Below are 109,866 nucleotides of genomic sequence, written 5' to 3'. Positions count from 1 at the left end.
CGCCTCGGTCTTCGGCATCAACTTCGGGCCGCAGAACCAGGTGTATTACCTGATCGCCGTGTACTGCTTCATCTGCACCGGACTGATGTTCGCCTTCACCGGCACGCCCCTCGGGCGCATGCTGAACGCGGTGCGCGACAACCCGGAGCGCGTGGAGTTCATCGGCTACAACACGCAGCGCGTGCGCTACTACGCCTTCATCATCGCGGGCTTCTTCGCGGGCATCGGCGGCGGGCTGGCTGCCATCAACTTCGAGATCGTGAATGCGGCCGACAGCCTGAACGGGCTGCGCTCGGGCAGCTACCTGCTGTTCACCTTCCTGGGCGGCGCGACCTTCTTCTTCGGGCCGATCATCGGCGCGGCGTTGCTGGTGTTCGCGCTGGTGCTGCTGTCCGAGCTCAGCAAGGCCTGGCTGCTGTACGTGGGCCTGGTGTTCCTGTTGATGGTGATGTTCGCGCCCGGCGGCGTGGCCAGCCTGATCATGATGAACGTGCGCGTGGCGCTGTTCGGCAAGATCAAGCGCTTCTACGCACTCTACGTGGGCCTCTTCATCGGTGCGGCCATCATGCTCGCGGGCGCTGCCGCCATCGTCGAGATGATCTATCACATGCAGCTGAATGCGGCGCTCGGGCCCGTGGTGCCGCTCGCGGGCCTGCAGCTCGATACCTCATCGGCCACTAGCTGGATCATCGCGGTGGCGCTGCTGGCGGTGGGCCTGGGCGTGTTCGAGGTGGTGCGCCGTCGCTTCGCGAAGGTCTGGGGCCATGCACAGGAAGAAATCGAAGCCGAGATCAAGCGGCGGGAGACGGCATGACCTATTCACTTGAACTCAAGAACCTGCGCAAGAGCTTCGGCAAGACCGACATCATCCGCGGCGTCGATCTGGCCGTGACGGCCGGCGAGCGCATCGCCATCATCGGGCCGAACGGCGCTGGCAAGTCCACGCTGTTCAACCTGATCAGCGGGCGGCTCACGCCTACCAGCGGCGAGGTGCTGCTCAACGGCCAGCGCATCGACGGCATGAAGCCGTACGAGATCAACCGCATGGGGCTGTCGCGCAGCTTCCAGATCACCAACATCTTCCCGAAGCTCACCGTCTTCGAGAACCTGCGCTGCGGCGTGCTGTGGAGCCTGGGCTACAAGTACACCTTCCTGCGCTTTCTCTCGAACCTCGACGACGCCAACGAGCGCACCGAAGAGCTCATCCGCCAGATCGGCCTGGAGAAGAAGCGCGACGTGCACGCGGTGAACCTCACCTACGCCGAGCAGCGCGCGCTGGAAATCGGCGTGACCATTGCGGGCGGCGCCAGCGTCATCCTGCTGGACGAGCCCACGGCGGGCATGAGCAAGACTGAAACCTCGCACTTCATCTCGCTCATCAAGCACGTCACGGTCGGCAAGACACTGCTGACGGTGGAGCACGACATGGGCGTGGTCTTCGGGCTGGCCGACAAGATCGCGGTGGTGGTGTACGGCGAAGTCATTGCCTTCGACACGCCTGCTGCCGTTCGCGCGAATGCGCGCGTGCAGGAGGCCTACCTCGGCTCGTCGGTCGCGGATGCACAAGGGGCGGGACACTGACATGCTGAAGCTCAAAGACATCCACGCCTACTACGGCAAGAGCCATGTGCTGCACGGCGTTTCGTTCGACGTGAACCCCGGCGAAATCGTCGCGCTGCTGGGCCGCAACGGCTCCGGCCGCTCGACCACGGCCAAGGCCATCATGGGCCTGGTGCATGCCGAGGGCGGCCTGCACTGGAAGGGGCAGGACATCCTGCGCCGCAAGGCCTACGAGATCGCCCATTTCGGCATCGGCTACGTGCCAGAGAACCGCGACATCTTCCCCAAGCTCACGGTGCACCAGAACCTGCTGCTGGGGCAGAAGGGCTCGGGCAAGGGCAGCCGCTGGTCGTTCGACGACATGTACGGCATGTTCCCGCGCCTGAAGGAACGCCAGCACACAGAAGCTGGCGTGCTCTCGGGCGGCGAGCAGCAGATGCTCACGCTGTGCCGCACGCTGATGGGCGACCCCGACCTCATCATCATCGACGAGCCCACCGAAGGCCTCGCGCCCAAGATCGTCGAGCTGGTGGGGCAGTACCTGCGCACGCTGAAGGACAAGGGCATCTCGGTGCTGCTGATCGAGCAGAAGCTCACCATTGCCATGCAGATTTCAGACCGCGCGCTCGTCATGGGCCACGGCAGCATCGTGTTCGACGGCACGCCGGACAGCCTGCGCGCCGACGCCACCACTCGCAAAGAGTGGTTGGAGGTTTGATACCCCCAGGGGATTCGGGCCACGCCCCGGATCCCCTTGTCTCTCCAGCGACTGCGTGCCATTGTTGGGCCACGCGAAACGCCTAGAATCCCCCGAAAAAGAACACTCGTGCTTTTTCTTCTTTTTCTTCACACACCAAGGAACGCAGCATGACGGCTGAATACAAAGTGCTCGGCGATATCGCCGTGATCACACTGACCAACCCTCCGGTCAACGGTCTCGGTTTCTCGACACGCATCGGCATCACCGATGGCCTGTCGAAGGCCAATGCCGACGACGCCGTCAAGGCCATCGTCATCACCGGCGCCGGCAAGGCTTTCTCGGGCGGCGCGGACATCAAGGAGTTCGGCACGCCCAAGGCGCTGCAAGAGCCCAACCTGCTGAGCGTGATCCTCGCGCTCGAAGCCTCTCCCAAGCCCATCGTCGCATCCATCCACTCGGTGTGCATGGGCGGCGGCCTCGAACTGGCCCTGGGCTGCCACTACCGCGTGGCTGCCCCCGGCACCAGCGTGGCACTGCCTGAAGTCAAGCTGGGCCTGCTGCCCGGCGCCGGCGGCACGCAGCGCCTGCCGCGCGTGCTCGGCGTTGAAACCGCCCTGAACATGATCGTCAGCGGCGAGCCCGTGAAGAGCGAACTGCTCGCGAGCCTGCCCGGCCAGAAGCTGTTCGACAAGCTGGCTGCCTCGGCCGAATCGGTGTTCGAAGAAGCCGTGGCCTTCGCCAAGAGCGTGGCCGGCAAGACCGGTGAAGCGCTGCCGCTGGTGCGCAACCTGCCGTGCAAGCACCCGCAGGGCGACGCCTACTTCCAGTTCGCCAAGAACATGGTCGGTGGCATGTCGAAGAACTACCCGGCGCCGCTGAAGTGTGTCGACGCCGTGCAGGCCGCAACGAAGCTGAAGTTCGACGAAGGCATGGCCGAAGAACGCCGCCTCTTCACGGCGCTGATGTTCACGCCCGAATCGCTGGCCCTGCGCCACCTGTTCATGGCCGAGCGCGCCGCGAGCAAGATTCCCGACGTGCCCGAAGACACGCCCAAGCGCGAGATCAAGGCCGTTGGCGTGATCGGCGCCGGCACCATGGGTGGCGGTATCTCGATGAACTTCCTGAACGCGGGCATCCCCGTCAAGATCCTCGAGATGAAGCAGGAAGCGCTCGACCGCGGCGTTGCCACCATCAAGAAGAACTACGAAGCCCAGGTCAAGAAGGGCAAGCTCAAGCAGGACAAGTACGAGCAGCGCATGGCGCTCCTGAGCACCACGCTGAGCTACGACGACCTGAAGGACGCCGACCTCATCATCGAGGCCGTGTTCGAAGAAATCGGCGTGAAGGAAAAGGTCTTCAAGGAACTCGACCGCGTGGCCAAGAAGGGCGCGATCCTGGCCTCGAACACCTCGACGCTCGACGTCGACAAGATCGCCTCGTTCACCGACCGTCCGCAGGACGTGGTCGGCATGCACTTCTTCAGCCCCGCCAACGTGATGAAGCTGCTCGAAGTGGTGCGCGGCAAGGCCACCGCCAAGGACGTGCTCGCCACGGTCATGGACATCGGCAAGAAGATCAAGAAGACTTCGGTGGTCTCGGGCGTGTGCGACGGCTTCATCGGCAACCGCATGATCGAGCAGTACTCGCGCCAGGCAGGCTTCCTGCTGGACGAAGGCGCCACGCCGCAGCAGGTCGACAAGGCCGTCGAGAAGTTCGGCTTTGCCATGGGCCCGTTCCGCATGGGCGACCTGGCCGGCAACGACATCGGCTGGGCCATTCGCAAGCGCCGCGCCACCGAGCGCGCCGACATGAAGTACAGCCGCACGGCCGACAAGCTCTGCGAACTGGGCCGCTTCGGCCAGAAGACCGGGGCAGGGTGGTACGACTACCAGGCCGGCAAGCGCGACGCCATTCCGTCGGAACTCGTCAACAAGATGATCGAAGACCACCGCAAAGAGCTTGGCATCACGCCGCGCAAGATCTCCGATGAAGAGATCGTGCAGCGCCTGGTGTACGCACTGGTCAATGAAGGTGCGCACATCCTGGAAGACGGCATTGCCTCGAAGTCCGGCGACATCGACATGGTGTACCTCACCGGCTACGGCTTTCCGATCTGGCGCGGCGGCCCGATGCACTACGCGTCGCAGGTCGGCCTGTACAACGTGGCCGAGACGATGAAGCGCTTTGCCAAGAACCCGCGTGATGACGGCGCGTTCTGGCAGCCCGCACCGCTGATCCAGAAGCTCGTGGCCGAAGGCAAGCAGTTCAGCTGATCCACGAAGGCAAAGGGACCGACCGCCAATGTTGAAACGCATCTTCCTCGGGCTGCTGCTGGCAATCGTCTTGCTGGTGGCCGCCGTGGCGGTCAAGACCTGGACCACACCGTCGCAGCAACTGGCGGTGGCGCCCGCGCCGAAGCTGGACATCGATCTGCAGGCAGCAGCCAAGCGGCTCTCTACAGCGATCACGTTCCGCACGGTGTCGGGCATGGACGATCCGGCTGCCAACGCGGCCGAGTTCGACAAGCTGCACGCATTCCTCGCGCAGCAGTTCCCGAAGGTGCATGCCACTCTCAAGAAGGAAGTGGTCGGCAACAAGGCGCTGCTCTACACATGGACCGGCACCGATCCCTCTGCTAAGCCCATCGCATTGATGGCGCACCAGGACATGGTGCCCATTGCCCCGGGCACCGAGAAGGCGTGGACGGTCGACCCCTTCGCGGGCGAGATCAAGGACGGCTTCATCTGGGGCCGTGGCACGCTCGACAACAAGAGCAATCTTTTCGCGCAGATGGAAGCCATCGAGCTGCTCATCGGCGCCGGCTTCAAGCCCAGGCAGACCGTCTATCTCGTGATGGGCGACGACGAAGAGGTGAGCGGCCTGCGCGGTGCGCTGCCTATTGCCGAACTGCTCAAGTCGCGCAACGTGCGTCTCGACTGGGTACTCGACGAAGGCCTGCTGGTGCTCGACGGCGTGCTGCCGGGCCTGAGCAAGCCCGCGGCGCTCATCGGCCTGGCTGAAAAAGGCTACGGCACTTTCTTCCTCTCGCTCGACACTGCCCCCGGCCACTCGTCGATGCCGCCGCAGCACAGCGCCATCGGCAGCATGAGCGCGGCGCTGGCACGGCTCGAAGCCAATCCGATGCCTGGTGGCATCAAGGGCGTGGCCGGCCAGATGTTCGGCGCGCTCGCGCCAGAGATGAGCGGCGTCAACCGCGTGATGCTGTCCAACCTGTGGCTCACCGAGCCGCTGGTGCGCGGCCAGCTCGAGAAGAGCCCGAGCAGCAATGCCATGCTGCGCACGACCACCGCGCTGACCATCGTTCGCGCCGGCAACAAGGACAACGTGCTGCCCGGTCGCGCCGAAGCCGCCGTCAACTTCCGCATCCTGCCGGGTGACACGCTCGCCAGCGTCGAGGCCCACTTGCGCAAGACGCTGGCCAACGACGACATCAAGATCAAGCAGTACCCCGGCAACGCCGAGCCGTCGCCCGTGTCGGCGACCGACAGCACCGGCTACCGCGCGATCCAGCAGGCCGTGCGCCAGACCTTCCCCGATGCGGTGGTGGCCCCCGGCCTCATGACCGCCGCTACCGACTCGCGCCACTTCAGCCTCGTGAGCGATGCCGTCTTCCGCTTCTCGCCGTTCCGCGTGAAGGGCGAAGACCTGGCGCGCTTTCACGGCAACAACGAACGCCTGGCCATCTCGAACTACGGCGAGATGATCGGCTTCTATCACCAGCTCCTGAGCAACACCAACGCTGCTCCGGCGCAATGACGACAACCTCTTTTCCCTTCCATCTGCTTCAAAGGACCTCACCATGACCAGCGCCGTCATTGTTTCCACCGCCCGCACGCCGCTCGCGAAGAGCTGGAAGGGTGCCTTCAACATGACGCACGGCGCCACGCTCGGCGGCCACGCCGTGCAGCACGCGGTGCAGCGCGCCGGCATCGACCCTGCTTCGGTGGACGACGTCATCATGGGCTGCGCCACGCCCGAAGGCGCGACCGGCTCCAACATCGCGCGCCAGATCGCGCTGCGCGCCGGCCTGCCGATCACCACTTCGGGCATGACCATCAACCGTTTCTGCTCGTCGGGCCTGCAGACCATCGCCACCGCCGCCCAGCGCATCATCGCGGGCGAGGGCGAGGTGTACGTGGCCGGCGGCGTCGAGAGCATCTCGTGCGTGCAGAACGAAGCCAACAAGCACATGCTGGCCGATCCGTGGCTCGTGAAGCACAAGCCCGAGATCTACTGGAACATGCTGCAGACCGCCGAGCAGGTCGCCAAGCGCTACAACATCGGCCGCGACGCCATGGACGAATACGGCGCCGCCAGCCAGCAGAAGGCCACCGCCGCGCTCGAAGCCGGCCGCTTCAAGGATGAGATCGCCCCCATCACCGTGCTGGCCGGCGTGGCCGACCCTGTGCTGGGCCTGCGCACCAAGGAAGTCACCATCGAGAACGATGAAGGCATCCGCGCCGGCACCACCAAGGAAGGCATCAGCGGCATCCGCTCGGCCATTCCCGGCGGCCTGATCTCGGCCGGCAATGCCAGCCAGTTCTCCGACGGCGGCGGCGCCTGCGTGGTGGTCGACGAGAAGTACGCCGAGCAGAAGGGCCTGAAGCCCCTGGGCCGCTTCCTGGGCTTTGCCGTGGCCGGCTGCGAGCCCGACGAAATGGGCATCGGCCCCGTGTTCGCCATTCCGAAGGTGCTCAAGCGCCTGGGCCTCACGGTCAACGACATCGACCTGTGGGAGCTGAACGAAGCCTTCGCCGTGCAGGTGATCTACTGCCGCGACAAGCTCGGCATTCCGGCCGACCGCCTGAACGTGGACGGCGGCGCCATTGCTGTAGGCCACCCTTACGGCGTGAGCGGCCAGCGCCTTACCGGCCATGCGCTCATCGAAGGCAAGCGCCGCGGTGCCAAGAAGGTCGTGGTCACGATGTGCATCGGCGGCGGCATGGGTGCCGCGGGCGTGTTCGAGGTCTTGTAATCATGTCCGGCTTGGGCCACGACCACGAGGTCTCGCCCGAAGCCGTTCTGGCCTACGGGCGCCGCATGCTTGCATCGCAGCCGTTCAGCGTGCTGATCGGCGCGGAGTTGCACGCGCTGGCGCCGGGCCTTGCCGAGCTTCAGCTGCCGCTCACGGCGCAGCTGAAGCAGCAGAACGGCTTTGCCCACGGCGGCATCGTGAGCTACATGGCCGACAACGCGCTCACCTTTGCCGGTGGCAGCGCGTTACGCGTGCCGGTAGTGACTTCCGAATTCAAGATCAACTATGTGCGGCCGGCTCTTGGCGATCGTTTGATCGCACGCGCCACCACCGCCCATTGCGGCAGCTCGCAGGCCGTCTGCACCTGCGAAGTGTTCGTGGTGAATGACCGTGCAGAGAAGCTCTGCGCGCTGGCGCAGGGCACCATCGCCAAACTGCCCGACCCCTCGAAAAAGTAGCAAGAAGAGACACCCTCATGAGCCTGCGTTCCACCCTCGACTTCCTGCTCTACGACTGGCTCGACGCCGAGTCGCTCAACCAGCGCGAACGCTTTGCCGACCACTCGCGCGAGACCTTCGACGCGGTGCTCGATACCTGCGAGCGCATCGCGCGCGAAAAGTACGCGCCGTTCAACCGCACGGTCGACACGCAGGAGCCGCATTTCGATGGCGAAAAAGTCATCCTGCCGCAGGCCACGCACGACGCGCACAAGGCTTTCGTCGAGTCGGGAATGATGAGTGCGGCACAGGACTACGACATCGGTGGCATGCAGCTGCCGTACACGCTCTCTGCCGCGGCCAACAGCTTCTTCGCGATGGCCTCCGTGAGCATCGGCTCCAACATGCTCACGAGCGGCAACGCCAACCTGCTGATGGTGCACGGCACCGAGATGCAGAAAGAGGTGTTCGCCAAGAACGAGTTCTCGGGCCGCTGGGCCGGCACCATGTGCCTGTCGGAGCCGCAGGCCGGTTCGTCGCTGAGCGACGTGGCCACGCGCGCAGTGCCCGACGGCGCCGGCTTTCAAAATGACCCGCTGGGCCCGCGCTATCGCCTCACGGGCAACAAGATGTGGATCTCGTCGGGCGACCACGAGCTGACCGAGAACATCGTGCACATCGTGCTCGCCAAGATCCCCGACGAGAACGGCAAGCTGGTGCCGGGCACGCGCGGCATTTCGCTCTTCATCGTGCCCAAGCGCATGGTCGATACCAAGGGCGAGCTGACGGGCCAGCGCAACGACGTTGCGCTCGCGGGGCTGAACCACAAGCTGGGCTGGCGCGGCACCACCAATACGCTGCTGAACTTCGGCGAGGGCAAGTACCCGGTCGATGGCAAGGCCGGTGCCGTGGGCTACCTGGTCGGCGCCCCCGGCAAGGGCCTGCACTGCATGTTCCACATGATGAACGAGGCGCGCATCGGCGTCGGCACGGCCGCCACCATGCTCGGCATGGCCGGCTACCACGCCTCGCTCGAATATGCCAAGAGCCGTCCGCAGGGCCGGCTGGTGAAGAAGCCCGACGCCGCCGGTGCCGCAGTCGCCAAGGACTCGGCCGCGCCGCAGGTGCGCATCATCGAGCACGCCGATGTGCGGCGCATGCTGCTGGCCCAGAAGGCGTACTGCGAAGGCGCTCTGGCGCTGGAGCTGTACTGCGCCCGGCTGGTCGACGAGCAGAAGACCGGCGACGCGCAGGCCGCCGACGACGCGCGCCTGTTGCTCGAAGTGCTCACGCCCATCGCCAAGAGCTGGCCCAGCGAGTGGTGCCTGGAGGCCAATTCGCTGGCCATCCAGGTGCATGGCGGCTACGGCTACACGCGCGACTTTCCGGTGGAGCAGTACTGGCGCGACAACCGCCTGAACATGATCCACGAGGGCACCCACGGCATCCAGGCGGCCGACCTGCTGGGCCGCAAGGTGCTGATGGAAAAGGGCCGTGGCCTGCAGCTGCTGGCCGGGCGCATGACCGACACCATTGGGCGTGCCGCCAAGGTGCCGGCATTGGCCGCTCATGCCAAGGCGCTGGGCGCCGCGCTGCAGCGCATCGGCAGCGCCACCGAGGCCGCATGGTCCACCGGCGACCCGGCCGACGCGCTGGCCAACGCCGTGCCGTACATGCAGGCCTTCGGCCACACGGTGCTGGCCTGGATCTGGCTCGACGTGGCCCAAAGGGCCCTGCAGACCGACGGTGAAAAGGCGAGGGCGGTAACAGCTGGCAAGATCGGCGCCACGGACTACTTCTTCCACTACGAGCTGCCGAAAATCGGCGCATGGCTCAACGTGGTCGAAACCCGCGACCCGACCTGTACAGCTTTGCCCGAGGACGCCTTCTGATGGCCACTACCGATTCGCCGAACGCCAACCCCAACAACACTCCCGCCGTCAAACCTCCCAAGCCGCACGCGCGGCTCGAGAAGTGGATCTGGATCCTGATCTACGGCGGCCTGTTCGTCGTGATCCTGGGCATTGCCACCGGCCGCACCGACGCCGCGCTGGGCTGGTCCCTCGCCGTGCCCGGCGGCATCGTGGCGCTGATCGGCTTCGTGCTGATCTACGTGCGCTCGCGGCTGCCCAACACCCCTACCAAGTAGAGAGGCCCGCCATGCTCAAGCACATCGTGATGTGGAAGTTCAAGGAACACGCCGAGGGCACCGACAAGGCTACCAACCTGCTGAAAGCCAAGGCGCTGCTCGACGCCTGCGCCAAGCTGTCGCCCGGCACGCTGCGCTTCGAGGTGGCCATTGCCCAGCCCGGGCTGGAAGCCACCTACGACCTGGTCCTGTACTCGGAATTCACCGACTCCGCCGCGCTCGCGGCCTATTCGGACCACCCGCAACACGTGGCCCTGAAGCCTTTCATCGGCGCCGTGCGTGAAGCCCGCCAGTGCATGGACTACGAGATTTGAGCCTGACATTCAAAACCGGAGACACCTCATGACGCCCCGCAACATCAAGCAGCTGTTCGACCTCACCGGCAAGACCGCACTCATCACCGGCGGCTCGCGCGGCCTGGGTCTGCAGATGGCCCACGCGCTGGGCGAAGCCGGCGCGAAGATCATGCTGAGCTCGCGCAAGGCCGACGACCTGGAGCAGGCCGCCGCCGAGCTGCAAGCCGCCGGCATCGACGCGCGCTGGATCGCCGCCGACTGCTCGAAGGAAGAAGACACCCGCCGCCTGGCCGACGAGACGCTGCAGCGCATGGGCGCAGTCGACATCCTCATCAACAACGCGGGCGCCAGCTGGGGTTCGCCGGCCGAGAGCCACCCGGTCGAGGCCTGGGACAAGGTGATGAATCTCAACGTGCGCGGCTATTTCATCTTGTCGCAGCAGATCGCCAACGGCTACATGATTCCGAAGAAGACCGGCCGCATCATCAACATCGCCTCGATCGCCGGGCTGAACGGCAACCCGCCCGAAATGCAGACGCTGGCCTACAACACCTCCAAGACCGCGGTCATCGGCTTCACCCGCACGCTGGCCGCCGAATGGGGCCGCTACGGCATCAATGTGAACGCGATCTGTCCCGGCTTCTTCATGACGAAGATGGCCGCCGGTCTCATCAAGTCGCTGGGCGAGGAAAAGATGGCCGCGCAGGCCCCGCTCGGCCGCCTGGGCGACGAGGAAGACCTGAAGGGCCTGACGCTGCTCTTCGCGAGCGATGCAGGCAAGCACATCACCGGCCAGTGGCTGGCTGTGGACGGTGGCGTGAGCGTGGTGCTGGGTGCGGCCTGACATGTCTTCTTCAGATTCCAGCGACATCAACATCCGCTCGTACACGAGCCAGATCCCGTTCGCGCGCCACCTGGGCTTCGAGCTGACGAAGTTCGAGGGCGGCGAGTCGGAGATCATCTATACCGCGAAGCCCGAGCACCTGAACACCTTCGACGTGACGCACGGCGGCGCCTGCATGACGCTGCTCGACATCACCATGGCAGCAGCCGCGCGCAGCGTGGCGCCCGAGACGGGCGTGGTCACCATCGAGATGAAGACCAGCTTCATGCAGCCTTCGGTCGGTCCGCTGCACGCACGCGGCACGCTCATTCACAGGACGGCGACGCTGGCTTTCACCGAGGCCAAAATCTACGACGAACAGGAACGCGTGTGCGCCCACGCCACCGGCACCTTCAAGTACGTGAAGCGCCGGCTGCCGACCGGCCCCGCCAGCGCCAACGAGATGCGGCCGCCGTCGACCGACTGACTGACACTTTCCTGGAGACATTCATGCCGATCAACAAGCAGATCCACCTCGACAACCGCCCCGACGGCGAGGCCGTGGCCAGCAACTTCAAGCTCGTGTCCGCCGAGACCCCCGCGCTCAAGGACAACCAGGTGCTCGTGCGCCACCACTACATGAGCCTCGACCCGTACATGCGCGGCCGCATGAACGACGCCAAGAGCTACGCGCAGCCCCAGCCGCTGGGCCAGACGATGCAGGGCGGCACGGTCGGCGAAGTGGTCGAGAGCAAGCACCCCAAGTACGCCGTGGGCGACAAGGTGGTCGGCTTCGGCGGCTGGCAGGAATACAGCGTGGTCGATGCCTCGCAGCCCGGAGCGCTGAAGAAGGTCGACACCACGCACGTGCCGCTGTCGCACTACCTCGGCGCGGTCGGCATGCCCGGCGTCACGGCCTGGTACGGGCTGGTGAAGATCATTGCGCCCAAGGCCGGTGAAACGGTGGTCATCACAGCCGCCAGCGGCGCCGTGGGCAGCGCCTTCGGTGCGCTGGCCAAGGCGCGCGGCTGCCGTGTGGTCGGCATTGCCGGTGGCCCCGACAAGTGCAAGTACGTGACCGACGAGCTGGGCTTCGACGCCTGCATCGACTATCGCGTGCACGCCGACGTCAAGTCGATGAGCGCGGCGCTCAAGGAAGCCTGCCCGAACGGCATCGACGGCTACTTCGAGAACGTCGGCGGCTACATCTTCGACGCGGTGCTGCTGCGCGCCAACGCCTTCGCCCGCGTGGCGCTGTGCGGAATGATCGCGGGCTACGACGGCCAGCCGCTACCGCTGGCCAACCCGGCGCTGATCCTCATCAACCGCATGAAGATCGAAGGCTTCATCGTCAGCGAGCACATGGAAGTGTGGCCCGAGGCGCTGACCGAGCTGGGCACGCTGGTGGCTACCGGCAAGCTGAAGCCGCGCGAGTCGATTGCGCAAGGCATCGAAGCGGCGCCTGAAGCCTTTTTGGGCCTGCTCAAGGGCAGGAACTTCGGCAAGCAACTCGTCAAGCTGATCTGATGCACTGGATGAACTGAACGCACGGCAAGGAGGCCGGTCATGGAAACCACGCACGAGGTGTTCAACCAGCCCACGCCGCTGGTGGACTACAACCTCTTCGACACCAACCGGCCCTTGCGCGATGCGCTGAAGTTCAACGCGCCCGCGTTGCAGACGACGCAGCTGCACGAGCTTGGCGCCACCCTCGGCACGGCCGGCATGCAGGCGCATGCGCGGCTTGCCAACATCCACACGCCCGAGCTGCATACGCACGACCGCTTCGGGCGGCGCGTCGACGAGGTGGAGTTCTATCCGAGCTACCACGCGCTGATGACCGCCGCCGTGGGGGCCGGGCTGCACGGCACGCCCTGGACGGGCACTTCGGCCTCGCCGCATGTGCTGCGCGCAGCAGGCTTCATGCTCTTCACCGAGCTGGAGCCATCCATTCTTTGCCCCATCTCCATGACCTACGCGGTCACGCCCGCGCTGCGCGGCAATGCGGCCGTGTACGCCGACTGGGGCCCGAAGCTCGGCAGCCTCTGGTACGACCCGGCCCTGAAGCTTTTCAGCGGCAAGCCCGGCGTGACCATGGGCATGGGCATGACCGAGAAGCAGGGCGGCTCCGACGTGCGGGCCAACACCACGCAAGCCGTGCGCGACGGCAGCGATGCCTGGGGCGAGCGCTATGCCATCACCGGCCACAAGTGGTTCTTCTCGGCGCCGATGTGCGATGCATTCCTGGTGCTGGCGCAGGCGCCCGCGGGGCTTTCGTGCTTCTTCCTGCCGCGTGTGCTGCCTGATGGTTCGCGCAACGCCATCCAGATCCAGCGGCTGAAAGACAAGCTCGGCAACAAGGCCAACGCAAGTTCCGAGGTCGAGTTCCAGGGCGCGAGCGCGTGGCTCGTGGGCGAGGAGGGCCGCGGCATCCCGCAGATCCTCGAGATGGGCACGATGACGCGGCTCGACTGCGCACTGGGCACCAGCGGGCTGATGCGCCAGTCGCTGGGCATCGCACTCAACCATGCGATGCAGCGCAAGGCATTCGGCAAGCCGCTGATCGAACAGCCCTTGATGAAGAACGTGCTGGCCGATCTCGCGCTAGAAAGCGAAGCCGCTACCGCGCTCGCCATTCGCCTGGCCCGTGCCTTCGACAATCAGGCCGACGAGCACGAGCGCCTGATGGCCCGCCTGCTCACGCCGGTCGCCAAGTTCTGGATCTGCAAGCGCGGCAGCGCCTTCGCGCAGGAGGCCATGGAATGCCTCGGCGGCAATGGCTACGTGGAAGAGGGTGGCGAGGGCGTCATGGCCCGCATCTACCGCGAGATGCCGCTCAACTCCATCTGGGAAGGCGCGGGCAACATCATGGCGCTCGACCTGCTGCGCGGCCTGCGCAAGGGCGACGCGGTGGCCGCGCTGACGAAGGAGCTGGCGCCTGCGCGTGGCCAGCACGCAGCGCTCGACCGGCTGGCCGACGCGCTGCCGGCACGCATCGAGGCGATGGCCTCCGAAGCCGAGGCCCGCCGCCTCGCGCAGGACGTTGCGCTCGCCGTGCAGGCTGCACTGCTCGTACAGACCGCGCCGACCGCCATTGCTGGCGCGTTCTGCGCCTCGCGCCTGGGTGGCGACTGGGGCAATGCCTTTGGCACGCTGGCCGCGGGCACCGATTTCGATTCGATCATCCAGCGCGCGCAACCCCGTTGAAGCGCGCCGAACCCACCACAGAAGAAAGACCCCACCCATGGCCGACCTGATCCTTCACCACTACCTGACCTCCCCGTTCTCGGAGAAGGTGCGCCTGATCCTCGGTGCCAAGAAGCTGCCGTGGAAGTCGGTCTTCATCCCGCCGATCATGCCCAAGCCCGACGTGGAGGTGCTCACCGGCGGCTACCGCAAGACGCCGTTCCTGCAGATCGGCGCCGACATGTATTGCGACAGCGCGCTCATCGCCGACGTGCTCGAACACCTGCAGCCCGAACCCACGCTCTACCCCGAGCCTGAAAAGGGCATGTCGCGCATCCTCGCCCAGTGGGCCGACACCACGCTCTTCTGGGCTGCCATGGCCTGGAACCTGCAGCCCAGGGGCGCGGCCGAGGTGTTCGCCAAGGCCCCGCCAGAAGCCGCAAAAGCCTTCGGCGAAGACCGCGGCAAGATGAGCGCCGGCAACATGACCCGCCTGCGCCCGGCCGACGCCACCAGCGCCTACAAGTCGTACCTGCGCCGCCTGTCGGACATGCTCGACGAGAAACCCTTCCTGCTCGGCGAGGTGCCCAGCATTGCCGACTTCTCGGCCTACCACCCGCTCTGGTACACGCGGCGCATCGAGTCGGTTCGCACCATCCTCGACCTGACGCCCGCGGTGATCGACTGGCTCGACCGCATGGCCGCCATCGGCCACGGTGTTCCCGAGAAGTTCACGAGCGACGAGGCCATTGCAGTGGCCAAGGCCGCGACGCCGCACACACTGCTGACCGACAGCACCTTCCAGGACGACCACGGCATTCCGCTCGGTAGCGCCGTCACCGTGCGCGCCGAGAGCTTCGGCCTCGAGGAGACGCCCGGCACGCTGGTCGCGGCTACGCGCACGCACTACACGCTGGAGCGCAGCAGCGAGCGGACGGGCACGGTGCATGTGCACTTTCCGCGGATCGGGTATGTGCTGAAGAAGGCTGAGGGTTGAGAGGGCTGCGGCCGGTGATCGCCGTGCATCAACGCTTGAATCCGGGGATCGGAACCGGGTTGCAGTCGGGCAACTTCAGCGCCTCGTAGTCGGGGTGAAACTGCACCACGACAAAATCGTTGCTCGCTTCCCTCGACATCTTGTTGTCTTCGTAGATGTTTGACGTCGTTTCCAGCTTGATCTCGGTCGGCTGGAGCTGCTTGTACGCTCGGGTCACGTTTTCGGCGCGCCGTCTTGCCAACTGTCTGGCTTCAGCAGGTGTTCTGCCTTGCACCTTGACGGCGGCGCCTCCGTCGATTGAAACCTCGAGGTACTTCGGAAACGCCGAATTTGCCCGGTCAATGAACTCCGCCAGCTTCGCTATCTGTGCTGGCTCGAGGTTTGCGGCACCTTCGGCAAAGGTCAGCCTTGTTGCCACGACGGGCTTGCAAGCCATGGCGCTGCAACCTGTCAGCGTGGCAGCGATGACGAGGAAGGCCCTGATCGTGCATTTCATTTGGATGCTTTCGCAACAACGCCAAGAATGTACGCAGCGATGCTGTCGGCGTTGACAGGAGACCGGGGGTCTTCTGCGTGATCCCTCGCGTGCTTCGTTCCATACCAGGGATCGAATGAACTGAAGGTGTCGTCGAAGTGCGTGACCTCGTGAATCAATGTCAGGAGCTTCGAGTCCCCGTCGCGAATGATGTTCGTATCGTAGATGAGCATGTTCTCCGGGAGGTCGCAAAAACTCAGCCCGATGGCAATGGTGCGGGTCGCAGTGTCTGGTTTGCAAACTGCCGCTACTGTCACGACTGGGTCGCTTGAGAAGATGCAGCCGAGATTCTTCTTGCTTGCTTCCGAGTACCGAATGAAGTTCTCGCATCCCAGTCCCTCAAGCACTCGCTTGCACGCAGCCAGTCCTTTCTGGAGATGCTCCCGCATAGATTGGTCGGCCACGCCAAACCATTCCCGCACTCGTGCCTGCGCATCTTTGTCCCATCGCTCGAGTTCCGGGAGGCGCTGCTTCGCAATGAACGCCACGGCCTGATCGCGCAGCTTGAGCACTACCGCGCAGAACTCCTTGTTCGTCATGTTTGGGCAGATCCTTTCGGCCAGTTCCGCCCCTGGTGGGTGGGTCACATTCTTGTCTACCGTTTTCTTGAATGCCGCCAATTCATCCTCGGCTGCAGCGGTTGCCCACACGGCCATTGCTGCCGGGCTCGGCCCGGCTCCAACGGCATGCGACGCCTCGTCCTCGTATGTTGCCCACCGCTGCAGAGTGGAAAGTATGGGCTGTGGCACCGGGCAGTGGCAGACCACCACGTCTCCCTCCAGCGCTGCCTCCGATATGAATTGAGGGCGCCGCGGCCCTCCGGCCTTCGCGATGACACCCACGCTGTTGCAGCCTTCGCAGTAGGCCCTGCCGCCGATCAACGCGACTCGGTGTCCATACAAATCGAGCATGGGGCCGTCGTAAGGCAATACCTGTCCGCCAGACGCTGGCGGATCGCCGACTACAAGAATTTTTCGCTCCATTCGCTACGCTCCCCGTTGATGACGGGGCGTTGTATGCGGCAGCAATTGCTAACACTGTTGTCTATGGTCAACCGCTTGGTTCTTTGTCACGAAGGAGTGGGTTTTCGGTCTGTAGTGTGTTGGGGGAGGTCGGTGCCAGCCTGAGCCGGCTGCAGGCACGCGTCACACGAACGACAGTCAACCATGCTGCAAAGCGTTCCAATAGACGGCGCAGAGCCAACCACAGGAAAGAATTCAATGATTCAAGACTTCAAGGGCAAGACCGCCGTACTCACCGGCGCGGGCTCGGGCTTCGGCCTGGAGTGCGCGCGCATCGGCGCCGCCCGCGGCATGAACCTCGTGCTGGTCGACGTGCAGCAGGACGCGCTCGACAAGGCCCAGGCAGAAATGGAAGCAGCCGGTGCTCAGGTGCTGGCGCGCAAGGTCGACGTGTCGAACGCGGCGCAGATGGAAGCGCTGGCCGCTGCCGTGAAGGAACGCTTCGGCGCGCCGCACTTCGTGTTCAACAACGCGGGCGTGGGCGCCGGTGGACTGGTGTGGGAGAACACCGTGGCCGACTGGGAGTGGGTGCTGGGCGTAGACCTGTGGGGCGTGATTCACGGCGTGCGTCTCTTCACACCGATGATGCTGGAGGCGGCCGCGAAAGACCCGGCCTACCGGGGCCACATCACCAACACCGCCAGCATGGCGGGCCTGCTCACGCCGCCCAACATGGGCATCTACAACGCCGCGAAGGCAGCGGTCGTGAGCCTCACCGAGACGATGTACCAGGACCTGAACCTCGTCACCGACCAGATCGGCGCGAGCCTGCTGTGCCCGTACTTCGTGCCCACCGGCATCACCAGCAGCGAGCGCAACCGACCGAATGCGCCGAAGGAAACCGAGCTCACCAAGAGCCAGCTCATCGGCCAGGCCATGAGCAACAAGGCTGTGAGCAGCGGCAAGATCACGGCCGCAGAAGTCGCGGCCAAGGTGTTCGACGCCATCACCGCCAACCAGTTCTACGTGTTCAGCCACCCGAAGGCGCTGGGCAACGTGCGCAGCCGCATGGAGAACATCGTCTCCATCACCAACCCGGCCGACCCCTTCCTGGAGCGGCCAGAGATCGGGCAGAAGCTGCGCGAGCAGCTGCGCTCGGCCTGAGCAGTTTTTTCCTAGTCATCAGGAGGCCTGCAGCTCGCCCACCAGCGCCTCGACGCGGGCGAGCGCGCTGGCGATGGAGCGGTCCAGCAGGTCCCCATGGTCTTCGGCGTGCTCGACGGCCACGCTGTGCACTTCGTTGAGACCGAGCAGGGCCAGCGGGCTCGTGATCCCGGGCGTGAGCAGGTCGAGATGTGCCTGGAACTCGCCCGGCCCGTAGCCGCTGCTGCCGCACGAGGTCAGCAGCACCGTGCGGCGGTTGCGCTCGGCCAGGAGTGGCACATACGGGTTCTCGCGGCTGCGGTCGAAGTCGAAGGTGGCTCCGACGCGCACGATGTTGTCGATCCATGACTTGAGCGGTGCCGGCATGCTGAAGTTGTACATCGGCACGCCGATCACCAGCACGTCGGCGCGGCGGATCTCGGCAATCAGCGCATCGCTTTCGGCGAGTACGGCGTGCATCCACGGTTCGCGTTCCGCGGCGGGCGTGTAGCCCGACGCGATCCATTCGCCAGTGACGTTGCTCGGCGGCGCGGCGCCGATGTCGCGATAGATCACCTCGGTGCCCGGCTGCGTCGCGAGCCAGCTCGACACGAAGTGATGGCTCAGCCGGCGCGAATGCGAGCCGTGAACGTGGGTGCCGGAACGGCCGGGGCGGGCGCTGGCGTCGATGTGGAGCAGTGTGGTCATGGCGTGGTCCTCGTTGACGTGAAAGGTGGGATGAAGAGAATTCAGCTGTCTGCTTGACATGGTTCTCAATTTATCCAGGTACCACTAGCGCGACAAACGACGATTTCTTTGCGCTGCTGAAAAATTAATTCATCCATGGCCAACCTTCGCCAACTCCCTCCGCTGGCGGCGCTGCGCGCCTTCGAGGCGGCCGCGCGGCATTGCAGCGCCAAGCTCGCGGCCAATGAGCTTTCGGTCACGCCTACCGCCATCAGCCACCAGGTGCGGCAGCTCGAAGACTCACTCGGCGTGCCGCTGTTCATCCGCCAGCCGCGGCAACTGGTACTCACGCCGCAGGGCAGGGAACTGCAGGCGGTGCTGAGCGAATCGTTCAATGCCATGGCGAATGCGGTGGCGCGGCTGCGTGCGCCGCCCGAGCGCAGCGCCATCACCTTGTCGGCCACGCCGGCCGTCGCGGCGCGCTGGCTGCTGCCGCGCGTGAGCACCTTGCGCGCGCTGCACCCGAGGCTCGACCTGCGCATTCATGCGTCGCACGAAGCGGTTGCGCTCGACGGTGTCACGGCTGACATCGCCATCCGCTACGGCAAGGGACAGTGGCCGGGCATGGTGGCCGAGAAGCTGTTCGACAACGTCTTCGCGCCGGCCTGCAGCCCCGCGCTCAAGCTGCGCCGGCGCAGTGACCTGACGCGGCACACGCTGCTGCACTTCGCGGTCCCCGGCAACAAGAGCCAGCCCGGCACTTGGGCCGAGTGGCAGCAGCAGGCGCAGGTGCCCGGCCTCGACGTATCGGCCGGGCCGGTGTTCTCGGACGAAACGCACACCGTGTCTGCCGCGCTGCAGGGGCAAGGCGTGGCGTTGATGGGCCTTGCGCTGATTGCCGACGAATTGCGCGCGGGCAATCTGGTGCAGCCGTTTGGTCCGGAGTTGCCTGGGCTGCCGTTCTATCTGGTGTGCCTCGAGTCGCGGCGTTCGGAGCCGGCCGTGGCGGCGGTGTTCGAGTGGGTGAGGGGGCTTCAGCCGCTGGGCGCCTGAGCGCGTGACTTTCGACACTGGTGGTGGCTCGTTCGCAGTCCTAGAGTCCGGCGGTGAGTCGCTTGCGCGGCTCATCTCGGGTTGCAGGAGCGAGATGTCCTGCGTTCAGAAGTACCAATGGAGGGAAGAAATCATGAAACGTGCAACCGCAATCAAGGCTGGCGCCGTGGCCGCGATCTTGTCGTCGCTGGCTCTGGCTGCTCCGGCTGTCGCAGGGCCGTTCACCCAGTGCAGCGACCACTGGCTGTTCTGGAGTGGCTACCAGCTGATCATGGAAGCGATCTTCGACCTCTGCGGCTGAGAGGTGCCTGCGCTGCGCAATGTTTGACATTTGTCAAATATTGCGCAGGTTCACTGGCTTTCTGCACCGAACCCGCTCTCATGTGCGGTGCGCGCGAATTAATCCCTTAGCCCGATCGGCTGTTCTTCTTAACCTTCCTGTACTTTTTTGACGAAGGTCAGGAAAGGTTGCGCGCAGTCCATGCTGCCTCGCACCTGCCTGCACCGGCTACCGAATTACACGCGACATCTTGCGAAGAGGGAGGCTATTCATGCGCACACCGTTCCAACCCGAAACCAGCCCGGACGAGCCTTTGGCGGCCGGGCGCGGGCCAGCGTACATGGCATGGTTGTCCGTGCTCCTGTGCATCGTGGCAGCCGTGGCCTTTGTGGTCGTGGCCATCCTTGTTCCGAACATCATTGCGGCATCGATGTTCACGACGGCAGCCATCATGTTCCTGGGCGCTGGCCTGATCCTCGGCTTGAGCATGTGGGTCTTTCCGGACCTTCCCCGCTAGATGGCTTCGCAGGAACCCATGGCGGGCAAATCCGCGGCATCCATCTTTCGCGTTCAGGGCTGGCGGGTGACTCTGGTCGCAGCCTTGGTCGGCTTGCTGATCGTGCTGGCTGGGCTCATGAAGTGGATCGTCGAATTCCAGGTCGAGGCCGCGCGGGAGCGGCGCTTGAGCGAAGCCGTTGCGCGCGAGGCGGTAGCGCGTTGCCACGAGAAGGCACCGCTCCAGGCGGTCAACGCCTGTCTGGGCGAACTGGCTGCTGCCAGGGCTCTTCCATCCAATCGCTGACGATCAGTCAGTCGGCGCTGCGCCATCGTCCGGACTCCGGGCACACGATGGCCCGTGCGCCGTTAAGCCAGACTTGCTCTTCATCCAGCTGCGGTGGGGTCGAAAGATCGATGTCGAAGGCGACTCCCAGTGCGTGCCCGACATGGACATCTTCGATGGGAAGCTCCCAGGTCAGGAACACTTGGCTGCAATCCCGCACGGGTGCAAAGTCGGCCGCATCGAAGCCGCTGCTGCCGCGTTGAATGACGGCGTGAGGCTGGCCGGTATCGAAGATCACTGCCGTGCCCCGGGTCAGCGGGATCCGGAGATCTGCAAAGGGAAAGTGCAGGTCCAGCCCCTTGTCCTCGCTCATGAAGAGATTGCAGAAGGCCGCGCCGCCGTACTGCGCACCGTCGTGGTGGTACTTCGCGCCGCGGCAGGCCATGAGGGCCACGTCGCTGGAGGCAAGCACCTCTGACAGCCCAAGCGTGCGCATCCAGTCGGACACCGCCTGCACGCAGTGTTTGTAGTCAGGCCAGCGCGTACGCGCTCGGGCCAGGGGCAATGGTTCGACGTCTCCGGGTTCCAGGAACAGGCGCGAAGAAATCTCGCCCTCCCAATCTGCAAGCAGGCGCGCAGGGGGTGCAGGCACGTCGACTGTGGCAGACAGCACAACATTGCTCACGCTTCGGCTGCGGATGACGTCGCCGCTCCAGAAGTAGGAAGTCAGGATGTCTCGCGCGCGCTGCGGTCGAGGAGGGTGGTTCATCGGAGGGCAGTGTAGTGAGGCTTGGTAGCATCGCCGCGTTTAGCCGGGAGCCTCCAAGGACACCGTATGCACGTTGAACTTGTCTCTGAAGCCCAGCATGAGTCGCTGACAGACCTGCTGTGCGAGTTGCATGCCTTCTACAACGATGGCGCCACAGTCTCTCGGGAGGCCGTGAGAGAGCACCTCCTCGGCAACCTCCTGGCGGCTGGGTCGCCCCATCGTCTGGTCGTGGCTTCAGGCGATGACGGCGCGGTGGTCGGCCTGGCAGCCATCACGCTCGTGTATTCGCTCGTCGAATTTGCTCCTGACAGGCGCAAGCACTGCCAGCTCAAGGAACTGTATGTGAAGGCTTCTGGCAGGAGCAATGGAGCCGGCAGGGCGCTCATGGCCTGGGTGGCTCGGTACGCTGTCGAGAGCGGCTGCTGTCGCATCGACTGGCCCGTCAAGGCATCGAACGACAGGGGCATCTCGTTCTACGAAGGCCTTGGTGCCGGGAGGGTTCTCGACAGGCTCAGCTACCGGCTGTCCGAACCCCAGTTGAGTCAGCTCGCCCAAGGCCTTGGCGCATGACAGGGCCGCCCGAGTTCAGGAGCGAGGAAGCCAGGGCGCGGTACAAGACGCGGAAAAGCTTTACGAACCCCAGGCGATGCTGAAGCTGGCGCAGCGCCGGATGCCGGGCTTGGAGGCTGCGATCGTGCCGGGCGCAGACCACATCGCGGCCATGTCGCAGCCTGAGGATGTCAATGGCCAGATCATCCGATTCCTGCAAAAGGGAGGGGCGGACAAGAATGGCGACCGTTGACGCTCAGAAAATACCCTGAGGCATATTTGAGTACCAAAGAGTTAACATTTGGGCTGCCAGGCAGACAAGGAGGCTACCCCCATGGAAACATATCCAACCCTAAGACAGGCCACAGGCGTGGCCCGCACCCTCAGCAAGCACTCGTCGTGCACCATGGTGGTCTACCGCGTGACAGAGGAAAAATTCGTGGCTGCGCATGCCGCCGACCGCGTGCAGGGAAGCATCGAGGCCGTGTACCGCGACGGTTATCTCGTGCCGACTCTCCTGAGCAAGCGCGTCGAATGAAGAGAAAGCCCGGGCCCCGCCTGGAACCCGGTCAGCGCAGGCCTCCTTCGGGAGGCCTTTTCACTCCTAGGACGAACTGGGCACGGCCTGCATCAGCAGCGTCAGTGCCTTTCGCAGGCTCGTGGCCTTAGCCTGCGGCGGCCTGCGACGCAATCCACTCCCACACGGCACGGATGGCCGGCTCGTTCTCCCTCCCGTTCGCAACCGCAAGAAAGTAGCTGCCGGTTTCGAGCGCGGGCCCGAAGGGCTGCACCAGTGCACCACTGCGAAGCTCTTCGGCCGACAGCGTGAGGCTCAGCAACGCCACGCCATGGCCGGCGAGGGCGGCCAGCATCGCATGCGTCTCGTCGGAAAACGACAGGCCCGAGGCCTTCATCGCACGCCCCCTCGGTGGTGCGATGCTGGCTTCACGAAACCAGCGCGGCCACACGGCGGGTGCGAGCGCCTGCGGCTGCCAGTCGCAATGGATCAGCTGATGCTTTGGCAGGTCTGCCGCGCGCTTCAAGCCCAGCATCGGGCTGCACAACGGCGCATAGCGCTCGGGCATCAGTTCGCGCGACACCAGCCCCGGCCAGCTGCCACGGCCTGAGCGCACAGCGATGTCGGCATCGCCGCGCGCCAGATCGACCACGGTATCGCTCGCATGCAGCCGCAGCTCCACCCCGGGGCTGGCCTTGCGGAACGCCTCCATGCGCGGCAGCACCCAGCGCGCGGCGAAGGCGGTGTTGGTGGTGAGGGTGACGGCCTGCGATGCGGCCGGCCGGCGCAGCTTGTCCACACCGGCTTCGAGCACGTCGAAGCCCATGCGCAGGTCGTCGAACAGTCGCTGGCCCGCAGGCGTCAACGCGAGCTGTCGCGTGAGCCTGCGGAACAGTGGCAGGCCGAGCGTGTCTTCGAGCGCACGCACCTGGTGGCTGATGGCCGAGGGCGTCACCGAGAGTTCGAGCGCCGCGCGCTGAAAGCTCAGGTGTGCGGCCGCGGCCTCGAAGGCGCGCAGCGACAGCAGCGGAGGCAGCCGGCGGGGATATCTGATAGATGAGCCAATCTCGTTCATAGGCAGAGAAATCGTCGTTTGTGATGGCAGGCCTGCATCCATAGATTCAAGGCCTGCGCGCCATTCTGGCAGCGCGGAATGAAAGACATCAATTCATCCATAAAGGCCATGACCATGAACCTCCTTCACATCGACGCCAGCGCCCGTCCGGGCCGTTCCGACACCGATCTCCACGGCTCGCACACGCGCCGTCTCTCCGCGCGTTTTGTCGAGCGCTGGCGCAAGGCGCGGCCCGACGACCGCATCGACTACCTCGACGTGGGACAGCGGCCGCCCGCGCACGTCGACGGCCGCTGGATCCATGCGGCCTTCACACCGCCGGCCGCGCGCGAGCCGTGGATGGCCGACGTGCTTGCCGAGAGCGACCGGCTGGTCGATCAGCTCATTGCGGCCGACGTGGTCGTGATCGGCTTGCCCATGTACAACTTCAGCGTGCCCGCGCAGTTCAAGGCCTGGATCGACAACATCGTACGCGTGGGCCGCACCTTCGGCTTCGACCGTTCGCGCGGCGCGGTGCCGTACTGGCCGCTGCTGGCGGAAGCGGGCAAGCGCGTGGTGCTGCTCGGCGCGCGCGGCGACCACGGCTACGACGCGGGCGGGCGCATCGCGCATCTCAACCACACCGAGGGCAGCGTACGTTCGGTGCTCGGCTACATCGGCATCACCGATGTGTTCGAGGCCGCAGTGGAGTCCGACGAGTTCGGCGGGGAGCAGCTCGCGCAGTCGATGCGGCGTGCGGAGCAGCGCGTGGACGAGCTTGTCGATGTGTTGACAGCTACTGACACTACGCTGTCAGCAGCGGCGGCATAGGATTTTTCGCTCTACTTCTGGAGCAAAAAATGACGACCGACCCTTTGCCAGAGCGCCTTCCCCGCCCGCCCACCGCCGAGCTCTTCGGCCAGCGCGTGCTCGGATTCGACAAGGAAAAGGGAACGATCCGCATGAGCTTCGTGGCCACCGATGCATTCCTCAACCCTGCGGGCGCGGTGCAGGGCGGCATCCTCGTCGCGATGCTCGACGACACGATGGGGCCGGCGTTGTGGGTCATGAATGGCGAAGAGACTTACTCCGTCACCATCGACCTCAGCGTGTCTTTTCTGGCGGCCGCGAAGCCCGGCCTGCTGTATGGCGAAGGCAGGGTCGTGCAGCGCGGCAAGACCATCGCTTTTCTCGAGGCGCAACTGAGCGACCCGGACGGCCGCATCGTGGCGCGCTCCACGGCCAGCGCGCGCGTGGTGAAGGCCTGATGGCTCAATCCTTCTTCTGCATGGCAAGCAGGTAGCCCACGCGCAGCGAACGGTGCAGCCTGAAGTTGCGGGTGAACAGGTTGTAGCCCAGGCCGCGCTGGTCCCGCAGCACGAGGCCGGCGCTGGCGGCCGCGCTCTTGAGTTCGTCAGGGCGGATGAGCTTGCGGTAGTCGTGCGTGCCGCGCGGCAGGATGCGCAGCACCTGCTCCGCGCCGAAGATCGCGATCAGCCATGCCCACGGCGTGCGGTTGATGGTGGAGAAAAAGACCCAGCCTCCGGGCTTCGCCATGCGGGCGCAGGCCTCGATCACGGCCGTTGGCCACGGCACGTGCTCGAGCATCTCCATGCATGTGACGACATCGAACTTCGCCTCGTTGTCAGCGGCCAGGTCTTCGGCGGAAATGGCCTGGTAGGTCACGTTCGCCGCGCTGCTGCGTGCATGAAGCGTTGCGACCTTCAGCGGCTTGTCGGCGAGGTCGATGCCGAGCACGTCCGCGCCGCTGTGCGCCATCGACTCGGCCAGGATGCCGCCGCCGCAACCGACGTCGAGCACCTTGCGGCCATTCAGCGCGGCGAGCTTGTCGATCCAGTCCAGCCGCAGCGGATTGATCTCGTGCAGGGGGCGGAATTCGGACTGCGGGTCCCACCAGCGGTCGGCCAGGGCCTGGAATCTGGCCAGTTCGGCGGGGTCGAAGTTGGATGCTGCGCTCATGGGTTCTTCTCCTTGGTTTACCAATGACCCCGCGACCGGTTCCAGCGGTAGAGCTGGTGCGCGAAGAGGTTGTAGAGCCAGGCGCCGAGCGTTCGCAGCCCGGGCCACTGAAGCGGCCTTGCCAGCCAGCGCCATCGCGGAGCAAGGGCCAGCACGCCGGCGATGGCGTCGGCGCCGATGTGCGTGGCGCCCGAGGTGTCGACGAGGTGCAGGCGTTCGCGCACGTCCTCCAGTTGCAGGCCCAGCGGTTCGAGCACTTCCGGGCGGGTGTGCACGTCGATCCACTCGACGCTTGCGTCCGGTGTTTTCTCGCGCATGGCGCAGACGCCGGCATCACAGACGGGACAGGCGCTGTTGTAGTAGACAACCGTGCGCGGGGAAGGGGCGGTGGGTGCTTGCATGTCGTCGGCTCCTGTTCGCGCCATTCTGCCATTCATTTAGCTAAATGGCTAAATAACTAATTAGAGAATTGCCTACTCGCGAGCTAAACTGAACCGATGGAAAAAGTTTTCGAAGCGCTTGCCTCCACGCCGCGGCGCAAGATCCTGGCGTACCTGTCGGAGACCGAACTGTCGGCCGGCGACATCGCCTCGCGCTTCGACATGACCAAGCCTTCGCTCTCCAAGCACCTGAAGATCCTCGAAGGCGCGGGGCTGGTAAAGGCCGAGAAGCGCGGCCAGTTCGTGTTCTACAGCCTGCAGCGCGAGAGCCTGGCCAACACGCTGACCGGCTTCGTACAGGCGGTCTGCCCGGTGTCGAAGGCGCTGAAGAAAGAAAGCCGCGCCCTGGCCAGCAAGCGCTCGGCGGATTCCTCGGGCACCTGACGCAGCGCCCCGCGCTTTTTCCTTCCCGGAAGGCGAAAAGTACGGCAAAGGAATTCATTTTTCCACCGTGCCACGCGGTTCACCGGAGCCTGTGTCCCTGAGTCTTTCTCCGCACGCGGAACGCACCGATACTCTGCCCGGAAACTCCCCGCCGGCAACGTACCGGCTCCGAACAAGTTCAATGACTCCAACAGGCTTCTCGAAAATCCGCTTCGGTTTGCACACGCGCCTGAGCCTCGGTGTGGCAGCAGTGGTTCTGCTGACCACTTTCGCAATCGCCACCTTCGCCCTGCATCTGGTCAAGAGCAACATGCGCGCCTCGATCGCGACCGAGGAGGTCGCCCGCGTGGGCGCCATCGCGGATGCGATCGACCAGAAATTCGGCAGCCGCCGGATCCTGCTGCAGACCTTTGGCGGCAGCGTGGAAGCGCAGGACCTCCAGGGCGCCGCGCTGCAGGCCTTTCTAGAGAAGCATGGCTCGCTGCGCAAGGCTTTCGACAACGTTGCGTTCGTCGACATGGACGGCAACCTGGTCGCCAACCTGAACGGCGTGCAGGCGATCGGCAAGGTGAACGTGAAGGATCGCCCCTACTTCCAGCAGACGGTCGCTTCCAAGGCCGGCCTCGTGTCCGAGCCTTACCGCAACCGCCTCAACGGACTGGCGCAGGTGGCCATCACCGAGCCGGTGCTCGACAACGCGGGGCAGGTGAGGTTCGTGATCTCCGGCGCCATCAACCTGAAGGACCGGAACATCCTGGGCACGCTCGGCGACGTCAGGTTCGGCAAGACCGGCTACCTGTTCGTGACGACCGTGGACGGCATCGTGGTCGACCATCCGCAGACTTCGCGCATCCTGAACCAGGTCCAGGCGGATGGCCGCGGCAATGCCGAAATCCTGCGCGCGATGGCCGGTTTCCAGGGCTCGAGCGAGGGCATCAACGATGCCGGCGTGCCCGCCCTCTATGCCTTCGACCGCACCGAGCAGACCAACTGGATCGTCGGGGCCATGTATCCGCGCAGCGAGGCCTTCGCGAGCATCGACGCCATCGAGCGCGGTGCATTGTTCGGGGCGATGGCGCTCGCGCTGTTCGCGGGCGCACTGGCCCTGGGCGTGGCGCGCCGGCAGCTGAAGCCGCTGTCGGAGCTGCATCGGCACATGCAGTCCACGAAGGAGGCACCCGCAGCCGCCGCCGAGCCGCGCAGCAGTTACGCCCCCGACGAGATCGGCGACCTTTCGCGCACCTTCGACGAGCTGATGGCGCAGCGGCGTGCCATCGAGCTCAGCCTCGCACGCAGCGAGGCGCAGGTGCGCACCATTGCCGACAACATCCCGGCGATGGTTTCGCACGTAGATGCATCGCTGCGCTACACCTTCGTCAATGCACACGTGCGGGCCCTGCACAACAACTCAGCGCTGGTGGGGCGCCTGATGCCCGAGGTGCGCGGCGCCGCAGACTTTGCGCTCGTGGAGCCGCACTTCATGCGCGCGCTGGCCGGCGAGACGGTGATCCTCGAGAAGTCGGGCGACCCGGCCCTGGGCATCGGCAACCGCACCTTCAAGGCCCACTACATTCCCGACGTCGATGCCGACGGCGTGGTGTGCGGCGTGTTCTCGATGACCTTCGACATCACCGAGGAAGTGAACATCCGCCGGGCCCTGACCGAGCAGGAAAAGCTGCTGCGCGACGTGACTGACAGCATTCCGGCGCTGGTCGGCTATTTCGACCGCGAGCAGAACTGCCTGTTCGCCAACATCCGGGCGCGGCAGATGGCGGGCCTGAGCGAAGGTGCACCGCTGCAGGGCACGACCATGCGCTCTGCCCTCGGCAGGGCGGTGTACGCGCAGCACAAGCCCTACCTTCCCGTGCTGTTCTCTGGCAAGAAAGTGCGCTTTCCGGTGCGTGCACCCATCCACGGCAGGGAGGGGTACTTCCAGGTCAACCTGATACCGGACAAGAACCTGCGCGGCGAGGTCGTGGGCTTCTACCTGATGTCCTTCAACATCACGGCGCTGAAAGAGGCGGAGCTGCGCCAGGCCGAGAGCGAACTGCGCCTGCGCGCCATCACCGACAACATGCCGGCGCTGATCACCTACATCGACCGCGAGGAGAAGATCACCTTCGCCAATGCCACCAGCCGCGAGTGGCTCGGGCTCGATCCGGTCCAGGTGCTGGGGCGCCACGTGCAGGAGGTGTCGGGCCGCGATGTGTACCTGTCGCGCCAGCCGATGCTCGCCCGGGCGCTGTCCGGCGAGCGTGTGGAGTTCGAGACCAGCACGCAGCGCGCGGGGTTCGACCGCGTCACGCAGGTGATCTACGTGCCTGACGTGCGCGCCGACGGGGCGACGCACGGCATCTTCTCGCTGGCGCTCGACATCACGGCGCTGAAGGTGGTGGAGCACAAGCTCATCGAGCTGGCGCGGCTCGACACGCTCACTGGCCTGCCCAACCGGCTGGCTTTCAACGAGTACCTGCCCGAAGCCGTGTTGCGCGGGCAGCTCACCGGCCACGCAATGGCGCTGATGTTCCTCGACATCGACCACTTCAAGGCCATCAACGACACCATGGGCCATGCGGTGGGCGATGCGGTGCTGGCCGAATACGCGCGGCGGCTGCTGGGTTGCGTGCGCGGCACCGACATGGTGGCCCGGCTGGCCGGCGACGAGTTCGTGCTGGTGCTCGAAGGCCTGAACGCGCCGGGCACCGCGGCCACGGTGGCGGCCAAGGTTGTGGAAAGCATCCGCACGCCGCCCTTCGTGGTGGACGGCCAGCGCATCGAGGTGACGACCAGCATCGGCATCGCGTATCACCGCGCAGCCGATTCCTCCGTTACCGCCGAAGAACTGCTGGCGCGGGCCGACGTCGCGCTCTACAACGCCAAGGCGGCGGGGCGCAACCGGTTCGAGTTCTTCATGCCGATGGAAGAGGCGCGCAGCGATTCGCCTACGCGGCAGCACTGATCATTCCGGCGGCCGCTCATGGCCGGCCCAGCACGTGGTTCTCGTGGCGGCCTTCGCCCAGTGCGAACCAGGTCGTGCCTTTTCTGGCGAACCCGTGCTTCTCGTAGAAGCGGCACGCCCGCTGGTTCTGGACGTTGACCGTCAGCCACAGCGCATCGTTGCCTGTCCGGTCGCGCACCGTGGCACGGGCCTTGTCGAGCAATGCGGAGCCCACGCCCGATCGGGTGAACGGCTCCTGCACGTAGAGCGTGCAGAGCTCGGTGCTGGCTGAGGGAACGAGGGCCTGCCGCGCACCGAAGCGCAGGCGCGCGTAGCCGACGAGATAGGCATCGGCCTCGGCGACGATCAAGGCGGTGTCTGCGTCGTTCGTCCACGCGATGAACGCGGCCGGCGTGAACTCGTCGAGCACGTAGCGCGCAAGCAGGTCGTTCACGCCCTCGGTCGCGTAGGTGGCGAGCCAGACCTGGATCGACAACGCCGCCAGCGCAGGAGCGTCGGCGGCGATGGCGGGGCGGGTGATGAGGGGAGTGTTGCGCATGCGGGATTCTGCAATCCCCAATCCCTTCACCCCTTGGAAGAGGATCAGACCCGCGCCGAAGCGCAATCCCCCAGCGCGTTGCGTGGTTCGCGCCGGTCGAGCGAGCGGCTCCACAGCGCGATGGCCAGCCCCACCAGCGTGAGCAGCGCCGCCACCCAACCCAGTGCGCGCAGCCCCGGGCCGTGGTCGATCACCACACCGCCAACCCAGGCGCCGAGCGCGTTGCCAAGGTTGAAGGCTGCGATGTTCAGGCTCGACGCAAGGTTCTGGCCCGCGCCCGAGGCCTTCTCCAGCACCCGCAACTGCATGGGCGCCACCGTGGCGAACGAGGCCACGCCGAGCAGGCCGACGAAGACCATCGCGGTGAACGGCGTGCCGATGGTGAACTGCATCGCGCCGAGCACCACCGCCAGAGCCACCAGCGTGCCGAGCACGGCTGCCATCGGCGCACGGTCGGCCAGCTTGCCGCCGAGGATGTTGCCGACCGCAAGGCCGCCGCCGAACACCAGAAGGATCGGCGACACAGCCGACTCCGAAAGCCCGGTGACCTGCGTGAGCAGCGGCTGGATGTAGGTGAACACCACGAACACGCCGGCAAAGCCGAGCACCGTCATCGCCAGGCCGAGCAGCACCTGCGGGCGCGCCAGCACAGCCAGTTCCTCGCGCAGCGGCGCAGGCTTTGCCTCGCCCTTGACGCGCGGCACGAACACCGCGAGCACCGTGAAGGCCAGCACGCCGATCAGCGTTACGGCCCAGAAGGCCGAGCGCCAGCCGAACTGCAGGCCCAGCCACGCGCCGGCCGGCACGCCGAGCAGCGTTGCGGCGGTCAGGCCGGTGAACATGATCGCGATGGCCGAGGCGCGGCGTTCGGGCGCCACCAGGCCGGTGGCCACCACCGAGCCGACGCCGAAGAAGGTGCCGTGCGCCAGCGAGGTGATGACGCGCGCGGCCATCAGCATTTCGTAGTTGGGCGCCACGGCACAGGCGAGGTTGCCGAGCGTGAAGATCGCCATGAGCGCCAGCAGCACGGTCTTGCGCGGCAGCTTGCGGGTGGCGATGGTGAGCACCGGCGCGCCGACCGCGACCCCGAGCGCATAGCCCGAGATCAGCAGGCCGGCGGCCGTGATGGAGACATGAAGATCCGTCGATACCTGCAGCAGCAGGCCCATGATGACGAACTCGGTGGTGCCTATACCGAAGGCACCGGCGGTGAGGGCGAGTAGAGCGATTGGCATGATGCCCTGTACTGTGCGGACGAAAGCCTTCGATGACTAGAATGCCGCTGGTACACATACTTGTGATTTGAAGTCACAAATTGGAGAAGCAGCCATGCCGCGCATCGACGTCAACCGCTCCGGCGAGATGGAGGCCTTCGTGCAGGTGGTCGAGTCAGGCGGTTTCTCGGCGGCGGCGCGTCTGCTGGGCATGACGCCCTCGGCCGTGAGCAAGCTGGTGGCGCGGCTCGAATTGCGCCTGGGCATCCAGCTGGTGCACCGCTCCACGCGCAAGCTGCAGCTCACGCCCGAAGGCACGGAGTTCTACGAACGCAGCCTGCGCGTGCTGGCCGACATGGACGAGGCCGAGCGCTGCGCGGCCGCCGGCGCGGCGCCACGTGGGCGGGTGAGCATCAACGCCAGCGTCTCGTTCGGCCATCACAAGCTGGTGCCTCTGGTGCCGCGTCTGCTCGAACTGCATCCGCAGATCACGCTCGACATTGCGCTGACCGACCGCATCGTCGACCTGATGGATGAACGCGCCGACATCGCGATCCGCTGGGGCCAGCTGCCATCGTCCGACCTCGTGGCGCGGCGGCTGGGCGAAACCAGCCAGGCCATCGTCGCCGCGCCGGACTACCTTGCGAAGTACGGTACGCCGCGCACGCCGCAGGAGCTGGAGGCGCACAACCGCCTTGGCTGGAGTTACCGGCGCAATTCGCCCGACTGGCCGCTGCGTGTGGACGGCCGCATGGTGTGGCTGCCCGTGGCCGGCCCGGTGCGCGCAGGCGACGGCGAAACGCTGCGGCAGTTGGCCATCGCGGGGGCGGGGGTGGCGCGGCTGTCGCTGTATCACATACAGCACGACATCGACGCTGGCCGGCTGGTGCCGCTGCTCGATGAATTCAACGCCGGTGAGATCGAGCCGATTCACGCGGTGTACATCGGCAAGGCGGGCACGCTGCCCGCGCGGGTGCGGGCGGTGCTCGACTTTCTGGTGGCTTGCTCGGGCGTGGGCGGCGGGCGCTACACGCTCAAGCGGACAGCGCCGATGCCGGGGAATTCCGCCGCCACCTGATCTCCGCGCCGGCAGGGCAGGATGCCGACCCACGAACCGGTGGTGACCACCGTGCCGGCGGGCACGGTCTGCCCGTGGCGCGTGAGGTGACGCAGCCAGATCGGCAGCAGCCAGGTGGGGTCGGCCAGCGGATGCGTGCCTTCGCGCACCACCGTCTCGGCATCGCCGATCTTCGCTTCGCAGTGCTGCGAGGCCCAGTCGATGGCGGCGTAGGGCTTCCACTCGCCGAGCACCAGCGCGCCGTGCACTTGCGAATCGGCCAGGCGGAGCAGGGCAGGTGTCGAGGCGAGGTCTTGCCAGCGCGTGTCGACTACCTCGACGGAGACGGTCATGGCATCGACGAGTGAGACGGCGCTTGCGTGATCGAGCTTCGCTGCCTGCGCGGGCGTGACGTCCTGGCCGAGACGCAAGGCAATTTCGGCCTCGATGCCGGGCGTGTTGAACACGAGGTCGCTGAAGTTCGCGGGGCTCTGGCGCACGCCGGAAGGCGGCAGCGGCGCATGTGTGAGCGCCGCGCTGCGGGAGCCGCCACCGGACTTCCACACGCCCGGTACTGGGCGACCGTCGAACCAGCCGAGTGCAGCCGCGACGGCGTCTTGCACCTCATAGGCTTGCGTGTCGGTTTCGAGCGTGCCGAGCCAGGGCGTGGCGTCGAGGGTGCGATTGCCGCGGCGTGCGGCTACGAGTGCGTCGGTGAGGGCGGTTTGGGATGGGGTCATTTTTCGGATCTTCTCAGCAAAACCTGGCTGGTGTCGGCGTCCTTTCGTGGAACACCGAGGAACCGGCTTTGCCGGGCCTCCGGTGTTGCCCCCGGAAGGGGGTTGGCGCAGCGACACGAAGTGCGCGAAGCCTGGGGGTGAGACTGGTTCTTCAGCTTTCGACGTGAACGTTGCCGTCCTTGACAACCTTCGCCCACTTCGCAATCTCGGTGCTGATGAACTGCCTGAACTTGTCCTGCGAACCACCGCCGTCTTCCGCGCCATAGGTGTCCATTCGCTCCTGCACATCAGGCATTGCCAGCACCGTATTCACGTCGCGATTCACCTTCTGCGCAATCGACGCCGGCAGCTTGCCCGGCCCGGCGAGCCCGTACCACGTGGTTGCCTCGAAGCCGGCAAAGCCTTGCTCCTGCATCGTCGGCACGTTGGGATGGCCTTTGGCGCGCTTGGTGCGTGTCTGCGCCACGGCGATGACGCGGCCGTTCTTCACGTGCGGCGTGGCGGCCGTCATGGTCTCGAAGCTGTACTGGATCTGCCCGCCCATGAGGTCGGCCAGCAGCGGGCCGCTGCCCTTGTAGGGCACGTGCAGCGCATCGACGCCGCCCTGCAGCTTGAACATCTCCAGCGCCAGGTGCTGCGCCGAGCCCGCGCCGGCCGAGCCGAAGCTGATGGTGCCGGGAGCGGCCTTGCAGGCGGACACGATGTCTTTCACCGTGAGCGCCTTCTGGCCCGGGTTGGCGATCAGCAGGTTGGGCGTGACGCCTACCAGCACGATCGGCACGAAGTCGCGCTCCACGTTGTAGCGCAGCTTGGGCTGCAGGCTGGGTGCGAGTGCGTGGCTGTTGATGTGGGCCATCAGCAGCGTGCTGCCGTCGCTCGGCTGCTGCGCCACGTAGTCGGCCGCGAGCACGCCGGCCACGCCGCCCTTGTTCTCGACGATGACCTGCTGGCCCCACATGATGGTGAGCTTCTGCGCGACCACGCGGGCCAGCGCATCGGTGCCGCCGCCCGGCGGAAAGCCGACCACGATGCGCACCGGCCCCGATGGCCATTCCTGCGCGAAGAGCCGGGGCACGCCCAGTGTGGCGGCCGCGGCGCCCGCGGCCTGGATCAACGAACGTCTCTGCATCTTCTTGGTCTCCGTCGTGGGTGGGAATGGTCCGATGCGCGCCAGGGCGGCCCGCGTGCCTATGCGGCTTTTTGCAGCGCGGCCGGTGCCGTGTGGTTCGCGAAATGGTCCATCGCCGCATGCACGCCGCTGCCGGCCAGCTTGATGCCCGAGAGCTTCATGCCCATCTCGACGCCCGCGACCATCGCTACCAGCGTCAGGTCGTTGCTGTCGCCCAGATGGCCCATGCGGAACATGCGGCCCTTGAGCTTGCCCAGGCCGGTGCCCAGCGAAAGATCGAAGCGCTGGTGGATCAGGCGGCGCAGCGCGTCGGCATCGATGCCTTCGGGCGTGATCACGCCGGTGAGCACGGGCGAGTACACGGCCGGGTCGGCGCACTGGATCGGCAGACCCCACGCATTGACCGCTGCACGCACGCCGGCGGCCCAGCGCTGGTGGCGCGCGAACACGTTGTCGAGCCCTTCGCCGAGCAGCATGTCCAGCGATTCGGAAAGGCCGTAGAGCAGGTTGGTATTGGGTGTGTAGGGCCAATAGCCGTCCTTGTTCATCTCGACGATTTCGTCCCAGGCCCAGAAGGCGCGCGGCAGCTTCGCGCTCTTCGCGGCCTCGAGCGCGCGCGGCGAGAGCGCGTTGAAGCTGATGCCCGGCGGCAGCATCAGGCCCTTCTGCGAGCCGCTGATGGTCACGTCCACGCCCCATTCGTCATGACGGAAATCGGCGCTGGCCAGGCCCGAGATGCTGTCGACCATCAGCAGGGCGGGGTGGCCCGCAGCGTCGATGGCCTTGCGCACCGAGGCGATGTCGGAGGTGACGCCGGTGGAGGTTTCGTTGTGCACCACGCACACGGCCTTGATCTTCTTTTCGGTGTCCTTGCGCAGGCGGGCTTCGATGAGTTCGGCTTGCACGCCGCGGCGCCAGCTGGGCGCGTTGGGCAATTGCGCGTCAGTGCCCGACCACGAGAGGAACTCCGTCGATAGGCCGAGGCGCGTGGCCATCTTCTGCCACAGCGAGGCGAAGTGGCCGGTCTCGTACATGAGCACGTGGTCGCCGGGGCTGAGCGTGTTGGCGAGCGCGGCCTCCCAGGCGCCGGTGCCCGAGGCGGGGTAGATAGCGACCGGGTGCTTCGTCTTGAAGATCTGCTTGATGCCGCCGAGCACCTTCAGGCCCAGCGTGCCGAATTCGGGCCCGCGGTGGTCGATGGTGGGCAGGCTCATGGCCCGCAGGATGCGGTCGGGCACCGGGCTGGGGCCGGGAATCTGGAGGAAGTGGCGGCCGGTGGGATGGATGTCGAGTTGCAGCATGGACTGTCCTTTCACGTTCAGTTTTGCATTCAAAATGCTTTTTTGCTTGATGGTTTACCCTTATTCACTTGGGTTGTGAGTCTTCTTTTTTGCATTCAAAATGCAATCAAGAGGCAAAGCCATGACAGCCGACATCATCGAAATCTCCAGACTCTCCCTGCACGACCAAGTGGCCGCGCGCCTGCGCACCATGCTGGTCGAAGGGCTCATCGCACCTGGCGCCAAGCTCAACGAGCGCGAGCTGTGCCTGCAATTGCGCGTGTCGCGCACGCCGCTGCGCGAGGCCATCAAGCTGCTCGCGGCCGAAGGGCTGGTCGACCTGCTGCCCAACCGAGGCGCGGTGGCGGTGAAGCTCACCGAGGCCGACGTGCTCGACACCTTCGAGGTGCTGGCGATGCTCGAAGGCATGTCGGGCGAACTGGCCGCCAAGCGCATCACCGACGAAGAGCTGGCCGAAGTGCGCGCGCTGCACTACGAAATGCTGGCCTGCTTCTCGCGGCGCGATCTCTCGGGCTACTACCGCCTGAATGCACGCATCCACACTGCCATCAACGAGGCGGCCGCGAACCCGGTGCTGTCGAACACCTACCGCTCCATCAACGCCCGCGTGCAGTCGCTGCGCTTTCGCACCAACCAGAACGAGACGAAGTGGAAGCACGCCGTCGAAGAGCACGAACAGATGATCGATGCGCTGGCCAAACGCGACTCAGCAGCCATGCGCAAGGTGCTCGTGGCGCACGTGCTGCGCAAGCGCGACACCGTGCTGGAGCTGCTGCGCGCCGGCGAAATCTATCCCTCGGCCAAGTCGAGCTGAGCTTCTGACCTGCCAAAAGAAAAACGACCCACCATGCGCATCGATCCTGCCAGCCACATGCAGCCAGCCGGAACCGTTCTTCCGCCCAACGACACCTGCGAACTGCTCGCGCGCCGCCTGCGCTCCGACACGCAGGGCGAAGTGCTGTTCGACGACGGTTCGCGCGGGCGCTACGCCACCGACGCGTCGATCTATCAGATCACGCCCGTCGGCGCCTTCGTGCCGACGAACGAGAGCGACATTGCCACCGCCATCGACATCGCCCGCGACCTGAAGGTGCCGGTGCTCGCGCGCGGAGGCGGCACCAGCCAGTGCGGGCAGACGACCGGCGCGGCGCTGGTGATCGACAACAGCAAGCACTTTCGCCGCGTGCTCGACGTGAATGTGGAAGAGGGCACGGCCACGGTCGAGCCCGGCCTCGTGCTCGACCACCTGAACGCACAGCTCAAGCCGCACGGCCTGTGGTATCCGGTGGATGTGTCGACCAGCGCGCAGGCCACGCTGGGTGGCATGGCGGGCAACAACTCCTGCGGCTCGCGCTCCATCGCCTACGGCAACATGGTGCACAACGTGCTGGGTGCGAATGCATGGTTGTCGAGTGGCGAACTGGTGGAGTTCGGAACGGTCGGCACGATGGGCGTGCGCGCGGCCGGCATCGCGCAGTTCTTGCGCGGGCTGGCACGCCAGCACCGCGAGCAGATCGCCGAGCACTGGCCCAAGGTGATGCGCCGCGTGGCGGGCTACAACCTCGACATCTTCGACAACCAGAGCGAGCGGCCCTACACGGCAGACGGCAGCGTGAACCTCGCGCACCTGCTGATCGGCTCCGAGGGCACGCTGGCCTACACGAAGAGCCTGAAGCTCAAGCTCGCGCCGCTGCCGCGCGCCAAGGTGCTGGGCATCGTCAACTTCCCGACCTTCCACGCGGCGATGGACGCGGCGCAGCACATCGTGAAGCTGGGGCCGACGGCGGTGGAGTTGGTCGACCGCACGATGATCGAGCTGAGCCTTGCCAACCCGGCCTTCAAGCCGACGGTCGAGACTGCGTTGATCGACAAGCCGGCGGCCATCCTGCTGGTGGAGTTTTCCGGTTCGGACAAGGCCGCGTTGCTGCCGCAGCTCAAGCAGCTCGTCGAGCTGATGGGCGACCTCGGCCTGCCCGGCAGCGTGGTCGAGATGCCCGATGACGCGCGGCAGAAGAACCTGTGGGAAGTGCGCAAGGCCGGCCTCAACATCATGATGAGCCTCAAGGGCGACGGCAAACCCGTGAGCTTCATCGAAGACTGCGCCGTGCCGCTCGAACACCTGGCCGAATACACCGACGCGCTGACCGAGGTGTTCGCCCGGCATGGCAGCCGCGGCACCTGGTACGCGCACGCCTCGGTCGGTACGCTGCATGTGCGGCCGATTCTCGACATGCGTGCGGACGGTGCCGCCAAGATGCGCTCCATTGCCGAAGAGGCGAGCGCGCTGGTGCGCAAGTACAAGGGTGCGTTCAGCGGCGAGCACGGCGACGGCCTGTGCCGCGGCGAGTGGATCGAATGGCAGTTCGGGCCGGCCATCAACGAGGCCTTCCGTGCCATCAAGCGCAAGCTCGACCCGATCGGCCTGTTCAACCCCGGCAAGATCATCGACCCGCCGCGCATGGACGATGGCGCGCTGTTCCGCTTCGCGCCGCCGACCGCGCCCAAACCCTACCGCCGCATCGAACTGAAGCCCGTGCTCGACTGGTCGGGCTGGAACGTCAACGCCGACCCGGTGACCGAGGTGACGACCGCGCCCGGCACCGGCGGCGACAGCACCGGCGGCCTCGCCAAGGCCGTGGAGATGTGCAACAACAACGGCCACTGCAGAAAGTTCGATGCCGGCACCATGTGCCCCAGCTATCGCGTGACGCGTGACGAGCAGCACCTGACGCGCGGCCGCGCCAATACGCTGCGACTGGCGCTCTCGGGCCAACTCGGCCCCGATGCCTTCACCAGCGAGGCCATGCACGACACCATGGACCTGTGCGTCGGCTGCAAGGGCTGCAAGCGCGATTGCCCCACGGGCGTGGACATGGCGAAGATGAAGGTCGAGTTTCTGGACCACTACAAGAAGCGCCACGGCCACACGCTGAAAGACAGGCTGGTAGCAAACCTGCCCGACTACGCGCACAAGGCCAGCCGCATGCCGTGGCTGCTGAACCTGCGCAACAGCGTGCCCGGCGCTGCATGGCTGGGAGAAAAGCTGCTGGGCTTCTCAGCCAAGCGCTCGCTGCCCGAATGGCGCAGCGACACCTTCTGGCGCGGCAAGGCCAACGAACCCGGCCTGTTCGTCGAGCGCGACGTAGCGCTGTCGATTGCGCGGCGCGGCGGCAAGGCGGCGGTGCTGTTCGTCGACACTTTCAACGGCACCTTCGAGAGCGAGAACGCCTTTGCGGCAGCGCGCGTGCTGCAGGCTGCGGGCTATGTGCTGCACACGGTCGAGAAGCGCGGCGGGCACCATTGCTGCGGACGCACCTTCCTGGCGAGCGGCATGGTCGCGCAGGCCAAGGAAAAGGCCGAGGCGCTGATTGACGCGCTGGTGCCGCTGGCGCGCGCCGGCGTGCCCATCGTCGGGCTGGAGCCATCGTGCCTGCTCACGCTGCGCGACGAAACGCTGGTGATGGGTTTCGGCGAAAAGGCCGAGATGGTGGCGAAGCACGCGTTGCTGTTCGAGGAGTTCATCGCGCGCGAGATCAAGCAGGGCCGTTTCGAACTGGCGCTGAAGCCGGCCGAGGCGCCTATCCTGCTGCACGGACACTGCCACCAGAAAGCCTTTGGCGCGGTGAGCCCGGTGATGGAGGTGCTGAAGCTCATTCCCGGCGCACAGCCCGAACTCATCGAAAGCTCGTGCTGCGGCATGGCCGGCAGCTTCGGCTACGAGGCCAGCCATTTCGAGGTGTCGATGAAGATGGCCGAAGCCAGCCTGCTGCCGGCCATCCGCGCGAAGCCCGGCGCCATCGTGGTGGCTGACGGCACCAGCTGCCGCCATCAGATCGAGGACGGCGCGCAGCGCGAAGCGGTGCATGTGGCGGTGCTGCTGGAGCGGCATCTGCTGCACGCCGACCCGATGCCTGACGCGGGTTGACCGGGCGGGCGCGGGCAGGGCGGCGGCGCCTGCCGCAAAATGGCCGGCCGCCCGCTCCCATGTCGACAACGCTCACTTCTTCTGCCGCCCCTGCGCAGCCCACGCTGCGTCTTGCATTTGCGCTGTCGATGGGCGCGGCGGTTTCGCTCGGCATTACCCGCTTCGCATACGCATTGCTGCTACCGCCCATGCGCGCGGACCTTGGCTGGAGCTATGCGCTGGCCGGCGGCATGAACACGGCGAATGCAGTCGGCTACCTGGTCGGCGCGCTGATCACGCCGATGCTGATGCGGCGCTTCGGCACGACGCGGCTGCTGGTGGTCGGGGCTGTGCTGGCCAGCGTGTTCATGGCGGGCAGCGGTTTCGTGACCGACGCGCCGGCCTTGCTGCTTCAGCGCCTGCTGGCCGGGGTGGCCAGCGCATGGGTGTTTGTGGCGGGTGGGTTGCTTGCAGCGCGGCTTGGTGAGGCAGGCTCATCACGTGGCGGGCTGCTGCTTGGCATCTATTACGGCGGCACCGGCTTCGGCATCTTGTTGTCGGCGCTGCTCGTGCCGCAGGTGCTGCGGGCGGCATCGGGCGTGCCGCACGGATGGGCCTGGGCGTGGTGGGCGCTGGCGTTGGCAAGTGCAGCGGCCACCTGCCTGCTGGCCTGGGCTGGCCGCGCGATGCCTGACAGGCCAGCGCCAACGGCAGCCGCCGCTTCGACGGACGCTGCGCCGCCGGTCGCACTGCATCGCTTCGGCTGGGCGCTCGCGGGCTATGCCTTGTTCGGCATGGGCTACATCGGCTACATGACTTTCGTGATCGCGCTGCTGCGCGAGCAGGGGGCGAGCGCTTCTTTCCTCACGCTGTTCTATTCCTTGCTGGGCATTGCCTGCGTGGCGTCGTCGCGGCTGTGGGCCGGGCTGCTCGACCGCTACCGCGGCGGGCAGCCGCAGGCACTGCTGAACGGGCTGCTCGGCGTGGCGACGCTGCTGCCGGTGCTGAGTGCATCGGCGCCGGTGGCGCTGGTTTCGGGCGTGCTGTTCGGTGGGGTGTTCCTGTCGGTGGTGGCCTCGACCACCGCGCTGGTGCGCCACAACCTGCCGCCGTCGCGCTGGGCGCAGGGCATCAGCATGTTCACCATCATTTTTGCGCTGGGGCAGATCGTCGGGCCGACTGTCACTGGATGGATTTCCGACGGCCCTGGTGGGCTGGCGCGGGGCCTGGTGGCTTCGGCAATGGCCCTTTGGCTCGGCGCTGTGCTTGCGTCGCGCCAGCATTCGCTGTCACAGGAGACGCCATGACGGGCTTTGCCTTGTTCGAAACTTCCATTGGCATGTGCGCCCTGGCATGGGGACCGCGCGGATTGGTCGGCGTGCAACTGCCCGCCGACAACGGCGAGGCAGCCACGCGTGCGCGCATGAAGCAACGCTTTCCGGACCTGAATGAAAGCCCGCCGAGCGAAGCAGCGCAACGCGCCATCACCGCCATCCAGGGCCTGCTGCAAGGCGTGCACGACGACCTGAGCCACATCGAGCTCGACATGCGTGGCGTGTCGGAATTTCACCAGCGTATCTACGCGATCGCGCGCCGCATTCCGCCGGGGCAGACGCGCACCTACGGCGAGATCGCCGAAGAGCTGGGCGACAAGGGCCTGTCGCGCGCCGTGGGCCAGGCCATGGGCCACAACCCGTTCGCGCCGGTAGTGCCTTGCCATCGCGTGCTGGCGGCGGGCAACAAGCCCGGCGGCTTCTCGGCCGGCGGCGGGGCGTTGACCAAGCTGCGCATGCTCGACATCGAGGACGCGCGGCCCAACGGGATGGCGTCGCTTTTCTAGTACGTACGGCATCCCTCGAATGGGGGATGTAGAAGCGTCGGCAAACACGCACAGTTGCAACCCTCACGGGACGAGGGAGGCGCGGCGTGCAACTCTGGCTTGAGCAAATCGAGAAGGCGCGGGAGCGAAGCGAAGGCATCGACCTGCGATCTCTTGCCGACTATGCGAGAGACAAGACCCCGCGCGAACTGAGCACGCCGAAGCAGCTCGATGACCGCAGGAGCTTCTTGCGTGAAAGCCTGGGCGACGATGAAAAATCTGCCGTCGCGTATGAGCGAATCATCTCCGGCAGCGAGATACAGGACGTCAACTACCTGGCTCGTGGCGCGCGAGCCGCAAAGGCGGTCAGTCGCATCCTGATCAGGGACACGGCAGGGCGGCTTGTGGCTTACGGCACCGGATTCCTGATAGCGCCGAACGTGCTCATCACGAACAACCACGTTCTGCCATCCATCGAGTCCTGTCGTCGCTCGGAAGCCCAGTTCGAATTCGAACTCGACATCGACGGTGCCGCACTCAACCCCACGACCTACAGCCTTCAGGCACAGGAACTCTTCTTCACTTCGAAAGACCTCGACTTCACCGTCGTGGCCGTCACCTCCAGCTCGACAGTGGGAGATGGCCAGCTCGAACATTACGGGTTCCTGCCGCTCGTAGGTGCCACCGGCAAGGCATCGGACGGTGAGTGGCTCACCATCATCCAGCACCCCAACGGCGACCGCAAACAGGTGTGCGTGCGGGAGAACAAGCTTCTCAAGCGCACGGACGACGTGCTCTGGTATTCGACCGACACGCTCGGGGGATCTTCAGGCTCCCCGGTTTTCAGCAACGACTGGTATGTCGTAGCGCTTCACCACAGCGGCGTACCGGATGAAAGAGATGGCCGTACGCAAACCGTCTCAGGCCGCGACTACGACCCCGCAAAAGACGGCGAGCAGGACATCAAGTGGATTGCCAACGAGGGCATCCGCGTTTCCCGCATCGTCGAGACGCTTCATGCAGCCCTTCCCGCGCATCCGTTGCTCCAACCGGTCTTCGGTGCCACGCCGGAAAACTCGCGGCTGATGCTTCCTTCCGTCGACCTGCTGCAGTCAACGGCGACCCATGCTGCCGGGAGCTTGCCGCTTCCCGGTCCGCTCATTCAACAAACCCCAACCCGGAAGACGACCATGAACGACATGCAATCTGGTGGAAGAAGGACCCTCACGGTGACGCTCGGCATCGAATCGGATGGAAGCGTCTCCGTCCTCCGATCCGGTCCCGCTGCCCGCGAGTCGCAAAGCGTTTTCGAAGAAGCCGCACGTGCCAAGGCGAAGAAACCAGCCCCCGCCATCGACGTGCCCTTCAATGCGAAGTACGACGATCGCAAAGGCTTCGAAGCCGGGTTCCTCGCGCCGGGCAAGCCCGAGATGTCGGTGCATCTGCCGCTGCTTGGCAAGGCTCTTGCGAAGGAGACGGTAGAACTGGTCGACGGCCCCCCGGGCGAGAACGTGCTGAACTATCACGGCTACAGCCTCGTGATGCACAAGGCGAGGCGGCTGGCTCTCTACTCGGCAGCCAACGTCGACTTCAGCGGCCGGTTCGAACTGGCCCGGCCGGCGGACGTGTGGAGGCAGGACCCGCGGATTCCCGCAAGCGCACAGCTGACCAACTTCTACTACGAGAACAACCAGTTCGACCGTGGCCATCTGACGCGCCGTGAAGACATGGAATACGGAGCCACCCGCCTGGCTGCGCTCACCACTGCGGCAGATACCTGCCACTGGAGCAACTGCACGCCCCAGCATTCCAAGTTCAATCAAAACAAGGAGCTCTGGCAGGGCATCGAACGCCACATCTTCGAGGACGCGATCAAGCTCGACAAGTTCAGGGCGCAGGTCATCACGGGCCCCATCCTCGAAGAAAGCGACCCGGTCTGGGACAAGTACCCGAAGATCCAGTATCCGGTTCGCTTCTGGAAAGTCGTCGCGGCGATCACGGCTAGCGGCAAGCTGTTTGCCACGGCCTACATCCTCGATCAGTCGGGTGTGATCGAGGAATTTGGCATCGAGGCTGCACGCGAGATTCCTTTCGATGCCTACAAGACCTTCCAGGTCCAGATCAATGAAGTCGAGCGGCTCACCGGGCTCAGTTTCACGGGCGGTCCGGTCAGGAGGGTGTTCTCGCTTTCCACTGTCGATCCGCTGGCCAAGAAGCCTGTAAGAAAGCCCACCAGAGTTCGTGCGCAGGAGTCCGCTCTGGTTGACGTACCGGATGGCTGGCTGCCGCTCGATTCTCTGGAGTCGATGGTGCTTCCCGACCTGGAGTAAACGAAGCTCAGGTGGCCGGCACAGGCAACCGGTGCAGCCCCGCGATGCGCGACGCGAAGATGATCGCCGCCTGCAGAACGAACCCGGCCAGCGCCAGCAGCAGGCACGCCGGCTCGCCCCAGGCCGCACCAACCAGGCCGCCGAGCGCCGCGCCGATGGGGCGCGCTCCCGCATTGATCGTGAGGAACACGGCCGACACCCGGCCCAGCATGGTCGAAGCCGTCACGCTCTGGCGTAGCGTGGTCGAGGTGATGACCCAGACCATCGGCCCCGCGCCGAACAGGAAGAACGAGAGCGCGGCCAGCGCGGCGGTCGGCACCAGGAGCGTGGCTGCCATCGTCGCTGCTGCAACAACCGCGACCGCGGGGCCGACCTGGATCGCGCGGCCGAAGGGCAGGCGCGCCACAACGCGCGGCGTGAGCAGCGCGCCAACGACCATGCCCGCGCCGTACATCGCCAGCGTGAAGCCGACCGCCTGCGCGCCGAGGCCGAGCACCCGCACTGCATAGGGCACATACCCGGCCTGCAGCACGAACCATGAGATGTTGAACACCGCGCCGGTCATCAGCATCGGGCGCAGCATGTCGTGCTGCCAGACAAAGCGCGCGCCGTCGCGCACTTCGAGCAGTGGATGCCGTCCGGAAGCGGGTGCGCGCGGTGCTTCGGTCAAGCGCAGCAGCAGGCCCACGGCCGCCACCGACAGCACTGCTGCCAGCACGAACGCAGCAGGAGCGCCGGCCCACGCCACCAGTGCACCCGCGAGTGCGGGACCGGCGGTGAACGCGGCACTGCGCGCCAGTTCGAGTCGCCCGTTGGCCATTGCCAGCGCTTCGCGCGGCACGAGCGCCGGCACCAGCGCGGGTGCCGCAACGCTGAAGCCCACGGTGCCGACGGCACCCAGGAAACCGAGCACAGCCAGCCAGCCGATGCTGAGCTTCGATGCGAACACCATCGCCAGCAGCACCAGCAGCGAGACCGCCCGCAGCCCCTCGGCCCACACCATCAGCCGTCGCCGCGACATGCGATCCGCGAGCAGGCCCATGGGCATCGAGACCAGCAGGAAGGGCAGCGTCTGCACCGCCGCGAGAAAACCGATTTCGCCCGGCCCTGCGCCGAGTGCCAGCACGGCGACCAGCGGCACGGCCGCAAGGCTCAGTTGCTCGGCGGACTGCGCGGCGAGGTTGGACCACGCGAGGTTCAGGAAGGAATGGGGGAGCGGTGTTGTGAGTGTTGTATGGGTCATGCCCTCATCGTGCGATCGGAGGGCTCATGTCGCTGGCCGTTTCCGGACGCGCGAGCATCAGCGCCGCGGCTTCGGCTTCGATGCAGGCGAAGGCGCGGGCGCGACGACTTCCATCACGAAATCGATGAACGCACGTACCTTCGCGGCCGGCAGGTGGCGCGACGGATAGAGCGCATAGAGCGGAAGCCGCTCATCGGGCCAATCAGGAAACAGATCGACCAGCTCGCCGCCGTCGAGCTGCGGCTGAATGCCCACGGCCTTGATCTGCGCCACACAGATGCCGGCGAGCACCGTCTCCAGCACGGTGCCCGGGTCGGTGAGCAGCAGTCGTCCGGTGGCTGGCACCTTCACGAGTTTGCGGCCGCGCTGGAACTCCCACGTATAGGGCTGCCCCGTGGCCGGGTTGCGTACCTGCAGGCAGGCATGGCCGACGAGGTCTGCTGGCTTGGCAGGGTGGCCGTGCCGCGCCAGGTAAGCCGGCGTGGCCACGGTGACCACGCGCGAGTCCATCAGCTTGCGGGCCACCAGCGACGACGACGGCGGCTCGCCGAAGCGCACGGCGATGTCGAAGCCCTCGGCCACCAGGTCGCCGAGCTGGTCGCGGGCGATCAGCTCCAGCGTGAGCTCGGGGTACAGCGCAAGAAAGCGCGGCAGGTGCCGCGCCAGCAGCAGGCGAGAGGTGAATGCGTCGGTGTTGACGCGCAGGCGCCCGCGCACCGCGCCGGATGCGCCCGAAGCGATCGTCACCGCGTCCTCGATGCCGAGCACCAGCGGATTGATGTTGGCGTAGAGCAGCCGGCCCTCGTCGGTGAGGTTCAGCGAGCGGGTCGTGCGGTCGAACAGCCGCACGCCGATGCGGCCCTCGAGCCGGGCAATGGCGCGGCTCACACCGGAGGGCGTGAGGCCGAGTGCGTTGGCGGCGCTGGCGAAGCTGCCGCCTTCGACCACGGCGGCCAGCACGCTGACGTTGGAGAGAAGGCGTCCGTCGAGAGTCATCTTTTTATTCGTGATCTGTTGTCATGAATGATATGCCTTGTGGTCGCTTTACTCAAAGATGAAGCGTTTCTACGATTCGCTCCATCGCAATCAAGTGAAGAAAGAAAGTCTCATGTACGCAATTACCGGAATCACGGGTCAAGTGGGCGGCGCCGTCGCGCGCGCTTTGCTGGCCCAGGGCAAGCCCGTTCGCGCGGTCGTCCGCGACGAAGCCAAGGGCCGTGTCTGGGCGGAGCTCGGCTGCGAGGTCGCCATCGCAGCGATGGACGATGCCGCGGCATTGGCGCGGGCCTTCGCGGGTACGGCCGGCGTCTTCGTGCTGCCGCCGCCGAACTTCGACCCCGAGCCGGGTTTTCCAGAGGCCAGGGCCGAGAACGCCGCGGTGCGCCAGGCACTCGACACCGCCCGGCCGCCGCGCGTGGTGTGCCTGTCGACCGTCGGCGCGCAGGCCGCGCAGCCCAATCTGCTGAGCCAGCGCACGTTGATGGAAGAAGCGCTGCGCACGCTGCCGTTTCCGGTCACGTTCCTGCGGCCGGCGTGGTTCCTTGAGAACCTGCGCTGGGACATTACTCAGGCCCGCGAGCAGGGTGTGCTGTCGAGCTACCTGCAGCCGCTGGAGCGGGCCGTGCCGATGGTGGCCACGGCCGATGTGGGCAGCGCTGCCGCTGAACTCCTTGTGCAAGAAGGCGAGGCGCCGCGCATCGTCGAACTCGAAGGCCCCGAGCGGCTGACGCAGCACGCGATTGCAGCTGCGCTCTCGCAGGTATTGGGCCGTCCGGTGCACGCGGAGGTGGTGCCGCGCGAGACCTGGGGCGCGATCTTCCGCGCGCAGGGCATGCGCGACCCGGTGCCGCGCATCCAGATGCTCGACGGCTTCAACGAAGGATGGATCCGATTCGAGGGAAGCGATGCGAGCGTGCGCAGGGGCAAGGTGGGCGTGTCGGAGGTGATCCGCTCGCTCGTCGGCTGATTGGCTAGGGCCTGTTCACACTATTTCCGGGGTCGCGTTGGTGGGCCAAGGGGCTGGATGCAAGGCGCACGGGCGCAGCAAGGCTGAAGCCTTGCAAGCGCGGGCAACGCCGCAGACAGCCCCTTGGCCCGCCAACCCTGCGGGAAGGTCAGCCAGCGAGGGCCACTCGGCGTTGCGTTCCTTGCGCGTGCGCATGCACGCGCGGCGTCACGCGCCTTGATTGGCCCTCGCTGGCTGACCTTCGCGACCCCGGAAATAGTGTGAACAGGCCCTAGGCGCCTTCGGCCTGCATTTCCTCGAACCACTCGGCCACGTACGCCGCCTCCGGTGCGGCGTCGGGCGCCAGGCCGTAGTAATAGCGCTCCAGCGTCATGCGCAGCGCAGGTAGCGGCGATTGCAGGCGGCCCGAGGCCAGGTCGTGCGACACCAGCGAGGTCGGCGCCAGCGCAACGCCCAGTCCGTCGACCGCGGCCTGGAGCACGAAGTGCAGGTGGTCGAACTGCAGCCGGCCCGCCGGACGGGTGCGCGGGGCGCCGACCTGCTTCTTCCAGGCGTCCCAGTCGTCCTTGCGCGTCTTGGCCGACAGCAGCACGTGCGAGGCGAGGGCGCGCAGGTCGGGCAACGGATGCGTCTCGAACAACGCGGGCGCGCCGACCACCAGCACCTCGTCTTCGAGAAAGGGCTGCACTTCGATCGAAGGCGGCCAGCCGTCTAGCCCGCGGCGCACCGCGATGTCGAAGCTGTCGATGGCCTGCTCAGGCATGACGGTACTGGTGACAACCTGCGGCTCGATGTCGGGATAGCGCTCGACGAAGGAAGGCAGGCGCGGAATGAGCCAGCGCACCGCGAAAGAAGGGCGCACGTTGATCCGCACCGCCCGGGCGGGCCCCTGCAATTGCAGCGAGCGCGCCGCCGCGCCGATCTGCGCAAGCGCCGGCTCCACCTCCGCGAAGAACTGCTGCCCCTCGGCAGTCAGCGCGACCTGGCGGATGCGCCGTTCGAACAGCGCGACGCCAAGGAACTCTTCCAGGCTCTTGATCTGCCGGCTCACCGCGCTGTGCGTGACATGCAGTTCGAGCGCTGCGCGAGTGAAGCTGAGGTGGCGCGCCGCGGCGGCAAAGGCCCGCACGGCGTTGAGGGGAGGCTCTCGAAGCGGCATGCGTGCGATTTTCTCACGCATGGCGGGCGTTAATGTCGTTTGTCGGGGTGGCATGTGGCGGCGCACCATCAGGGCTCGATGTCACGCATACCCCTCGCTTCCAACCCCACCCCCACTGACCTGAATTCCCGCCACGCGGCGATGGCGCTCGGTCTTTCGCTGCCGGCCGACGTCGTGCTCTACCTGCTGCTGCCGATGTATGCCAGCGAGTTCGGCGTGACGCTGGCCGAGGCCGGCATGCTGCTCGCGGCCAACCGGCTGGTGCGCATTGCCGGCTATGGATTCGTTGCACGCTTCTACGCCCGCAACGGCGACCGGCTGACCTGCACGATCGCCGTCCTGGCAGCGGCAGTGTGCGGACTGGGCTACGCCACGCTCTCGGGCTTCTGGGCGCTGCTGCCACTGCGGCTGATGTGGGGCCTGTGCTTCGCGGCGCTGAACCTGTCGACACAGGCACTGGCCACGGCCGATCCGGTGGGTGCGGCTCGGCGCAACGGGCGCTCGCGGGCCTTCATCGCGGTGGGGCCGGTGCTGGCGCTGCCGCTGGGTGCGCTGCTGGCGCACTGGAGCGGGCCGCGCACGATCTTCGGCATCCTCGCGGTGTTTTCGCTGCTTGCGTGGTTCGTTACTCGGCGGCTGCCGGCGGTGCCGCACCCTGTGGCCAAGCCGAAGCGGCGCTTCAGCCGGCCCAACAGCCTGGACAGCTGGTCGTTCATGGAAGGGCTGACGCTCGACGGGCTCTTCATCGTCGGCCTCTCGTACCTCGGCAAGGACCTGCTGCCGGGTGGCGCGGTGATCGTGGCCGGTGTGCTGATGGCGCTGCGCTACCTGGCGGAGATTTTGCTGAGCCCGGTCGGCGGCCACATGGCCGAGCGCTTCGGCGCCGAGCGTTTGCTGGTGGGCCTGTCGCTCGTCACGGCCATTGCGCTCGTGGGCTTCGGCCTTGGCTGGCTGTGGAGCTGCGCGGCGCTGATCGTGGTGCTGCGCGCCTTGCAACTGCCCTTGCTGCCGCCCATCGTGGCCCGGCGCACGCCCGGTCCGGAGCGCGTGCAGGCGCTGGCCGCGCGCTCGGTGTGGCGCGACATCGGCGCCGGCACCGGGCCGCTGATCGCGGGCCTGCTGCTGCCGGTTGCGTCACCGCCTTGGATCTACGGCGTGGCTGCAGCGCTTCTTGCGCTGGCGGCGCTGGCCTGCGGCTGGAGCGCGTCATCGCCCGCGGCCGATGCCGCGCGCACGGCCGGCTGAACCGTCACACTCTTTACTCAGGAATCATCGCCATGACCACGACACCGCACGCCATCGACACCGTGACGAAGCTCGAAGCCCTGTTCGGCGAAGCCGGCGAGGCCTCGCTCAAGAAAGAGGTTCCGTACCTGCACCCGGCCTACCAGGCGCTGATTGCCGCGTCGCCCTTTGCCGTGCTCGCCACCACCGGCCCCGGCGGCCTCGACGCCTCGCCGCGCGGCGATCCGCCGGGCTTTGTCGTTGTGCAGGACGAGAAGACGCTGCTCATGCCCGAGCGCCGCGGCAACAACCGCATCGACAGCCTGCGCAACATCGTGGCCGACCCGCGCGTGGCGCTGCTGTTTCTGATTCCCGGGGTCGGCGAGACGCTGCGGGTGAACGGCAGGGCGCACATCACGGTCGAGCCAGCGCTGCTCGAACGCCTCGCAATGGACGGCAAGCCGCCGCAATGCGTGATCCGGATCACCGTCGACACGGTGTTCTTCCAGTGCGCCCGGGCGATCCAGCGCTCGAAGCTGTGGGCGCCGGTGCCGGCGGATGCGAAGCGCGAGGTGCCGACGCCGGGGGCGATTCTTTCGGCGCTGACCGCGTCGGAGTTCGATGGGGAGACGTATGACCGGGAGCTGCCGGCGCGGCAGCGGGCGACGCTGTATTGACTTGAAAGCCTGTTTCAGTCGCCCATGAAAAAAGCCCGCATCAGCGGGCTTCTTCAAGCGGTTTGCACCGGGGGAATCAACGCACCCAGTGGCAAACACGGTGGTGATGACGCGCGTCCCACTTGCACACCTTGTGCTTCTTGGGGTGGTACGGCGCGGCCGAGGCGATGCTCGGTGCCAGCATGGCAAGGCCGGCGAACGCGAGGATGCTGGAGAGGATGAGCTGCTTGGTCTTCATGGGGTTCTTTCTAAGCAAAGACATCGATCAAAGGAATGCGTCGTTCAACGGGCGCCCTTGCAGAACGCCCTGGCGCCACATTTAGATGACATTTGGTAGCGGTTGTGGCGTGAAAAATTGCACGGGGCGCAGCGCCACGGGCGTTGGGGCTAACCCGAATCAGGCCCGCCCAGGCGCAGCCTGCTCGGTGCGCGAGTCGTGCCCGATGATCAGCACCAGCCCGAACGCCACCGCCGACAGCAGCGCCAGGAAGATCACGGCGTAGATGTCGTTGCCCATCCGGTCCTTCAGCGCGCCGAAGATCGTCGGGCCGATGTAGCCGCCCAGGTTGCCGATGGAGTTGATCCACGCAATGCCCGCCGCGGCCGCGGTGCCGCTCAGGATGGCGGTGGGCAGTGTCCAGAAGGTGGGCAGCGCGCTGAAGATGCCGAAGGCGGCCAGCGTCACGGCGGCCATCTTCGGGATGGGCGCGCTGGTCTGGGCGGCCAGCACCAGGCCAACGAAGATGCAGGCCAGCGGAATCAGCAGGAACCACTTGCGCTCCTTGCGCGCGTCCGACGCTCGTGTCCAGAACAGCATCGCGATGGCGCCCACCAGGTAAGGAAAGGCGTTGATGAAGCCGATCTCCACGTTGCTCAGCCCGCCGAAGCCCTTGATGATCTGCGGCAGGAAGAAGCTCAGGCCATACAGCGGCACGGTGATGCCCATGTAGACAAAGCCCAGCCCGATCACGCGCGGGTTCAGCAGCGATTGCTTCCACGAGATCTTGTTGATCGACTCGCGGTTGCGGCGCTCCGAGTCGAGCGTCTGCTCCAGCCAGCTGCGCTCTTCGGTGGTGAGCCACTTGGCGTCCTTCGGGCCGTCGGGCAGGTACATCAGCACGAAGAAGGTCAGGATCAGCGAGGGAATCGCCTCGAGGATGAACAGCCACTGCCAGCCGTGCATGCCGCCGACGCCGTCCATGTTGAGGATGTAGCCCGAGATCGGCGAGCCGATGACGGTCGAGATGGGAATGGCGAACATGAACCAGCCCACGATGCGCGCGCGGTACGCCGCCGGAAACCACAGCGTGATGTAGAAGATCACGCCCGGGAAGAACCCGGCCTCGGCAATGCCCAAGAGGAACCGCACTATGTTGAAGCTGGTCGAGCCGCCCACCCAGGCCTGGGCCGCCGAGAGGATGCCCCAGCTGAACATGATGCGGGCGATCCAGCGGCGCGCACCGAAGCGCTCCAGCGCCATGTTGCTCGGCACCTCGAACAGGAAGTAGGCAAGGAAGAAGATGCCGGCGGCGCTGCCGAACACGGCGGCGGTGAAGCCCAGGTCCTTGGACATGGCCGCGCCGGCAAAGCCGAGGTTCACGCGGTCGAGGTAGGCGATGAAGTAGCTGACCATGAGCAGCGGCAGGAGTCGCCAGCTGATCTTGGAGATGGTTCTTTGTTCGATGGGGTTCACGGTTGGTTGTCTCCGGTGTTGGATGGTTTTATGGAGCTTGTCGGGAAGGGGGAGGGGCGGCGGTGCCGCCGGGTGTCATGACTGCTGTTGTTGCCGTTGTTGTTGTGCCCTCATGATCTGGTGCCGTTGCCAGTAGTGCCCGACGGCGGCCTTGAAGTTTTCTTTCTGCTTGCCAAGGCCCGCGAGCTTCACCTTGGTGGTGCGCGCGCCCAGCATGCCCTTGTCGTGGTGGGTGACGATGAGGGTGTCGCCGAAGCTGCTGTCCTTGTAGGTCAGGCCCTTGACTTCGTCCCACCCGATCGTCGAGCCTCCATCGGCACCGGGGTGCAAGCCGGCGTAAGTGATGTCGATGCGCTCGCCGTTCTTCAGCGCGAAGCTCACCGGCGGAAAGTGCCGCAGCACCACTGCGCGCTCTTCCTCGGTGGCCGGCTCGTAGCGGTAGGCCAGGCTCAGCTCGTGGTTCTGCACGAAGCGCTGCTCGTACTCGCTCCACAGGCGCTGCTCGATGGCGGGGGCGGTTTCGATGTCGTCGGCCCATGAGGCCTCAGGTGCGGTCGCGACGATGGCGCCGTAGGCGCTCTCGGGTACGTGATGGCCGACGTTGCGCATGCGCTCCAGCAGCGGCGGATGACTATCGTAGGGATGCGGCACGTCGGCCGTTTTCATCGCCTCGATGAACACGTCTGAGCTTGCATAGGGCGGCAGGCCATCCGCGACGAAGCGGGCGATGCCCAGCGCGCCGTCATGCTCGCGGTTCTGCGCGAACAGCTTGCGCTCGACGTCGTTGCGGTAGCTCGCGTAAGCCGAGATCTTGATGAGCGATTGCACGATGGCGTGCGGCCCAGTGAGGCCGGCGGCCACGCGGTCGGCCTTGTATTCGCGCTCGCGGCTGTCGCGCGCCAGGGCGAACGAGAAGATCATGCGGTACAGCCGTAGCAGGTAGTGCGCAACGATGGTGAGGCCGCCACTGCGCATCTTCCATGTGTACTGGTCGAACTGCAGCAGCTTGGGGCCGAGCGCCGCGCTGCTGCGGGTGTCGCCGCCGCCCAGATGAGCCAGCTCGTGCGCGAGCACTGCATCAGCTTCGGTCTGGTCGAGCACGCGCAGCAGCGGAAGGCTGACGAACAGCGTGCGGCCTTGAAAGGTGCGGCCCTTGACCTCGCACGGTGCTTCGGTCACGAAGAAGTTGGTGTCGATGCCGGCCACGATCTGGTCTGGCGGCGTGGTCTTGACGCGGCCAGCCAACTGCCGGATGCGCTCCCACAGGCGCGGCGCGTCGGCCTGCGAGATCAGCTCGCCCTCGATCTCGTTGCCCCAGGGCAGCTTCTTGAAGAGCGTGTAGATCGCATAGAACACCGCGGCCCCGGCCGCGATGCCCGCCAGCGCGATCAGCTTGACGTAGTAGCTCTGCCAGAAGTACGCCGTGAGCCAGAACGACAGCCACACCAGCATCGCGCTTTGCAGCACGACCTCGACCGCGCTCGACACCGTCATGAGCCGCCAGCCGGCGACGAAGCTGGCATAGCGCAGGCCGCGGTTGGCAAAGGCCAGCGCGCCCAGCACCAGTGCCGCCGCGAGCAGCGCGGCGCCGAGCACGATGGTCCAGATGGCGGCGCGGTCGGCCCAGTGGAACTGCCACTGCATGGAGTAGGGGCGACACACCTTGTCGTGGAAGTTCCTGTCTTCCGGCGCAGTGGCGTCGCAGGCCTTGGAGAGCGGATGGCTGCGGTAGAACTCGGTGGCCTCGGTCTTGTCTGCGGACGACAGGCGGGAGTCGCCGGCGATGCGCTTTTCCATGGCCTGCAGGAATTCCGCATCCTGCGAACGCAGTGCGTATTCGGTGAAGACCAGTGTCGCCGCCGGAATGGCGAACAGCGACACGAGCGTGAGAAGAAACACGCGCAAGAGGTCGGCATGGATCGTGCGTGCGAGGGCCATGGGTGCTGCTCCTGGATAGCGATTGCTGTGAGTTGTTGTAGACGGTCCGGGAAGGCGATAGGGTAGCGGGCGCGGCGCGTGCAGTGAAGCCCGGTGCAACGTCAAGCAGCGCCGCGCACCGACCTGCTGCCGAATAAGGTTATCCCTTTTGCATCGTTCCGAGGCCCGGGGTGCAGGTATAGCCTTCGTGCTCATTCATGACTGTCACCTCCGTCACTCCATCTCCGTCGTCGTCTGGTTCAGGGCCATCGCCCGTTGCATGGATCGCCGGTGTCGGCGCCAGCGCGGGCCTGGGTGCGGCACTCGCACGGCGTTTCGCGGCCGAAGGTTTCATCGTTGCGCTGACCGGCCGCACGCAGGCCCAGCTCGATGCGGTGGCCGGCGAAATCGTTGCTGCCGGCGGTCGGGCTCATGCCTTTGCGGGCGACGTGGCGAGCGAGGCCGAGATGCACGGTATCGCGCAGAAGGCGAGGGCGCTGGGCCCGCTCATCGTGGCCATCTTCAATGCCGCGAGCGGGGTGCGCGCGCCAACGCTGGAGCTGTCGGTCGACCAGTTCACGCAGGCCTGGCGCACCAGCGCGCTGGGCGGCTTCATCTTCGGGCACGAGGCGCTGCGCGGCCTGCTGGCCAATTCCTTCGAGGCAGCTGGGGCGCACGCACGCGGCACCTTGCTGTTCACCGGCGCCACCGCGGCGCTGCGCGGCAAGCCGCCGTTCGCGGCCTTCGCTGCGGCCAAGGCTGCGTTGCGTTCTCTGAGCCAGAGCCTGGCGCGCGAATTCGGCCCGCAGGGCATTCATGTGGCGCATGTGGTGATCGATGGCGGCATCGACGGCGAGCGCCTGCGCAACAACGCGCCGCAGCGCGTGGAACAAGCCGGCGACGACGGCCTGTTGCAGCTCGAAGCCATCGCCGAAAGTTACTGGCAGCTGCATGTGCAGCACCGCAGCGCATGGACGCAGGAACTCGACCTGCGGCCGTTCAAGGAACCGTTTTGAGGAGTCACGCCACATGAGCGTCGGATCGAATGGACAGATGCTTGCCGCCACGCTGCCCTCGGTGGAAGCAGAACTCAACTACCTGAAGGCGGGCCAGGGCCGGCCCGTGAGCTACACCTTCGAGCCACCGCCCGGCACGCCCTGGGTCACGGGCGAACTGGAGCCGCGCCGCGTGACGATCCGCGACGGCCGCCCGCTGGTGGCGCTGAACGAACTGACGCTCGACCGCAGCGGCTTCACGCAGATTTCGCATCGCAGCGTGCTCGCCGATTTTTCGCAGGACGCCACGATCCGCGACATCTACTACCGCGAAGCCGAAGCCCTGCTGCGCGACGTCACGGGCGCCGAGAAGATCGTGGTGTTCGACCACACGCTGCGCGACAGCGCGCAGGGTTCGCGCCGCACGGCCGAGCTGCGCGAGCCGGTGCGCCGCGTGCACAACGACCAGACTTTCGTCTCCGCGCCGCGCCGGGTGCACGCCCACCTGCCGCCCGAAGAAGCCGAGGAACGCTTGAAGCACCGCTTCGCGATCATCAACCTGTGGCGCCCGCTGGCCACCGTGGAGCGCCTGCCGCTCGCACTGTGCGATGCGCGTTCCATCTCGCCCAAGGACCTCGTGCCCAGCGACCTGGTCTACCCCGACAAGGTGGGCGAGACCTATTCGTTCACCTGGAACCCGGAGCACCGCTGGTACTGGTTCCCGCGCATGCGGCCCGACGAGGCCCTGCTGCTGAAGATCTACGACTCGCGCGAAGACGGTGTGGCGCGCTACACCGCGCATACTGCGTTCGAAGACCCGACAGGTTCGCGCGAGGCGCCGCCACGGCGCAGCATCGAACTGCGCGCGCTGGTGTTCTGGCCCGCCGGCAAATAAGTTGAAACTGTTCTTCCGAACAAAGTTCTACAACCTCTCGCCCGCGCGATTCTTTGCCCTGAATTAGCACCAGCCGGGCGCTGACCCCACGCCTGCACCGATCACCGCCCTTGGCGACAATCGGTTCAATGCGTTCTTCCCCTTTCTTCAAGATGGCCCTGCTGCTGGGCCTGCTCTCGGCCATCGGGCCTTTCGCCATCGACATGTACCTGCCGGCGCTGCCGGCCATCGGGCAGAGCCTGCACGCCGACATTGGCGCGGTGCAGATGAGCCTCACGGCGTTCTTCCTGTCGCTCGGTGCGGGTCAGCTGCTGTACGGGCCAATCTCCGACATGGTGGGCCGCAAGCCGCCGCTGCATGCGGGACTGCTGCTGTTCGCGCTCGCCAGCGTGGGCTGCGCGATGGCTACCGACATCCAGACGCTGATCGTGCTGCGCTTCGTCCAGGGCCTGGGCGCAGCGGCCGGCATGGCGATTCCGCGCGCCGTGGTGCGCGACCTGCACACCGGCACCGATGCCGCGCGGCTGATGTCGCTGCTGATGCTGGTGTTCAGCGTGTCGCCGATCCTTGCGCCGCTTGCGGGCAGTGCGGTAATCGCGGTTGCCGGATGGCGCGGCGTGTTCTGGGCCGTGACCATCGCGGCCGTGGCGGGCCTGGCGATGATGATCAGGCTGCTCGATGAAACGCGTCCGGCCTCGGAGCGCGTCGAAAGCAGCCTCGGCAGCGCGCTGTCGGCCTACTGGCTGCTGTTGCGCGACAAGCATTACCTCGGGCTGGTGTTCATCGGCAGCTTCGCAATGGCGGGCTTTTTCACCTACCTGGCGAATTCGTCGTTCGTGATGATCGACCACTATGGCCTGTCGCCCGCGCTCTACAGCGTGGCCTTCGGAGTGAACGCGGCGGCCTTCATCGCGGCCTCGCAGTTCACCGGCTCGCTGGGCGAACGCTACGGGCTGGTCAACCTCGTCAAGTTCGGCGTGGTGTGCTGCGGCGTGGCAATGGTCGCGATGTTCGTCTACTTCGCGATGGGCGGCGACAACATCTGGGTGCTCATCGTCCTGTACTTCATCGCCTCGGGCTTCATGGGCCTGGTGATTCCGACCACCGGCGTGCTGGCGCTCGAGATGCACGGCGCCATCGCGGGTACGGCCTCGGCGCTGCTGGGCACGCTGCAGATGCTGACGGGCGCACTGGCAATGGCGGTGGTGGGTCTCTTCACCGACGGCCGGCCGCTGCCAATGGTGGCCGGCATGGCCGGCGGCGCGCTCATCGCGCTGGTGCTGACCTGGCTCACGCTGGGCGGCGTGCGTTCCGAGCCCACTGAAAAGACAGGAAGGGCGCAGCAAGCCTGATGAATACGGTACACGCTGGCGCCGGGCTCCCGGTGACCAAAGACAACAACACAGTCCACAAGCCCATTGACGGGCTGGCCCAGCCGGAGCGCGGCTGGGCGATGCTGGTCATCATCCTCGGGCTGATCGTGGCGGTGCTCGACGGCACCATCGTCAACCTGGCGCTGCCGGGCATCGCCCGTGAGCTGCAGGCCAGCCCGTCGCAGGCGATCTGGGTGGTCAATGCGTACCAGATCGCCACGCTGGTGATGCTGCTGCCGCTGGCTTCGCTGGGCGATCTCGTGGGCTACCGGCGCGTGTACCTGGTCGGGATGGCGGTGTTCACGTTGTCGTCGCTGGCTGCCACCTTTGCGAATTCGCTCGGCACGCTGATCGCGGCGCGCGCCTTCCAGGGGCTGGGCGCGGCCGGCATCATGAGCGTGAACGCGGCGCTGGTGCGACTGACGTATCCGTCGGCTCAGCTGGGCAAGGGCATGGCCATCAACTCGCTGGTGGTGGCCACATCGTCGGTGGCCGGGCCTTCGGTGGCGGCGGCCATTTTGTCGGTGGCATCGTGGCCGTGGCTCTTCGCCATCAACGTGCCGCTGGGCCTTGTCACCTTCGCGCTGGGCATGAAGGCGCTGCCGTTCAATCGCGTGGCACCGGCGGCCGGACTGCGCTTCTCGCCGATCGACGTGGCGCTCAACGTGCTGATGTTCTCGCTGGTGTTCCTGGGCGTCGACCGGCTCGGCGTGCGCGAAGGAGCGGTGCAGGGCGCCACTGGTTCACACGCTTCGGCGTGGGGCATCCTGCTGGCGGGCTTGGTCGTCGGCTTTATCTACCTGCAGCGCCAGCGCAAGCAGGCGGTGCCGTTGTTCCCCATCGACCTGCTGCGCATTCCGGTGTTCGCACTGTCGATGGGTACTTCGGTCGCCGCGTTCTGCGCGCAGATGCTGGCCTACATCGCGCTGCCTTTCCTGCTGCTGGACGTGTACGGCCGCAGCCACATCGAGGCCGGGTTGCTGATCACGGCGTGGCCGCTGGCCATCGTGGTGATGGCGCCCATCGCAGGAAAGCTGATCGGCCGCTATCCCGACGGGCTGCTGGGCGGCATCGGGCTGGGCCTGCTGGCTATGGGCCTGGCGCTGCTGGCGGCGCTGCCGGCAAATCCGGGCAATGCCGACATCGCGTGGCGCATGGCGCTGTGCGGGCTGGGTTTCGGGCTGTTCCAGTCGCCCAACAACCACACCATCGTGACTTCGCCGCCGGCGCACCGCAGCGGTGCGGCCAGCGGCATGCTCGGCACGGCGCGGCTGACCGGCCAGACGCTGGGCGCAGTGGTGCTGGCGGGCGTTTTCAGTGTCTGGAGCCCGCATGGAGGCCACGGCCCCGTGGTGGCGCTGGTGCTGGCGGCCAGCTGTGCCGCGGTGGCAGCGGTTTTCAGCACGCTGCGCCTGAAGACGACAAGCCCGGGCGGCTGAATGAGTTAGGGTACTCACCTATGAAGGAAGTACCTGATACGGTGGTCTGCCCGGGTTGCGATGCGGTCTACAGCCGTGCGCCCCTGCATCCCCGCGACGTGGCGCACTGCCCGCGCTGCGGCACAGAGCTCGGCCGGCACCCCGGCCAGCAGGAGCGCCGCATCCTTCCGCTGACGGTGGCCTGCCTGATCATGTTCGCCATTGCGAACCTGTTTCCCATCGTCGAGATCGAGCTCCAGGGCCTGCGCAGCCAGACCACGCTGGCCGGCGCGGTGATAGCGCTCAGCGCCGAGGGCATGTCGGTGGTGGCGCTGCTGGTGCTGGCCACGACCATTCTTTTTCCCTTTCTGCAGCTGTGCATCCTCGCGTACCTGCTGATTCCGCTGAGCCGCGAGCACCGGCCCGTGGGCTTCGCACTGCTGGTGCGGGCCATGCAGTCGCTGCGGCCCTGGGGAATGATCGAAGTGTTCCTGCTCGGGGTGCTGGTGGCCATCGTCAAGCTGTCGAGCATGGCAAGCGTGGTGCCGGGGCCGGCGCTGTGGGCCTTCATGGCGCTGACGGTCATGCTGACGGCTGTGCTGTCGTTCAACCCGGGCGCGTTCTGGGAAATGACCTTCCGCCCGAAGGACGAACCCAAGACTGAAGAAGACGGGGCTTCGGCATGAAGCTGCCTGCCTTCCTCGAGCGGCACGAGCATCACGACGAAGACGCGCCGGTTCCCACCGCCGCCTCGCTCGGCCTCATGGCCTGCCCGCATTGCGCCGCCGTCTGGAAAGACGCCGAGGAAGGCGACGCCTGCGGCCGCTGTGGCACGCACCTGCACACCCGCAAGCGGCAGAGCCTGAACCGCACATGGGCCTTCCTCATAGCGGCCTGCATGATGTATATACCGGCCAACCTGCTGCCGGTGATGATCACGCGCACGCTGTTCGGCGCGCAGTACGACACCATCCTGAGCGGGGTGATCTATTTCTGGGTGTCGGGCGCCTACGGGCTGGCGGCCATCGTCTTCATTGCGAGCTTTCTGGTGCCGCTGTTCAAGCTGGCGGTGCTTTTCTTGCTCGTGGTGCTGGCGCAGCGCGGCAGCACCTGGCGCCGGCGGGAGCGGGCCAAGCTGTATCACATCATCGAAGTGATCGGCCGCTGGTCGATGCTCGACGTGTTCGTGGTGTCGCTGCTGACCGGGCTGGTGCAGATCCAGGGCTTCGCGGTCATCACCGCGGGCGTGGGCATCGCGGCCTTCGGGTCGGTGGTGGTGCTGACCATGCTGGCTTCGCTGAGCTTCGACCCGAAGCTCACGTGGGACAGCAGGGAGGCGCAGGCCACCCTGCAGGAGAACGAAGTTGCGCAGGGACATGAAAACAGGGACGAGAAACCAGCATGAGTGAAGAAGACCAACCCCAGGACAAACCGGCGCCGTCCGCACAGCCCCCGCTGCCAAAGCCGCGCGTGGTGCGCCGGCGCGAATGGCTGCCCTCGCTGATCTGGCTGATTCCCATCGTGGCAGCGCTGGTCGGCATCACGCTCGTGGCCCGCATCCTGCTGGAGCGCGGCCCTGAAGTGGTGCTGACCTTCAAGACCGCCGAAGGCCTGGAGGCAGGCAAGACCGCCGTCAAGTACAAGGACGTGCAGATCGGCCTCGTCACCCATCTTCGGCTGGCGCGCGACCGCTCGCACGTGCGCGTGCTGGTGCAGTTCAACAAGGAGGCCGAGAGCTTCACCGCCTCGGACTCGCGCTTCTGGGTGGTTCGGCCACGGCTCGACACATCGGGCATCTCGGGCCTCAACACCTTGCTGTCGGGCGCCTACATCGGCGCCGACGCGGGCGTGTCGAAGGACACCGCGGGCGAGTTCACCGGGCTCGAAACCCCGCCCATCGTCACGCGCGACGACTCCGGCAAGCAGTTCCTGCTGCGCGCCAACGACGTGGGCTCGCTCGACGTTGGCTCGCCGGTGTACTTCCGGCGCGTCAAGGTCGGGCAGGTGGCCGCCTACGAACTCGACGGCGACGGGCGCGGCGTGACCATGCGCGTCTTCGTCAATTCGCCCTACGACAAGTTCGTGGGCATGAACACGCGCTTCTGGCAGGCCAGCGGCATCGACGCGCAGTTGAGCGCCAGCGGCTTCACGCTGCGCACGCAGTCGCTGGCAACCATCCTGCTCGGCGGCATCGCCTTCCAGGCACCCGACGACGCGATGGGCCCGGTCGCCAAGGAGAACGCTGCCTTCACGCTGGCACAGGACGAAGCTGCCGCCATGAAGGAGCCCGACGGGCCTTCGCAAACCTTGCTGATGTACTTCAACCAGTCGCTGCGCGGCCTCACACCGGGCGCTCCGGTGGACTTCCGCGGCGTGGTGATCGGCGAGGTCAAGTCGATCGGCGTCGAGTTCGACCGCGCCGAGCGCGAGTTCCGCATGCCGGTGCTGGTGCAGGTCTACCCCGATCGCCTGCGCCGCCGAGCCGGCGAAAGCGGCGTTGAATCTCGTGCCACGCAGCAGGAGCGGCTGCGCTTCCTGGCCGAGAAGGGCCTGCGCGCCCAGTTGCGCAACGGCAACCTGCTGACCGGCCAGGTGTATGTGGCGCTCGACTTCTTCCCGAAGGCGCCGCCGGCAAAGATCGACCTGAACAAGAGCCCGATCGAGCTGCCCACAGTGGCCAACAGCCTCGACGAGATCCAGTCGCAGGTGCAGGAAATCGCGACCAAGCTCAACAAGGTGCCGTACGAGCAGATTGCAGGCGACCTGCGCACCACGCTCGCCACGCTCAACAAGACGCTGACGGCCACCGAGCAGACGGTGACCCGCATCAACAGCGACGTCACCCCCGAGCTGGCCGCGGCCATGAAGGACGTGCGCAAGACCGTGAACAGTGCCGAGCGAACGCTGGCCGACGATTCGCCGCTGCAGCAGGACATGCGCCAGACGCTGCAGGAGCTGACGCGCGCCGCGGGCTCAGTGCGCGTGCTGACCGACTACCTCGAACGCCACCCCGAGTCGCTGCTGCGCGGCAAACCGGACGACAAGAAATGAAGAAGAACCACCACCTCGCATTCGTGGCGGCGGCAACGCTGGCCGTGCTTGCAGCAGGCTGCGCGAGCAAGCCCGACAACTACTACACGCTGGCGAGCCCGGTGGCCGCCGCCGAAGCAGCACCTTCGACGCTCGGCAGTGCCGCGCCGCTGTACATCGAGCTCGCGCCCGTGGCCGTGCCCGAGCGCTTCGCGCGGCCGCAGATGGTGGTGCGCCAGCCCAACGGCAGCGTGCAGGTCGAGGTGCTGGAGCAGCACCGCTGGGCGGCGTCATTCGAGAACGAGTTGCGCGATGCGCTGGCCAGCGGCATTGCCGGGCGGCTGGGTGCGCTCGACGTGACCAAGGGCGGCCGGCAGAGCTCGCAGCCGGTGTGGCGCATCGCGGTGCAGCTGCAGCAGTTCGACGCGGTCGATGGCGGGCGTGTCGATGCGAGCTTCAACTGGACGCTGCGGCGCTCGGACGAGGCGCGCACGGTGGTGTGCCAGCTGAACCTCGGCGAGGCCGTGGGCAGCGGGATGGACGCGGTGGCGCAAGGGGCGCAGCGCGTGACCTCGGCGGCCGCCGCGGCGATGGCGCGCAGCGTGAGTGCGGCGCGTGCGAATCCCGCCGCTACCGCCTGCACGACGACCTGATCAATCTTCCCCCGGTGGGGAAGGAGCAAGACGGAATCCCATAAGAAGGAGACCCCCATGGCACAGATCGGCAAGGTGCCCAGCGACCACACGCTGATCCTGCATGGCGCCCGTGCGGAAGAGGGGGCCTGTCCCGAGGCCTCCAAGCCATGGGTGCTGGCCGCGGCCGTCGTGGGTTCGAGCATGGCCTTCATCGACGGCACGGTGGTCAACGTGGCACTACCGGCCATCCAGGCCGACCTGCTCGCCACGGCCTTCCAGGCGCAATGGGTGGTCGAGTCTTACGCCTTGCTGCTGGCGGCGCTGCTGCTCGTAGGCGGCGCGCTGGGCGATCACTATGGCCGGCGGCGCATCTTCGCGATCGGCGTCGGCATCTTCGCCTTGTCTTCGGTGGCCTGCGGGCTTGCGGCCAACGTGCAGCAGCTCATTGCGGCGCGCGCGGTGCAGGGCATCGGCGGTGCGCTGCTGGTGCCGGGCAGCCTCGCGCTCATCAGCGCGGCCTTTCCCGAGAAAGAGCGTGGCAAGGCCATCGGCACGTGGTCGGGCTTCAGCGGCATCACCGCGGCCGTGGGGCCGGTGCTGGGCGGCTTCCTGGTCGATCACTTCTCGTGGACCTGGGCTTTTCTCATCAACGTGCCGATGGCACTGCTGGTTCTGTGGATCGTCTGGCGCCACGTGCCTGAGAGCCGAGGCGCATCGGCCAGCGGCGGGCTCGACGTGTGGGGCGCGATGCTGGCGACGGCCGGTCTCGGCGGCATCGTCTATGCCTTCATCGAGGCGCCGACGCAGGGCTGGGGTTCGCCGGCCGTACTCGCGGCGCTGGTCATCGGCGTGCTGGGCAGCGCGGGTTTCATCGCAGTCGAGCGCAAGGTGCGAACGCCGATGCTGCCGCTGGGGCTGCTGCGCATTGGCAACTTCAGCGGAGCCAATCTGCTGACGCTGCTGCTCTATGCGGCACTGGGCGGCGGGCTCTATTTCTTTCCGCTCAACCTGATCCAGGTGCAGGGCTACTCGGCCACCGTGGCGGGGGCGGCGCTGCTGCCGTTCATCTTCATCATGTTCGCGCTCTCGGGCTGGGCCGGGCAGCTGGTCGACCGTTTCGGGCCGCGCATGCCGCTGGTCATCGGGCCCTCGATTGCGGCGGTGGGCTTTGCGCTGTTCGCGCTGCCGGGCGTGGGGGCGAGTTACTGGAGCGGCTTTCTGCCGGCCGTGGTGGTGCTGGGCTTCGGCATGACGGTGACGGTGGCGCCGCTGACGACCACGGTCATGAATGCGGTCGGGCCCGACCTGGCGGGCGTGGCCTCTGGCGTGAACAACGCCGTGTCGCGCGCGGCGGCGGTGTTGGCGATTGCCGTGTTCGGCGCGATCATGGCCTGGGCCTTCGACGCGGCGCTGGCGAACAACCTGCGCGAGATGGGCGCCTCGGCGCAGGTGTCGGCTTTTCTGGAAGGCGAGCGCAGCAAGCTGGCCGGCGCGGCGCTGCCGCCGGGCGTGGATGCCGCCACGGCGGCAGCCGTCAAGCGGGCCGTGGCCGAATCTTTCGTCGCAGGCTTTCGCTGGGTGATGCTGTTGAGCGCCGGGCTGGCCGTGCTGAGTGCGGTGAGCGCGTGGCTGATGATCCGGGGCACTCCCGCCGCAGGAGGTTCGGACAGCAAGAGCTAAGGAGACAAGTCGATGCAGGAAGAAGAGCGACAGCAGGTGCAGCACGTCGATGTCCTGATCGTCGGCGCCGGCCTCTCGGGCATTGGCGCCGGCTACCACCTGCAGGCGAACTGCCCGAGTCGAAGCTACGCCATCCTCGAAGGGCGGGAGCGCAGCGGCGGCACGTGGGACCTGTTTCGCTATCCGGGCGTGCGTTCGGATTCCGACATGTACACGCTGGGCTATTCGTTCCGGCCGTGGGCGAGCGCGAAGTCCATTGCCGATGGGCCCACGATCCTGAACTACCTGCGCGAGACGGCGGCGCAGCATGGCATCGACCGAAAGGTCCGCCTCAACCATCGCGTGATGCGCGCCTCCTGGTCGACGGCCGATGCGTGCTGGAGTGTCGATGTCGAGCATGGCCCCGAGCGCCTTCCGCTACGGGTGCGCTGCAACTTTCTCTTCCTGTGCAGCGGCTACTACAGGTACGAAGCCGGCTACACGCCCGAGTTTGCGGGCATCGGCGACTACACGGGCCGCGTCGTCCATCCGCAGCACTGGCCCGAAGACCTCGACTGCAGCGGCAAGCGGGTGGTCGTGATCGGCAGCGGCGCAACCGCGATGACGCTGGTGCCGGCCTTGGCAAAGACGGCCGCGCATGTCGTGCTGCTGCAGCGCTCGCCTACCTACGTCGTCGCGCGACCGGCACAGGACCCCATCGCGCACGGGCTGCGGCGCTTTCTGCCGGACAAGCTGGCCTATGGCCTCACACGCTGGAAGAACGTGCTGCTGGCCATGTATTTCTTCAGCCTCGCGCGGCGCAAGCCGGAGCGCGCGAAGCGGATGATCCTCGGCGGCGTGCGGCAGGCTCTCGGCACGGACTACGACATCGCCACGCACTTCACGCCGCGCTACAACCCGTGGGATCAGCGCATCTGCCTCGTGCCCGACGGCGACCTGTTCGCGGCCCTCAACGCAGGGCGCGCCTCGATGGTCACGGATCTGATCGACACCTTCACGCCGCGCGGCATCCGGCTGAAGTCGGGCGCTGAACTGGAGGCCGACGTTGTCGTCACAGCCACCGGCCTCGAACTGCAGGTGCTCGGCGGCGTGCAGCTCGACGTGGACGGCCATCGCGTGGACCCGGCCGCGACCTTCAACTACAAGGGAATGATGTTCAGCGACGTGCCCAACCTGGCCTCGTCGTTCGGCTACACGAACGCATCGTGGACGCTCAAGAGCGACCTGACCTGCGCGTATGTCTGCCGGCTGCTCAATCACATGGAGAAGCACGGCTGCACCCAATGCACGCCGCGCAACGCTGACCCCACGCTGGCACCCGAGCCCTGGCTCGATTTCTCGTCGGGCTACGTGCAGCGCGCGGTGGGCAGGTTCCCGAAGCAGGGTTCGCGCGCGCCGTGGCGGGTGTATCAGAACTACGCGCGCGACCTCGTCAGCCTGCGCTTTGGGGCGGTGGACGATGGGGTGATGGAGTTCTCGAACCCTCGCCGCGCCTAGAAGATTGCGTGCGCAAGCAATCCTCTTTCCAGGGGATGCGGCGAAAAAACCTGCTTTCTAGAATGAAACACACCAAGGAGAGGGAACCGTCATGAAGCAACGAACCGGATGGGTCATGGTCCTGGCGTGCGGCATCGGAGTCTTTGCATCGGGCGCGGCAGCAACGCAGGCGGAGTATGCGATTCGCTGGGATCCATCTCAGGGCGGCCCCAAGACCGCGGCAGAGGCACTCGCTCGGTTGGCGCCGGGCGACAACGACATCGAAACGGACCTCTTCAGGGTGCGCTACGCCAGCGAGGTGAAGGCGCCCACGGACGTTGTCGGCGCAAGGGCCATCCTTCGCGAGCGGGAGCGCACGAGCAAGGCGCGTCACGAGCTGACCTACAAGCTGCGCAGCAACTCGCCGCTGCCTTCGGTGCCCAGCTTTGCAGGCGCCCAGTGCCCGGCGGGTCCGCTGGTTGGGCCGAAGGACGAGACGAAAGACGAAATCGACGTGTCGTTCACCGGCGCGGCAGATCCGGTGCGCGCGTTTTCGCGCAGTTGCACCGTGCAATCGACGAGCGCGCCGCCGCCGATTCCCGAGGCACTGCAAGCCCGCTTCGCGGCTTGCGAAAGCACAACGACACGACTCGGGCTCAAGCGGCGAGGGAATCTCAGGGTCGAGGAATGGCGCCTGCCGGGAGGGCGCGTTGCCATCGAGGCCTCGCGCACGGGCCCCGACACGCCGAGGGCGCTGAAAGCGTTCCGCCGAGAGGTGGTCGAGCCCTTGACCACTGGGAGCAATGCCATCCGACCGCTGTCGCGCAGCAAGACGGACCTGGGCAGCGATTGCGGCGCCTGATGAGCATGCCGCGCGAGTCTGGTGCAAGCCCGGCTAGGGCGCGTGCGCAGGAGAGAGCAGGCTGTCGAGCTCCGTCCACAGCGGATCGCATTGCCCCGCCCTGAACGCGGCGGCCCTGAAGGTCGGATGCTCGCCGTGGTACGTGTCCCAGAGCGTGCGATGTCCGTCCGCCACGCATGCCCGCACATTGGCCAGCCTGTCGGCTGCCTTCACCACCAGCGCCAGTTCTTCGTCGCCCGTTACCTTCGCCAGTGCCGCATAGGTCTTGGCCTTGCGCTCCTTGCGGTTGGCGCCGGGTGCGTCGGTCAGCAGCGCGACGCAGGCGGCCACCAGTTCGCCGAAGCGTGATCGCACATCGGCCACCGTGGCCTCGGTGTCCTCGACCACGTCGTGCAGGTAGCCGATGACGCGCGCCTTGTCGCCGTAAGGCCTGAGCAGGGCGACCACGGCGTCCAGGTGGTGCACGTACGGATGCGGGCCGTACTTCTGGTCGCCATGCATTTCGACGGCATAGGCGCGGGCGGCGTCGGGTGTCGATGAAGTGATGGTGGTCATGCGGCGTCCTGTGGTTTTTCCATTCTGCCTTTGCGGCGGTCTTTACCTCGTTTACGGAGGAAAACACCTATCGGGAGAGCGTTGCCGGCATTCTTGTGTATCGATACAGTAAATCGTTCCACCAAAACGGGCGCACGACCCGACAACCCTCCAGGAGACAAGAAAATGACCTCGCTTTCACGCCGCCGGTTCGTCCAGTCATCGTCCGCCTTGTCGCTTGCCGCGGCGACGGCGGGTTTCTCGCAGCACGCCTTCGCGCAGGAAAAAACCGTGGCGCTGCGGCTGTCGTCGTCCCACGTGGCTGACCTCAATTCGTCGCACTTCGCGTGGGTGCAGCTGATGCAGGCCAACCTGAAGAAGGCGGTGGGCGAGCAGATCCGCATCGACTACTTTCCGAACAACCAGCTGGGCAAGGAAAGCGACGTGGTGCAGCAGGTGAAGGTGGGCTCCATCGACATGATGCTCACGGGCTCTTCGATATGGGCCACGGTAACGCCGCAGCTGGGCATGCTCGACCTGGGCTACCTGTTCGACAGCTACGAGCACGTGGCGCGCGCCGTGGAGGCGGGCGTGGGGCCGAAGCTCAACGACATGCTGGTCAAGAGCACGGGCTGCCAGATCATCACCTGGGGTGCGCACTACGGCGCGCGCAACGTCTACACCAAGCAGCCGGTGAAGGGGCTGGCCGACATCAAGAACGTGAAGCTGCGGGTGCTGCCCACGCCGGCCTTCATCGAGACCTTCAAGATCATGGGCGCGATCCCCACGCCCATTTCCTTCGGCGAGCTCTACATGGCGGCGCAGACCGGCGTGGTCGACGGCTTCGAGCACGACGCGGGCACGGTGCTGGCAAACAAGCTCAACGAGGTGGTCAAGCACTGCTGGATGACCGAGCACCTGTTCAGCCCGATGGTCTGCGTGGCCGGCAAGCGCGCGATGGACCGCGTACCCGCGACGCTGCGCCCGGCCTTCCTGAAGGCCGCGGCCGACTCCACGCTGCAGCAGCGCCAGATCGGCAACGAGCGCACGCAGCAGGTGATGGAAGAGCTGAAGAAGCTCGGCATCACCTTCACGCCCATGGCAAAGAACGAGCGCGACCAGGTCCGCAAGGAAATGGAAACGAAGCTCTGGGCCGGCTTCGCCAAGCAGTACCCGGAGACCGGGCCGCTGTTTGCCGCCATCAACGGCGCCCGGGCCTGAAGCGCCATGTCGAGCATGTCGCTTCCGTTGCAACCCGCGCTTGGCTTCGATGCCAGCCACGCCGCGGGCCGCTGGCTGGCCTGGCTGATGCGCATGACCGAGTACGTGGCCGGCGCGGTGCTGGCCATCGACGTGGTGGTCGTCTTCGTCTCGGTCGTCTTCCGCTACTTCCTGCACGACCCCTTCGACTGGGCGGAGGAGGTGGCGCGCGCGCTGATGGTGATCCAGGTGTTCTTCGGCGCGGCCACGGTGCTGGCGCGGAGCCAGCACGTGGGCGTGGACCTGTTTCGCGGCATGCTGCCGGCGCGCTGGCAGCCGGCGCTGATCCAGTTCGGCAGCTGGATCATCGTGGGCGTGTCGGCGAGCCTCTTCGCCTCGTCGTGCGAGCTGCTGCTCGATTCGTACAACATGACGACCTCCATCGGCCTGCCGCAGTGGATCTACGTGTACCCGGTGGCCATCGGCAGCCTTTTCATGACGCTGTTCGGGCTTGCCAATGCGGTGAACGGGCCTTCGCGCATGGTGTGGTCCACGCTGGGCGTGGGGCTGGCGCTGACGGCGGCGGTGGTGGGCTGGAACACGCTGATGAGCGAGCACGCCATTCCGCCCTGGGCGCTGCTCGTGGCGGGCTTTCTTGGCGGCATGGCGCTGGGCATGCCGATTGCCTTCGTGCTCGCGCTGTCGTCGCTGGTGTTCTTCATGGCCGATCCGTCGCTGCCCATGCTGGTGTATTCGCAGCAGGTGATGGCGGGCACCGACCACTATGTGCTGCTGGCCATTCCGTTCTTCGTGCTGGCCGGACTGCTGATGGAGGCCAACGGCATGTCGTCGCGGCTCATCGAGCTGCTGCTGCGCATGTTCGGGCGGCTGCGCGGCGGGCTGGGGCTCATCACCATCACGGCCACTGCGTTCTTCTCGGGCGTATCGGGCTCCAAGCTGGCGGACATCGCGGCGGTGGGCGGCATCATCATGCCGGCCGTGCGCAGGACGAAGCAGGACCCGAACGAAACCGCCGGCCTGCTGGCGTGCACAGCGGTGATGGCCGAGACCATTCCGCCGTGCATCAACATGATCATCATGGGCTTCGTGGCCAACATCTCGATTGCCGGGCTGTTCATGGCGGGGCTGATTCCGGCCGTGGTGCTGGCGGTGTCGCTGGCGGCGGTGACCATCTACGTGGGCACGAAGATCAACCCCGACGAGGCCTTCGACGTGCGCACGCCCATGTTCCGCCTGCTGGGCGGCGCGCTGGTGGCGCTGGTCATGGTGGCGATGATCGGCAAGGGCGTGACCTCGGGCATCGCGACCTCGACCGAGGTGTCTTCGTTCGCGGTGGTCTATGCGCTGGTGGTGGGCTGGCTGGCTTTTCGCGAGCTCACGGTGAAGTCGGTGGCGCGGCTGTTCGTGCGCTCGGCGTCGATGGCGGGCGGCATCCTGTTCATTGTGGCGGCGGCGTCGAGCTTGTCGTTCGCGCTCACGATCCAGCAGATTCCGCAGTACCTGTCGGAATTCATGATCGGCTTTGCGCACTCGTACGGCAGCACGATGTTCGTGATGCTGTCGGTGCTCATCATGATCGTGTTCGGCGCCATCCTCGAAGGCGCGCCGGCACTCATCATCTTCGGGCCGCTGCTCACGCCCATTGCCTCGCAGCTGGGCGTGAACCCGCTGCACTTCGGCACGGTGATGGTCATTGCCATGGGTTTCGGGCTGTTCGCGCCGCCGGTCGGGCTGGGCCTGTTCGCCACCTGCGCGATCACCGGCACGCAGGTGAAGGACGTGGCGCGGCCGATGATGAAATACCTGGCCGTCTTGTTCGTTACCCTCGTGGTGCTGGTGTTGGTGCCGGCCTTCTCCACGTGGCTGCCGCTGCGCATGGGGATGTGAACGGACCGCAACAAGACAAAGACCAGAGACAACAGGAAGGATGCCGTGAGCAGAATCAGCGATGTCGCCCAGCGGGCGGGGGTGTCGACCAGCACCGTGTCGAACGTGTTGAACGGGCGCAGCGACCGCATGGCCAAGGAGACGCTGGCGCGCGTCGAAACCGCCATCCGCGAGCTCAAGTACCGGCCCAACACCTCGGCGCGGCAGCTCAAGACGGGGTACACGCCGCTGATCGGCCTGCTGGTGCCGTCGATGGCGAACCCGATGTACGGTTTCATCGCCCGCGAGGTGGAAACGCTGGCGCAGGAGCGCTACGGCTTTCGCATCATGATCGGCAACACCTACCGCGACGCCGCCAAGGAAGCGCATTTCTTCGAGGACCTGATGGCGCATGGCGTGCGTGGCGTGATCATCATCTCGTCGCTGGTCGACGAGCAGCACGTGGAGGCCGCCGCCGAGCGTGGGCTGGTGGTGGTGAGCTACGACCGGCGCGCCACGCCCGCCGCATCGGGTGGGGCCTCGGTGATCGACCACGTGACGGTCGACAGCTTCGAGTCGTCGCGCATCGCCACGCAGCACCTGATCGATCAGGGGCATCGCCGGCTGGCTTTCGTCACCCCGTCGGGCCGCACCATGAGCCGCAGCGAGAAGATCAACGGCTTCCTGGCTGCCGCGAAGAGCGCGGGCCTCGAGGGCAGCGCGCAGGTCATCGAAGGCATGCCGGTCGACGAATACGGCGATTCGATGATGAGCGAACTCGGCCGCATGCAGGCCGGGCTCATCGCGAAGTCGAAGAATCGCCCGACCGGCGTGATCGGCGTGAACGACCTGCTGGCCTTCGGCCTGATGGCGGGTTTTCGCGATGCGGGCCTGGAGGTGCCGCAGGACGTATCGGTCATCGGCATCGACAACGTGTTTCTCTCGACGCTGATGCACCCCGCGATGACCTCGGTGCGCGTGCCGGTGCCCGAGATGGCGCAGGTGATGGTCGAGCGGGTGATGAGCCGGCTGTCGGACCCATCGATCTCGACGCAGGAGTTCGTTTTCGCGCCCACGCTGGTGGCGCGCGAATCGGTAGCGCCGCCGCGCGGCTAGTCTTTTTCTTCCCCTGAGCAGAAGTCTTTTTTCATGACCACGGTTTTCGTCAGCCACCCGCAAAGCAAGCTCGCCCACTACTTCGGCGACCGCGCCACGGCCGCCTTGCGGGCCATTGCGCAGGTGCGCTTCAACCCTACGGACACCGATCTCTCGTCGCGCGAACTGGCCGAACTGGCACGGGACTGCGACGCCATCATTTCCTACCGCCAGACGGTGGGCGACGAGGCGCTGTTCGCCGCGTTGCCGCAGCTCACGGCCTTCGTGCGCTGCGCCATCGACATCCGCAACATCGACGTGGCGTCCGCAAGCCGGCATGGCGTGCTGGTGACGCAGGCGAGCGCGGGGTTCATTCCCTCGGTGTCGGAGTGGATCGTGGGCGTGATGATCGACCTGGGTCGGCACATCAGCGCCTCGGCCGAGGGCTACCACGCGGGCCGGCCCGTGGTGCCGGCGATGGGGCGCGAGTTGCGCGGGAGCACGCTGGGCGTCATCGGCTATGGGCAGATCAGCCGTTACCTGTGCGACGTGGCGCTGGCGCTCGGCATGCGCATCGTTGTGCACGATCCGTACACCGCGACAGGCCGGCTCGAGTTCGCGCAGGTGGAGCTCGACGCGCTGCTGGCCCAGTCGGACTTCGTTGTCTGCCTCGCGGCGGCCACCGAGGCGACCGAAGACATGATGAATGCCACCACCTTCGCCGCGATGCAGCCGCATGCCTACTTCATCAATGCCTCGCGCGGCAATCTGGTGGATGAAGACGCACTGCTCGCCGCGCTCGATGCCGGCACGATCGCAGGGTGCGCTGTGGACGTGGGCCGCGCGCCTGACCAGATGCCGTCGCCGCGCGTGGCAGCGCATCCGCGCGTGATCGCCACGCCGCACATCGGCGGACTCACGCCGGCGGCTGTCGAGCATCAGGCGATGGAGACCGTGTCGCAGCTGGCCGAAATCTTCCAGGGCAGGGCACCGAAGGGCGCGGTGAACGCGGCCGAGGCCTATCGCTGGCAGCAGGCCTTTGGTGCGCGCGCCTGAACGTCCGACTCACACATCCCGCAAAGAGAGCCCCATGGAACCGACCCGGAATGCGCGCTATGCCGGCGCCTGCGATTGCCACGTCCATATCTACGAAGACCGCTTCCCGTTGATTCCGAACGTCGCATGGGTGCCGCCGCATTCGCCCGTGTCGGCTTACCGCAAGCAGGTGCAGCAGCCGTTGGGCATCGACTGCGCCGTGGTCGTGCAGCCCACGGGCTATGGCTTCGACAACAGCTGCACGCTCGATGCGCTGGCCCAGTTCGGCAATACAGCGCGCGGCATCGCGCTGGTAGCGCCCGACGTGGCCGATGCCGAGATCGCGCGCCTGCACGCGGGCGGCATGCGCGGCGTGCGCTACATGATGATCGGCGGCGTGCTGAGCTGGGCATCGCTCGAACCAATGGCTGCGCGGCTGGCCAATGCCGACTGGATGGTCAACCTGCAGCTCGACGGCCGCACGATGCCCGAACACGAGGCAGTGCTCAAGCGCCTGCCGTGCCGGCTGGTGCTGGACCACAACGGCAAGTTCCTGGAGCCGGTGGCGCCGGACCACCCGTCGTTCCAGTCGCTGCTGCGCGTGCTCGATTCGGGGCGCGTGTGGATCAAGCTTTCGGCGCCCTACGAAACCTCGAAGACCGGCGCACCCGGCTATGACGACGTGAGCCTGCTGGCCCGCACGCTGGCCGAAAAGTTTCCCGAGCGCTGCCTCTGGGCCAGCAACTGGCCGCACCCGGGGCGCAACCCCAGGCCCGAAAGCGCGCCGCTGTACGACCTGCTGTTTTCCTGGGCGACCAGCGATGACACGCGGCGGCGCATCCTCGTGGACAACCCGGCGGCGCTCTACGGCTTCTAGGCGCCGCGCCTCACCAGCAGGCGTTGCGGCCCCTGGCCCTCGGCGCCCAGCCGGTCCAGCGGATTGCGCAGCTTGCACCGGTCAATCGACAGGCAGCCGCAGCCGATGCAGTCGTCGAGCGTGTCGCGCAGCTTCTGCAGCTGCGCCATGCGCTCGTCCAGCTCGGTGCGCCACGAGGCCGACAGACGGGTCCAGTCTTCGCGGCTGGGCGCAGCGGATGCGGGGAGGGTAGCCAGCGCCGTGCCGATGTCGGCAAGCGAAATGCCTACCCTTTGCGCTACCCGCACGAAGGCCACGCGCCGCAGCACCGTGCGCGGATAGCGTCGCTGGTTGCCTGCAGTGCGGGTGCTGTCGATCAGGCCCTGTGCCTCGTAGAAATGCAGGGTGGACACCGTGACGCCGCTGCGGCGCGCGACTTCGCCGACGGTGAGCGTGGGTGAGATGCCGGCCTTTTGCAGTGCGTCGTTCATGTAGAGAAAAACCTCTTGACCTCAACTTTACTTGAGGTTTGAGAATAACTTTCAGCGCGCAGGTCCTGTGCGCATTTTTCTCATCAAGGAACCCGCTTCATGTCGAACGATGCCATCCCCCTCCAATCCGGTCCCGTCTTCCGCATCGACAAGTTTGTCGTGCCCGCCGAAGCTCGCCCCGAGTTCATCGCCCAGATGCACCGTATCCAGCAGACGCTGCGCACCTGGCCGGGCTGCCAGCGCACCTACGTGCTGGACCAGACCGGCGGCAGCGGCGAATTCAACGTGGTGACGCTGGTCGAGTGGGCGAGCGAGCAGGCCGTGGCCTCGGCCGCCGAGTTCGTGAAGAAGAAGTTCGCCGAGGAAGGCTTCGATCCGGTTGCGTTCACGAAGAATGCGGGCGTGCGCAGCGACCAGGGCTTCTACCGCATCGCCTGACGGCCGGGAAGGACGAGCCTGTCAACTTCTCACTGACAGGCGTTGCACGGGTTGACAAGAGCCTCCTGCCGCTTTGATACTGAACCTCAAGGTTCATCATTCAAGCAAAGGAGATCCCATGCAGAAGATCGTTCCCTGCCTCTGGTTCGACGGCAACGGCGAAGACGCGCTGAAGTTCTACACCTCCATCTTTCCGAACTCGCGCGTGACCGACAAGCTGCTCTGGGGCGACGTCAACCCAGCCAAGAAGGGCTCGCTGCTCACCGCGACCTTCGAGCTCGAAGGGCAGGAGTTCATGGTGCTCAACGGCGGGCCTCAGTACAAGTTCAACCCGGCCATCTCGATGTTCGTGAAGTGCGAGACGCAGGCCGAGGTCGACAACTACTGGGACAAGCTGCTCGAAGGCGGCGGCGAGCCGGTGCAGTGCGGCTGGCTCACCGACCGCTACGGCGTGTCGTGGCAAATTGCGCCCACGGCCATGATCCGCATGTTCCAGGACAAGGACCCGGCCAAGGCCGCCCGCGCGATGGAGGCGATGATGAAGATGGTCAAGCTCGATCTCGCCGCGGCGCAGAAGGCCTTCGACGGGGAGTGATCTGCCGTCGCCCCGGCCAAGGTGTAGCGGCTACACCAGCCGGTGGATTGCCTTCTTGCGCCACACCAGCTGGTAGTACGCGGTCTGCAGCAGCAGCATCGCGCCGAAGGTCACGGGGTAGGCGATCCAGATCCCGTCGAGCCCGATGCGGTGGCTCATCACCCAGGCCACCGGCACTTCCACGCCGAGGATGCAGACGATGGAAATCAGCGTGGGCACCAGCACCGAGCCGCTGGCGCGCATGATCCCCGACAGCGCAGCGGCCATGCCGAAGATCACCAGGCTCCACAGCATGATGTGCAGCAGCGTCTGGGCGATTTCGATCACCGGCGCGCTGGTGATGAAAAAGCCCATGAGCGGCCGCGAGAACAGGTAGCCCAGCAGCACGAGCCCGCCGGTCAGCACCAGATTCATCAGCAGCGCCGTCTTCGCGATCGCGCCGAGCCGGTTGGCGCGGCCCGCACCGATGGCCTGCGCGCCGAGGATCGATGCGGTGATGGCAATGGAGATTGCCGGGAACTGCACGTACGCCACCACCTGGTTCACCGCGCCGTAGGCGGCCGTGGCATTCGAGCCGTAGCCGTTGACCATAGAAAGCAGCACCACCTCGGCCAGCGCCACGACGATCATCTGCACGCCCGTGGGCACGCCGATGCGCAGTACGGCCTTCAGCAATTGCGGCTGTATGCGCAAATTGCGCATAAACGCCGCGTCAGGCGCGAGCGGGCTCTTTTTCTGGCGCAGCCGGAAGCCGAGCCAGGTGGTCGCCACGATGAAGGACAGCACCGACGCCCACGCGCCGCTCGCCACGCCAAGCTGCGGAAGACCACCCCAGCCGCGAATGAGCGCAGGGGTAACCACCAGCCCGATGAGCGTCGAGATCACCAATGTGAGCAGCGGCGTGACGGTGTCGCCTACGCCGCGCAGCATTGCGGTGGCCAGCAGGAACACGAAGACGCCAGGCATCGCGATCAGCATGATGCGGGCGTAGCGCGTGGAATCGGCCAGCACGTCGGGCGGCGTGCCCAGCGCGGCCAGCATCGGCGTGGTGAACGCGCCGCCGAACACCGCGATCACCAGGCCCATCAGCACGCCGACGGTGAGCGTGGTGCCGGCCACGGCCTTGGCCTTGGCAACGTCGCGCGCGCCCCAGGCTTGGCCGATCAACACCGAAGCGCCGGCGCCCAGGCCGATGATGAAGGCGATGAAGAAGAACATCACCGGAAAGAAGCTCGACACGGCGGCCAGCGCGCCCACGCCGAGCATCTGCCCCACGTACACGTTGTTGAGCGTGCCCGAGAGCGATTGGAGGATGTTGCTGAGCAACATCGGCGCGAGGAAGAAAAGAAAGACCTTCCACAGCGGACGCGGCGCATTGACTGGCGCCACGGGCACGCCTTGCAGGCCGCTGGGGTCGGCGCCGCTGCCGGCGCCGGTTGTCTCGGGTGTTGTTCTCATTGGGGAGGCCAGCCTGCGGCCGACAGTTTCTGCAAATGGGCGCGCACGTCGGCGGGCCAGGGCTCGATCAGGTTGCCGAAGCGTTGCTCCTCGCCGGCGAACAGTGCGCGGGTGGCTTCCTCGAAGCCGGGCAGGTTGCCCGCGATGGCGGTCATGAAGCGGTAGGTGGCTTCGTGCGCGGCGCGCACGGTGTCGCGCTCGGCGTTCACGCGGCGGGCGTCGTCGACCAGCTTGCGCAGCGCGACCGAGGCGCCGCCGGGCTGGCGTCCGAGCCAGTCCCAGTGGCGCGGCAGCAGCGTGACTTCGCGTGCGACCACGCCGAGCTTGGGCCGGCCAACGCCGCGCGGGGCATCGTCGCGGTGCTCGGCTTCGTGATCGCGCAACTCGGGCAACAGCTCGCGCAGGTCGAGGTCGAGTTGCGTGCCGGTCTGGTCGTCGAAAACAAGGTACGGCCCGGGGTCGTCGCGGCGGCGCAGTTGGTCGAGCACTTCGGCCTTGCTGCCCTGTGCGATGCGCTGGAAGTCGAAGAACACGGTCAGGGTGGTGGGTGGGGTGTCAGATGACATTCGGGTGTTTTGTTCCTGGGGGTGCCAAGCGAAACGAGGTGCGTAATCTACTCGCTGATGCGCTCCGGCGTGCGGCATCTCGCCGCCGTACGTTGCGTGGGCGCTCATGGCGTGTTGTAGCCGTTCGGGCCGAAGCATTGAAGCTCTTCCTGCCAGAGCGGCAGGAGCCTGTCGAGTTCGGCCTTGCGATCGAAATCGGGGTCTTCGCGTTCCTTGATCCGGTCGATCACTTCGAAGATGAAATTGCCGGCGCCGTGCGCGTTCCAGTCTTGCTGGAGCGCCTTGTTGCGGTGAGCGGGCATGTTCAGCTCGAAACGCGCGCGGTTCATCGCGCCTTCGACGTCGAGGCTGCCGGCCACGTAGACGCGGCCGCTCAGCTTGTTTCGGATGACGAAGACGCCGGCCGGGCGCGGGGTTTCCTTGTAATGGCGGGTGAGGGCGCGCCGGGTTTCTTCAGAGAGGTTCATGCATCAAATATTACCCGGGTTAAATTGAAATGGCAATATACCCGGGTAAAAATGAACCAACTCAACCTTCCCTGAACCGCCGCCAGCCCCGCGAAATGCGCCGGTTCAGCGCCCGCACCAGGCGCCACGGGCGGCTCTGGCGAACGATGGTGAGCACACGGTCCTTCCAGGCCTTCCACCTGGGATACCAGCGGGCGAACCACGGAATGCGCATCAGCGGCCCTTCGACCAGCTGGAAGATCCGCGCGACGACGGCCGTGCCCGCCAGCTTGGCCAGCACGAGCACGGTGAGGCCCGTGGCTGCATGGCCGCGGCTGAAGAGAAAGAGAGCCAGCACCTTCACCGGAAGCAGCAGCAACACGGGCACGAAGAAGGCCAGCACCGCGCCCCAGGGCGGCAGCCGGCGCAGCCGGTCTTCAAGCGCGGCCCAGAAGGGAAGGCGAGACAGCCGTGCCGCCAGCGCAGCCAGCGGCTCCCAGCCCCACTCCTCGAAGAGCAGCAGGGGAACGATGAGCGCGGTGCCAACGGCGCGGAGCAGGGCACGCAAGACACGCAGGACGCGCGCAAGGAATGTCATCCGCGAAGGGTAAGGCAGCGCAGCCCGCGCGGCCGCCCGGCCGCGCGGGCTGCGCTGCTTATTTCTTCTCCGGCACGAAGAAGAGGTATTCGCCGCGTCCCATTTCGGGAGTGATCTCGTAGCCGGAGCACAGGTCGCTCGCGCACTGCAGGATGATCACGCGCGGCCAGATCGTCGCAGCCGTCGGAAAGCCCGGCAGGTACTGCGGCACGTGCCACACGCCCAGGGTGCCGACCGGTTCGGCGTTCTCGGTGCCCCGTGCGTTCTGCAAGCCGCTGCCCATGTTCATCCGCTCGATGCGCAGCACCGGCGGCGAGGGCGCGGCCGCTGCAGCCGCGACTGTCGCCGTGCAGCAGGCCGCCAGCCAGAGGATTACGGTCCTGGTCATGTCAGGCTCCACGCGGTCATTGCCGGACTGCCATCGATGCGGATGCAACGTCGCCGGTCGGCCGTGCCGCGCGGATGGCAGCCACTTCGCCCGGATCCATTGCCGTCACCGTAGCGCTGGCAACGGGCATCGACACCGCCGCCGGAGGCTCGTCCTGGGCCGTGGCCACAGGCTGCGCGGGGGGCGTGACTTCGGCGATGGGCGCTGGTGGCGTCGCCGCCGGTACCACTGCGACGGGCGCCATTGGCGCAGCCGCAGCCACCGGGCGCGGCGGCGCCGCAGGTGCACCGATTGCCGACGCCTGCGGACCGTAGGCGGTCACGCGCTCGTCCGCTGTCATCGACTGCGGGCATTTCGTGCCCGTCATCTCCAGCGCCGCCAGGGCCGCGGGGTCCATGCAGTCCATGGCGAGCGAGGCTGCCTTCATGCCCTTGTTCCAGAGTTCGCGGCTCATCTTCAGGCGCTTGCAGTGCTCGTCCGTCCAGGTGGTGCCGAAGCTGAGTCCGACGCCCGGTCCGTTCGCGCTGGCGCTCGTGCTGCCCATGCAGGTGTCATTGCTCGTCGTCAGGTTCGGGCCGTTGACCGACGGCACGTTCTTGATCGTGTAGCTGCCCCGGTAGTCGACGGTGCTCGTCGTGGCGCCCGTGTTGTTGACGTTCTGGTTCAGCGTCGCCCGGGTGTCTGCAGGGGTGTTGGTGTTGAAGTTCACGGCCTGGGTGTTGCCCTGGGCCGAGGTGGTGGCTGAGCTCGATGACTGGTTGTTGGCACCGCCCGCCGTGGTCTGCGCCATGGCGCCCGCGGACAAGCCCAGCAAGGTCAGGACAATAAGTTTTTTCATGTTCTCAACTCCTTTGGAAGCCGGGGAGGGGCTAGCCCCTCCCCATTTCTGAGTGCAACAACCGGTGCGAGAACGGCTCAGGGAGCCGATGCAGTTGCGCCGGAGCCAGCCAGGCCGCCGGTACCGCCACCATTGCTGAAGCCGGCGGCATTGCCGAAGCTGAGGTTGGTCACGCCGAAGGAGCCGCCGGTCGAGCCCGCCGTCGCCGAGGTGGTCGTGCCGTTGACGAAGCCGTTGACGGCGCCCGACGAGGCATTGAAGCTCGACGTCGTGCCGGAGGTGCGCGTTACCACGGCCAGACCGCCGCCAGGACCCGCGGCCGTTGCGGCCGTGTTGTTGGTCGTGGAGCCAGCGGTTCCGCCTGCGCTGCCGCTCACGGAGTTGGGGCCGCCCGCGCTGTAGTTGGCATTGGCGGTCGCGCCTGCATTGGCCGAGGCATTGGCAGCGCCCGCTGCGGCGCCATTGCCTGTCGTTGCAGCCACGCTGGTCACGCGGCCTTGCGTGGTCGCCGAGCCGCCTGCCGTTGCGCCACCGATGCGCAGACCCGGAAAGCTGACTGCGCCGCCTGCAGCGTTGGCGCTGGCCGACGAGCTGGAATTGGCCGCGTTGTAGCTCAGTGCACTGCCCGTGCCCGAGCTGGCTGCAACGGATCCGGCGGAACTGGAAGAGCCGGTCGTCGTACTGGTGGCGGCGAGGGCCGTGGTGCTGGTTGCCGAGGCAACGCTTCCAACCAGAACCACTGCGATCGCGATGAGTGTCTTCTTCATGATGCTTCCTCGAAAGTTGTTGAAACGAACCCGATTGCCGGATCGATCCGGCCATCAGCTAACGGTCAGTGGCACTGCTTGAAATGCTTTCGTCACGACCGAGGTGCAGTTTCTGCGTCGAGGAACCAGCGAAAAATGCCCAGTGCTGGGTAGAGCAAGGCTATGGCGAAAGGTGTGTTTTGCATCGTTTCGGGGGCCGCGGGTGGAGGGCCCCCCGATGCAATGTCCGAGAGAAAAACTACAACTTTCGATGGACATTGTTGACTAATGGAAACAAAATGCAACCAAAGTAATCAAAAAAACTGAAACCAAAAATTTGAGTAGAAATGAATTAACTTTTGGTCACGAACAAGATGTGCTATGTGTCACAAAGGGGCTGGAATGGAAAGCGATCTCGACATTTCATTGACAGATGTGGGCAGCGGGGGTAAGCAATACGCCAACCCCGGCCAGTTCGGCGGGCTCCTCTCGCCGTCCGCCGACACTCTCCCGTGGCCCGATTTCCTGACCGGGCAACAGACCAAACCCGTGCGCGTCCTGCTGGTGGATGACGACCCCTTCGTGCGTCGCGTCATCGCCCAGGAATTGCTGGGCGACCTGCGCATTCAGCTCGAAGGGCAGGCCGGCACGCTGCGCGAAGGCCGACGATTGCTGATGCAGCATGAGTTCGACGTGCTCATGGTCGACATCCGCCTGGGCGACGGCAGCGGATTCGAGCTCATCGAAGAGGCCAAGCGGCACCGCAGCGCGGCGGAAATCATCGTCATCTCGGCGCTCGAGGACGAACCCCAGGTGCTGCATGCCTTCGAGCTCGGCGCCTCCGGCTACCTGGTCAAGAACGCCTGGTTCCAGAGCTATGCCCAGGCCGTGCTGCAGGTGGTGAACGGCGGTGCCGCCATCACGCCCCGGCTGGCGCGCCGGCTGCTCGTGCACCTCGATCACAAGCGCTCCAACGTCAATCCGGTGCGTCCGCCGGACACCAAGGCGACGTTATCCGCGCGGGAGCGCGAAGTGTTACGACTTGTAGCGACAGGCTACGTTACCGAGGAAATCGCGCTGCAGCTCACCATCAGCGCCCAGACGGTTAACGCGCACGTCAAGAACATCTACCGCAAGCTGCACGCCCACACCCGCGCGCAGGCCGTGAGCTTTGCCTCCCACCGGGGGCTTCTGTAGCCCATGCCATGCTGGCGCCGCAGGTCCTTTCTTTACCGCACTTCCTGGAAGACCAGTTCGTGTGGCTGTCGATCGGCTCGTGGTGCGTGCTGTTGACGTGGCTGCGCACGCGCGTCTCGCGCCGGCGGCTCCTGATGTGGGCCGGCCTGGCGGGTGCGCTGCACCTGACGCCCGTGACCGCGCAGGTCATCCGGGCCACTTCGGCCATCGGCGTGACGGCGGATGGCATGCCGTTCGCCTTCTGGGCGCTGCAGGCGCTGAACGTGGCGGTGCTTGCCGCGCTCATCGCGAGCGTCTGTTTTCTTGCCTTCCGGCGCCGTGTCGCAGACCATCGACCGTCGCAGGCGGTGGTCGCCGAAAGACGGCGCATCGCCAACGATCTGCATGACGGCGTGGGCTCCCGGCTGGTGGCGCTGCTGGCCAGCCAGGACCCCCGGTCCGCCGGGCCCGGCAGCCTGTCGATGGCCCTGCAGGACTGCCTGCTCGAACTCCAGATGACGGTGGACGACCTCGATGACCAGACTTCCGCCACCGTCGTCGAGCGACTGGCCCACGTGCGCTACCGGCTGCAGCCCGCGTTCGACCGGCTCGGCATCGGGCTCGAATGGCACATCGCCAGCGAGGCCCACACCCGCTGGGTGCCGCCGGAAACCGCGATGCAGATCTGCCGGGTGGCGCAGGAAGCCATGTCCAATGCGCTGCGGCATGCGCAGGCGACCCGCGTCGAACTGCGCTTCGGCCTTCGCGACCGGGGATTGCTGATGCTGGAGGTGCGCGACGACGGCTGCGGGCTGGGTTCGCGAAGCGCGTCTTCCACCGATACGGGCAAGGGCCTGCGCAGCATGCGCTCCCGGGCCGACGCCATCGGCGGCGAGCTGACAATCGAAAATGCCGCGCCGCGCGGGCTGAGCGTGCTGCTGGTGGTTCCAAGCCAGGCGCAGGCGCCAGCCGGCACCCGGGCCGAAGCGGAAAGCATGCTGTAACACGCCCGCCGGGCCGCCCGGACGGACGCCATCCGCGCCTATGGCAAACTCCCGCGCTTTGCCAGGGACGCGCTCAAGACATGCAGAAAATCATTCGCCAGCTCGCCGCCGAAATCAAGGTCGGCGAGAACCAGGTGAAGGCCGCCGTCGAACTGCTCGACGGAGGCGCCACGGTTCCATTCATCGCCCGCTACCGCAAGGAAGCCACCGACGGCCTCGACGACACCCAGCTGCGTGAACTGGAAGCGCGTCTTTCCTACCTGCGCGAACTCGAAGACCGCCGCGTGGCGGTGCTCAAGGCCATCGACGAGCAGGGCAAGCTGACCCCCGAACTGCGCGCCGCGATCGAATTCGCGCCGACCAAGCAGGAACTCGAAGACCTGTACCTGCCGTTCAAGCAAAAGCGCCGCACCAAGGGCCAGATCGCTCGCGAATTCGGCATCGAGCCGCTGGCCGACAAGCTGCTGGCCGACCCCACGCTCGACCCGGCCGTCGAAGCCAAGGCCTTCCTGCAGCCCGCCACCACGCTGGACGACGGCAAGCCGGGCCCCGATTTCTCCACCGTACCGCTCGTTCTCGACGGTGTGCGCGACATTCTTTCCGAGCGCTGGGCCGAAGACGCTGCACTGGTGCAGGGCCTGCGCGAATGGCTCTGGGCCGAGGGTCTGCTCAAGTCCAGCCTGATGGCCGGCAAGGACGAGAACAACGCCGACATCGCCAAGTTCCGCGACTACTTCGAGTACGACGAGCCCATCGGCCGCGTGCCCTCGCACCGTGCGCTGGCCGTGTTTCGCGGCCGCGCGCTCGACATCCTCGACGCCAAGCTGGTGCTGCCCGTGGAGCCCGAACCGGGCAAGCCCAGCATCGCCGAAGGCCGCATCGCGCTGCACCTGGGCTGGAGCCATGCGGCTCGTCCGTCGGACGACCTGATCCGCAAGTGCGTGGCCTGGACCTGGCGCGTCAAGCTGGCGTTGTCGACCGAGCGCGACCTGTTCACCCGCCTGCGCGAAGACGCCGAGAAGGTCGCCATCAAGGTGTTCGCCGACAACCTGCGCGACCTGCTGCTGGCCGCGCCCGCCGGCCCGCGCGTCGTGATGGGCCTGGACCCGGGCATCCGTACCGGCGTGAAGGTGGCCGTGGTCGACTCCACCGGCAAGCTGGTCGAAACCGCCACCGTGTTCCCCCACGAGCCGCGCAAGGACTGGGAAGGCTCGCTGCACACGCTGGGCAAGCTGTGCGCCAAGCACGGCGTGAACCTCATCGCCATCGGCAACGGCACCGCCAGCCGCGAAACCGACAAGCTGGCCGCCGACCTCATCAAGCTGCTCGCCAAGATGGCCGCCCAGGCCGGCGCGCCCGAAATGAAGGTCGACAAGGTCGTCGTCAGCGAAGCCGGCGCTTCCGTGTACTCGGCCAGCGAATTCGCCTCGCAGGAAATGCCCGACGTGGACGTGAGCCTGCGCGGCGCCGCCTCCATTGCGCGCCGACTGCAAGATCCACTGGCCGAACTCGTGAAGATCGACCCCAAGAGCATCGGCGTGGGCCAGTACCAGCACGACGTGAACCAGAGCGAACTTGCGCGCACGCTGCAGGCCGTGGTCGAAGACTGCGTGAACTCAGTGGGCGTCGACCTGAATACCGCCAGCGTGCCGCTGCTCAGCCGCGTTTCGGGCCTGTCGGCCAGCGTGGCCAAGGCGGTGGTGCGCTGGCGCGAAGCGAACGGTGCGTTTTCCACCCGCAAGCAGCTGCTCGACGTGACCGGCTTCGGCCCCAAGGCCTTTGAGCAGAGCGCGGGCTTCCTGCGCATCCGCGACGGCGCCGACCCGCTGGACATCACCGGCGTGCACCCCGAAACCTATCCGCTGGTCGAGCAGATCATCGTGAAGACCGGCAAGCCCATCGCCGAGCTGATGGGCCGCGCCGACATGCTCAAGACGCTGAAGCCCGAGCTGTTCGCCAACGAGAAGTTCGGCGTCATCACGGTCAAGGACATCCTGGGCGAACTCGAAAAGCCGGGCCGCGACCCGCGCCCCGACTTCAAGGTGGCGCGCTTCAACGACGGCGTGGACGACATCAAGGACCTGGTCGAGGGCATGATCCTCGAAGGCACCGTGAGCAACGTGGCCCAGTTCGGCGCCTTCGTCGACCTCGGCGTGCACCAGGACGGCCTGGTCCATGTGAGCCAGCTGAGCCACAAGTTCGTCAACGACGCACGCGAAGTCGTCAAGACCGGCGACATCGTCAAGGTCAAGGTGATGGAAGTGGACGTGGCGCGCAAGCGTATCGGCCTGTCGATGAAGCTCGATGCGGCGCCCGCGCGCCGCGACGGCCCGCGCGACAACCGCTTCGAAGGAGCGGGGCGCGGCCAGCAGCAACAAGGCCGGCGCGACAACTCGCCGCAGCCGGCGGGGCAGATGGCGAGTGCTTTTGCCAAGCTGCAGGGGCTGCGCAAGTAAGCGGATTCCTCACCTGTTAAACTAGTCAGATAACTAGTTTGATGGGTGGTTGCAATGAAAACCTGGCCTGTGCAGGACGCCAAGGCGCGTTTCAGTGAGTTTCTCGAGGCCTCTCTCGTCGAAGGGCCGCAAATGGTGACGAAGCGTGGAGCCGAGGTGGCCGTGCTTGTTCCTGCAGCTGAATGGCGGCGCTTGCACGCCACGGCAAAGCCATCTCTCAAGGACCTGCTGCTCTCGACGGAAGCACGCACCGAATTCCTGGTTCCGCAGCGGGGTGCCGCACGCAGGCGCCGCATCACGCCAATGCGCTGAGGCCGGTATGTATCTGCTGGACACGAACGTCATTTCCGAACTTCGCAGGCCTCGTCCGCACGGCGCGATCGTCGCGTGGCTCACGCCCATTGTGGACAGCGATCTTCATCTCTCGGCGGTGACGCTAGGAGAGATCCAGGCCGGCATCGAACTCACACGCGAGCAAGACGCCGCCAAGGCCAGCGAGATCGAGCAATGGGCCGCATTGGTTGCAGCTTCCTACAACGTTCTCCCCATGGATGCAGAAACCTTCAGGCTCTGGGCGAAGCTGATGCATCGCAGTTCGAACACGCTGTATGAAGACGCGATGATTGCCGCCACTGCAAGGCAGCATGCGCTGACCGTAGTGACCCGCAACGTGAGCGATTTCGCAGGGTTTGGCGTCGAGGTGCTCAACCCCTTCGAGCACACACAGGCATGAAAGCCCTGCGCATCTACGCCGGCCCCGCGGCCCGCAAGCACATCGAACAGCACGGCCTGCGTCCGCAGGACGTGCGCACCATCCCCGGCGCGGCCGGCGGCCCCAAGGGGTTGATCCTCGGTGCGCTCGACCGCTTCATCTTCGGCCGCTGGCTCACGCAGTCGAGCCAGCAGGTGCATCTGGTGGGCGCCTCCATCGGCGCATGGCGGCTGTCGACGGCCTGCCTGGCCGACCCTGACGCCGCCTTCGAACGCTTCGAGCACGACTACGTGCACCAGCAGTTCGAAGTGCCGCCGGGGCAGAAGCGGCTCAGCCCGAGCCAGCTCAGCGAGCGTTTCGCCGAAAGCCTCGAAGCCTTCTACGGCGGGCGCATCGGCGAAGTGCTGAGCCATCCGCGCTATCGCCTGCACGTGGTGACATCGCGCGGGCGCCACATCCTTGGGCGCGAGGGCAGGGCGCGCACGCCGGTCGGCTACCTGGGCGCCTTTGCCACCAACAGCTTGCACCGCAAGAGCCTGGGCGCGTGGCTGGAGCGCTGCGTGTTTTCCACGCCCGGCGCGGCCTTGCCCTTCGGCACGCGCGACTTCCGCACGCGCCAGCATGCGTTGAGCGAGGCCAACTTCAACATGGTGCTGCAGGCCTCGTGTTCCATTCCGTTTCTGCTGGCGGCGGTGCATGACATTCCGGGCGCGCCGCGCGGTGCCTACTGGGACGGCGGCATCACCGACTACCACCTGCACCTCGACTACCAGCCGGCCGATGAGGGCATCGTGCTGTACCCGCACTTCCAGCAGGCGGTGGTGCCGGGCTGGCTCGACAAGGGCCTGCGCTGGCGCCACAAGGCCAGCGGCTTCCTCGACCGCATGGTGGTGCTCGCGCCCGACCCCGAATGGGTGCGGTCGCTGCCCAACGGCAAGCTGCCCGATCGCAAGGACTTCGTCCACTTCGCCAACGACGCGCAGGCCCGCATCTCCGCCTGGGGCCGGGCCACGCGGGAGGCGCAGCGGCTGTCAGACGAATTCGAAGGCTGGCTTCAGCGCGACGGCGTGCCCGAGACGCTGCCGCTCTGACCGAGAAGCGCCAGCGGCGCGGCGCAGTCGAGGATGTTCACTTCCACCTCATCGCCGACCTTGAGCGAGGCGCCCGCGGGCCAATGCCCTGTGCCGATCGAACGCGTGTGCACGCCGCCGTTGCGGTAGCGCACGATGGCGTAGGGCGCTGCGGCGCCGCCCTCGACGCCGCAATCATGGTCGGCCGTTTTGGCCAGATCGCCCTCGCGGCCGACGCTGACGACCTGCGCGGTCCGCCAGCCGGCCGAGTGATCGAACGAGTGCGCATCGAAGGCGGTGCAGCCACCGAGCGTCAATGCCCACAGAGCGACCATGCGACGCATACCTTTCATGGCACTGGCCCGACGGCCGCCGTGGCCTGGATCTCAACGCGGTATTCCGAGTCGATCAGCTTCGCCCCCACCGTGGCGCGCGCTGGCGTGTGGCCGGCAGGCACCCATTCGTCCCACACAGAGTTCATCGCGGCGTAGTCGCCCACGGTGCGCAGGTAGATCGTCACGCTGACCAGGTCCTTCTTCGTTGCGCCCTGCGTGGCGAGCATGTCGTCGATGTGGTGCAGGATCTCGCGCATCTGCCCGGTGATGTCGAGCGACGGGTTCTCGGCCACCTGGCCGGAGAGGTAGAGCAGGCGCGCGGCGCCCAGGTCGACGGTCACCATCTCGCTGAAGCGGGGGCCCATCTCGTGGCGGATGATGTTCATGGCGATGCGGGGGAATGGGAAGAAGACGAGGCGGCTAACTGCGCCGGTGGAGCAGCAGTATTCCACCAGCCGCCGCCGAGCGCCTGGAAGAGGGCCGCCGCGTCGGTCAGCCGCAGCGCGCGGGCCTGCACGAGATTTAGCAGCGCCTGCTGCTGAGCCTGCTGCGCAATGCGCAGAGACAACGCGCTGGCGTCACCAAGCCGCACCTGCGCCCGCGTGCGCGCCAGGCTCTGCGAGGCCGTGCGCTCGGCCTTCAGGGCCGCCTGCAGCATGCGGGTGTCGGCGTCGATGGCTTCGAGCGTGTTGGCGACGTCCTGGAAGGCGGCGAGCACCGTCGCTCGGTACTGCGCGGCTGCCTGGTCGAACGAGGCCCGCGCGGCGGCTTCGCGGTGCCTGAGAGCGCCGCCGTCGAAGATGGGCTGGGTCACGCTGGCCGCGACGGTCCAGAACAGCGATGACGACTTGAACAGCTCCGACAGCGTATAGGCCGACGAACCATACGAGTTCACCCCCAGCGTCACGTTCGGCAGCCGCGCGGCGACCGCTACGCCGATGGCGGCGCTGGCCGCCTGCAACTGCGCCTCGGCCGCACGCACGTCAGGCCGGTGCTCGACCAGGCTGGATGGCAGGGTCAGCGGCAGCTCCGCAGGCAGTTGCAGGGCATCGAGATCGAAATGCGCCGCCACGCCTTCGCTCGGGTAGCGGCCTGCCAGCGTGGCCAGCAGGTTGCGCTGCTGCGCAAGTTGCTTGTCGAGCGGCGGCAGCGTGGCCTCGGTGGCGGCCAGCGAAGCTTCTTGCGCATCGACGTCGGCCAGCGCCACCTGTCCCAGCGCCTGCTGCTTGCGATAGGCCTGCAGCACTTCTTTCTGCCCTACGACGATTTCCAGCGTGGCGCCTTGCTGCGCGCGCAGCGAGGCTTCGGTGATCGCGGCGGCCACCACGTTGCTGCTCAGCGTGAGCTTCGCGGCCAAGCTCTGGAAGCGCTGCAGCTCGGTCTGCGCCTGCGAGCCCTCGACCTGCCGGCGCGTAGCGCCGAACACGTCGGGCGTGTACGACACCGTTACCTGTGCGGTGTGCAGCGTGTACAGGTTCGCGTTGGAGGAAACCGGGCTCGCGACCGCGCTGGCCACGCGCTGCCGAGTGGGCGAGTAGCCCAGCGCCACGCTGGGCCAGAACGCGGCGCGATCGGCGGCTTCATTCTCCTGCGCCGCGCGCAGGGCGGCATCTGCGGCCTCGATGGTCGGGTTGCCCGCCAGGCTCTGCGTTACCAGCGCGTTCAGCGGCTCGGAGCGAAAGGCCTGCCACCACTGTGCAGGCACGTCGAGCTCGGGTGACAGGTGCGCCAATGGCACGCCTTCGGCCTCTTTGCTGGTGGGCGGCGAGGTCGTGTACTGCGTGGGCAGGTTCAGCGGCGGTCGCACATAGTCTGGCCCGACCGCGCAGCCACCCAGCAGCAGCACGATGCCGGCCGCCACGGGCGCCGCAAGGCTTGTTGTCTTCTTCATGTGTTGTGTCTCCAGCCTTCCTAACGGTCGCGGCGCGAGCGCGTGCCCCAGCCCTTGCGTTCGAACACCCGCTCCATCGCGAAATACAGCGTCGGCAGGATGAACAGCGTGAGCAGCGTCGACACCACCAGCCCGCCGACCACCACCGTCGCCAGCCCGCGCTGCACGTCGGTGCCCACGCCGGTGGCCAGCGCTGCCGGCAGCATGCCGACCGATGCCACCGTGGCCGTCATCAGCACCGGGCGCAGCCGCTCGGCCGCGCCTTCGAGCACCGAGGCTTGCAGGGCAAGCCCTTCGCCGCGCACGCGCCGGAAGTTCGCGACCATGATGATCCCGTTCTGTATGGACACGCCGAACAGCGCGATGAAGCCCACGGCAGTGGCCACGTTGAGCGTTTCGCCCGCCACGTGCACCGCGATCAGCCCGCCCAGCGTGGCCATGGGCACCACGCCCAGGATGAGTGCCACCTGCCGGATCTTGCCGAACTGGAAGAACAGCAGCACCGCCATGATGCAGACCACGATGGCCAGCGACACGCCCAGGCGGGCCTGCGCACGCTGCTGGTTCTCGAACTGGCCGGCCCATTGCAGCCTGAATTTGGCCGGGTCGAACTTCACTTCCTTCGCGATGCGGGCCCGTGCCTCATCGAGATACGAAGCCAGGTCGCGGTCGCGGTTGTCCACTCGCACGGTGATCTGCCGCTCGTTCATCTCGTGCGAGATGGTGCTTTCGCCGGTCTGCAGCCGGATGTCGGCCACCTGCGACAGCGGCACCTTCGCGCCGCTGGAGCTGTTGAGCAGCAGTGCACCGATGGCCTCGGTGTTGCCCTTGGCGCTTTTCGGCATCTTCACCGCCACGTTGTAGGTGCGGTTCTCCGCATACACCGTGATCACGGGCGCGCCGCCGATGCCGGTCTGGATCAGGCTGGCCACATCGTTCGCGTTGACGCCGAAGCGCGCCGCCGCCTCGCGGTTCAGCTCGATCACCACCTGCGGAATCGGTGGCTCCTGGAACAGCGAGGCCGAGGCCGTGCCGCGCACCGTCTCCAGCAGATCGACGATCTGATTGCCGATGCGCCGGCTTTCCTTCAGGTCGTCGCCGTAGATGCGCAGCACCAGCGGGCTGTGCGCGCCGCCCACCGAATCGTTCACGCCGTCGATGATCGGCTGGCTGATACCCACGTCGAAGCCCGGCATGCGCGCGAAGCGCTCGGTCAGCGTGCGCACGAAGGCGGCCTTGTTCACCCCGGCCGGCCACTCGCTGTAGGGCTTGAGGCCCACGGGCACCTCCATGTGCGAAGGCGTCCACGGATCGGTGCCGTCGTCGTTGCGGCCCAGCTGCGTCACCACGTACGACACCTCCGGGTATTCGAGCAGCACATGCCGCAGTTCGGTGGCCATCTCGCTGGCCTTGTCGAGCGACAGGCCCGATGGCAGCTGCACCTGCAGCCACAGCGCGCCTTCGTCGATGTCTGGCAAGAACTCGCGTCCGGCCGTGGCGCCCAGCACCATCACCGCGGCCAGCGCCAGCGCGCTCAGGCCGTAGGCGATGGCGGGCACGTCCAGCAGCTTCGCCAGCACGCGGCGGTATGCGCGCGTGAGCCACTCCAGCGGCTTGTTGACGAAGGGCTTGCTCGGCTTGCGCAGCGCCACGTAGGCCAGGCTGGGAATGAGCGTCAGCGCGCAGAGCAGGGCACCCACCAGCGCGTAGCCGACCGTGAAGGCCATCGGCTTGAACAGCTTGCCCTCGGCCCGCTCGAAGGCGAACAGCGGAAAGTACGCGGTGATGATGATCAGCGTGGCGAAGAAGATCGGCCCCGACACGTGACTTACGGTTTCGAGGATGTTTCCCTCGGTGAGCGTGGCTTCGGGTTCTTCCTCGCGCCGCCGCAATATCGCTTCCATCACCACGATGGCCCCGTCCACGATGATGCCGAAGTCGATCGCGCCCAGCGAGAACAGGTTGGCCGGCATGCGGGTGAAGTGCATCACGATGAACACCGTGACCAGCGACATCGGAATGGCCACCGCCGCCACCACCGCGCTGCGCGGGCTGCCCAGGAAAAGAATGAGCACGAAGCACACCAGCGCCATGCCTTCGAGCACCGTGTGCGTCACCTTGTCGACGGTGAGCTTCACCAGGTCGTCGCGGTCGATATAGGGCACGATCTTCACGCCCATGGGCGCGAGCTCGGCCTGCAGTTCGTCGATCTTGGCGTGCACGCCTTCGAGCACGCGAGACGGGTTCTCGTACTTGAGCATCAGCACGATGCCCTCGATGGTGTCCGGGTTGGTGTCCTTGCCCAGGATGCCGCCGCGCTCCTGGTGGCCGAACTGCAGCCGCCCCAGGTCGCGCACCAGCACAGGCGAGCCGCCGTTCTGCGCCACAACCACGGTGCCCAGGTCGTCCAGCGTGTGGATCTGGCCGATGCCGCGCACCACGTAGCTCTGGTCGCCCCGCGCGATGCGCCCGCCGCCCGCGTTGGCGCTGTTGTTGTTGATGGCTGTGACCACGTCGTTCAGCACCAGCCCGTACTTCTGCAGGCGCGCCGGATCGAGCTCCAGCTGAAATTCGCGCGTGAAGCCGCCGAAGTTGTTGATGTCCACCACGCCCGCCACCTGCTTGAGCGCGGGAATCACCTTCCAGCGCTGCAGCTCCGACAGCTCCATCAGGTTCTTCGTGTCCGATTCGAGCGTGTAGCGGTAGATCTCGCCGGCCGGCCCCGCAACGGGGCCCAGGCCCGGCTGCGCGCCCGAAGGCAGGCTGACCTGCCCGATGCGCTCGGTCACGCGCTGGCGCGCGAAGTAGTCGTCGGTGCCATCCTTGAAGCTCAGGTTGATGAGCGACAGCCCGAAGGTGCTGCTCGAGCGGATCGAGGCCAGCCCCGGCGTGTTGCTCAGTGCGCGCTCCAGCGGCGTGGTGATCTGCTGCTCGATTTCCTCGGCGGCCAGGCCGTTGACCTGCGTCGTTACCTGCACGGTCACGTCGCCGAGATCGGGGTAGGCCTCGACGGTCATCTGCGTCCACGACCAGGCGCCGAACAGCACCAGCGCCACCGACATCGCCCAGGCCAGATGCCTGCGGCGAAAGAACTGGGTGATGACGAGATTAATCATTCAGCAACACACCGCCACGCACCACCACGCGCTCGCCCGCGGACAGGCCGCTGCGGATGCGGACCTTGTCGCCGTCCTCGCGGCCCAGCTCGACCATGCGCCGCACGAAGGTCCAGGGCTCGGCCTCGACGAACACGCTCACGCTGTCGTTGTTCATCAAGAGCGCCGAGGCCGGCACCTGCGGCTGCGCGCCCTGCGGCACGCCCAGCACGGCCGTCGCGTACATGTTGGGCTTGAAGATGCCCTCGGGGTTGGCGAACACGATGCGCGCGCGGGCGCGGCGCGTGTCGGCGTCGAGCACCGCGCTCACGAAGCCGACCTTGCCGCTGAAGCTGCGGCCCGGGTAAGCGGCCAGAGTGACGACCGCGTTCTGCCCCGGGGTGACCGCACCCACGACGTTCTCGGGCACGTTGACCGTGACCCAGACCGAGTCGAGGTTCGACACCGTCATCAGCGCCGCATTGGCGTCGTTCAGGTTGGCGCCAGCGGCGGCATTCAGCGCCGTGACCGTGCCGGCCATGGGCGCGACGATCTTCAGCACCTGGCCGGCTTGCCCGCCGCTGCCTTCAGCGCCCAGGCTGCGCAGGCGCGTTTCGCTGCGGTGCAGCTCTGCCGTCTGTTGCGCGACGCTGCTCTGGGCCGCCTCCACGTCTTTCGCGGCGTTGGAACCGGCCTCGTTCACGCCGCGTGCCCGCACCAGCGCGCGCTGCGCCAGGTCGAGCGCGTCGCGGGCCTTCTGCGCGTCGGCCACGGCCTGCGCGAGATCGGGCGAGGCCATCGTGGCGAGCACCTGGCCGCGCTTGACCGTGTCGCCCAGGCGCACCTTCAGTTCGAGCAGCTTGCCGGTCAGAGGGGGAAGAATGTTGACGGTGCCGGCCGGGTTGGCCTCCACCGTGGCGGGCAGGCTTACTTCGTGCGGCAGGGCGTCCTGGCCGACCGTGGCGACCAGCAGGCGCTCGCGCAGCGGCGAGCCGGCGGGCACGCTCAGGCGGTTGCCCTGGCGCACGAGCATCGGCGCGGGTGCGGCTGCCACGGCGGTGGCGGCATGGGCGGTGTTGTCGAAGGAGTCGACGCACAGCGCCGCGCAGGTCAGTACGCCGAACACGATGCGTGCCGGCGTCATCTGGTACAGGGATTTCTTTTTCATCTTCATCGTCGCAATGCGTCCGTTGCGAGGACGGGCGCGCTGCGCACGGGGTGCCTTCCCCATGCCCTCGATCCGCTCCCGTCTCCTCTCGGCGAGGGTACGAAAGGGCGACTTAAGAAGTTCTCAAGAAATCCTGAAGATGTCTTAAGGATTGGCCCTTGCGCACCCCTGCGGCCTGCAGTCAGGAAGCCCGGGCATGATTCGCGCCATGAGAATTCTGTTGATCGAAGACGACCGCAAGGCCGCCAGGCTGTTGGCCCGCGGCCTGCAGGAAGAGGGCTTTGTCGTCGACGTCGTGCACACGGCGGAGGAGGGCGATGAAGAAGCCTTCGTCGTCGCCTACGACCTGATCGTGCTCGACTGGATGCTGCCCGGAAAGGACGGCCTCACGCTGTGCCGCGACCTGCGCCAGCGCGGCTGCAAGACGCCCGTGCTCATGCTCACCGCCCGCGATGCGCTCAGCGACCGCGTGGCCGGCCTCAATACCGGCGCCGACGACTACCTGACCAAGCCCTTTGCCTTCGACGAACTGCTGGCCCGCGTGCGCGCGCTGCTGCGCCGCTCCGAGATCATGCGGCCCGTGGTGCTCGCGCTGGCCGACCTGAGCCTCGACCCGCAGAGCCAGCGCGTGCTGCGCGGCGGCATGGTGCTGGACCTGACGCACAAGGAGTTCGCGATCCTGCAGATACTGCTGCGCCATGCCGGCGAGGTGGTGAGCCGGTCGCGCCTGGCGGAGCAGGTGTGGAAGGACGACCTGATCGCCATCGACAACCTCATCGACGTGCACATCAGCAACCTGCGCCGCAAGGTCGACGCGCCGCCGGCCGCGCCGTTGATACAGACCGTGCGCGGGCGCGGCTTCAGGCTGGCACTGGCCGACGACGGCGTGGTTGGACATGCTTAGTTTCCGCAAGCGGCTGGCGCTGGCACACGTCAGCGTGATCGTGGTGGTGATGGCGATCGCCGCCTTCGGCTCGTACCTCGTGTTCGCGCGCAACGTGCACCGCGAGCTCGATGCCGCGCTGCTCGCGCTGGCCGAGACCGAAATGGGCATGCTGCTGTCCGCCGGCGAGGGCGACACCGTGATCGTGCACGAGGCCCCGCCCGGCCCCGGCGCGCCTTCGTTCGTGCGACTCGACCGGCTGGTGCAGATCGTCGACGCCGAGGGCCGCGTGCTGGCGCGCAGCAGCAACCTCGGCGAGGCGCAGTTGCCCATTCCGCCCGCGCTGCGCGAGCGGCTCGCGGCGGGCGAGACCGTGTTCGAAACACTCGACGGATTCGGCGAGGAACCGACGCGCATGGTCTCGGTGCCCGTGCCGGGGCGCGGCTCTTCCTTGTTGGCAGTGCAGGTGGCCGGCTCGCTGGACGACGTGAACCGCACGGTGGCGATGGCCAGCGTGCTGTTCCTGATCCTCGGCGGAGCGCTGCTGCTGGCGCTGGGGGCGGCGGGCGCATTGATCACCCGGCGCGCCTTCGGTGCCATCGACGATGTGGTGCAGCAGGCGCATCGCATCGGTGACGCGAACCTGGGCGAGCGCCTGCCGCACCCCGGAACGAACGACGAGATCGGCCGGCTGGTCGACACGCTCAACGCCATGCTGGCGCGCATCGAGCAAGGCATGGAGGCGCAGCGGCGATTCACGGCGGATGCGTCGCACGAGCTGCGCTCGCCGCTGTCGCGGTTGCGCACCGAGCTTGAACTCGCTTTGCGCAGGCCGCGCGAACCGGCGGCCTATGTGGAGACGCTGCATTCCTCGCTCGAAGAAGTCGAATCGCTCACGCTGCTGGTCGAAGAGCTGCTGGTGCTGGCCCGGCTCGACGCGGGCCAGGAGCGCGACGCGGCCGAGACGGTGTCGCTGAACGTGCTGGCGGAAGAGGCCGTGCGCCGGTTGGAGCCGATGGCGCGCGAGCGGCGGCTGGAGATTTCATTGGAGTCTGCGCCGCCCGTGGCTGCGCGGGTGGCACGCGGCGCGGCGAGCCTGGCTCTGGCCAATCTGCTCGACAACGCGCTCAAGTTCTCGCCGGCGGGCACCACGGTGCGCGTGAGCCTGCGTGCGGACGTGGAGGCGAATGAAGCCGTCCTGAGTGTGGCGAACAGTGGGCCGGGCATTCGCGGAGACGAACTGCCGCATCTGTTCGAGCGCTTCTATCGCGGTGCCACGGCGCGGTCGGACGAGAAGACGCCTGGGCTTGGATTGGGGCTGGCGCTGTCGCAGGCCGTGGTGCATGCGCATGGCGGGCGGATCGAGGCGGCGAACGAAGCGGGCGGCGGGGCGCGCTTCGATATGCGGTTGCCGCTGGCGCGGTGAGGCTGACCCGCCGGGCAAACCCTGACCGTGCCGGCGTGCGGCGCTTCGAGAATGGCCCGGTCCATTCATTCCAAAGCAACGCCGCCACCATGCCCCACGCCACGCTGTCTCGCCGCCGGTTCACGCTCGCTACCGCCGCCGCAAGCCTAGCCTTGCCATCGTTCGCGCAGAGCGCATGGCCGACCAAGCCGATCCGCATCATCGTGCCCTATACGCCCGGCGGATTCACCGACCAGATGGCGCGGCTGGTGCAGATCGGGCTGCAGACGAAGCTCGGTCAGCCGGTGCTGATCGACAACAAGCCCGGCGCCAACAGCCTGATAGGCGTCGATGCCATCGCCAAGGCGGCGCCCGACGGCACGACCTTCGGCGTCGTCATCGCCGCCTACGCGGCCAACACCACGCTGTACCCCAAGCTGCCCTACGACCCGCGAAAGGATTTGACGGGCGTGTCGCTGATGGGTGTGTCGCCGCTGCTGGCCGCGGTGAATGTCGATGCGCCTTTCAAGACCGCGCGCGAGCTCATCGACTATGCGCGCGCCAACCCGGGCAAGGTGAGCTTCGGCTCATCGGGCAACGGCTCGGCCGCGCACCTCACCACCGAGCTGTGGAAGTCGCTGACGCAGACTTTCATGATCCACATCCCGTACCGGGGCGCGGTGCCGGCGCTGACCGACCTGATGGGCGGGCAGATCCAGCTTTTCTTCGATGCGCCCACGGGGCTCATCAATCAGGCCAAGGCAGGCAAGGTGCGACTGATTGGCGTGGCGGGCGACAAGCGACTGGCGGCGGCGCCCGAGGTGCCGACCTTCATCGAGCAGGGCTTCGCGGGCTTCACCGGCAGCACCTGGGCCGGCATGCTTGCACCGGCCGCTACGCCGCGCGATGTAGTCAAGCGTATGTCGGAGGAGGTGGCGCGCATCATCAGGAGCGACGAGACGCGCGCGAAGCTCGACGCGATGGGCACCATTCCGGCGGGCAGCACGCCCGAGGAATTCGACGCCTTCATCACCGCGGAAACCGCCAAGTGGGGCAAGGTCATCCGCACTGCGGGGGTGAAGGCGGAATAACGAACGGCCTCAGGCCGCGAGCATCAGCACCTTGCACTGGCTCGGCACGATGCGCATGCCCAGCGCGTTGCTGCGGTTCTGTACCGAGAGGCTCGTCATGCGCGTGGCCGGGCTGCCCTTCAGCAGCACGGTGAACGAGCCGGTGATGTGGCGCGAAGGCCCCATCACCGAAGGCGAGATCACACCCAGCGTCACGCCGGGGTTGTCGCCGTTGGTGAGCGGCGTGACGGTCGCCAGGTTGTGCGCCGGCGCGAACATGAAGAGGATGTTCCACGCATTGGGAATCGCGGTCGGGCCGAGCGCGAAATTGGGGTAGGGGATGGGAATGGCCGGCGGCGTCTTGCACACGTCGGGAAAGGCCAGGTCCATGCCCATCATCTGGCAGTTTGCAAACATGCTGTCGGCTCCTTGTGTTTCCGGGCTCAGCCCATGTGGATCTGCTTGGCGTCGACCTTCACGACCGCCTGCGCCGTGAGCACCGTCTGCGTTGCGTGAATGCGGGCGAGGTCGGTGGCTTCGTAGTCGAGCTGGCCGCAACGCACCTGCTCCGTCTGCTCGGTCATGCGGAAGGCTGTGCGGCTGATGTGCACCAGGCGGTCCATCACGGTCTCGCACAGCCGGCCGACGACATGAATACTTGCGGCCATGGCCTTGACGGCGTTGCCGACGTAGTTCAGCCGGTCTACCTTGCAGTCGGCTTCGGTCGCGGTCAGGGCGAAACGCTCGCTGCTGACTTCCACCGCCTTGGCGGATTGCAGCCGTATGGCTTCGCTGCTCTCGATGTGCACGCCGCCCGCGGGCGTGGCCAGCGTGAGGCGGCCCTTCGTCTCGATGTGCGCGGTGGTGTCGTCGGCCTGGTCGATCACGGCGATCAGGTACACGTGGTAGCGGTCGGGCCCGGCAATCAGCACCGTGTCGCCGAGTTCGGGGCGCAGGAGGCAGCTGGCGGCGCGGCGGCATTGCCAGGCACCGTCGTCGCATTCCACGCGGTACAGCGATCCTTCTGGCAGGTGCTCGACCACCTTGCCCAGGCGCTGCACGGGCGCGTCATCCGTGCCGGCCTGGGGACTGCGCAATGCTGCGATGCTCATGGGGTTTCGCCTTTCGTGAATGGGATGGAAGATGCATTCCGCTGCGCGGACCAGCGTTCCGCCTCGAACAGGTCGGGGTCGTTGGGCAGCACGCCGGCATGGCCGCGCAGGGTTGCGGGAACGTCGCGTGCGCCATGCAACTGGGTGCGGAAGAGCCGGGCATCGAAGTTCGCGCCTTCCAGTGCAGCCCCGGAAAAATCCGCGTAGGTGAGGTCCGCGCCGGCAAAGCTGGTGCCGGTGCAATCGGCCCGATGGAAGATGCACTGCTGCATGCTGGCCTCGCCGAAATCGGCAGCCGCGAGCTTCGCGTCGATCCACAGGCTCTGGTCGAAATGCGCGCCGCGTGCAACGACCCGGCTCAGGTCGGCTTCGGGAAACAGCGCCTGCGGTGCATGAACGTTGCGCAGCACCGCATCGCGCAGCACGGCGCCCTTGAAGTTGCACTGCGCCATGTGGGCGCCCTCGAAGTTGCAGCCTTCGAGATCAGCGTCGGTGAACTGGCACAGCTGGAAGTGGTGGTTCGAAAAATCGTGCCCGGCAAGGCGCGACTCGACGAAGACGACGCGCTCGAAGCGTGCCCCCGCCAGCGCGGTCTCGCGCAGGTCGACCTGATAGAACACGGCCCGGTCGAGCTGTGCCTGCGACAGGTCGGCACCATCCAGCGGCGACTTGAAGAACAAGGTCCTGTCCAGCAGGCCCGCCGCAAAGCGGCTGCGCGAGAGGGCGCTTTCCATGAACTTGGTGTCTGCCACGCTGGCCCGCGAAAAGTCGCTGCCTGGCAACTGGCAACGATGGAACACCGCATCGTCCAGCACGGCGCCCGTCAGGTTCGCCGACGGAAGCGTGCATTGCGAGAAGGCGGCTTTCTTGAGCTGTGCATCATTCAGCTGCACGCCGTTGAGCGTGCAGCGGTCGAATTGGGCTTCTTCGAAGTGCGTGCCGATGCAGCTCACGCCGTCGAAGTCGACTTCCAGGAACACGCCTCCGGAGAGATCCATTCCGTCAAGGCGCCAGCCTCTGCAGCTTCGCTCCCTGATCGGTTCGCCGCGCTGCACCATGGATTGCATTCGGTGCGGCGTCATGCGGCCGCGGCTTCCTGGCGCGCAGGGTAGACCTTGGCTAGGTGCGTGTAGGCGCCGTCGAGCAGCGTGGTGTCGTCCATGAGGCTCTGGGACACGTCCGCGCGAAAGAGGTTGGCGCCGCGCAGGTCGCTGCCGCGCAGGTCGGCCTTCTGGAAGCTCGCGTCGATCAGGTCGGCGTTCAGCAGGCTGGCATGCCGCAGGTCGGTGCGCACGAAGCGTGAATCGCGTGCGTTGGCGCGAGAGAGATCGGCCCGAGACAAGTCGCATGCGGAGAAGTCGCTGTTCTCGAGCCGCGCGTCGCTGAAATCGGCTTGCGACAAGGCGACCTCGCGCAGGCTGCATTCGCGCAGGTGCGCGCCCTGGAACGTTGCCTCGCGAAAACTGCTGGTGCCGACGACGCAGGTGGTGCGCAGGCTCGCACGCGTGAAATCCATCTGCCCATCGGCCTGCACGTCGACGAACACGCTGCTCTCGAGTCGGGCGGCCACGAAGCCGATTGCGCCGGGCTTGCAGCTCACGAGATGCAGCTTGAACAACACGGCCTCTTCGAAGTCGAGCTGCTCCAGCCGCACCTTCTCGAGAAACATGACCACCTTGAGGCTGGCTCCGTGAAAGCGGCAGCGCACGAACGCGGCCTCGATGACCGTGTTGTCTTCCCATTGCGAAGCGCTGAAGTCGCAGTCTTCGCAGAGGATGTTTTCCAGCACCGTGTTACGTAGATGGGCGCCCGTGAACACGGTCTGCCTGCATTGAGCGAAACCCAGGTTGGCGTTGTCCAGCCGCGTGCCGCGCAGCGAAGCACCGTCGAGGCAGGCACGCGCGAGCACGGCACGGGAAAAGTCGGCGTTGTCGAGTTGTGCGCCGCGCAGGTCGGCGCTCTCAAGCTGTGCCCCGCAGAAGCGGGCGCCACGCAGGTCCATGCCCGAGAGGTCGGCGCCGGTCAGGTCCATGTCCGAAAAATCGCGGCTGCCGGCGAGCAGCGCCGTTACCTGCTCGCGCACCTCGGCGGCGCGTGCCGGTGTCATCGGGTCGGCGGCGTCCTGGTGGTGGGCGCTGCTCAGGTACATCTTGCGTTGCGCCGCGGCAATCAATTCGCCGCGGCCCAGGAGCTCGGCGACGGGGGCCATGTCCGCTGCACGCGAGCCCGGCATTTCCGACATGGTGGCGGCCATGCTCTGGAGATGCGGCGCCATCGCCGCGGCGGGAGGCCCCTTGAGCCCGGAGCGCTCGCGGCCTTCGGTCAGCGCCAGCAATGGGCTCAGGTCCGGCTCCGTCGGGCCGGCTTCGGCGGCGCGCGTGCGAAGTGTCTCGCTCAGCTCCTGCTGCTGCGTATGCAGCTTCTGCCTGGCTTCTTCCTGCATGCGCTTGGTGCGCGCGACGAATTCGGGCAGGGCGTCCAGCGTGGGCAGGTCGTCGGCCGGGTCCTGGGGCGGAAAGTAGCGCGCGGGGTCCTGGCCGTCGCCGATCATCTGCTGGCGCATCTGCTCGCGCATCCACTCGCCGTGCTTGTGCGCATTGCGGGCCAATGGGCCGAGTGGCCGGTCTTTCAGCGATACGGTGTCGAGCCAGGGGGCAATGGCCGCTGCGGGAACCAGTTCCCGATCGCGAAAGCTGTAGAGCGCGCCGCTTTCCGGATCCAGTCGTCGATGCAGGATGCCCTGGTAATAGCTGGCCGGAAGGGCTTCGGCGCCGGCCTCTTCAAGCGCTGGCATCAGGTGGACGACGTCGGCTGCGTCGTCTTCGCGGATGTCCGCCACACCGTGGTAGATCAGCACGATGCGCTCGCGGTGCGGGAAGAACCAGGCGGTCGTCATCCGCATCGGCACGTCGGTGAAGGTGGTCTCGCCGGCCTCGGAAGCCAGCGTCAGGAAGCAGCGTGCGCGCCAGTCCGGCAGGCGGCCTGCCTGATAGGGCTTGTGCGGGTGCATGTTCCAGATTTCGTAGGGCGCGGCATCGGGAATGCGATGGGCATCGCGCCACCACTGGTCTTCGGGCGCCGCATTGAAGAGGTGCCAGTCCATGTCGCCGGAGAAGGCCGGAAAGTCTTCCTTGGCCCATTGGGCGTCGTATTCCTTGCCGATGCGGGCAAAGCGCCGGGGCCACATCACGTCGATCGCACCGAAGCCGGCGGGGGAGGGCTGCTGGTCGACACGCTGGATAGGTGCATCTGCAGACTCGACGTTCGGCAGCCGGCGCGTGCGCACGCCGTTGATCATCTCTTCCGCGGCGCCGATGCCGAGTGGGTTGTCCGCAAACGAGGCGCCGCCGTAGGCGTGCTGCCAGTCGAGCGGCATGCGCTCGAAGTCTTGCGGCGGCGTGGCGCGCTTGTCGAGCCAGTAGCGGTCGCCCGAGACGCGCAGGGTTTTTTCGAGCGTGCCGACGCGCATCTTTACCAGGCACTGGTTGCGGATCTGCTGGTGCGCGGTGTAGGCGTGGCCGGTGGCCAAAAACTCTGCGCTGCGCTTGGGCATGCCGAGATCGAGCACACCCTGCTCGCCGATTTCCTCGGCCACCAGGGGCCAGAGCTCGGCGTCCGGGTAGAGCATGGGCACGCCATCCATACCTGTCATGGCGACCACTGTCAGCCCCAGGCGCTGGCGTCGCTGCCATGGAAACGGGCGGCTCAATACGCTGAGCCGGAGAGGCTTGATGACTTTCATGAAACAGGGAATGCGCTCGGGATCAGCGGGGAATGGTCGTGGTCGACTGGCGGCGGTCGATGGCCACGGCCGTCGAATCGGCCGGGTCGATCAGCACATGAATCGTCTGGCCGGGCATGAAATTGACCACCAGCTCGCGCGCGATGCGGGTCTTGAACATCTGCTCGAGCGGTGGACGGCCAGCCAGCTCGGCGGTGCGCACGCGCAGTTCGACGTCGTTGTCGTAGGTGCCCTGTGCTAGCTCCCGCAGTGCAAGCACCTGGGCGCTGGCGGGCTGGCCTTGCTTCACCAGGCGCTCATAGCGCTGCGCTTCCTCGCGGTACGGCCTGTTGTTGCGCACGGTGTGCACGACCACGAACACCAGGAAGACAACGATCAGAACACCAGAGATTACGGGCAACCAGAATTGCATGGGCGCTAGCTGAAGATGCTCATGACCTTGGCCTGGATCGCCAGCCCGCCGCTGCGGATCTTGGCGCCTGCGGCCTTCACGTTGGCGCCCGAGGCTTCGAGGCTGAGCCCGTTGTCCTTGTTCTTGAAGGCCGAGATGTCGATCTTCACGGTTGCCAGCTGCAGGTTGAGGGCGGCGTAGATCTGCGCTCTTGCGCCCCAGACGTCGAAGGAGGTTGCCACCGCGCCGAAGCGGAAGACGCAGCCGCTGGCGCGCGCGATCCGCCAGTTGTTCTCCTGGGAGGAGCTGATGGTGTGTTGGGGCACGTTGAAGGTGACCTTCGGCGCGTTCACGATGATCTCGACGCTGACGTTCTCGGTCACCGTGCCGGTGATGTTGCGGGTCTCGCCTGCTGTGATGTTCTCCGTGCGTGGCCCCTTGGTGGTGAGCATCTCCGCGCCGTCCACCGTGGCCGTGAGGCCGCCGGTGATGGTCCATGTTGCGCCGCCAGTGGTGGTGCGGGTTTCGCCGCCCGCAATGGTTTCGCTCTGGCCGCCGGTGATGCTGCGGGTTTCTCCGCCGGAAATCGTCTCGGTGCGCCCGCCCGTCACGGTGCGTGTCTCGCCGCTGTGAATGGTCTCGTTTTCGCCGCCGTTGACCGTGCGGGTCTGCCCGCCGTTGATGGTCTCGACGCCGCCGCTGTTCACGAGCCGTTCTTCGCCGCCGTTGTAGGTGGCGGTTTCCTTGTCGGTGATGGTGGTGGTGCGCGTGCCGATGACGTCGAGCTTTTCGTTGACGTGGATGACGGAGGTGCGGTTGCCGCCCACGTCGCGCGTCTCGTCGGCTTCCACTTCCACATCGAGATTGCGCTCGGCATGCAGCAGGATCTGCTCGGCGCCCGTGCGGTCTTCGAAGCGCAGCATGTTGGCCTGGTTGGCCGCGCCGCCGGTGCTGGAGCGCGTGAGGATGCCGCTGGCCGTGGCGTTGGCGGGCAGCTCCCATGGCGGCATCTGGTCGCTGTTGTAGACGCGGCCGGTGATGATGGGGCGGTCGGGCTCGCCACCGATGAAATCGACGATCACTTCCTGGCCCACGCGCGGCATGTGCATGGTGCCGTAGTTGGCGCCGGCCCAGTTGCTCGACACCCGCACCCAGCAGGAGCTGTTTTCGTCGGACTGGCCATAGCGGTCCCAGCGGAACTGCAGCTTCACGCGGCCGAAGCGGTCGGTCCAGATTTCTTCGGGGCCGACCACGGTGGCGGTCTGCGGGCCGTTGGTGCGCGGGCGCGGCGTGTTGCGCGCGGGGCGATAGGCCACGGTCGAGGGCAGCACGGTGAAGTCGAATTCGCACACCGATTCGGTGCTGCCGCCCGTGGAGTATTCGGGCTCTTGCAGGTCGTAGCGGGTTTCGGTGACGAGGTATTCGCGGTTGTCCGATTCGCGCGGGCAGTGCGTCATCTCGAACAGGTAGCCCGGCGCCATGCCGACCACGTTGGTGTGACCCGATGCCAGCTCGTGCGCGCACTGCAGCTCCTGCAGGCGGATCTTTGCGTAGGCGTCGCCCTGCTGGTGCTCGCTGTAGCCGCCGAGCCATTCATAGACCTCGTAGGTCGAATGCTCGTGGGCCTTCGGGTCTTGTTGCACGCTTTGCAGCGAGGCGCGCGACTTCTTGAAGTCGAAGTCGTCGAGCATTACGCGGCCGGAGGTGATCTGCTCGGACACGCGCCACTGGTCGATGCAGGGCTCCATCGCATTGAGCACGCGGTCGCGCGGGCGGTAGGTAATGCTGGCGTGGCCGGGCAGCGGCTTGTAGCTGCCTGCATCGTCAGCCAGCACCAGCAGGTGCGATCCGTTGCTGTGCTCGAAGTGGTAGGCGATGCCTTCGTGCTCCATGAGGCGGCTCACGAAGGCGAAGTCGCTTTCCTGGTACTGCACGCAGTACTCCTGGGCGGAGTAGCTGCCTGTGAGGCGCTTCTCGAACTGGAAGCCGTACTTGCCCAGCACCTCGTCGAGCACCTCGGGCACGCTCTTGTTCTGGAAGATGCGGCAGTCGGTGGTGCGCGTGAGGTACCACAGCCAGGGCTGCACGAGCGCGCGGTAGATGTAGTGGCGGCCGGTTTCGTTGGCGCGGCCTACCAGCTCGAAGCGCACCACGGTGCCGTTGAGAAAACGCGGCGCGCCTTCGTCGGCGAGTTCCAGCGTGAGCGAAGTGCCGAGCAGTTGCTTCAGGTCGAGGCTGAAGCTGGTGCTGACCATGTCCACTTCGAACTCGAAGAGTTGCGAGAGGCCTTCCTGTCCCCGCATGGAGCGGAACTTGAGCTGCTCGGCGCTCAGGACGGTGTGGACTTGGACGGTACGCGGCATTCGGAACTTCCCTGACCCTTGGGCTTCTGCGGCTGAGAAACCTTCGGTGACAGTCTAGAAATTCCTTATGTCACATAAATGACGCGAGGGGCGCAGAAGGGCGCCTTTCTCCTCTGAAACAACGCGTAGAAGAAGCCCTTACATCGAGGCTTCGAGCATGGCCTTGTAGTCGTCGCGCGTGGCCAGGCGCGGGTTGGTCTTGTGGCAGTGGTCGGCCATTGCGCCGTCGATGATCTTCTCGAACAGCGCGGGCGTTACGCCCACCTCAGCCAGGCCCTTGGGCAGGCCGAGGCGTGCGTTCATGTCGCGGATCGCGTCGCCGAGATCACCGGCCGAATCGAGGTGCATGGCCTGTGCCATGCGCTGCAGGCGCTGCTCTTTCTGCACCGATTCCGCGCCCGAATTGAAGTGGATCACGGCAGGCAGGAAGAGGGCGTTGAGCGTGCCATGGTGCAGGCGCGGATCGACGCCGCCCAGGCTGTGGCTGAGCGAATGCACGCAGCCCAGGCCCTTCTGGAAGGCCATGGCGCCCTGCATCGAGGCACTCATGAGGTTCAGGCGCGCCTCGCGGTCGCTGCCGTCTTTTGTTGCGCGCTCGATGTGGCCCCAGGCGCGCTCGAGCCCGTCGAGGCCGATGCCGTCGGCCGGCGGATTGAATGCGGCCGACATGAAGGTCTCCATGCAGTGCGCAATGGCATCCATGCCGGTGGCGGCCGTGAGCCTGGGCGGCAGGCCCAGCGTGAGCTCGGGGTCGCAGATCGCGGCCTTGGGCATCAGGAACCAGCTGTGAAAGCCGAGCTTGCGATGGTCGTCGACGATGACGATGGCACCGCGAGCCACCTCGCTGCCGGTACCGCTGGTGGTGGGCACCGCAATCAGCGGCACCGCGCGATCGGTGATCTTCGGTGAGCCGCCCTCGATGGTCGCGTAGGTCTTGAGCGGGCCCTCATGCGTGGCCGCAATGGCGACGCCCTTGGCACAGTCGATGGCGGAGCCGCCGCCCACGGCGATCAGGCCGTCGCAACGGCCGCTGCGGTACAGCTCGACGGCTGCACGCACTGCGGCTTCGGTGGGGTTGGAGGGCGTCTGGTCGAACACCGAGACTTCCAGGTCGGCGATGGCGTCGAGCGCCTTCTGCAGCACGCCGGCTGCGCGTACGCCTGCATCGGTCACGATCAGCGGGCGGTTGATGCCGATGCGCGCGCATTCGCTGGACAACAGCTTGATCGCGCCGAACTCGAACTGGATCTGGGTGAGGTATTGGATGAGTGCCATGGGGATGAAGGCCTCCGGGAGTCCGGGGCAGTACGATTGCCGATCAGCCAAATCTAACAAGAGCGATCAGTCTTGCACACGAAAGAAACCCTTGCCGCTGTCGCGCCGGGAACACCTCCCGCCATACGACTTACCCCGAAGATGGCCAGCGTTGTCGAGCGCATGGCGCGCGCCGGCCACCCCACGCTCGACCAGCTCACGCCCGAGGAGGCCAAGGCTTCCTACGAAAAGGGCGCGGGCGTGCTCGAAGTGCCCAAGCCGGAGTTGGCGCGGGTGGAAGACTTCACCATTCCCGCGCGCGACGACTTCGCGATCCCGGCACGGTTGTATGCGCCATCCACCGATGTGCTGCCCGCGCTGATGTACTTTCATGGCGGCGGCTTCACCGTCGGCAATATCCGCACGCACGACACGCTGTGCCGCGTGCTGAGCGCCAAGAGCGGATGCGCGGTGGTGTCGGTGGACTACCGCCTCGCGCCCGTGCACAAGTTTCCGACGGCGTCGAACGATGCATGGGACGCCTTCGCCTTCCTGGCCCACGAGGGTAGACGCGTCGGTGTCGACACGCGGCGCCTGGCGGTAGGCGGCGACAGCGCCGGCGGCACGCTCGCGGCCGTCTGCGCGATCCTTGCGCGAGATGCCGGCCTGCCGCTCGCGCTGCAGATGCTGATCTACCCCGGCATGACAGCCCATCAGGACACGGCCTCGCACCTTCGCCACGTCAACGGCCCGCTGTTGACCAAGGCGATGATCGATTTCTTCTTCGCGCAATACGTGCGCACGCCGGCCGACCGCGACGACTGGCGCTTTGCACCGCTGCTGGCCGACGACGTCGACGGCGTGGCGCCGGCCTGGATCGGTCTGGCCGAATGCGACCCGGTGGTTGATGACGGCATTGCCTATGCCGACAAGCTGCGCGCTGCCGGCGTGGCGGTCGACCTGGAAATCTACCGGGGCGTGATCCACGAATTCATCAAGATGGGGCGCGCTATTCCCGAGGCGCTGCAGGCGCAGGAGGATGCGGCCCGGGTACTCAAAGAAGCACTGACACCATGAGCGACACAACCGCTATCCAACGCAAGGATTTCCGTTTCTTCCACCGCCTGCGCGTGCGCTGGGCCGAAGTCGATATGCAGAAGATCGTCTTCAACGCGCACTACCTGATGTACTTCGACACCGCCATCGCGGACTACTGGCGCGCGCTGGCGCTGCCGTACGAAGAAGCCATGCACGAACTCGGCGGCGACCTCTACGTGCGCAAGGCCACGATCGACTTTCGGGCCTCGGTCCGCATGGACGACGTGCTCGACGTGGGCATGCGCTGCACGCGCATCGGCAATTCGTCGATGGTGTTCGAGGGGGGGCTGTTCCGGCAGGACCAGTTCCTGGTGGGCTGCGAGCTGGTCTATGTGTTCGCCGACCCGGCCACGCAGACCTCTAAGCCGGTGCCGGCGCCGCTGCGCGAGGTGCTGACCGGTTATGAGGCCGGCGAGCGCATGAGCACCGTCGAGACGGGCGACTGGGCCACGCTGGGCGAAGGCGCGAGCGCTTTGCGGCGCGCGGTGTTCATCGAGGAGCAGAACATTCCCGAAGCGATGGAGTGGGACGAGCACGATGCCGTGGTGCTGCACGCGGTGGCGCGCAACCGCATCGGGCAGGTCATTGCCACGGGCCGGTTGCTGCCGGCCGAGAACGGCGTCTCGCACATCGGGCGCATGGCGGTGCATCGCAACCTGCGCAGCGGCGGGCACGGCGCTGCCGTGATGCAGGTGCTCGAAGAGGCCGCCAGGGCCCGCGGCGACAGTGTGGTGGCGCTGAACGCGCAGCGCAGCGCCGAGCGCTTCTATGCGCGGCTGGGCTATGTGCCGCATGGCGATGGCTTCGAAGAGGCCGGCATCCCGCATATCGAGATGCGTCGGTCTCTTCTTTCTTCTTCTCAATAGCTTCAATAGCGGCTGGGTGGGTCCGGCACGTAGCCCGGGTCCGAACCCGGGAACGGCGACGGGCCGGCCGGACGCGGCCAGCGCGGCGGAGGCGGCACTGGAATCACGCCCGCGGCGACGAGGTTCTCGCGGCTGTCGTAGCGGATGCGGACTACCTCGTCGGGAGAGGACTGCGCGCGCTCGAAGGTGGTCTTGCCTACGTACGAGGTCTCGCGGCGGCCGTGGGCGGTGCCCAGGCTCGGGCTTGGGGCTGCCTGGCGAGCCATGCTGCCCGAGGCGGATGCCTCCGCAGCGGGTGCGCTGTCTGCCGAGCCGGCCTTCGCACGCGCATCGCCTTGGTACGACGACGATGACTCGCTGCGGCGCTCGCGTTCGCCGTATTCGTCGCGGCGCGGGTATGGCGTGATGGGGGGCGGAAGCGGCTCGGGCATGCGCTCGCGGAACATTGCGACGCCGATCACGCCCACGTCGTCGGGCCGGCCGGTGCGGCTCGCGTAGGAGTTGCCGGCCGCGGCGAATTCGAAGGCCGCGATCTGCGAGTCGCTCTTGCGCCAGCCTGTGATGTCGCTGCGCTCGCTTGCGCTGAACACATAGCCGTTCTGCCCGACGCCCGCGGTTTCGCCGGTGACGACGTTGACGCCGTCCACCGACATCACGGCCATGATGCGTTCGCCCATCGCGTTGCGCGCCCGGATGGCGTAGCGCGCGCCGGGACGGCCGGCCACCCAGTATTCGCCGCGGTGGCGGTAGATCGGCAGTTCCGCGCCGGTACCGCGGTCGACCACGCTGATCTGCATCAGCGAGCCGATGCGGCTGGATGGCGTTGGCGGAGCGTAAGACCGCTCGGGGCTCTGCGCGCAGGCCGAGAACGAAGCCACGGCGCTCAGGGCCAGGGCGGTGGAGAAGAATCTGCGCTTCATGATGTGTCTTCCTTGCCAGGAGTTGATCGGTGCAGGCTTCTACGGCGCAGCATCGGCGACAGGGTTAAACAACGCGCAAAAAAATGGCGCTATCTGTTCGATAGCGCCGAGCGCCCCTTTTCTTCAAGGGCGTTGGGGGTAAGGGGCTCAGATGTCTTCGAGCAAGGGGTAGGGCAGCGGCTCGACGGTGAGGGCTGCGCCATCGGCCGATCCGACGCGCAAGCCACCGGTTTCGAGCGCGGCGATCTGCATGGAGATCAGCGCGGACCAGCCGCCATCGGGAGCCGGCGCAGCTTGCGCCACGGTACCCACGGGCTGCTCGGCGTCGCCGGCGGCGAACACTTCCTGCCCGGCGGACACGGGGGCATCGGCCTGCACGAGGTAGGTGCGGCGCTTGAGCGTGCCGCGGAACTGGCTGCGCGCGACCACTTCCTGGCCGGGGTAGCAGCCCTTCTTGAAGTTCACGCCGCCGACCGATTCGTAGTTGATCATCTGCGGCACGAAGGCCTCGATGACCGGCGTGGTCAGCGTCACGATGCCGCTGCGGACTTCGCTCCATTGCCACAGGCTGGCGTCGACTGCCGGGCCCACGGGGGCGGCATGGCCAGCCGGCGCGATCCAGAGCGCGCGCGGAACGCCGTCGGCGGGGTACAGCGACACGGCGCTGACCTCGTCGCCGACTGCCGTGCGCTTGCCGGGCAGCGCGGTGGCGTCAAGGCCGTTGCCAGTCAATGCCGTGCCGGCCAGGCCGTACAGCGCAAATTGTTCGGTGGCGTCGGTCAGCTTGACCTTGGCGCGCAGTACGAACATCGACAGGCGCTTGAGCGTGGCGGCCAGGATGTCGCGGCTGCACACCAGCAAGATCAGCTCGGGTTGCGGCTTGATGCCGATGAAACTTGCGATCACACGGCCCTTGGCAGTGCACAGCGCGGCCAGGCGGGCGTCGGAGGCGCCTTGCAGCGAGAAGTCTTGTGTCAGCTGGCCGTGCAGGAAGCTGGCGGCATCGGGGCCCTCTGCACGGATCACACCAAGGTGGGAGAGGGCGGTCACGCCATTGAGAACGACAGTGGTCATCGCTGAATTATCATGGCCGTGCCTGTTCCTTCGGGTCGGCAGGGGCTCCCGCCCTGCAACCTGCAAGGCCACCGGTTTTTTCATCTCCTCCTCCGGCTTTTTCCCGTCACCCCCACATCGGATCCGTGCGCAGCTTCTTCCTCACGCTTTTCCTGCTCGCCGCCCTGATTGCGCTTGCGCTCGGCGGCGCCGGCCTCTGGTGGGTGCACCAGCCGCTCAAGCTGCCCGCGCCCACCGTCGATCTGTCGGTCGAGCCCGGCACCACGCCGCGCGGCATTGCACAGGCCGTGGCCGACACGGGCGTCGACGTGCAGCCGCAGCTGCTTTACCTGTGGTTCCGTGTTTCGGGGCAAGACCGCCAGATGCGCGCCGGCAGCTACGAGCTGGAGCGCGGCATTACGCCCAAGCTGCTGCTCAATATCCTGGTGCGCGGCGAGGAGGCCACGCGCAGCCTGGTGCTGGTCGAGGGCTGGAACATCCGCCAGGTGCGCGCCGCGCTCGCCAAGGCCGACCAGCTCAAGCCCGACAGCGTGGGCCTGACCGACGAAGCGCTGATGGCCAAGCTCGGCAAGCCAGGCATGCACCCGGAAGGGCGCTTCTTCCCGGACACGTACACCTACTCGAAGGGCTCGACCGACATCGCCCTGCTGCAGCGCGCGATGCGGGCCATGGACAAGAGGCTCGAAGCCGCCTGGGCCGCCCGCGCCTCCGATCTGCCGCTGAAATCGGCCGATGAGGCGCTTATTTTGGCCAGTATTGTCGAAAAGGAGACAGGCAAGGCCAACGACCGCGCGGAAATCGCGGCCGTCTTCACCAACCGCCTGCGCATCGGCATGCCGCTGCAGACCGACCCGACGGTGATCTACGGCATGGGCACGGCCTTCGAAGGCAACCTGCGCAAGAAAGACCTGCAGACCGATACGCCCTGGAACACCTACACCCGCGGCGGGCTGCCGCCCACGCCGATTGCCATGCCTGGCAAGGCCGCGCTGCTGGCGGCGGTGCAGCCGGCGCAGAGCAAGTCGCTGTACTTCGTGTCGCGCGGCGACGGCACCAGCCAGTTCAGCAGTTCGCTCGACGACCACAACCGCGCGGTCAACCAATATCAGCGCGGCGGCGGCAGTCCCAACAAACCGAAGGCGACCCAATGAGTGACAACGGTCTGTTTCTGACGCTGGAAGGCATCGACGGCGCCGGCAAGTCGAGCCATCTCGATGCGCTGGAGGCGCTGTTCAGGGCGCAGGGGCGCGAAGTCGTGCGTACGCGCGAGCCCGGCGGCACGCCTCTGGCCGAGACGCTGCGTGGGCTGATTCTCGAAAAGCCGATGGACCCGCTGACCGAATCGCTGCTGGTGTTCGCGGCGCGGCGCGATCACATCGTGCAGGTCATCGAGCCGGCACTGGTGCGTGGCGACGTGGTGCTGTGCGACCGGTTCACCGATGCAACCTTCGCCTATCAGGGCGCGGGACGTGGCTTCGATGAAGCCGTGCTGTCGACGCTCGAGCGGTGGGTGCAGGCGGAGGCGGGCAGGGCGACGCTGCTGCAGCCGCACATCACGCTGTGGTTCGACCTTGCGCCCGAGATTGCTGCACAACGATTGGCCGGGGCCCGCGTGCCCGACAAGTTCGAAGCTCAGCCTGTCGAGTTTTTCAGCCGCGTCGCCCAGGGCTACGCGGCCCGTGCGGCCGCCGATGCGAAGCGCTTCGTGCGCATCGACGCCAGCCAGTCTCGCGACCAGGTCTGGCAGCAGGTTGAAACGGCGTTGGTGGCGCGTGTTGTGCTGAGCGGTGGTGTCACTCGATGAGCGCTCCGGCACTGACTCCCTGGCTGCGCCGGCCGCTCGCGGAACTGCTGCGCCAGCGCGGCCATGCCTGGCTGCTGCAAGGCCCCTCCGGCATCGGCCAGTACGAACTGGCGCTGGCGCTCGCGTCCGCGTGGCTGTGCGAGCAGCCGACGGAGGAGGGCACCGCCTGCGGCCACTGTGCCAGCTGCCATGCCATCGAGGTCCGCACCCACGCCGACCTGTGCGTGCTGATGCCCGAAGTCGCCATGCAGGAGCTGAACTGGCCGCTCGACGAGAAGGCTCAGGCCGACATCG

109 protein-coding genes (2 of these 109 running past the window's edge) are annotated in these 109,866 nt (G+C 66.5%); 68 read left to right on the top strand and 41 right to left on the bottom strand.

Annotation, left to right across the window (positions count from 1 at the left end):
• From ACTG4X_RS18820 to ACTG4X_RS18750, 15 genes are all read left to right on the top strand, one after another.
• Nucleotides 1-814, top strand: partial view of a branched-chain amino acid ABC transporter permease gene (locus tag ACTG4X_RS18820; RefSeq protein WP_093074021.1) — the 3' portion only. 530 nt of this gene lie to the left of the window's left edge; only the last 814 of its 1,344 coding nucleotides appear in the window; its start codon lies off the left edge, out of view; the stop codon is at nt 812-814.
• Entirely contained in the window at nt 811-1,581 is a 771-nt protein-coding gene (locus ACTG4X_RS18815; protein ID WP_093074023.1) for an ABC transporter ATP-binding protein, read from the top strand. Before ACTG4X_RS18820 ends, ACTG4X_RS18815 begins: the two co-directional genes overlap by 4 nt.
• A gap of 1 nt (nt 1,582) precedes the next feature.
• The gene (locus ACTG4X_RS18810) at nt 1,583-2,278 is read left to right on the top strand and encodes an ABC transporter ATP-binding protein (RefSeq protein WP_093056893.1); all 696 of its coding nucleotides are present in this window, start codon (nt 1,583-1,585) and stop codon (nt 2,276-2,278) included.
• A gap of 149 nt (nt 2,279-2,427) precedes the next feature.
• Nucleotides 2,428-4,533 (top strand): 3-hydroxyacyl-CoA dehydrogenase NAD-binding domain-containing protein, encoded by a 2,106-nt coding sequence (locus ACTG4X_RS18805; RefSeq protein ID WP_093074025.1) that lies wholly within the window; start codon nt 2,428-2,430, stop codon nt 4,531-4,533.
• A 28-nt stretch (nt 4,534-4,561) separates the two neighbouring features.
• Nucleotides 4,562-6,037, top strand: a complete 1,476-nt coding sequence (locus ACTG4X_RS18800; protein ID WP_093056891.1) for a M20 family peptidase — start codon at nt 4,562-4,564, stop codon at nt 6,035-6,037.
• A gap of 43 nt (nt 6,038-6,080) precedes the next feature.
• Complete coding sequence (locus ACTG4X_RS18795) at nt 6,081-7,256, top strand: acetyl-CoA C-acyltransferase (RefSeq protein ID WP_093056890.1); 1,176 nt, start codon at nt 6,081-6,083, stop codon at nt 7,254-7,256.
• A gap of 2 nt (nt 7,257-7,258) precedes the next feature.
• On the top strand, nt 7,259-7,714 hold the full coding sequence (locus tag ACTG4X_RS18790; protein ID WP_440531618.1) for a PaaI family thioesterase: 456 nt from the start codon (nt 7,259-7,261) through the stop codon (nt 7,712-7,714).
• A gap of 17 nt (nt 7,715-7,731) precedes the next feature.
• Nucleotides 7,732-9,585: an acyl-CoA dehydrogenase gene (locus tag ACTG4X_RS18785; protein WP_440531617.1), complete on the top strand. Its 1,854-nt coding sequence runs from the start codon at nt 7,732-7,734 to the stop codon at nt 9,583-9,585.
• Nucleotides 9,585-9,842: a hypothetical protein gene (locus ACTG4X_RS18780; protein ID WP_440531616.1), complete on the top strand. Its 258-nt coding sequence runs from the start codon at nt 9,585-9,587 to the stop codon at nt 9,840-9,842. Before ACTG4X_RS18785 ends, ACTG4X_RS18780 begins: the two co-directional genes overlap by 1 nt.
• Before the next feature lie 11 nt (nt 9,843-9,853).
• The gene (locus tag ACTG4X_RS18775) at nt 9,854-10,156 is read left to right on the top strand and encodes a Dabb family protein (protein WP_093074035.1); all 303 of its coding nucleotides are present in this window, start codon (nt 9,854-9,856) and stop codon (nt 10,154-10,156) included.
• A gap of 28 nt (nt 10,157-10,184) precedes the next feature.
• The gene (locus ACTG4X_RS18770; RefSeq protein ID WP_093056885.1) at nt 10,185-10,982 is read left to right on the top strand and encodes an SDR family oxidoreductase; all 798 of its coding nucleotides are present in this window, start codon (nt 10,185-10,187) and stop codon (nt 10,980-10,982) included.
• 1 nt (nt 10,983) lies between these two features.
• Nucleotides 10,984-11,448: a PaaI family thioesterase gene (locus ACTG4X_RS18765; RefSeq protein ID WP_093056884.1), complete on the top strand. Its 465-nt coding sequence runs from the start codon at nt 10,984-10,986 to the stop codon at nt 11,446-11,448.
• 23 nt (nt 11,449-11,471) lie between these two features.
• Nucleotides 11,472-12,488, top strand: a complete 1,017-nt coding sequence (locus ACTG4X_RS18760; protein WP_093074037.1) for an NADP-dependent oxidoreductase — start codon at nt 11,472-11,474, stop codon at nt 12,486-12,488.
• 39 nt (nt 12,489-12,527) lie between these two features.
• Nucleotides 12,528-14,168 (top strand): isovaleryl-CoA dehydrogenase, encoded by a 1,641-nt coding sequence (locus tag ACTG4X_RS18755; RefSeq protein WP_440531615.1) that lies wholly within the window; start codon nt 12,528-12,530, stop codon nt 14,166-14,168.
• Between the two features lie 37 nt (nt 14,169-14,205).
• Complete coding sequence (locus ACTG4X_RS18750; protein ID WP_440531614.1) at nt 14,206-15,144, top strand: glutathione S-transferase family protein; 939 nt, start codon at nt 14,206-14,208, stop codon at nt 15,142-15,144.
• Between the two features lie 28 nt (nt 15,145-15,172).
• Here the strand turns inward: ACTG4X_RS18750 and ACTG4X_RS18745 are convergent, their stop codons facing one another.
• Nucleotides 15,173-15,640 (bottom strand): hypothetical protein, encoded by a 468-nt coding sequence (locus tag ACTG4X_RS18745; protein ID WP_440531613.1) that lies wholly within the window; start codon nt 15,638-15,640, stop codon nt 15,173-15,175.
• Nucleotides 15,637-16,662 carry a M35 family metallo-endopeptidase gene (locus ACTG4X_RS18740; RefSeq protein WP_440531612.1) on the bottom strand — a complete coding sequence of 342 codons (1,026 nt, stop codon included), beginning with the start codon at nt 16,660-16,662 and terminating at the stop codon, nt 15,637-15,639. The genes ACTG4X_RS18745 and ACTG4X_RS18740 overlap by 4 nt, the downstream gene beginning before the upstream one ends.
• Before the next feature lie 237 nt (nt 16,663-16,899).
• On the opposite strand from ACTG4X_RS18740, the gene ACTG4X_RS18735 reads away from it, so the two are divergent.
• Nucleotides 16,900-17,805, top strand: a complete 906-nt coding sequence (locus ACTG4X_RS18735) for an SDR family oxidoreductase (protein WP_093056878.1) — start codon at nt 16,900-16,902, stop codon at nt 17,803-17,805.
• A gap of 18 nt (nt 17,806-17,823) precedes the next feature.
• On the opposite strand, the gene ACTG4X_RS18730 is transcribed toward ACTG4X_RS18735, so the two are convergent.
• Nucleotides 17,824-18,492 (bottom strand): FMN-dependent NADH-azoreductase, encoded by a 669-nt coding sequence (locus ACTG4X_RS18730; RefSeq protein ID WP_440531611.1) that lies wholly within the window; start codon nt 18,490-18,492, stop codon nt 17,824-17,826.
• Between the two features lie 135 nt (nt 18,493-18,627).
• Here ACTG4X_RS18730 and ACTG4X_RS18725 point away from each other — a divergent pair, with 135 nt between their 5' ends.
• From ACTG4X_RS18725 to ACTG4X_RS18710, 4 genes are all read left to right on the top strand, one after another.
• Complete coding sequence (locus ACTG4X_RS18725; protein WP_093074047.1) at nt 18,628-19,524, top strand: LysR substrate-binding domain-containing protein; 897 nt, start codon at nt 18,628-18,630, stop codon at nt 19,522-19,524.
• A 133-nt stretch (nt 19,525-19,657) separates the two neighbouring features.
• Nucleotides 19,658-19,825, top strand: a complete 168-nt coding sequence (locus tag ACTG4X_RS18720) for a hypothetical protein (RefSeq protein ID WP_176928836.1) — start codon at nt 19,658-19,660, stop codon at nt 19,823-19,825.
• A gap of 250 nt (nt 19,826-20,075) precedes the next feature.
• Nucleotides 20,076-20,321, top strand: coding sequence for a hypothetical protein (locus ACTG4X_RS18715; protein WP_093056874.1), 246 nt, complete (start codon nt 20,076-20,078; stop codon nt 20,319-20,321).
• A complete protein-coding gene (locus tag ACTG4X_RS18710) occupies nt 20,322-20,606 on the top strand; it encodes a hypothetical protein (protein ID WP_426388765.1) in 285 nt (94 codons plus the stop codon).
• A 7-nt stretch (nt 20,607-20,613) separates the two neighbouring features.
• Here the strand turns inward: ACTG4X_RS18710 and ACTG4X_RS18705 are convergent, their stop codons facing one another.
• The gene (locus ACTG4X_RS18705; RefSeq protein WP_440531610.1) at nt 20,614-21,354 is read right to left on the bottom strand and encodes a hypothetical protein; all 741 of its coding nucleotides are present in this window, start codon (nt 21,352-21,354) and stop codon (nt 20,614-20,616) included.
• A gap of 66 nt (nt 21,355-21,420) precedes the next feature.
• On the opposite strand from ACTG4X_RS18705, the gene ACTG4X_RS18700 reads away from it, so the two are divergent.
• The 3 genes from ACTG4X_RS18700 (at nt 21,421) to ACTG4X_RS18690 (ending at nt 22,441) form a co-directional block, all read left to right on the top strand.
• Nucleotides 21,421-21,924, top strand: coding sequence for a GNAT family N-acetyltransferase (locus tag ACTG4X_RS18700; RefSeq protein ID WP_440531609.1), 504 nt, complete (start codon nt 21,421-21,423; stop codon nt 21,922-21,924).
• Nucleotides 21,925-22,000: 76 nt separating this feature from the next.
• Nucleotides 22,001-22,156, top strand: a complete 156-nt coding sequence (locus tag ACTG4X_RS18695; protein WP_177192710.1) for an alpha/beta fold hydrolase — start codon at nt 22,001-22,003, stop codon at nt 22,154-22,156.
• Between the two features lie 81 nt (nt 22,157-22,237).
• Entirely contained in the window at nt 22,238-22,441 is a 204-nt protein-coding gene (locus ACTG4X_RS18690) for a hypothetical protein (RefSeq protein ID WP_093056871.1), read from the top strand.
• 127 nt (nt 22,442-22,568) lie between these two features.
• Here ACTG4X_RS18690 and ACTG4X_RS18685 read toward each other — a convergent pair whose 3' ends face one another.
• The gene (locus ACTG4X_RS18685; RefSeq protein ID WP_440531608.1) at nt 22,569-23,495 is read right to left on the bottom strand and encodes a LysR substrate-binding domain-containing protein; all 927 of its coding nucleotides are present in this window, start codon (nt 23,493-23,495) and stop codon (nt 22,569-22,571) included.
• Nucleotides 23,496-23,603: 108 nt separating this feature from the next.
• On the opposite strand from ACTG4X_RS18685, the gene ACTG4X_RS18680 reads away from it, so the two are divergent.
• Both ACTG4X_RS18680 and ACTG4X_RS18675 read left to right on the top strand, forming a co-directional pair.
• The gene (locus tag ACTG4X_RS18680) at nt 23,604-24,305 is read left to right on the top strand and encodes an FMN-dependent NADH-azoreductase (RefSeq protein WP_440531607.1); all 702 of its coding nucleotides are present in this window, start codon (nt 23,604-23,606) and stop codon (nt 24,303-24,305) included.
• A 29-nt stretch (nt 24,306-24,334) separates the two neighbouring features.
• Nucleotides 24,335-24,742, top strand: a complete 408-nt coding sequence (locus ACTG4X_RS18675) for a PaaI family thioesterase (RefSeq protein ID WP_440531606.1) — start codon at nt 24,335-24,337, stop codon at nt 24,740-24,742.
• Nucleotides 24,743-24,746: 4 nt separating this feature from the next.
• On the opposite strand, the gene ubiG is transcribed toward ACTG4X_RS18675, so the two are convergent.
• Nucleotides 24,747-25,454 (bottom strand): bifunctional 2-polyprenyl-6-hydroxyphenol methylase/3-demethylubiquinol 3-O-methyltransferase UbiG, encoded by a 708-nt coding sequence (gene ubiG / locus ACTG4X_RS18670; protein ID WP_440531605.1) that lies wholly within the window; start codon nt 25,452-25,454, stop codon nt 24,747-24,749.
• Between the two features lie 17 nt (nt 25,455-25,471).
• Nucleotides 25,472-25,855: a thiol-disulfide oxidoreductase DCC family protein gene (locus ACTG4X_RS18665; protein WP_426388758.1), complete on the bottom strand. Its 384-nt coding sequence runs from the start codon at nt 25,853-25,855 to the stop codon at nt 25,472-25,474.
• A 96-nt stretch (nt 25,856-25,951) separates the two neighbouring features.
• Between ACTG4X_RS18665 and ACTG4X_RS18660 the strand changes: the two genes are divergently transcribed.
• On the top strand, nt 25,952-26,278 hold the full coding sequence (locus tag ACTG4X_RS18660; RefSeq protein ID WP_093056865.1) for a metalloregulator ArsR/SmtB family transcription factor: 327 nt from the start codon (nt 25,952-25,954) through the stop codon (nt 26,276-26,278).
• Between the two features lie 181 nt (nt 26,279-26,459).
• On the top strand, nt 26,460-29,237 hold the full coding sequence (locus ACTG4X_RS18655) for a sensor domain-containing diguanylate cyclase (protein WP_093173409.1): 2,778 nt from the start codon (nt 26,460-26,462) through the stop codon (nt 29,235-29,237).
• 16 nt (nt 29,238-29,253) lie between these two features.
• Here ACTG4X_RS18655 and ACTG4X_RS18650 read toward each other — a convergent pair whose 3' ends face one another.
• Nucleotides 29,254-29,775, bottom strand: coding sequence for an N-acetyltransferase family protein (locus ACTG4X_RS18650; protein ID WP_440531604.1), 522 nt, complete (start codon nt 29,773-29,775; stop codon nt 29,254-29,256).
• Nucleotides 29,776-29,819: 44 nt separating this feature from the next.
• Complete coding sequence (locus tag ACTG4X_RS18645) at nt 29,820-31,010, bottom strand: MFS transporter (RefSeq protein ID WP_440531603.1); 1,191 nt, start codon at nt 31,008-31,010, stop codon at nt 29,820-29,822.
• A gap of 94 nt (nt 31,011-31,104) precedes the next feature.
• On the opposite strand from ACTG4X_RS18645, the gene ACTG4X_RS18640 reads away from it, so the two are divergent.
• Nucleotides 31,105-32,067: a LysR substrate-binding domain-containing protein gene (locus ACTG4X_RS18640; RefSeq protein ID WP_307615071.1), complete on the top strand. Its 963-nt coding sequence runs from the start codon at nt 31,105-31,107 to the stop codon at nt 32,065-32,067.
• Here the strand turns inward: ACTG4X_RS18640 and ACTG4X_RS18635 are convergent.
• The 3 genes from ACTG4X_RS18635 to ACTG4X_RS18625 all read right to left on the bottom strand — a co-directional run bounded on the left by ACTG4X_RS18635 (nt 32,016) and on the right by ACTG4X_RS18625 (nt 35,216).
• Complete coding sequence (locus tag ACTG4X_RS18635; protein ID WP_440531602.1) at nt 32,016-32,786, bottom strand: fumarylacetoacetate hydrolase family protein; 771 nt, start codon at nt 32,784-32,786, stop codon at nt 32,016-32,018. The genes ACTG4X_RS18640 and ACTG4X_RS18635 overlap by 52 nt on opposite strands.
• A gap of 151 nt (nt 32,787-32,937) precedes the next feature.
• A complete protein-coding gene (locus tag ACTG4X_RS18630) occupies nt 32,938-33,915 on the bottom strand; it encodes a Bug family tripartite tricarboxylate transporter substrate binding protein (RefSeq protein ID WP_093056860.1) in 978 nt (325 codons plus the stop codon).
• 59 nt (nt 33,916-33,974) lie between these two features.
• Nucleotides 33,975-35,216, bottom strand: coding sequence for a pyridoxal-phosphate-dependent aminotransferase family protein (locus ACTG4X_RS18625; protein ID WP_093056859.1), 1,242 nt, complete (start codon nt 35,214-35,216; stop codon nt 33,975-33,977).
• A gap of 121 nt (nt 35,217-35,337) precedes the next feature.
• Between ACTG4X_RS18625 and ACTG4X_RS18620 the strand changes: the two genes are divergently transcribed.
• From ACTG4X_RS18620 to ACTG4X_RS18600, 5 genes are all read left to right on the top strand, one after another.
• A complete protein-coding gene (locus ACTG4X_RS18620; RefSeq protein ID WP_093056858.1) occupies nt 35,338-36,030 on the top strand; it encodes a GntR family transcriptional regulator in 693 nt (230 codons plus the stop codon).
• Between the two features lie 33 nt (nt 36,031-36,063).
• A complete protein-coding gene (locus ACTG4X_RS18615) occupies nt 36,064-39,141 on the top strand; it encodes an FAD-binding and (Fe-S)-binding domain-containing protein (protein WP_440531601.1) in 3,078 nt (1,025 codons plus the stop codon).
• A gap of 59 nt (nt 39,142-39,200) precedes the next feature.
• The gene (locus ACTG4X_RS18610) at nt 39,201-40,427 is read left to right on the top strand and encodes a YbfB/YjiJ family MFS transporter (protein WP_440531600.1); all 1,227 of its coding nucleotides are present in this window, start codon (nt 39,201-39,203) and stop codon (nt 40,425-40,427) included.
• Nucleotides 40,424-40,960, top strand: a complete 537-nt coding sequence (locus ACTG4X_RS18605; RefSeq protein WP_093074079.1) for a methylated-DNA--[protein]-cysteine S-methyltransferase — start codon at nt 40,424-40,426, stop codon at nt 40,958-40,960. Before ACTG4X_RS18610 ends, ACTG4X_RS18605 begins: the two co-directional genes overlap by 4 nt.
• A gap of 86 nt (nt 40,961-41,046) precedes the next feature.
• Nucleotides 41,047-43,269: a DNA/RNA non-specific endonuclease gene (locus ACTG4X_RS18600; protein ID WP_440531599.1), complete on the top strand. Its 2,223-nt coding sequence runs from the start codon at nt 41,047-41,049 to the stop codon at nt 43,267-43,269.
• Between the two features lie 7 nt (nt 43,270-43,276).
• Here the strand turns inward: ACTG4X_RS18600 and ACTG4X_RS18595 are convergent, their stop codons facing one another.
• Both ACTG4X_RS18595 and ACTG4X_RS18590 read right to left on the bottom strand, forming a co-directional pair.
• Entirely contained in the window at nt 43,277-44,512 is a 1,236-nt protein-coding gene (locus ACTG4X_RS18595; RefSeq protein WP_440531598.1) for an MFS transporter, read from the bottom strand.
• Between the two features lie 57 nt (nt 44,513-44,569).
• A complete protein-coding gene (locus ACTG4X_RS18590; RefSeq protein ID WP_093074085.1) occupies nt 44,570-45,508 on the bottom strand; it encodes a LysR family transcriptional regulator in 939 nt (312 codons plus the stop codon).
• Nucleotides 45,509-45,620: 112 nt separating this feature from the next.
• On the opposite strand from ACTG4X_RS18590, the gene ACTG4X_RS18585 reads away from it, so the two are divergent.
• Entirely contained in the window at nt 45,621-46,478 is an 858-nt protein-coding gene (locus tag ACTG4X_RS18585; protein WP_440531597.1) for an NmrA family NAD(P)-binding protein, read from the top strand.
• 271 nt (nt 46,479-46,749) lie between these two features.
• On the opposite strand, the gene ACTG4X_RS18580 is transcribed toward ACTG4X_RS18585, so the two are convergent.
• Nucleotides 46,750-47,637: a LysR substrate-binding domain-containing protein gene (locus ACTG4X_RS18580; protein ID WP_093173426.1), complete on the bottom strand. Its 888-nt coding sequence runs from the start codon at nt 47,635-47,637 to the stop codon at nt 46,750-46,752.
• 78 nt (nt 47,638-47,715) lie between these two features.
• On the opposite strand from ACTG4X_RS18580, the gene ACTG4X_RS18575 reads away from it, so the two are divergent.
• Both ACTG4X_RS18575 and ACTG4X_RS18570 read left to right on the top strand, forming a co-directional pair.
• Entirely contained in the window at nt 47,716-48,882 is a 1,167-nt protein-coding gene (locus ACTG4X_RS18575) for an MFS transporter (protein ID WP_426388742.1), read from the top strand.
• 32 nt (nt 48,883-48,914) lie between these two features.
• Nucleotides 48,915-49,538 (top strand): pyridoxamine 5'-phosphate oxidase family protein, encoded by a 624-nt coding sequence (locus tag ACTG4X_RS18570; protein WP_307615060.1) that lies wholly within the window; start codon nt 48,915-48,917, stop codon nt 49,536-49,538.
• A 76-nt stretch (nt 49,539-49,614) separates the two neighbouring features.
• On the opposite strand, the gene ACTG4X_RS18565 is transcribed toward ACTG4X_RS18570, so the two are convergent.
• The 3 genes from ACTG4X_RS18565 to ACTG4X_RS18555 form a co-directional block, all read right to left on the bottom strand.
• Entirely contained in the window at nt 49,615-49,776 is a 162-nt protein-coding gene (locus ACTG4X_RS18565) for an HHHH-motif protein (protein WP_165403270.1), read from the bottom strand.
• A 159-nt stretch (nt 49,777-49,935) separates the two neighbouring features.
• Nucleotides 49,936-51,231, bottom strand: coding sequence for an MFS transporter (locus ACTG4X_RS18560; protein WP_440531596.1), 1,296 nt, complete (start codon nt 51,229-51,231; stop codon nt 49,936-49,938).
• Nucleotides 51,232-51,306: 75 nt separating this feature from the next.
• The gene (locus tag ACTG4X_RS18555; protein WP_440531595.1) at nt 51,307-53,169 is read right to left on the bottom strand and encodes a M48 family metallopeptidase; all 1,863 of its coding nucleotides are present in this window, start codon (nt 53,167-53,169) and stop codon (nt 51,307-51,309) included.
• Between the two features lie 197 nt (nt 53,170-53,366).
• On the opposite strand from ACTG4X_RS18555, the gene ACTG4X_RS18550 reads away from it, so the two are divergent.
• The 11 genes from ACTG4X_RS18550 to ACTG4X_RS18500 all read left to right on the top strand — a co-directional run bounded on the left by ACTG4X_RS18550 (nt 53,367) and on the right by ACTG4X_RS18500 (nt 65,512).
• Nucleotides 53,367-54,164, top strand: a complete 798-nt coding sequence (locus ACTG4X_RS18550; RefSeq protein WP_093173434.1) for an SDR family NAD(P)-dependent oxidoreductase — start codon at nt 53,367-53,369, stop codon at nt 54,162-54,164.
• A gap of 13 nt (nt 54,165-54,177) precedes the next feature.
• Complete coding sequence (locus ACTG4X_RS18545) at nt 54,178-55,038, top strand: CmcJ/NvfI family oxidoreductase (RefSeq protein ID WP_093173436.1); 861 nt, start codon at nt 54,178-54,180, stop codon at nt 55,036-55,038.
• Nucleotides 55,039-55,166: 128 nt separating this feature from the next.
• Nucleotides 55,167-56,390, top strand: a complete 1,224-nt coding sequence (locus ACTG4X_RS18540; RefSeq protein WP_440531594.1) for a multidrug effflux MFS transporter — start codon at nt 55,167-55,169, stop codon at nt 56,388-56,390.
• Nucleotides 56,390-57,850: an MFS transporter gene (locus tag ACTG4X_RS18535; protein ID WP_440531593.1), complete on the top strand. Its 1,461-nt coding sequence runs from the start codon at nt 56,390-56,392 to the stop codon at nt 57,848-57,850. Before ACTG4X_RS18540 ends, ACTG4X_RS18535 begins: the two co-directional genes overlap by 1 nt.
• Before the next feature lie 20 nt (nt 57,851-57,870).
• A complete protein-coding gene (locus ACTG4X_RS18530; RefSeq protein ID WP_093074103.1) occupies nt 57,871-58,515 on the top strand; it encodes a paraquat-inducible protein A in 645 nt (214 codons plus the stop codon).
• Complete coding sequence (locus tag ACTG4X_RS18525; RefSeq protein WP_093056841.1) at nt 58,512-59,234, top strand: paraquat-inducible protein A; 723 nt, start codon at nt 58,512-58,514, stop codon at nt 59,232-59,234. Before ACTG4X_RS18530 ends, ACTG4X_RS18525 begins: the two co-directional genes overlap by 4 nt.
• Nucleotides 59,231-60,880 carry a PqiB family protein gene (locus tag ACTG4X_RS18520; RefSeq protein ID WP_093056840.1) on the top strand — a complete coding sequence of 550 codons (1,650 nt, stop codon included), beginning with the start codon at nt 59,231-59,233 and terminating at the stop codon, nt 60,878-60,880. The genes ACTG4X_RS18525 and ACTG4X_RS18520 overlap by 4 nt, the downstream gene beginning before the upstream one ends.
• Complete coding sequence (locus ACTG4X_RS18515) at nt 60,877-61,512, top strand: PqiC family protein (RefSeq protein WP_440531592.1); 636 nt, start codon at nt 60,877-60,879, stop codon at nt 61,510-61,512. Before ACTG4X_RS18520 ends, ACTG4X_RS18515 begins: the two co-directional genes overlap by 4 nt.
• 57 nt (nt 61,513-61,569) lie before the next feature.
• Nucleotides 61,570-63,174 (top strand): MFS transporter, encoded by a 1,605-nt coding sequence (locus ACTG4X_RS18510; RefSeq protein WP_440531591.1) that lies wholly within the window; start codon nt 61,570-61,572, stop codon nt 63,172-63,174.
• 12 nt (nt 63,175-63,186) lie between these two features.
• Nucleotides 63,187-64,671, top strand: a complete 1,485-nt coding sequence (locus tag ACTG4X_RS18505) for a flavin-containing monooxygenase (protein WP_440531590.1) — start codon at nt 63,187-63,189, stop codon at nt 64,669-64,671.
• A gap of 91 nt (nt 64,672-64,762) precedes the next feature.
• Nucleotides 64,763-65,512 carry a hypothetical protein gene (locus ACTG4X_RS18500; protein WP_440531589.1) on the top strand — a complete coding sequence of 250 codons (750 nt, stop codon included), beginning with the start codon at nt 64,763-64,765 and terminating at the stop codon, nt 65,510-65,512.
• Nucleotides 65,513-65,545: 33 nt separating this feature from the next.
• Here ACTG4X_RS18500 and ACTG4X_RS18495 read toward each other — a convergent pair whose 3' ends face one another.
• Nucleotides 65,546-66,067, bottom strand: a complete 522-nt coding sequence (locus ACTG4X_RS18495; protein WP_093074117.1) for an HD domain-containing protein — start codon at nt 66,065-66,067, stop codon at nt 65,546-65,548.
• Nucleotides 66,068-66,232: 165 nt separating this feature from the next.
• On the opposite strand from ACTG4X_RS18495, the gene ACTG4X_RS18490 reads away from it, so the two are divergent.
• Genes ACTG4X_RS18490 through ACTG4X_RS18470 form a run of 5 tightly spaced genes read left to right on the top strand, consistent with a single transcriptional unit; the run spans nt 66,233 to nt 72,140 of the window.
• Nucleotides 66,233-67,267, top strand: a complete 1,035-nt coding sequence (locus tag ACTG4X_RS18490) for a TRAP transporter substrate-binding protein (RefSeq protein ID WP_093056834.1) — start codon at nt 66,233-66,235, stop codon at nt 67,265-67,267.
• Between the two features lie 15 nt (nt 67,268-67,282).
• Complete coding sequence (locus tag ACTG4X_RS18485; protein WP_371127542.1) at nt 67,283-69,154, top strand: TRAP transporter large permease; 1,872 nt, start codon at nt 67,283-67,285, stop codon at nt 69,152-69,154.
• Between the two features lie 45 nt (nt 69,155-69,199).
• Entirely contained in the window at nt 69,200-70,249 is a 1,050-nt protein-coding gene (locus tag ACTG4X_RS18480) for a LacI family DNA-binding transcriptional regulator (protein ID WP_440531588.1), read from the top strand.
• Nucleotides 70,250-70,282: 33 nt separating this feature from the next.
• A complete protein-coding gene (locus ACTG4X_RS18475; RefSeq protein WP_440531587.1) occupies nt 70,283-71,284 on the top strand; it encodes an NAD(P)-dependent oxidoreductase in 1,002 nt (333 codons plus the stop codon).
• A 34-nt stretch (nt 71,285-71,318) separates the two neighbouring features.
• Entirely contained in the window at nt 71,319-72,140 is an 822-nt protein-coding gene (locus ACTG4X_RS18470; RefSeq protein WP_440531586.1) for an amidohydrolase family protein, read from the top strand.
• Here the strand turns inward: ACTG4X_RS18470 and soxR are convergent.
• On the bottom strand, nt 72,137-72,610 hold the full coding sequence (gene soxR / locus ACTG4X_RS18465) for a redox-sensitive transcriptional activator SoxR (protein WP_426388722.1): 474 nt from the start codon (nt 72,608-72,610) through the stop codon (nt 72,137-72,139). The genes ACTG4X_RS18470 and soxR overlap by 4 nt on opposite strands.
• 99 nt (nt 72,611-72,709) lie before the next feature.
• Between soxR and ACTG4X_RS18460 the strand changes: the two genes are divergently transcribed.
• Together ACTG4X_RS18460 and ACTG4X_RS18455 are read left to right on the top strand one after the other, a co-directional pair.
• On the top strand, nt 72,710-73,048 hold the full coding sequence (locus ACTG4X_RS18460; RefSeq protein ID WP_093074129.1) for an antibiotic biosynthesis monooxygenase family protein: 339 nt from the start codon (nt 72,710-72,712) through the stop codon (nt 73,046-73,048).
• 118 nt (nt 73,049-73,166) lie between these two features.
• Nucleotides 73,167-73,643, top strand: a complete 477-nt coding sequence (locus ACTG4X_RS18455) for a VOC family protein (RefSeq protein ID WP_093056827.1) — start codon at nt 73,167-73,169, stop codon at nt 73,641-73,643.
• Between the two features lie 30 nt (nt 73,644-73,673).
• On the opposite strand, the gene ACTG4X_RS18450 is transcribed toward ACTG4X_RS18455, so the two are convergent.
• The 7 genes from ACTG4X_RS18450 to ACTG4X_RS18420 form a co-directional block, all read right to left on the bottom strand.
• Entirely contained in the window at nt 73,674-75,101 is a 1,428-nt protein-coding gene (locus ACTG4X_RS18450) for an MATE family efflux transporter (protein WP_440531585.1), read from the bottom strand.
• Nucleotides 75,098-75,667, bottom strand: a complete 570-nt coding sequence (locus ACTG4X_RS18445) for a DUF2239 family protein (protein ID WP_440531584.1) — start codon at nt 75,665-75,667, stop codon at nt 75,098-75,100. Before ACTG4X_RS18445 ends, ACTG4X_RS18450 begins: the two co-directional genes overlap by 4 nt.
• Before the next feature lie 104 nt (nt 75,668-75,771).
• The gene (locus tag ACTG4X_RS18440; RefSeq protein ID WP_440531583.1) at nt 75,772-76,134 is read right to left on the bottom strand and encodes a GIY-YIG nuclease family protein; all 363 of its coding nucleotides are present in this window, start codon (nt 76,132-76,134) and stop codon (nt 75,772-75,774) included.
• 61 nt (nt 76,135-76,195) lie between these two features.
• A complete protein-coding gene (locus tag ACTG4X_RS18435; RefSeq protein ID WP_440531582.1) occupies nt 76,196-76,711 on the bottom strand; it encodes a hypothetical protein in 516 nt (171 codons plus the stop codon).
• Between the two features lie 58 nt (nt 76,712-76,769).
• Nucleotides 76,770-77,099, bottom strand: coding sequence for a hypothetical protein (locus ACTG4X_RS18430; protein ID WP_093056822.1), 330 nt, complete (start codon nt 77,097-77,099; stop codon nt 76,770-76,772).
• A gap of 16 nt (nt 77,100-77,115) precedes the next feature.
• Nucleotides 77,116-77,937 (bottom strand): hypothetical protein, encoded by an 822-nt coding sequence (locus tag ACTG4X_RS18425; protein ID WP_440531581.1) that lies wholly within the window; start codon nt 77,935-77,937, stop codon nt 77,116-77,118.
• A 77-nt stretch (nt 77,938-78,014) separates the two neighbouring features.
• A complete protein-coding gene (locus tag ACTG4X_RS18420; RefSeq protein WP_093074137.1) occupies nt 78,015-78,704 on the bottom strand; it encodes a hypothetical protein in 690 nt (229 codons plus the stop codon).
• 381 nt (nt 78,705-79,085) lie between these two features.
• On the opposite strand from ACTG4X_RS18420, the gene ACTG4X_RS18415 reads away from it, so the two are divergent.
• The 6 genes from ACTG4X_RS18415 (at nt 79,086) to ACTG4X_RS18390 (ending at nt 85,122) form a co-directional block, all read left to right on the top strand.
• Nucleotides 79,086-79,880 (top strand): LuxR C-terminal-related transcriptional regulator, encoded by a 795-nt coding sequence (locus tag ACTG4X_RS18415; RefSeq protein ID WP_093056819.1) that lies wholly within the window; start codon nt 79,086-79,088, stop codon nt 79,878-79,880.
• A gap of 8 nt (nt 79,881-79,888) precedes the next feature.
• Entirely contained in the window at nt 79,889-80,863 is a 975-nt protein-coding gene (locus tag ACTG4X_RS18410; RefSeq protein WP_440531580.1) for a sensor histidine kinase, read from the top strand.
• A gap of 80 nt (nt 80,864-80,943) precedes the next feature.
• On the top strand, nt 80,944-83,319 hold the full coding sequence (locus ACTG4X_RS18405; RefSeq protein WP_093056817.1) for a Tex family protein: 2,376 nt from the start codon (nt 80,944-80,946) through the stop codon (nt 83,317-83,319).
• A 54-nt stretch (nt 83,320-83,373) separates the two neighbouring features.
• Nucleotides 83,374-83,631: a type II toxin-antitoxin system Phd/YefM family antitoxin gene (locus ACTG4X_RS18400; protein WP_093056816.1), complete on the top strand. Its 258-nt coding sequence runs from the start codon at nt 83,374-83,376 to the stop codon at nt 83,629-83,631.
• Nucleotides 83,632-83,638: 7 nt separating this feature from the next.
• Entirely contained in the window at nt 83,639-84,052 is a 414-nt protein-coding gene (locus ACTG4X_RS18395) for a type II toxin-antitoxin system VapC family toxin (protein ID WP_440531579.1), read from the top strand.
• Entirely contained in the window at nt 84,049-85,122 is a 1,074-nt protein-coding gene (locus ACTG4X_RS18390; protein WP_440531578.1) for a phospholipase, read from the top strand. The genes ACTG4X_RS18395 and ACTG4X_RS18390 overlap by 4 nt, the downstream gene beginning before the upstream one ends.
• Here ACTG4X_RS18390 and ACTG4X_RS18385 read toward each other — a convergent pair.
• From ACTG4X_RS18385 to ACTG4X_RS18365, 5 genes are read right to left on the bottom strand one after another with little or no spacing between them, the layout of a single operon-like run.
• Entirely contained in the window at nt 85,086-85,436 is a 351-nt protein-coding gene (locus ACTG4X_RS18385) for a hypothetical protein (RefSeq protein ID WP_440531577.1), read from the bottom strand. The genes ACTG4X_RS18390 and ACTG4X_RS18385 overlap by 37 nt on opposite strands.
• A 14-nt stretch (nt 85,437-85,450) precedes the next feature.
• Nucleotides 85,451-85,822: a RidA family protein gene (locus tag ACTG4X_RS18380; RefSeq protein ID WP_093056812.1), complete on the bottom strand. Its 372-nt coding sequence runs from the start codon at nt 85,820-85,822 to the stop codon at nt 85,451-85,453.
• Nucleotides 85,819-87,327, bottom strand: coding sequence for an efflux transporter outer membrane subunit (locus ACTG4X_RS18375; RefSeq protein ID WP_440531576.1), 1,509 nt, complete (start codon nt 87,325-87,327; stop codon nt 85,819-85,821). Before ACTG4X_RS18375 ends, ACTG4X_RS18380 begins: the two co-directional genes overlap by 4 nt.
• 20 nt (nt 87,328-87,347) lie before the next feature.
• Complete coding sequence (locus ACTG4X_RS18370; protein WP_440531575.1) at nt 87,348-90,443, bottom strand: efflux RND transporter permease subunit; 3,096 nt, start codon at nt 90,441-90,443, stop codon at nt 87,348-87,350.
• Complete coding sequence (locus ACTG4X_RS18365) at nt 90,436-91,590, bottom strand: efflux RND transporter periplasmic adaptor subunit (protein ID WP_440531574.1); 1,155 nt, start codon at nt 91,588-91,590, stop codon at nt 90,436-90,438. The genes ACTG4X_RS18370 and ACTG4X_RS18365 overlap by 8 nt, the downstream gene beginning before the upstream one ends.
• A gap of 208 nt (nt 91,591-91,798) precedes the next feature.
• On the opposite strand from ACTG4X_RS18365, the gene ACTG4X_RS18360 reads away from it, so the two are divergent.
• The 3 genes from ACTG4X_RS18360 (at nt 91,799) to ACTG4X_RS18350 (ending at nt 94,969) form a co-directional block, all read left to right on the top strand.
• Nucleotides 91,799-92,494, top strand: a complete 696-nt coding sequence (locus ACTG4X_RS18360; RefSeq protein ID WP_093075196.1) for a response regulator transcription factor — start codon at nt 91,799-91,801, stop codon at nt 92,492-92,494.
• The gene (locus ACTG4X_RS18355) at nt 92,487-93,899 is read left to right on the top strand and encodes a sensor histidine kinase (protein ID WP_440531573.1); all 1,413 of its coding nucleotides are present in this window, start codon (nt 92,487-92,489) and stop codon (nt 93,897-93,899) included. Before ACTG4X_RS18360 ends, ACTG4X_RS18355 begins: the two co-directional genes overlap by 8 nt.
• Before the next feature lie 89 nt (nt 93,900-93,988).
• Complete coding sequence (locus ACTG4X_RS18350) at nt 93,989-94,969, top strand: tripartite tricarboxylate transporter substrate binding protein (protein ID WP_307614265.1); 981 nt, start codon at nt 93,989-93,991, stop codon at nt 94,967-94,969.
• Nucleotides 94,970-94,978: 9 nt separating this feature from the next.
• Here ACTG4X_RS18350 and ACTG4X_RS18345 read toward each other — a convergent pair whose 3' ends face one another.
• The 7 genes from ACTG4X_RS18345 to ACTG4X_RS18315 form a co-directional block, all read right to left on the bottom strand.
• Nucleotides 94,979-95,365, bottom strand: coding sequence for a DUF4150 domain-containing protein (locus ACTG4X_RS18345; RefSeq protein WP_093056806.1), 387 nt, complete (start codon nt 95,363-95,365; stop codon nt 94,979-94,981).
• A 26-nt stretch (nt 95,366-95,391) separates the two neighbouring features.
• A complete protein-coding gene (locus ACTG4X_RS18340) occupies nt 95,392-96,060 on the bottom strand; it encodes a DUF3540 domain-containing protein (RefSeq protein WP_440531572.1) in 669 nt (222 codons plus the stop codon).
• Nucleotides 96,057-97,058, bottom strand: coding sequence for a pentapeptide repeat-containing protein (locus tag ACTG4X_RS18335; protein WP_440531571.1), 1,002 nt, complete (start codon nt 97,056-97,058; stop codon nt 96,057-96,059). The genes ACTG4X_RS18340 and ACTG4X_RS18335 overlap by 4 nt, the downstream gene beginning before the upstream one ends.
• Before the next feature lie 80 nt (nt 97,059-97,138).
• Nucleotides 97,139-99,802, bottom strand: a complete 2,664-nt coding sequence (locus tag ACTG4X_RS18330; RefSeq protein ID WP_440531570.1) for a DUF2169 family type VI secretion system accessory protein — start codon at nt 99,800-99,802, stop codon at nt 97,139-97,141.
• A gap of 22 nt (nt 99,803-99,824) precedes the next feature.
• A complete protein-coding gene (locus ACTG4X_RS18325; protein ID WP_307614261.1) occupies nt 99,825-100,214 on the bottom strand; it encodes a DUF3592 domain-containing protein in 390 nt (129 codons plus the stop codon).
• A gap of 5 nt (nt 100,215-100,219) precedes the next feature.
• Entirely contained in the window at nt 100,220-102,556 is a 2,337-nt protein-coding gene (locus tag ACTG4X_RS18320) for a type VI secretion system Vgr family protein (RefSeq protein ID WP_440531569.1), read from the bottom strand.
• Between the two features lie 138 nt (nt 102,557-102,694).
• Nucleotides 102,695-103,831, bottom strand: a complete 1,137-nt coding sequence (locus ACTG4X_RS18315) for an iron-containing alcohol dehydrogenase (RefSeq protein ID WP_093074169.1) — start codon at nt 103,829-103,831, stop codon at nt 102,695-102,697.
• Nucleotides 103,832-103,972: 141 nt separating this feature from the next.
• On the opposite strand from ACTG4X_RS18315, the gene ACTG4X_RS18310 reads away from it, so the two are divergent.
• Both ACTG4X_RS18310 and ACTG4X_RS18305 read left to right on the top strand, forming a co-directional pair.
• Nucleotides 103,973-104,887: an alpha/beta hydrolase gene (locus ACTG4X_RS18310; RefSeq protein WP_440531568.1), complete on the top strand. Its 915-nt coding sequence runs from the start codon at nt 103,973-103,975 to the stop codon at nt 104,885-104,887.
• Nucleotides 104,884-105,774, top strand: a complete 891-nt coding sequence (locus ACTG4X_RS18305; RefSeq protein WP_440531567.1) for a YbgC/FadM family acyl-CoA thioesterase — start codon at nt 104,884-104,886, stop codon at nt 105,772-105,774. The genes ACTG4X_RS18310 and ACTG4X_RS18305 overlap by 4 nt, the downstream gene beginning before the upstream one ends.
• A gap of 2 nt (nt 105,775-105,776) precedes the next feature.
• Here the strand turns inward: ACTG4X_RS18305 and ACTG4X_RS18300 are convergent, their stop codons facing one another.
• Together ACTG4X_RS18300 and ygfZ are read right to left on the bottom strand one after the other, a co-directional pair.
• Complete coding sequence (locus ACTG4X_RS18300; protein WP_093056797.1) at nt 105,777-106,694, bottom strand: hypothetical protein; 918 nt, start codon at nt 106,692-106,694, stop codon at nt 105,777-105,779.
• Nucleotides 106,695-106,841: 147 nt separating this feature from the next.
• Nucleotides 106,842-107,768, bottom strand: coding sequence for a CAF17-like 4Fe-4S cluster assembly/insertion protein YgfZ (gene ygfZ, locus ACTG4X_RS18295; protein ID WP_440531566.1), 927 nt, complete (start codon nt 107,766-107,768; stop codon nt 106,842-106,844).
• 125 nt (nt 107,769-107,893) lie between these two features.
• Here ygfZ and mltG point away from each other — a divergent pair, with 125 nt between their 5' ends.
• The 3 genes in view from mltG to ACTG4X_RS18280 are tightly spaced (each overlapping or abutting the next) and all read left to right on the top strand, a layout consistent with a single transcriptional unit that may run on beyond the window.
• On the top strand, nt 107,894-108,919 hold the full coding sequence (gene mltG, locus ACTG4X_RS18290; protein ID WP_440531565.1) for an endolytic transglycosylase MltG: 1,026 nt from the start codon (nt 107,894-107,896) through the stop codon (nt 108,917-108,919).
• Nucleotides 108,916-109,572, top strand: coding sequence for a dTMP kinase (tmk, locus tag ACTG4X_RS18285; protein WP_440531564.1), 657 nt, complete (start codon nt 108,916-108,918; stop codon nt 109,570-109,572). The genes mltG and tmk overlap by 4 nt, the downstream gene beginning before the upstream one ends.
• On the top strand, nt 109,569-109,866 hold the start of the coding sequence (locus ACTG4X_RS18280; protein ID WP_093056793.1) for a DNA polymerase III subunit delta'. The gene runs 716 nt beyond the window's last position; 298 of the gene's 1,014 nt are visible here — the first part of the coding sequence; its start codon is at nt 109,569-109,571; its stop codon lies beyond the right edge, outside the window. Before tmk ends, ACTG4X_RS18280 begins: the two co-directional genes overlap by 4 nt.

The sequence above is a fragment of the Variovorax sp. YR566 genome (assembly GCF_051992195.1).
Taxonomy (GTDB): Bacteria; Pseudomonadota; Gammaproteobacteria; order Burkholderiales; family Burkholderiaceae_C; genus Variovorax.
This window is presented reverse-complemented; position numbering and strand designations above follow the sequence as displayed.

What these genes read in the sequence shown, in the direction of transcription:
- ACTG4X_RS18815 (WP_093074023.1), top strand. Translation starts at nt 811, where the DNA reads ATGACCTATTCACTTGAACTCAAGAACCTGCGCAAGAGCTTCGGCAAG.
- ACTG4X_RS18810 (WP_093056893.1), top strand. Translation starts at nt 1,583, where the DNA reads ATGCTGAAGCTCAAAGACATCCACGCCTACTACGGCAAGAGCCATGTG.
- ACTG4X_RS18805 (WP_093074025.1), top strand. Translation starts at nt 2,428, where the DNA reads ATGACGGCTGAATACAAAGTGCTCGGCGATATCGCCGTGATCACACTG.
- ACTG4X_RS18800 (WP_093056891.1), top strand. Translation starts at nt 4,562, where the DNA reads ATGTTGAAACGCATCTTCCTCGGGCTGCTGCTGGCAATCGTCTTGCTG.
- ACTG4X_RS18795 (WP_093056890.1), top strand. Translation starts at nt 6,081, where the DNA reads ATGACCAGCGCCGTCATTGTTTCCACCGCCCGCACGCCGCTCGCGAAG.
- ACTG4X_RS18790 (WP_440531618.1), top strand. Translation starts at nt 7,259, where the DNA reads ATGTCCGGCTTGGGCCACGACCACGAGGTCTCGCCCGAAGCCGTTCTG.
- ACTG4X_RS18785 (WP_440531617.1), top strand. Translation starts at nt 7,732, where the DNA reads ATGAGCCTGCGTTCCACCCTCGACTTCCTGCTCTACGACTGGCTCGAC.
- ACTG4X_RS18780 (WP_440531616.1), top strand. Translation starts at nt 9,585, where the DNA reads ATGGCCACTACCGATTCGCCGAACGCCAACCCCAACAACACTCCCGCC.
- ACTG4X_RS18775 (WP_093074035.1), top strand. Translation starts at nt 9,854, where the DNA reads ATGCTCAAGCACATCGTGATGTGGAAGTTCAAGGAACACGCCGAGGGC.
- ACTG4X_RS18770 (WP_093056885.1), top strand. Translation starts at nt 10,185, where the DNA reads ATGACGCCCCGCAACATCAAGCAGCTGTTCGACCTCACCGGCAAGACC.
- ACTG4X_RS18765 (WP_093056884.1), top strand. Translation starts at nt 10,984, where the DNA reads ATGTCTTCTTCAGATTCCAGCGACATCAACATCCGCTCGTACACGAGC.
- ACTG4X_RS18760 (WP_093074037.1), top strand. Translation starts at nt 11,472, where the DNA reads ATGCCGATCAACAAGCAGATCCACCTCGACAACCGCCCCGACGGCGAG.
- ACTG4X_RS18755 (WP_440531615.1), top strand. Translation starts at nt 12,528, where the DNA reads ATGGAAACCACGCACGAGGTGTTCAACCAGCCCACGCCGCTGGTGGAC.
- ACTG4X_RS18750 (WP_440531614.1), top strand. Translation starts at nt 14,206, where the DNA reads ATGGCCGACCTGATCCTTCACCACTACCTGACCTCCCCGTTCTCGGAG.
- ACTG4X_RS18745 (WP_440531613.1), bottom strand. Translation starts at nt 15,640, where the DNA reads ATGAAATGCACGATCAGGGCCTTCCTCGTCATCGCTGCCACGCTGACA.
- ACTG4X_RS18740 (WP_440531612.1), bottom strand. Translation starts at nt 16,662, where the DNA reads ATGGAGCGAAAAATTCTTGTAGTCGGCGATCCGCCAGCGTCTGGCGGA.
- ACTG4X_RS18735 (WP_093056878.1), top strand. Translation starts at nt 16,900, where the DNA reads ATGATTCAAGACTTCAAGGGCAAGACCGCCGTACTCACCGGCGCGGGC.
- ACTG4X_RS18730 (WP_440531611.1), bottom strand. Translation starts at nt 18,492, where the DNA reads ATGACCACACTGCTCCACATCGACGCCAGCGCCCGCCCCGGCCGTTCC.
- ACTG4X_RS18725 (WP_093074047.1), top strand. Translation starts at nt 18,628, where the DNA reads ATGGCCAACCTTCGCCAACTCCCTCCGCTGGCGGCGCTGCGCGCCTTC.
- ACTG4X_RS18720 (WP_176928836.1), top strand. Translation starts at nt 19,658, where the DNA reads ATGAAACGTGCAACCGCAATCAAGGCTGGCGCCGTGGCCGCGATCTTG.
- ACTG4X_RS18715 (WP_093056874.1), top strand. Translation starts at nt 20,076, where the DNA reads ATGCGCACACCGTTCCAACCCGAAACCAGCCCGGACGAGCCTTTGGCG.
- ACTG4X_RS18710 (WP_426388765.1), top strand. Translation starts at nt 20,322, where the DNA reads ATGGCTTCGCAGGAACCCATGGCGGGCAAATCCGCGGCATCCATCTTT.
- ACTG4X_RS18705 (WP_440531610.1), bottom strand. Translation starts at nt 21,354, where the DNA reads ATGAACCACCCTCCTCGACCGCAGCGCGCGCGAGACATCCTGACTTCC.
- ACTG4X_RS18700 (WP_440531609.1), top strand. Translation starts at nt 21,421, where the DNA reads ATGCACGTTGAACTTGTCTCTGAAGCCCAGCATGAGTCGCTGACAGAC.
- ACTG4X_RS18695 (WP_177192710.1), top strand. Translation starts at nt 22,001, where the DNA reads ATGCTGAAGCTGGCGCAGCGCCGGATGCCGGGCTTGGAGGCTGCGATC.
- ACTG4X_RS18690 (WP_093056871.1), top strand. Translation starts at nt 22,238, where the DNA reads ATGGAAACATATCCAACCCTAAGACAGGCCACAGGCGTGGCCCGCACC.
- ACTG4X_RS18685 (WP_440531608.1), bottom strand. Translation starts at nt 23,495, where the DNA reads ATGAACGAGATTGGCTCATCTATCAGATATCCCCGCCGGCTGCCTCCG.
- ACTG4X_RS18680 (WP_440531607.1), top strand. Translation starts at nt 23,604, where the DNA reads ATGACCATGAACCTCCTTCACATCGACGCCAGCGCCCGTCCGGGCCGT.
- ACTG4X_RS18675 (WP_440531606.1), top strand. Translation starts at nt 24,335, where the DNA reads ATGACGACCGACCCTTTGCCAGAGCGCCTTCCCCGCCCGCCCACCGCC.
- ubiG (WP_440531605.1), bottom strand. Translation starts at nt 25,454, where the DNA reads ATGAGCGCAGCATCCAACTTCGACCCCGCCGAACTGGCCAGATTCCAG.
- ACTG4X_RS18665 (WP_426388758.1), bottom strand. Translation starts at nt 25,855, where the DNA reads ATGCAAGCACCCACCGCCCCTTCCCCGCGCACGGTTGTCTACTACAAC.
- ACTG4X_RS18660 (WP_093056865.1), top strand. Translation starts at nt 25,952, where the DNA reads ATGGAAAAAGTTTTCGAAGCGCTTGCCTCCACGCCGCGGCGCAAGATC.
- ACTG4X_RS18655 (WP_093173409.1), top strand. Translation starts at nt 26,460, where the DNA reads ATGACTCCAACAGGCTTCTCGAAAATCCGCTTCGGTTTGCACACGCGC.
- ACTG4X_RS18650 (WP_440531604.1), bottom strand. Translation starts at nt 29,775, where the DNA reads ATGCGCAACACTCCCCTCATCACCCGCCCCGCCATCGCCGCCGACGCT.
- ACTG4X_RS18645 (WP_440531603.1), bottom strand. Translation starts at nt 31,010, where the DNA reads ATGCCAATCGCTCTACTCGCCCTCACCGCCGGTGCCTTCGGTATAGGC.
- ACTG4X_RS18640 (WP_307615071.1), top strand. Translation starts at nt 31,105, where the DNA reads ATGCCGCGCATCGACGTCAACCGCTCCGGCGAGATGGAGGCCTTCGTG.
- ACTG4X_RS18635 (WP_440531602.1), bottom strand. Translation starts at nt 32,786, where the DNA reads ATGACCCCATCCCAAACCGCCCTCACCGACGCACTCGTAGCCGCACGC.
- ACTG4X_RS18630 (WP_093056860.1), bottom strand. Translation starts at nt 33,915, where the DNA reads ATGCAGAGACGTTCGTTGATCCAGGCCGCGGGCGCCGCGGCCGCCACA.
- ACTG4X_RS18625 (WP_093056859.1), bottom strand. Translation starts at nt 35,216, where the DNA reads ATGCTGCAACTCGACATCCATCCCACCGGCCGCCACTTCCTCCAGATT.
- ACTG4X_RS18620 (WP_093056858.1), top strand. Translation starts at nt 35,338, where the DNA reads ATGACAGCCGACATCATCGAAATCTCCAGACTCTCCCTGCACGACCAA.
- ACTG4X_RS18615 (WP_440531601.1), top strand. Translation starts at nt 36,064, where the DNA reads ATGCGCATCGATCCTGCCAGCCACATGCAGCCAGCCGGAACCGTTCTT.
- ACTG4X_RS18610 (WP_440531600.1), top strand. Translation starts at nt 39,201, where the DNA reads ATGTCGACAACGCTCACTTCTTCTGCCGCCCCTGCGCAGCCCACGCTG.
- ACTG4X_RS18605 (WP_093074079.1), top strand. Translation starts at nt 40,424, where the DNA reads ATGACGGGCTTTGCCTTGTTCGAAACTTCCATTGGCATGTGCGCCCTG.
- ACTG4X_RS18595 (WP_440531598.1), bottom strand. Translation starts at nt 44,512, where the DNA reads ATGACCCATACAACACTCACAACACCGCTCCCCCATTCCTTCCTGAAC.
- ACTG4X_RS18590 (WP_093074085.1), bottom strand. Translation starts at nt 45,508, where the DNA reads ATGACTCTCGACGGACGCCTTCTCTCCAACGTCAGCGTGCTGGCCGCC.
- ACTG4X_RS18585 (WP_440531597.1), top strand. Translation starts at nt 45,621, where the DNA reads ATGTACGCAATTACCGGAATCACGGGTCAAGTGGGCGGCGCCGTCGCG.
- ACTG4X_RS18580 (WP_093173426.1), bottom strand. Translation starts at nt 47,637, where the DNA reads ATGCCGCTTCGAGAGCCTCCCCTCAACGCCGTGCGGGCCTTTGCCGCC.
- ACTG4X_RS18575 (WP_426388742.1), top strand. Translation starts at nt 47,716, where the DNA reads ATGTCACGCATACCCCTCGCTTCCAACCCCACCCCCACTGACCTGAAT.
- ACTG4X_RS18570 (WP_307615060.1), top strand. Translation starts at nt 48,915, where the DNA reads ATGACCACGACACCGCACGCCATCGACACCGTGACGAAGCTCGAAGCC.
- ACTG4X_RS18565 (WP_165403270.1), bottom strand. Translation starts at nt 49,776, where the DNA reads ATGAAGACCAAGCAGCTCATCCTCTCCAGCATCCTCGCGTTCGCCGGC.
- ACTG4X_RS18555 (WP_440531595.1), bottom strand. Translation starts at nt 53,169, where the DNA reads ATGGCCCTCGCACGCACGATCCATGCCGACCTCTTGCGCGTGTTTCTT.
- ACTG4X_RS18550 (WP_093173434.1), top strand. Translation starts at nt 53,367, where the DNA reads ATGACTGTCACCTCCGTCACTCCATCTCCGTCGTCGTCTGGTTCAGGG.
- ACTG4X_RS18545 (WP_093173436.1), top strand. Translation starts at nt 54,178, where the DNA reads ATGAGCGTCGGATCGAATGGACAGATGCTTGCCGCCACGCTGCCCTCG.
- ACTG4X_RS18540 (WP_440531594.1), top strand. Translation starts at nt 55,167, where the DNA reads ATGCGTTCTTCCCCTTTCTTCAAGATGGCCCTGCTGCTGGGCCTGCTC.
- ACTG4X_RS18535 (WP_440531593.1), top strand. Translation starts at nt 56,390, where the DNA reads ATGAATACGGTACACGCTGGCGCCGGGCTCCCGGTGACCAAAGACAAC.
- ACTG4X_RS18530 (WP_093074103.1), top strand. Translation starts at nt 57,871, where the DNA reads ATGAAGGAAGTACCTGATACGGTGGTCTGCCCGGGTTGCGATGCGGTC.
- ACTG4X_RS18525 (WP_093056841.1), top strand. Translation starts at nt 58,512, where the DNA reads ATGAAGCTGCCTGCCTTCCTCGAGCGGCACGAGCATCACGACGAAGAC.
- ACTG4X_RS18520 (WP_093056840.1), top strand. Translation starts at nt 59,231, where the DNA reads ATGAGTGAAGAAGACCAACCCCAGGACAAACCGGCGCCGTCCGCACAG.
- ACTG4X_RS18515 (WP_440531592.1), top strand. Translation starts at nt 60,877, where the DNA reads ATGAAGAAGAACCACCACCTCGCATTCGTGGCGGCGGCAACGCTGGCC.
- ACTG4X_RS18510 (WP_440531591.1), top strand. Translation starts at nt 61,570, where the DNA reads ATGGCACAGATCGGCAAGGTGCCCAGCGACCACACGCTGATCCTGCAT.
- ACTG4X_RS18505 (WP_440531590.1), top strand. Translation starts at nt 63,187, where the DNA reads ATGCAGGAAGAAGAGCGACAGCAGGTGCAGCACGTCGATGTCCTGATC.
- ACTG4X_RS18500 (WP_440531589.1), top strand. Translation starts at nt 64,763, where the DNA reads ATGAAGCAACGAACCGGATGGGTCATGGTCCTGGCGTGCGGCATCGGA.
- ACTG4X_RS18495 (WP_093074117.1), bottom strand. Translation starts at nt 66,067, where the DNA reads ATGACCACCATCACTTCATCGACACCCGACGCCGCCCGCGCCTATGCC.
- ACTG4X_RS18490 (WP_093056834.1), top strand. Translation starts at nt 66,233, where the DNA reads ATGACCTCGCTTTCACGCCGCCGGTTCGTCCAGTCATCGTCCGCCTTG.
- ACTG4X_RS18485 (WP_371127542.1), top strand. Translation starts at nt 67,283, where the DNA reads ATGTCGCTTCCGTTGCAACCCGCGCTTGGCTTCGATGCCAGCCACGCC.
- ACTG4X_RS18475 (WP_440531587.1), top strand. Translation starts at nt 70,283, where the DNA reads ATGACCACGGTTTTCGTCAGCCACCCGCAAAGCAAGCTCGCCCACTAC.
- ACTG4X_RS18470 (WP_440531586.1), top strand. Translation starts at nt 71,319, where the DNA reads ATGGAACCGACCCGGAATGCGCGCTATGCCGGCGCCTGCGATTGCCAC.
- soxR (WP_426388722.1), bottom strand. Translation starts at nt 72,610, where the DNA reads ATGAACGACGCACTGCAAAAGGCCGGCATCTCACCCACGCTCACCGTC.
- ACTG4X_RS18460 (WP_093074129.1), top strand. Translation starts at nt 72,710, where the DNA reads ATGTCGAACGATGCCATCCCCCTCCAATCCGGTCCCGTCTTCCGCATC.
- ACTG4X_RS18455 (WP_093056827.1), top strand. Translation starts at nt 73,167, where the DNA reads ATGCAGAAGATCGTTCCCTGCCTCTGGTTCGACGGCAACGGCGAAGAC.
- ACTG4X_RS18450 (WP_440531585.1), bottom strand. Translation starts at nt 75,101, where the DNA reads ATGAGAACAACACCCGAGACAACCGGCGCCGGCAGCGGCGCCGACCCC.
- ACTG4X_RS18445 (WP_440531584.1), bottom strand. Translation starts at nt 75,667, where the DNA reads ATGTCATCTGACACCCCACCCACCACCCTGACCGTGTTCTTCGACTTC.
- ACTG4X_RS18440 (WP_440531583.1), bottom strand. Translation starts at nt 76,134, where the DNA reads ATGAACCTCTCTGAAGAAACCCGGCGCGCCCTCACCCGCCATTACAAG.
- ACTG4X_RS18435 (WP_440531582.1), bottom strand. Translation starts at nt 76,711, where the DNA reads ATGACATTCCTTGCGCGCGTCCTGCGTGTCTTGCGTGCCCTGCTCCGC.
- ACTG4X_RS18430 (WP_093056822.1), bottom strand. Translation starts at nt 77,099, where the DNA reads ATGACCAGGACCGTAATCCTCTGGCTGGCGGCCTGCTGCACGGCGACA.
- ACTG4X_RS18425 (WP_440531581.1), bottom strand. Translation starts at nt 77,937, where the DNA reads ATGAAAAAACTTATTGTCCTGACCTTGCTGGGCTTGTCCGCGGGCGCC.
- ACTG4X_RS18420 (WP_093074137.1), bottom strand. Translation starts at nt 78,704, where the DNA reads ATGAAGAAGACACTCATCGCGATCGCAGTGGTTCTGGTTGGAAGCGTT.
- ACTG4X_RS18415 (WP_093056819.1), top strand. Translation starts at nt 79,086, where the DNA reads ATGGAAAGCGATCTCGACATTTCATTGACAGATGTGGGCAGCGGGGGT.
- ACTG4X_RS18410 (WP_440531580.1), top strand. Translation starts at nt 79,889, where the DNA reads ATGCTGGCGCCGCAGGTCCTTTCTTTACCGCACTTCCTGGAAGACCAG.
- ACTG4X_RS18405 (WP_093056817.1), top strand. Translation starts at nt 80,944, where the DNA reads ATGCAGAAAATCATTCGCCAGCTCGCCGCCGAAATCAAGGTCGGCGAG.
- ACTG4X_RS18400 (WP_093056816.1), top strand. Translation starts at nt 83,374, where the DNA reads ATGAAAACCTGGCCTGTGCAGGACGCCAAGGCGCGTTTCAGTGAGTTT.
- ACTG4X_RS18395 (WP_440531579.1), top strand. Translation starts at nt 83,639, where the DNA reads ATGTATCTGCTGGACACGAACGTCATTTCCGAACTTCGCAGGCCTCGT.
- ACTG4X_RS18390 (WP_440531578.1), top strand. Translation starts at nt 84,049, where the DNA reads ATGAAAGCCCTGCGCATCTACGCCGGCCCCGCGGCCCGCAAGCACATC.
- ACTG4X_RS18385 (WP_440531577.1), bottom strand. Translation starts at nt 85,436, where the DNA reads ATGGTCGCTCTGTGGGCATTGACGCTCGGTGGCTGCACCGCCTTCGAT.
- ACTG4X_RS18380 (WP_093056812.1), bottom strand. Translation starts at nt 85,822, where the DNA reads ATGAACATCATCCGCCACGAGATGGGCCCCCGCTTCAGCGAGATGGTG.
- ACTG4X_RS18375 (WP_440531576.1), bottom strand. Translation starts at nt 87,327, where the DNA reads ATGAAGAAGACAACAAGCCTTGCGGCGCCCGTGGCGGCCGGCATCGTG.
- ACTG4X_RS18370 (WP_440531575.1), bottom strand. Translation starts at nt 90,443, where the DNA reads ATGATTAATCTCGTCATCACCCAGTTCTTTCGCCGCAGGCATCTGGCC.
- ACTG4X_RS18365 (WP_440531574.1), bottom strand. Translation starts at nt 91,590, where the DNA reads ATGAAAAAGAAATCCCTGTACCAGATGACGCCGGCACGCATCGTGTTC.
- ACTG4X_RS18360 (WP_093075196.1), top strand. Translation starts at nt 91,799, where the DNA reads ATGAGAATTCTGTTGATCGAAGACGACCGCAAGGCCGCCAGGCTGTTG.
- ACTG4X_RS18355 (WP_440531573.1), top strand. Translation starts at nt 92,487, where the DNA reads ATGCTTAGTTTCCGCAAGCGGCTGGCGCTGGCACACGTCAGCGTGATC.
- ACTG4X_RS18350 (WP_307614265.1), top strand. Translation starts at nt 93,989, where the DNA reads ATGCCCCACGCCACGCTGTCTCGCCGCCGGTTCACGCTCGCTACCGCC.
- ACTG4X_RS18345 (WP_093056806.1), bottom strand. Translation starts at nt 95,365, where the DNA reads ATGTTTGCAAACTGCCAGATGATGGGCATGGACCTGGCCTTTCCCGAC.
- ACTG4X_RS18340 (WP_440531572.1), bottom strand. Translation starts at nt 96,060, where the DNA reads ATGAGCATCGCAGCATTGCGCAGTCCCCAGGCCGGCACGGATGACGCG.
- ACTG4X_RS18335 (WP_440531571.1), bottom strand. Translation starts at nt 97,058, where the DNA reads ATGGATCTCTCCGGAGGCGTGTTCCTGGAAGTCGACTTCGACGGCGTG.
- ACTG4X_RS18330 (WP_440531570.1), bottom strand. Translation starts at nt 99,802, where the DNA reads ATGAAAGTCATCAAGCCTCTCCGGCTCAGCGTATTGAGCCGCCCGTTT.
- ACTG4X_RS18325 (WP_307614261.1), bottom strand. Translation starts at nt 100,214, where the DNA reads ATGCAATTCTGGTTGCCCGTAATCTCTGGTGTTCTGATCGTTGTCTTC.
- ACTG4X_RS18320 (WP_440531569.1), bottom strand. Translation starts at nt 102,556, where the DNA reads ATGCCGCGTACCGTCCAAGTCCACACCGTCCTGAGCGCCGAGCAGCTC.
- ACTG4X_RS18315 (WP_093074169.1), bottom strand. Translation starts at nt 103,831, where the DNA reads ATGGCACTCATCCAATACCTCACCCAGATCCAGTTCGAGTTCGGCGCG.
- ACTG4X_RS18310 (WP_440531568.1), top strand. Translation starts at nt 103,973, where the DNA reads ATGGCCAGCGTTGTCGAGCGCATGGCGCGCGCCGGCCACCCCACGCTC.
- ACTG4X_RS18305 (WP_440531567.1), top strand. Translation starts at nt 104,884, where the DNA reads ATGAGCGACACAACCGCTATCCAACGCAAGGATTTCCGTTTCTTCCAC.
- ACTG4X_RS18300 (WP_093056797.1), bottom strand. Translation starts at nt 106,694, where the DNA reads ATGAAGCGCAGATTCTTCTCCACCGCCCTGGCCCTGAGCGCCGTGGCT.
- ygfZ (WP_440531566.1), bottom strand. Translation starts at nt 107,768, where the DNA reads ATGACCACTGTCGTTCTCAATGGCGTGACCGCCCTCTCCCACCTTGGT.
- tmk (WP_440531564.1), top strand. Translation starts at nt 108,916, where the DNA reads ATGAGTGACAACGGTCTGTTTCTGACGCTGGAAGGCATCGACGGCGCC.